Here is a 105,368-nt window from a genome sequence, read left to right as displayed (position 1 = left end):
CGTGTCCGGCTTCGTCTACCGGCACGCCAAACAGGACGGCGGCGCCGGCCAGTTCGCCCACCTCGTCCTCGACGTCCAGCCCATCCAGCCCGTCCAGCCCGACCAATCAGCCCACCCCGCCCGACACGACACCACCGAAGAGGACTTCGTGTTCACCTCCACCGTCACCGGCGGACGGGTCCCCCGCGAGTACGTGCACGCCGTCGAGGCCGGCTGCCGCGACGCCCTCGCCGAGGGCCCGCTCACCGGCCACCCCGTCACCGGAGTCGCCGTCACCCTCACCGACGGGGCGACCCACCCCAAGGACTCCTCCGAACTCGCCTTCCGCACCGCCGCCCGCCTGGCCCTGCGCGAGGCCCTGCGCACCGGACGGCTGCACCTGCTGGAACCGCTGGCCCAGGTGAACGCCACCGTCCCCGAGGACGCGCTCGGCGCCGTACTCGGCGACCTCGCCGCCCGCCGCGGCCACGTCCAGGCCACCACGACAGCCGGCACCGGCACGGCGCAGGTCACCGCGCTGGTACCGCTGGTCGAACTCTTCGGCTACGCCACCCGGCTGCGCAGCCGCACCCAGGGCCGCGGCACCTTCACCACCCGTCCGGCCGGCTACGCCCCGGCACCGACGGCGTGAGCACCGGCCCGCCCCCTGCCACCCCGGCAGGGGGCGGGCGTCCCGCAGTCCTGCGCAGGCCGACCGCCCCCGCCCTCAGGCCGACCACCCCGCCCAGCTGCGCGGCGTCGTCGCCCGCTGCCCGTAGGCTGGGCGGGCCGTCACCGGCACAGACCGTCACCAGCACTGACGAACAAGACAGAACGGGCAGGGGCATGCAGTTCGACGACCAGGGCGACCTCGACACCTCGCAGGTGGACGACCGGCGCGGGATCCCGGGCGGGAAGGTCGCCATCGGCGGCGGGGCGGTGGGCCTGATCGCGGTGCTGTTCGCGGTCGTCCTGGGCGTGGACCCCCAGCTGCTGGGCCTGTCCTCCGGCGGCGGCGCCACCAGCTCGGGCGGCGCGCACACCGCCGGCGAGGCGCAGCAGGCCTGCAAGACCGGCGCGGACGCCAACAAGCGCCAGGACTGCCGGATCGTGGCGGTCACCAACAGCCTGCAGGACTTCTGGCGCACCGAGCTGCCGCGGCGCACCGGCATCGCCTACCGCAACGCCGAGACGGTGCTGTTCACCGGTCAGGTCTCCACCGCCTGCGGCCCGGCGACCTCCGCCGTCGGTCCGTTCTACTGCCCCGGCGACCGGAAGGCCTACTTCGACCTCGGCTTCTTCAACGAGCTGTCGGCCCGCTTCGGCGCCAAGGGCGGGCCCTTCGCCGAGTCCTACGTCGTCGCGCACGAGTACGGCCACCACATCCAGACCCTGACCGGCACCATGCAGAAGGTGGGCAACGACCGCCAGGGCGCCAACAGCGCCGCCGTGAAGCTGGAGCTGCAGGCCGACTGCTACGCCGGGGTGTGGGCGCACCACGCCACCACCACCCCGCAGCCCTCCACCGGCCGGCCGCTGATCGCCTCCCTCACCGACCAGGACATCGCCCAGGGCCTGGACGCGGCCGCGGCCGTCGGCGACGACCGGATCCAGAAGCAGGCCACCGGCCGGGTCAACCCGGAGAGCTGGACGCACGGTTCGGCCGAGCAGCGCAAGACCTGGTTCACCACCGGCTACCGCACCGGCGACCTCGCCCAGTGCGACACCTTCAGCAAGCTCTAGCCGAGTCTTTCCGAATACGGTCAGTGGCCAAAGGCGGTCAGTGAGCGGCTGACCGCCTGACCGGTCGACCCCTTTCGGCAGCCCGTTGCCCGGTGGGGGCAGGACCGGGACCGCGGCCGGACGCGCGCGGGGCGCGGCCAGGTACCGGAGCAGGTCTCGCTCCTGACGTCGGTCGGGTCAGGCCGCGATGGCGACGTCGGCCCAGTGGATGGCGTGTCCGGGCTCCGCGCGGTCGCCGTGCGCGGCAGTGAGCTGGTCGATGATCTGCAGGCCGCGGCCGTGCTCGCCGCGGGTGCGGCTGGCTGCCCAGGCGCTCTCCGTGACGGCAGGGCCTCCGTCGCGGACTTCGATGTGCACCCGCCGGGTGCCCGGGTCGCGGCTCAGTTCGAGGTGCAGTGGCGGCTGAGCGTGCTCGACGGCGTTGGTGACGAGTTCGGAGACGGTCAGCAGGACCGAGTCGGCCGCCTCGTCGGCGACCCGCCACTGTGCGAGGACCACTCGGGTGATCGTGCGGGCTGCTTTGGCGGCTTCCGGGCAGTGCGCCAGGGGCCAGGCGTGGCCCGGTGCCCGCGTGCGCCGCACGGCGGCCTGCCGCGGGGAGACGGTCGGGCCATAGGTGGAGGTCACGGTCATCACCTTCTTCCGGCACCGGGGTGGCGCCTTGGCTGTGACCAGAACCGTTAACGATCCACTTCCCACCTATATCACCCAGATATATAGACAGTCAATATAGATGAGTGATATAGGTGGAGATATGGATGAGACACCCGAAGAGGGTCTCCAGGAGGTGGCGGCGGAGCTGAACGAGCTGGCCACCGGGCTGGTCAGGCATCTTCTGTCGGACCGGCAGGGCATGAGCCTGACCACCGCCGCGGCACTCGGCCGGCTGGAACGGGAAGGTCCGATCCGGCTGACCGCGCTGGCCGCGGCGGAAGGCATCGCCCAGCCGTCGATGACCGCACTGGTCCAGCGACTGGAAGGCCAGGGCCTGGCATCGCGGTCGACGGACCCCGCCGACGGGCGGGTCTGCCTTGTCGCCACCACGGATGCCGGGCGTGACCTGCTGGCCGAGCGCCACCGCGCGCAGCGAGCCCGGGTGGCCGCTCTGCTGGCCACGCTGCCCGAGCAGGACGTGCAGGCGCTGAGCGAGGCCATGCACACGGCCCTGCCCATCGTCCGGCGCATGCTCCGCGGCGCATCGGCTTCCTGACCCCGGAGACACGCTCCTCGGCGCCTCCTCCTGCAGACGGCAGGACCTGCTCCGCTGCCCCGTCGCGCCGCGCGCGCCGGGCCCCGATCCTGGCACCTGCCCTCCTGTCGGACTTCCGAAAGGGCGGAGAACCATGAGCACCATCTCGGCACCCGGCACCGACGTCCCGCCGGCGGAGACGCCGGACTACCCCATGACCCGGGCAGCCGGCTGCCCGTTCGACCCGCCGCCGGCCCTGCACACCCTGCAGACCGAAGCCCCGATCAGCCGGGTGCACCTGTGGAACGGCACCACCCCGTGGCTGGTCACCCGCTACGAGGACGTGCGGGCCCTGCTGGCCGATCCACGGATCGGCTCGGACAGCACCCACCCGCACTACCCCCACCAGAGCCCGGCCGCGAAGGAACGCCGCAGGCAGTCGCGGACCTTCATCACCATGGACGATCCGGAACACGCCCGACTGCGCCGGATGGTCACCGCAGCCTTCTCCATCAAGCACGTCGAAGCACTGCGGCCGGCCATCCAGAAGATCGTCGACGATCTGATCGACGCCATGCTCGCCGGCCCCAGGCCGGTGGACCTCGTCCAGGCGTTCGCGCTGCCCGTGCCGTCACTGGTGATCTGCGCGCTGCTCGGCGTCCCGTACGCCGACCACGACTTCTTCCAGACCAACAGCAGGATCCTGGTCAGGAGCACCACCACCCCGGAGCAGGCGCGGGCGGCTACTCAACTGCTGCTCGACTACCTGGACCGGCTGATCGGTGACAAGCTGACCCACCCGACCGACGACCTGCTCTCCACGCTGGCCGAGCGGGTCCGCGCCGGTGAGATCTCCCGGCACGAGGCGGCCAGCATGGGAATGCTGCTGCTGATCGCCGGGCACGAGACGACGGCGAACATGATCGCGCTGGGCACCCTGGCCCTGCTGCGGCACCCGGACCAGCTGGCCCGGGTGAGCGCGAGCGACGATCCGAAGCCGATCGCCTCGGCGGTCGAGGAACTCCTGCGCTACCTGACCATCGTGCACAGCGGACGGCGCCGAGTGGCCCGGGAGGACATCGAGATCGGCGGGGTCACCATCCGCGCCGGCGAGGGCGTCGTCCTCGCCAACGACATCGGCAACCGCGACCCCGCCGCCTTCCCCGACCCCGACCGGCTCGACGTCGACCGCAACCCCCGCCACCACGTGGCCTTCGGCTTCGGCGTCCACCAGTGCCTGGGCCAGCCGCTGGCCCGGGTCGAACTGCAGGTCGTCTACAGCACCCTCTACCGCCGCATCCCCACCCTGCGGCTGGCGGTGGGCCTCGACCAGATCCCGTTCAAGCACGACGGGACCGTCTACGGCGTCTACGAGCTGCCCGTCACCTGGTGACCGCGGCCACCTGCCAAGCAGGGGCCAAGTGCCAAGCAGACAAGGAGAGTTCCGATGAAGGTCATCGTCGACCAGCACAAGTGCGTCGCCTCCGGCCAGTGCGTACTGACCGCACCCGAGGTGTTCGACCAGCGCGAGGAGGACGGCATCGTCGTCCTGCTCACCGAGACCCCGCCCGAGCACCTGACGGACGACGTCCGGCAGGCCGCCACCCTCTGCCCGGCCCAGGCGATCTGGCTGGCGGAACAGGGGAAGCAGGAGGGCGAACGGTGAAGCGGATCGCCATCGTCGGGGCCTCGGCCGCGGGCCTGACCGCCGCCGAGACCCTCCGCGGCCGCGGCTGGGACGGCCACCTCACCCTGATCGGCGACGAGCCCCGTCCGCCCTACGACCGGCCACCGCTGTCCAAGCAGATCCTGACGGGTGACCGGCCCGCCGAACGAGTCGTCCTGCGCTCCCCGCACGATCTCGCGCGCCTGGAGGCCGACCTGCGCCTCGGACAGCCCGCCACCGCCCTCGACGTCGCGCACCGCCGGGTGCACCTGGGCGCCGGCGAGACCATCCGCTTCGACGCCCTGATCATCGCCACCGGCGTGACCCCCCGCCGCCTGCCCGACAGCGACCTGGCGGGAGTCCACGTCCTCCGCACCCTCGACGACGCCCTCGCCCTGCGCGCCGCACTGCTCGCCGGGCCCCGGGTGGTCGTGGTCGGTGCCGGCTTCCTCGGCACCGAAGTCGCCGCGGCAGCCCGGACCATGGGCCTGCAGGTGACCCTGGTCGAACCGGAACCGGTCCCGGTGCGCCACCCCTTCGGCGACCGCATCGGCGCGCTCGTCGCCGACCTGCACCGCGTCCACGGCACCCGCCTGCGCTGCGGGACCCCGGTGCGCCGACTGCGCAGCACCGGCGGCCAGGTGACCGGAGTGGAACTCGGCGACGGCACCACGCTACCGGCCGATGTCGTCGTCATGGCCGTCGGCTCCGCACCCGCGACCGGCTGGCTGACCGGCTCGGGCCTGAGCCTCGCGGACGGAGTGGTGTGCGACGCGTGGTGCCGGGCCGCACCCGGCATCTACGCCGCCGGCGACGTCGCCTCCTGGCACAACACCCACTTCGCCACCCGCATGCGGCTCGAACACCGGACGAACGCCGCCGAACAGGCCGTCGCGGCAGCCGGCAACCTGCTCGGCGACGCCATCCCGTTCGCCCCCGTTCCCTACTTCTGGACCGACCAGTACGACACCAGGATCCAGGCGTACGGCATCTTCCCACCCGACGCGGACCTGCGCGTCATCTCCGGCGACCCGTCCAACGGCCGCTTCACCGCCGCCTACGGCCACCAGGGAGTGGTGACCGGCGTGCTCGGCTGGAACGCCCCCCGCGAACTGCGCACGCTGCGCCGACTGGTCGTCGAGCGCGCGCTCTGGACCACCGTCACGGACACCGGGCCGTGTCCTCCACTCGCTGGTGATCGTTGCCGGGAGAACATACGACCTCGAACACTTGGGGTGTACTCATGACATCCGCTTCCCCTCGTCAGCGACCGATTCGCGTCGGCGTCGTGGGTCTGAGCGCGCGCGGCGGGTGGGCGGCCACCGCCCATGTGCCGGTACTGACCGGGCTCGACGGATACGAGCTGCGGGCCCTCAGCGCCAGCAGCGCCGCATCGGCGCGCGCGGCCGGCGAGAAGTACGCGGTACCGCTGACCTTCAGCAGCGCGGAAGGACTGGCCCGCAGCGAGGAAGTCGACCTCGTGGTCGTGACGGTGAAGGTGCCGCACCACCTCGAACTCATCCGACCCGCGCTCGAGGCGGGAAAGACGGTGTTCAGCGAGTGGCCGCTCGGTGCCGACCTCGCGCAGGCCGAGGAACTGGCCGACCTCGCGCACCGCAGGGGACTGCTGACGGCCGTCGGCCTGCAGGCCCGGTCGGCCCCACCGCTGCGGTACCTGCGCGACCTGGTCGCCGAAGGCTACGTGGGGCGGGTGCTGTCGACCAGCATGCTCGGCTGGGGCGGGCCCTGGGGCGCCACCTACGACGACGACCACGCGTACGTGCTGGACGTCACGAGCGGCGCCACCCTGCTGTCGATCCCCTTCGGGCACTCGGTCGACGCGCTGACCATGGTGCTCGGCGAGTTCCGCGAGGCATCGGCGCACATCGAGAACCTGCGCCCCGAGGTCACCCACGTCACCAGCGGGGCGGTCGCGGCCAAGAGCACCGAGGACCAGATCGCCGTGACCGGTCTGCTCGAATCGGGGGCCGTGGCCACGATGCACTTCCGCGGCGGCACATCCCGCGCCACCGGGTTTTATTGGGAGATCAACGGCACCCAGGGCGATCTCGTCGTGAAGGCCGACCACGACCTGTGGTGGATGGGGCGGCTGCGCCTGTCCGGCGCCCGGGGCGACGACGGCGGCTTGGCCGAACTCCCGGTCCCCGCCCGCTACCAGCGGTCGCTGACACACTGGACCGAGCGAGCCGCCGAGCCCGCCTACAACGTCGCCCACGAGTACGCGCTGCTGCGCGAGCAGATCACCGGGAGCCTCGCGCCGGGCGCGGACGGCGTTCCCGACTTCCGGCACGCCGTCCGGCGGCACCGCATGCTGGAACAGATCCGAGAGGCGGCACGGACGGGCCGGAGGACCACGCTCGCACCCTGGGGCCCGTAAGCCCCTTGCAGCGCGGCGGCGCGCCCCTGTCAGATGTCAGGGACCGCCGCCACGGCCGCCTTCCTAGGCTGCTGAGCACGGGCCGGACCGCACGTCAGGCCGCTCACCAGCCAAGGGAGAACCACCCATGCGCAGGATCACCCACGCCGTCGCCGCCCTCGCCCTCGCGACCGCGGCCCTGACCGCCCTGGGCACCGGCAGCGCCGGCGCCGCCGACGGCTCCTGGGCGGGCTGCCCGTCCGGCGCCGTCTGCGTCTACCCGCAGAACCAGAACCCGGCCTCCAGCCCCAGCGACGTGTACTGGAGCTACGGCGCGCACAACCTGAGCAACCAGAACGGCAACCACTGGGTCCTCAACAACCAGAGCGGCGGCGCGCACGCCCACCTGTGCCGGGGCTCGGGCGGCAGCGACTGCGTCTACGACATCGCGGCGCAGAACGGCGTCTGGTACGACCTGGGCCCGATCAACTCGATCACCCTCGACCGCCCCTGACCCACCGCCACCACCCGTACCACCGGCACCACCACCGGCACCACCACCGCACAGGGGGCGCCCGCCGCACGGGGGACCGGCGGGCGCCCCCGCCGTCCTGACGCTCCATCATGCTGATCGACTCTTGAACGGCGGGCCCCGCTACGGGTCCCGCCGTTCCGTCATTTGGAGCTTCCTCCAGGTTTCAACTCCCCATCAGTGTTCATGAAGATAACGAGTCGAGGCGCATTTCCCGGAGTCTGACTTTACTTATTGACGTCATGTACGCGTTCAGGTTTAACTCCCCCCACCCCGCCGCAGAGCCGCGGCGACGTCAGGGAGAGGCACCCCTATGAACGCAGCACTGCGTCGCGTCCTCATCGCCACCACCGGCATCTCACTGGCCCTGTCCATGGCCGCCTGCGGCAAGGCGGGCGGCGACAAGAAGGACGCGGCCGCCTCCGGAGACGGCAAGTCCATCGGGCTGCTCCTACCCGAGAACGCCTCCTCCACCCGCTACGAGTCCTTCGACCGCCCCTTCATCGAGGCCAAGGTCGCCGCCCTGTGTGCGGACTGCAAGGTCCTCTACAACAACGCCGAGGCCAGCGCCGCCAAGCAGAAGCAGCAGTTCGACACCCTCCTCGCTCAGGGCGTGAAGGTGATCATCCTGGACCCCTACAACGCCAAGTCCACCCAGGGCTGGGTCCAGGAGGCCGCCGCCAAGGGCGTCAAGGTCGTCTCCTACGACCGCCTGGCCACCGGACCGGTCGCCGCCTACGTCTCCTTCGACAACGAGAAGGTCGGCGAACTCCAGGGCCAGGCCCTCGTCGACGCCCTCGGTTCGCGGGCCTCCGACGCCAACGTCGTCATGATCAACGGCGACGAGGCCGACCCCAACGCCGCCGACTTCAAGACCGGCGCCCACAAGATCCTCGACACCAAGGTCAAGAAGATCGTCTACGAGCAGTCCGGCCAGTGGGACGCCACCGTCGCCGGGCAGAAGATCGGCGCCGCCGTCACCGAGCTCGGCAAGAACGGCTTTCAGGCCGTCTACTCCGCCAACGACGGCATGGCCGGCGCCATCATCACCCAGCTCCAGGGCGCGGGCGTCAAGGTGCCCGTCGGCGGCCAGGACGCCGGCCTCGACGCGATCCAGCGCATCGTCAACGGCGACCAGGCCTTCACCATCTACAAGGCCTACCGCCCGCTGGCCGACAGCGCCGCCGAACTGGCCGTCGACCTCCTGAAGGGCAAGGACGTCAAGACCGTCGCCACCGCCACCGTCGACAGCGCCACCGACAAGGGCATCCCCGCCAAGTTCCTGGACGCCAAGGTCGTCACCAAGGCCAACATCGCCTCCACCGTCGTCGCCGACGGCCTCTACAAGGTCTCCGACATCTGCACCGCCGACTACGCCGCCGCCTGCGCCGCCGCCGGCCTCAAGTAGCCGTCCGCAGGCAGCCCGCCCCGGGTCCAAGTCCACCACCGCAGAAGAAGGTTCACGTGACAGGCGCACCCGTCCTCCAGCTGCGCTCGGTCTCCAAGCGCTTCGGTGCCGTCCAGGCCCTCACCGACGTCGACCTCGACGTCCACCCCGGCGAAGTCCTCGCCCTCGTCGGCGACAACGGCGCCGGCAAGTCCACCCTCGTCAAGACCATCGCCGGCGTCCACCCCGTCGACGAGGGCACCATCACCTGGCACGGCCGGCCCGTGCGCCTGACCCGCCCGCAGGACGCCCAAACCCTCGGCATCGCCACCGTCTACCAGGACCTCGCCCTGTGCGACAACCTCGACGTCATCGCCAACCTCTTCCTCGGCCGCGAGAAACGCCGCCGCGGGCTGCTGGACGAGGTCGCCATGGAGCAGCGCGCCCGCGAACTCCTGGACACCCTCGCCATCCGCATCCCCGACGTGCGCACCCCCGTCGCGGCGCTCTCCGGCGGCCAGCGCCAGGTCGTCGCCATCGCCCGCGCCCTGGTCGGCGAACCCGCCCTCGTCATCCTGGACGAGCCCACCGCCGCCCTCGGCGTCGAACAGACCGCCCAGGTCCTCGACCTCGTCGAGCGCCTGCGCGAACGGGGCCTGGGCGTCATCCTCGTCAGCCACAACATGGCCGACGTGCGCGCCGTCGCCGACACCGTCGCCGTCCTGCGCCTGGGCCGCAACAACGGCGTCTTCCCCGTCGCCGGTACCACCCAGGAGCAGATCGTCTCCGCCATCACCGGAGCCACCGACAACGCCCACGCCCGGCGCCAGGCCCGTCACGCCGAGGAGGAGGACGCCGCATGACCACCCCCAGCACCCCCGCCGACACCCCCGCGGCCCCCGGCGCCGACCCGGTGGCCCCCGGGGCCGACCCCCGCCTGCACACCCGGGCCGCCGGTCCCGCCGGCTACCTGGACGCCGCCCGCCGCCGCCTGGCCGCCGGCGAACTCGGCTCCCTGCCCGTCGTCGTCGGCCTCATCCTGATCGCCGTCATCTTCCAGTCCGTCACCGGCCACTTCCTCCAGGCCGACAACCTCACCAACATCACCCGCTTCATCGCCGGCCCCGGCCTCATCGCCGTCGGCGTCGTCTTCGTCCTCATCCTCGGCGAGATCGACCTCTCCCTCGGCTCGGTGGCCGGCGCCAGCGCCGCGCTCGCCGCCGTCCTCGCCGTGCGCCAGGGCGTCAACGAATGGATCGCGGTCCTCGCCGCGCTGGCCGCCGCCACCGTCATGGGCCTGCTGCACGGCCTCTTCTTCGCCCGCGTCGGCGTGCCCGCCTTCGTCGTCACCCTCGCCGGCATGCTCACCTGGAGCGGCCTGCAGGAGTACGTCCTCGGCGACCTCGGCACCGTCAACAACCGCCACGGCGGCCTCATCGCCACCCTCGACACCACCTTCCTCGGCGACGGCGACATCGCCTACGCCTGGGCCCTGGCGGTCCTCGCCCCCGCCCTCTACCTGCTCGCCCACCTGCGCACCGCCCGCCGCCGCACCGCCGCCGGCCTCACCGCCCGCCCCGTCGCCGACACCGTCATCCGCACCGGCGCCCTGGCCGTGCTCACCCTCGCCACCGCCTACGCCCTCAACCAGGACCGCGGCCTGCCGCTGCCCCTGGTCGTGCTGGTGGGCGTGGTCGTCCTCACCGACTTCGTCCTGCGCCGCACCCCCTACGGGCGGCAGATCTTCGCGGTGGGCGGCGGCGTGGAGGCGGCCCGGCGTGCCGGCGTCAACGTGGCCCGGGTGCGGATCTCCGTCTTCATGCTGTCCGCGTTCCTGGCCGGCCTGGGCGGGCTGTTCTACGCCTCCCAGCAGGGCTCCGCCGACAAGCAACTGGGCGGCGGCAACGTCCTGATGAACGCCATCGCCGCCGCCGTCATCGGCGGTACCAGCCTCTTCGGCGGCCGCGGCAAGACCTGGTCGGCCCTGCTGGGCATCCTGGTCATCCAGTCCATCACCACCGGCCTGGACATGGTCCACGCCGCCCAGGCCATCCAGTACATGATCACCGGCGCGGTCCTGCTCGCCGCCGTCGTCCTGGACTCCCTCTCCCGCCGCACCCGTACCGCCGGCGGCCGCACCTAGGAAAGTCCGAAAGGCCTGGCCTGGCCCCCGCAGCACCGCGGGGGCCAGGCCAGGGAACGCGGGGGTCGTCCCGCCAGCGAACCCGCTGCCGGCCACTCCACGTCATTGGCCCGGGACTCCAGACCTCCCCTTCGACCGGCGACACCGAGCCGAGAGGTGGACGAGCGCATGGGGCGGATCTCCGTGTGACCCAGATAACACATTACACGACACATGTGTCGTGTAATGTGTCCGATATGAGCACTATCGAGAAGGTTCCGACCCTCGTCTTCATCCCCTGCTTCTCCGGCGCCCCGTGGAGCGCCGAGCAACTCGCCCCCTACGGGGAGCTGCCCAGACGCACGCTGCGCCTGCCCGAGGGCGTGAACGACATCGAGCGCTACGCCGACTTCGTCGAGAACGCGGTCGCGGACCTCGACGACTACGTGCTGGTCGGCGACTCGTTCGGTGCGAACATCGCGCTCGCGCTGGCCACCCGCCGCCCGCAGGGCCTGCGCGCCCTGGTCGTGTCCGGCGGATTCGCGGCCAATCCGGTCGACTCGAAGCCGTGGAAGGCGCTGGCGCAGGTGATGGGCAAGGCCCGCGGCCTGTTCTACCGGCAGTTGACGCTGCGAGCTCACGCCCACCGCCTCGCCTCCCCGTTCGACGGCGAGGGGCAGGTGCCCTGGAGCGAGGCGCGCAGCCGCGAAGTGTTCCTCGCCAACACCCCGGCCGCCTCCTTCGGCGCGCGCGTGCAGGCCGTCCTCACCGCCGACTACGTCGAGGTGCTCGGCCAGGTCCAGGTCCCGACCCTGATCCTGACGCCCTCGCACGACGTCCTGATCGGAGAGAACGCCTCCAAGATCATGCTCGCGGGCATCCCCGACGCCCGGGAGGTGGTGCTGCCGCGCACCGGCCACATGTTCCGCTTCTCCCACCCGGCGACCTACGCCACCGCGGTCAAGGACTTCCTCACCGCCGTCCTGCCGACCACCCGGCAGGCCGCCGGTGCGTAAGGCCGAACACCTCCGCTTCGCGATCCTGGCAGCCCAGCGCGAAGGCAACCGGCTGCTGATCCAGGCGCTCAAACCCCACGGCATCACCCCGTCGCAGGCCGAGGTGCTGCGCCTGCTCCAGCAGCACGGCACCTTGAGCCTCAACGGGCTCGGACAGCTCCTGGTGTGCGAAAGCGGCACCAGCCCCAGCCGGCTGGTCGAACGCGCCGTCATGGCCGGGCTGGTCGAGCGCCGCACCGACGCCGAAGACCGCCGTTACCTCCAACTCAGCCTCACCCCCGAGGGCGAACGCCTGGCCACCGCGGTCGCCAGGATCGAAGAGGACCTCTACGCCTCGATCGACGCCGCCTCCGCCGGCCTGGACACTGACGCCGTCCTCGAGTTCCTCCACGGATTCATCGACACCCTGCCTTCGGGCGAGGCCCTCAACAAACGCCTCAACCTCGACTGACGCCACGCACCGCACGGGACCCAACGGCAGCGCGCCAAGGGAAGGAGCGACCGTGCGCCAGGTGGCGAAGCTGTCGTCGTACGAGCCGTGGATGACCGGGACGTTCGTCTGCTCCGAGGCGTTCTGGGCGAACGACCGCGTAGGACTGCGCGACCCCGGCGCCACCCAGTGCTGAGAAACCGCTGGGCATCGGTTCGGCCTTGACCTACGATCGCGCGAATGATCACTCATGGAGCGATACTCGACACCGCCCTCGCCCGGATCACCGCTGGTTACGTGTTCCCCGAGAAGACGGCGGCCATTGAAGCGGCGATCCGGAACCGGCTGGCGGAAGGCGCTTATGCGGGCCTGGACGAGCGGGGGCTGTGCGATCGGGTCACGGAGGACTTGCAGGGGGTGTGTCCGGACAAGCACCTGCGGCTGCTGTGGAGCGAGGAGCCGCAGTCGATGGACGAGGAGCCGGAGGACGTCGCCCGGGCCCGGTTCGAGCGGTACGCCCGGGAGAAGAACTACGGCATCCGGCGGGCAGAGCAGCTCGACGGCAACATCGGCTACCTCGATCTGCGCATGATTCCCCCGGCCGGGATGGGCGGTCCCGCGATCGCCGCTGCGATGCAACTGGTCGCTTCCACCGAGGCGTTGGTCATCGACCTGCGGCAGTGCAGCGGCGGTTCACCGGAGGGCGTGCAGCTGTGGTGCAGCTACTTCTTCGCTGACGACGAGGTGCACCTCAACGACATCTACGACCGGGCTACCGACTCCACCCGCCAGTACTGGACCCTCGGGCACCTCGCCGCGCCGCGCTATTCGGACCGGCCGGTGGCGGTGCTGACCAGCGACTTCACGTTCTCCGGTGGGGAGGAGCTGTCGTACAACCTGAAGGTGCTCAAGCGTGCGACGCTGATCGGGCAGACGACGCGCGGTGGCGCCCACCCGACGGCCCGTATTCCTGTTGCGCCGCATGTGACGGTGACCGTGCCGGCGGCCCGCTCGATCAACCCGGTCACCGGCACCAACTGGGAGGGCGTTGGCGTAGAGCCGGACGTGGCGGTTGCCGCCGAGGACGCGCTGGAGAAGGCACTGGAACACCTTCGCGCGTAGTCGAGTCCCCCGGCTGCTCAGTCCTGCGCAGCCGGGGGACTGGCTATGGCCCCGGCCGACCGCGTGTCCGTCCACTGCGAGTGCGAGGCGACAAGGCTTATTCCTCCCGCGCCAACCGGGCCTACCTGCGAAAGCGGGGAATCCGCTGCACGATCCCGGAGCCTGCCGACCAGGCCGCCAACCGCAAGCGGCGCGGGAAGACCACGTCTGGTTCGCCTCGGTGGCCGTCACGGTGTGCGGGGCGCGAACTCCCGCAGCCGACGGTCAGATGCGGTCAACGTGGTTCCATGCGTGGCCATGGGGCGCGCGTGGTGAGGCGTACTGACAGGCGGCCCCCATGGGGCCCGGGCCGCCTGCTCGCCCCGCATCCGTCCGATAATCGGTTGCCTTGCCGGGGACCCTCCCCGAAGGTGAGGCAGTGATCAAGACCGACGACAGGCCGCCGATCGACGCGGCCCGCTGGCTGTACCTCTACGAGAACGACTGCCCCGCCCCGGCGGCGGCCGAACTGCCGGCCCTCGCCACCGAACTGGCCGAGGCCCTCCGCCACCCCGACCCGGATATCCGCGACGGCGCTCCCTACGTGGTGCTGCGGACGTGGATCCAGCGGGACGTCATCGACAAGCCGCTGCGCGCCCAGCTGGGTACCGTGATGGCCGACCGGTTCGACGACCCCGAGATCCAGGCGCGCACCTTCGCCCCGCTCGTGCTCGGCATGATCGTCGGTCGCGGCGACTTCGACCCAGCATGGCTCGCCGCCTTCCGACGCTGGTTCCCGGCCGAGGCGGACCTGCGCGGGTACGACCCCAAGCTCGGCTGGCTCCACGCCGTCGCGCACGGCGCTGACCTGCTGGGCGCCTTCGGGCTCCATCCGGAGGTCGACCCGAAGGAGATGCTCGCGCTGGCGGCGGAGCGGCTCGTGGTTCCGACCGACGGGCTCTTCGCCCAACAGGAGGACGACCGGCTCGCCCAGGGCGTCGCCCGCACGCTCACCCGGCCGGAACTGTCCGAGGCCGAGGCCGTCGGCTGGCTGGACGCGATCGAGACAGACTTCGCCGCCGGCCGGCGCGGCGCCCCCACCGTGGCCGCGCACACCTCCAACGCCATGCGCACGCTGCGGATGCTGTACCTCCTCGCCGACACCGGGGTCCGGATCGACGGCGCCCCCGCCCCCGGGCGCCCGCCGCACGCGGAGGCGCTGAAGCGGCGTCTGACGGAGGTGCTGGCCCTGACCTTCCAGGGGGCGTGACGGGCGGGTGTCACCGCGTGGTGAGGTACGTCTCCCGGGGGCGCGTCTCACCGGCAGGCGCCCGACGGCCAACCAGACAGGTCAACGAGTTCCCAAACACGCCCTGGCCGCCGTCATGTTGCCCCAGGACTTCGCGGCCGTCCTGTGTGAGGCCGTCGAGTGCGGGGAAGCCCTCGCCACCCGGCGACCCCGGGACCAGGGGGGCGGCGGGGCCGCGTGGTCATCTCATCCTCTCGGTCCGTGGCGTGTGGCGCCGAGGTGCGTGGAAGTGGACGGGGCGCCGATCGATGTCGTGGACGGCTGGCGTCCCTTGGGCCCGACCGCTCCCGGGTGCTACTCGCAGGCCTGGCGAGTAGCGCCCGGTTGATCTGGCTCGGCCGACCGCGTTGCGCAGGAAGTCGACGGGGTCGATTTCCTGTGCGCGGAACGGGTTTTCAGGTGTGGGTGGTGTGGGTGGCTTGGGTGCGGCAGTGGGTGAGGGCGTGTTTGATGCGGGTTGGCGGTGGCGGGACTGTCATGTCCCAACAGTTAGCGCATGTGGAGAAGTTGGCCCAACGGCCCAACTACGTGGTCCAAGTTGCCCCCTTTGGCCTGGGAGCGCTTCGCCCGTTCATGCGGTCCATGTCGCTTCTCGATCTCGGCGACGGTACCTCACTCGGGTACACCGAGACGCATCAGCGTGGATACCTGGAGAACGACCGGGCAACCGTGTCCGCCTGGGCAAGGGAATACGATTTGCTCCAGGTGGAAGCGCTGTCGCAGGCGGCATCGCTCACAATGATCAGCAAGGCGCGAAGGGACTCTTCAGCATGAGCGAGAACGTTGACCTGGCGGGTGCTTCCTGGAGTAAGAGCAGTTACAGCGGCAACGGTGGACAGTGTGTTGAGGTGGCCTCCGACTTTCCGGGCCTGATGCCCATCCGTGACTCCAAAGACCCCCAGGGCCCGGCTCTGGTCTTCTCGGCCGAGGGCTGGGAGTCGTTCGTTGCCGCTGTCCGAAGTGGCGAGTTCGGCGAAGTCTGAACCGAAGCCGGAAGCGAAGGCCTCCGCCCGGGGCTGCTTCCAGGGAGTGACGCAACACGTGGTCGGTTGTCCGGTTGCGAGGAGGTCGGCCAGACGCTCGGCTGGGGCTTCCCGGCCGAGCGTTTTGCGTGGGCGGCGGTGAGCTGGTCGGTGACAGTGCCGGGTGCTCGGGGATGTGGCCGTGAGCTTGATGTCGCCCACCCCGTGGCAGACAAGGTGCTGCCCACCCCGTCGGGCCCGCTCTACCGGGGCTGGCAGCGGCAGTTCGAGGTGTTGCCGGATGGCGCTCAACGCGTGGTCTGAAGGAGGAACCGGCATGGCGATCGAGGCGGAGCTCAAGGCAGTCGTACGCGACCCCGAACATGTCCTCACGCAGTTGGAGGAGCAGTACGGCGCCGGCCGCGCCGAGGTCTACCGCGACACCTACTACGACGCACCGGACGGCAGCCTGATGGACGCCGACCGCGAGCTCAGGATCCGCACTACAGCCCGCAGTTCCAGCCGGTCCTCGAACGCATCCGCGTCCCCCGCACCGGTCCGGGACGGCCACGAACCAAACCGGCCAAGGTTCGCGCCGACAAAGCCTACGGCTCTGGCGCGAACCGCTCCTACCTGCGCAGACGCAGGATTGGATGCACCATCCCGGAGAAGGCCGACCAGGTCCGCAACCGCAAGAAGCTCGGCTCGCGAGGCGGCCGGCCGCCGGCCTTCGACAAGGAGGACTACAAGGAACGCCACGCGGTGGAGTGCGGCATCAACCGGCTGAAACGACACCGCGCAGTAGCCACGAGGTACGACAAGTTGGCTGTGCGCTACGAGGCGACAGTGCTGGTCGCAGCCATCAACGAGTGGCTTTGACCAGCGCTTTCGCAACAGACCCTAGACGTCCTGACGCAGGAACAGCGTCCGTCCGGCCAGCGCGACCAGCACGCACCAGAGCGCGAGGAGCAGCCCGCCCAGCGGCACGGACAGCGCCTCCGGGAAGGTCAGCCGATCCCCGAGCAGGGCGTACTGCGCCCCTTCGGGAAGGAAGCGGCCGAACCCGGGGAGCTGTCCGAGCACCAGGAGCTGGCCGACCGTCCCCCAGACCAACAGGCCGACAACGGCGGCCAGTTGGTGGCGCACCACCCATCCGATCGCGGCGCCCCAGAGGCCGCCGAGGCCGCAGACCGCCACGGCGGCACCCGCGATCCCCCAGCTGCGGGCGTCGAGCGCCAGGTCGCTGCCCCGGGCCGCGAGCGCGAGAGCACCGACCGTCGCGGCCTCGGCCACCGCGAGCAGCCCGAACAGCAGACCGGCGACGGTGGCCGCGCCGAGTTTCGCGGCGACCACGACGGAACGCCCGGGCGCGTGCAGGACGGTGCGGCCGATCGCCCCGGAGCGGAACTCGCCGGTGACGACCAGCGCGCCGAAGAGCGAGGCGAACAGCGCGCAGGAACCGGCCATGATCAGCACGCGGTGGCTCGTCGCGGCCGCCACGCCCGGGTCGGCGAGTCCCGACTCCCCGTAGACGGCGCCGAGTTGACCCAGAGCGGCGAGCAGCAGCGCGGTCAGCAGCAGGGCGGGCAGCGCCCCGCCGGAGCGGGCCTTGAGGAGTTCGGCCGAGAACTGGTCACGCACGGGACGCCTCCGTCCAAGGGCTGCCGACCGAGGTCGCGCAGGTGTCGATCAGCTGGAAGTAGGCGGCCTCGAGACTGCCGCCGCCCTGCCGGACGAGGTCGGCGAGCGGGCCGTGGAAGAGGACGGAGCGGCGCAGCACGACGACGTCGTCCACGCTCTGCTGGACCTCGGCGAGCAGGTGGCTGGCGATCAGGACGGTGCGGCCCTCGGCGGCCAGGTGCTCCACGAGGTGGCGCGTCCAGCGGATGCCCTCGGGGTCGAGGCCGTTCAACGGCTCGTCCAGGATGACGAGTTCGGGATCGGGCAGCAGGGCGGTGGCGAGCGCGAGGCGCTGGCGCATACCGGTGGAGCAGGACTTGTAGCGGGTGCGGGCGGACCGCCCGGCCAGGCCCACCTGCTCCAGGGCCCGGTCCACGCGGTCCGCGGGCAGGGCGAGCGCCCGGGCGGCGACCTCCAGGTGCCGGCGGACCGTCGGGCGCGGCGCGAAGCCGACCGCGTCCATGGCGACGCCGATCCGGTGTGCGGCGTCGGGCAGGGCGCCGGGGGCGGCGCCGAGCACCCGGACGGTGCCCCGGTCGGGCCGGGCGAGGCCGAGCAGGATGCGCAGCAGGGTGCTCTTGCCCGCGCCGTTGGGGCCGAGCAGGCCGGTGACCCGGCCGGGGCGGAGGGTGAAGCTGACGTCCTCCAGCGCCTGGTGGGCGCCGAAGTGCTTGCTGACGCCCGCGAAGGCGACGGCGTGGTCGTTGCCGGTCAAGTGGCCTCTCCCTGAGAGTGGTTCAAGTACGGTGCGCGCGTCGCATCCTGCGCTCGCTCTCAGCCAAGCAGCCGGGCGGACGCGACGGGCGCCGATACGGGGGCAGCATGCTGTCCCCGGTCGGCAGCTTGCTGCGGGCGGGCGGCGCGGCAGGCGGCGATGATCCGCTCGATCTCCTCGGCGGCGGCGTGAACGCCCTCGGTGAGCAGGACGGCGGCCGGGTTGAGCACCACTTCGTCCACCCCGGCACGGCGGTACTCCCCCAGCCCCTCGGCGATCTCCTCCGGGGTCCCGGTCAGGACGACCCCCGAGTCGAGCAGGGCGCGCGCGGTCGCCTCCGGGTCGTGCGGGTCCACGGGGACGCCGGCCCGGCGCAACATGTCGGCGTAGTGCGGGGCGGCCAGGTGCTCGCGGGTGGCCGCGAGGGCGAGCGCGCGGGGGTCGCGGCCCGGCGCGGTGGGGATCACGTGCACGGCGGTGGCGATGCGCGGCGGGGCCGGGCGTTCCCGCGCTCCTTCTGCCAGGGCGGGAGCGAGGGTGTCGGCGAGGTAGCCGGGCGGGGTCATCCAGGTGATCGCCACGTCGGCGACCTCACCGGCCGTCCGGGCCATGCCGGGGCGGAGCACACCCGCACCCACCTCCACCCGGGCGTACGGCAGTTGGGCGAGGGAGCCGTTCAGCCGGTGGTACGGGCCGTCCTGGGCGACGGTCCCGCCGTCGAGGAGGGTGCGGACGGAGGCGAGGTAGTCGCGGACGGCGCGGCGCGGGCTGGCGTACGGCTGCCCGGTGAGCCCGGCGACGAAGCCGGGGCTGCCGATGCCGAATCCGGCGACGACGGGTGCGTCGGTGAGCAGCGCGAGGGAACGGGCCTGCACGGCGGCCTCGTACGGGTGGCGCAGCGGCAGCAGGGTGACGGCGGTGCCGACCGGGACGGCGTGGCCCCGGCCGGCGAGGTAGGCGAGGGTCTGGTGCGGTTCGGCGCGGAAGGACTGGCAGAGCCAGAGCCGGCGGGCGCCGCTGCGCTGTGCGGCGGCGGCGAACGGGGCGACCAGCTCGGGGTGGTCCGGCTGGAGGGGGTAGAGGACGGCGGGGGCGGCCGGATCGGGGGTCATGCTGCGGGCTCCGTCTCGTCGTGATGGGCGGGTGCGCCGGGTTCGAGGGTGGCGACCGCCATCCGGTCCGGATCCAGGAACGTCGAAGCTGCGTCGATGACTTGACGATGCGTCACCGACTCCAGAACGTCACGGTAACGGTCGAGCCAGTCCAGGGGCAGCCCGGCGGCGAGGAAGCCGGACAGGGCGGTGGCCTCTTCGGCGCGGGTGGCGAGGGCGAACCGGGTGAAGCCGAGGGCGTAGCGGCGGGCCCGTTCGGTCTCGGCGGCGGTGGGGCCGTGCTCCGCGAGTTCGCGCAGGCAGCCAACGGTCTCCTCGGCGAGGAGGGAGGCCATGCCGGGGGCCCCGGCGGCCTCAGTCTCCAGCCAGCAGCCAGCCCGGTTCTCGCGGAGGGTGGCGGAGACGGCGTACGCCAGCCCGTGCCGGTCGCGCAGCCGCTCGGCGAGCCGGCTCGACGCGTGCCCGCCCAGCACCAACTGCGCGAGGTGGAGCGGGGCGTGGCCGCGTTCGGCCGGTCCGGCGGTGAGCAACGAGGCCTGTGCGGGCCCGTCTCCCGAAGCGGCGGCGAGGGCCGTACGGCCCGGGGCGGGCGTGTCGCGGGCGAAGGGCGGCAGGAACAGGCCGGACGGCCCGCCGCGCCACGCCCCGAGGGCTTCCTCGGCCCGGGCGACGACCGCCGCCGGGTCGACCTCGCCGGTGACCAGCAGCACCGACCCGGCGGGCACCACCGCCCGCCGGTGCAGGGCGTGCAGCTCGGCGACCTGCGGCACCGGCCCGGCGGGCGCCGTCGCGAGGCCAGGGCCTAGCAGCGGATGGTCGCCGAAGGCGCGGGCGAGCAGGGTGGCGCGCAGCCGGGCCCGGCCCGCCGGCCGGGCGCCCGCGCCGGGGTGCCGGGCGTGGGCGAGGGCGATCTCGCGGTCGGTGTGATGCGGCCGCAGCAGCAGGTCGGCGAGCAGGTCGAGGGCCCCGGGCAGCCCGGCGGCGAGCACGCCCATGCCGACGACCAGGGACTCGGCCGTCACCACGGTGCTCAGCTCGGCACCCAGGTCGGCAGCGCGGTCGGCGATGTCCTGCCGGGTGAGGATCCGTCCGGCGGCGGTGCGCGCGCCGGTGCCCAGGCAGGCCGCGAGCGCCCGCTGGGAGGAGGCGAGCGCGGGCTCGGTCCGGGCGAAGGGGATCACCAGGCGCAGTTCGGCTAGGGGCGCGTCCGGGGTGTGCAGCGCCACCAGGCGGAGCCCGCTGGGCAGAACGGTGTCCAGGCAGGCGCGGCCCGTGGCAGCTGCGCAGGCGGGCGTGTGAGCGGGCGTGTGAGCGGGTGCGCGGTGCGGGGTCATGGTCTCTCATCCGTCCAGGACGGTCAGGGAACGGGGCCCGGCGAGCAGCGCCCGGGCGGCTGCGGCGACGCCGTCCGGGGTGGTCCGCCGGAGCGCGTCGGGGAGCGCGGCCGGTCCGCCGCTGCCGGGCAGGAACAGGTCGTGGTGCCCGTGGGTGACGGCACGGGCGGTCAGCGAGTCCTCGCCCCGGTGCCAGGCGAGCAGCAACGCGTTGACGGCGCGGCGCAGTTCGGCCGCCTCGGGCGGGCGGCGGGCGAGGTCGCGCAGCACGTCCGTCCAGGCCTCGGCGGCCTCCTCGGCGCGGACGCCGGGGGCGCGGCCGAGGACGGCGAGCACCGGTTCGGGGGCGTTCGCGCCGAGCCACTGCCCGTACAGGCCGCAGGTGACCCGGGCGGTGGTGAGCCGGGGATCGCGGCGGACGAGGGCGGGCAGGCGGCCACGGCCGACCAGTTCGGCGAGCACCACCTGGGCGAGGTGGCCCGGCAGGTCCCGGGCGGGGGCGGGCAGCAGGTGCCCCACGGCGACGGCGTCGGCGGCCCAGGGCAGCGCAGCGGTGACGGCCTCGGCGGCCCAGGGCAGCGCAGCGGTGACGGTCTCCGGCGCCCGGGCTGGCGGGCCCCCGTCCATCGTGGCGCTCGGGCCCGGCGGGAGGCCGCCGAAGGCCTCCCGGATCCGCTCCAGCGCCCGCTGCGGCTCCACCTCCCCGACCACCGACAGCGCCATCGCGCCGGGCCGGTAGTGCCGCCGCACGAACGCCTCCACCTCCGCGGGGGTGGTCTCGGCCAGCTCTCCCGCCGTGCCGTAGCTGTCCCGACTGCCGGGCCGCAGCGCGCCGAGGACGGTCTGCCAGAGCCGCCCGGACGCCGCGCCGCCCCGGATCTCCTCGGCGATGACCTCGGTCTCGGTGCGCAGCACCGCCTCCTCGGGCGCGAACTCCTCTAGCCGACGGGCCTCCCAGCCCAGCAGATCGTCCAGCATCCCGGCCGGCGCCACGGTGTGGAACACGGTGCGGTCGCGGTGGGTCTCCGCGTTGCAGACGCCGCCCGCACCCGCGACCCGGGCGGCGTGCCCGTCGCCACCGTCCGCTCCCCCGCCCCGGGGGAACATCAGGTGCTCGACCAGGTGCGCCGTCCCGTGCCGCCCGGCCGGGTCCTCGTCGCTGCCCGCGGCCACCGTCAGGGCCACCGCGACGAGCCCGCGCCCGTGCCCGGGCCTCGGCTCGACCGACACCCGCAGCCCGTTGTCCAGTTGCTCCCGGTTCAGCAGGGGGCGGTGAAGCAGGGGGCTCATGTCAGCGGCCGGAAGACCGACACGCACATCTTCCGGCCGTCGCCACCGTCGAACGGCTGCTCCCGCCAACCGGAATGACGGGCAGTCAGCTCCAATCGGGCGATGCCGCCCAGCAGGTCCAGCTCGGAGGGCCAGAGGTAACGCAGCACGGTGGTAGCGCAGTTGGGCGCCGCGCCATCGAGGAAGAGGGTGTTCTGCACCAGCATGTTCTGCGAGGCGGGCAGCACGGAGATCGACTCGATCATCGCACTCCGCTCGCCGACCGGGTGGGTGGTGACGGCGTTGCCCCTCTGCACGTGGTGGTCGCTCGGGTCGAAGGTCTCGGTCACGACGTGGCCGCCCGGGGCGGTGTGCCGGGCCAGCGCGTGCATCAGGGCGATCTGCTCGTCGACGGCGGTGGCGCAGCACAGCACGTTGAACGGCGCGAGCACGACGTCGAAGGTGCGGCCGAGATCGAGGCCGACGAGGTCGCCGAGGTACGGGGTGACCCTGCCCTCCGGGTCCTTCTCGGCCAGCCGGGCGAGCATCGCCGGGGAGGTCTCGACGCCGTGCACGTCGAAACCCTGGTCGGCCAGGCGCAGCGCCACCCGGCCCGTGCCGACGCCGAGTTCGAGGACGCTGGCGCCCGGGCGGGCGAGGGTGAGCAGGAAGGTCCCGATGTCGTCCAGGTCGGGGGTGCTGGGGTAGACCTCGTCGTACACCCCGGCGAGGGCCTCGCTGTAGGCGGTGTTCAGCGCGGTGCCGAACCCCCCGGCCTGCCCGGGCGTGGCCTCGACGGCCGGGTCTGCTGCGGTGTCGGTCATCTCAGTTCTCCTCCGGGTCGGCGGTGGTGTTGTGGGCGGGGCGCAGCGGGTCGATGCCCGCCTGACGGAAGGCGCGGGCGACCTGCTCGGGGAGGCTTCCGGTGCCGATCTCCGAGGCGTGGTCGATCAGGGCGGTGGCGAGGGCGAGGCAGCGGTGCTGGCCGAAGCTGAGGTCGCGCCGGCCTGGGCGGGGGTCGGCCGGGTCCCAGGCGGCGGCGAGGCCGGGGGCCAGTTCGTCGGTGAACAGCGAGACCTCGGCGCCGCGCCCGGGCAGGTCCCGTACGGCGCGGGTGACGGCCCGTTCGGCCGCCCCGTCGTCGCCGTGCAGGTAGACCACCAGCGCGTCGCGGCGCGGGAAGTCCTCCGGGTCGGAGAGCACCTTGGCGTGGTAGCCGGCGTCGACCGCCTCCAGGGCGCCGAGCACGGCGGCCCAGTGCGCGGCCGCCGCGTCCGGGCCGGTGAGGTGCAGGAAGAGGCGGCGGACGGGGCCGGACGGGCGGGGCAGCGGCCGCGAGCCCATGACGTAGAAGAAGCCCGGGGACAGGGCGGGCCGGGCCGCCTCGACGGCGAGGCGCACCAGGTCGCCGGGGCCGGGGTCGGACGGGCCGAGGAGCCGGTCGACGGGGATGCGGGCGGTGATCTCGGGCAGCCGCACGACCAGGTGCCCGCCATCGGGCCGGATCTCGACCAGCCGGCCCTCGGCGGGGGCCCACCGGTGCGGGACGCCGTCCGCGTACCGCTGCTCCAGGGCGGGGTCGCGAGTGTCGCGGCGCGGTGCCGCCCCGGACGCGTCCGGCGTACGGGCGTTGCCCGCGTGGAGCTCCCGGTAGAGCGCGTTGGTGAGGCGGCCGCGCAGGTCGCGCGGGCTCTCGGCGGTGAGTTCGCGGCCCGCGACCACGGCCTGCCGACCGTCCGCCCGGACGGTGACGCGGTTCAGCGCCTCGGCCAGACGGGGGGCGAGCGGCGCGGGGGCGAGCAGTCGTGTGCCGGTCGGGGTGGTCATCGGGTGCTCCCGGTCGGGGGGTGGAGCCTCAGTGTGGTGACGGCCCCGGTCGGGGGGTGGAGCCTCAGCGTGGTGACGGCCCCGGTCGGGCGGGTGAGCAGGGTGCGGCCGATGCCGGCGGCCGCGCGGGCCACCGGGCTGAGGGTGGCGTGGGCCTGGGCGGTGGCGATCAGCCGGTCGAAGAGGTGCCAGCCGGCGAAGCCAACGGCCCGCTCGGCGAACCCGGGGTCGGGGGTGCGGCGCTCCAGGTAGCCCTGCCAGAACGCCTCGACGCGCGGCAGATGGCGGCGCAGGCCCTCACCGCCGCGCCGCAGCACCTCCTGGTGGCTGAGGTCGAACCCGGCCGGCTCCTGCGACCCCTCCCCGCCACCGGTGGGGGCGAAGACGGCGCAGGTGGCGTGGAAGAGCCACTCCCCGACGAACGCGCCCACGTCCCGGGCCGGGTCGGCGAGCCGGAACTCCTCCCAGTCGCACAGGTACAACTGCCCTTCGGCCAGCACGAACTGGTCGAACCGCAGGTCGCAGTGGGCCGGGGTGCGGGGTGCGGCGCGTTCCCGCTCGCGCAGCCCGCGCAGCGCCGCGACCACCTCCGGGTCGTCCTGGACGAGCTTCCATGCGGCGATCTGCCCCATGCTGCGGTCCCGCAGGGCGCTCCACGGGAACGCCTCCAGCCAGTCGAGCGGCGGCAGCGGCGGCTCGCCCTCGTCCAAGCCGGCGCCGCGCGGGTCGAGCCCGTGCAGGGTGGCGACGGCCCGGCCCGCCGTGCGGCAGAGGTCCTCGTCGAAGTCCCCATCCAGGGCGGCTTCGGCGCCGGAGCGGGCGCCGGGCAGCAGCCGGTAGGCGCTCACCGCGCCCGGACGGTGGCTACCCAGGTGCTCGGGGACGCGCAGGTCGGAGCCGGGCGGGAGGCGGAGGGCGAGCGTCTCGAAGGACAGCGCGCGGTCGAGTTCGCCGCTGGTGCCGTCCGGCGCGCGGGCCACCGTCTTGAGGAAGACCCGCGCTCCGGTGCTGGTCCGGCCGGCCCAGTTGTCGTTGCGGCCGCCGTAACCGGCCAGGTCCTCCGGCTCCAGGCGGCCGAGCCCCAGTTCGTCGAGGAGTTCCTGCACGGCCGGGGCGGCCGCCGGGTCCGTCGGCCGGTAGCGCAGCAGGGCCGCTCCTCCGGCCGGGTCAGGCGGGGTCATGGTGGTGGTCTCCGGGGCTCGGGGGCAGCGCGGGCCGCCCTTCCTGGTCGATCAGGTCGGCGATGAAGGCGAGGTAGTCGAGGAGTTCGTCGTGCCAGCCCTGGTGGCGGGCGAAGTCCTGCACGTGGACGGCGATCCGCACCACGGCGCAGCGACCGGTGAGCACCGGGTCGGGCCCGGGGCCGTACGCGTCGAGGAACACCCGGCCCAGGGCGGCGGGGCCGTACGGGGCCGGTGCGGTGCCCAACGACGGGAGCCGCCAGCCGAGTTCGGCCAGTTCGCCGAGGATCCAGCCGAGGTCCAGCTCCGGGCGGCCGGTGCCGAGGTCCGGGCCGGTGAGCAGGGCGGTCCGTCCGGAGTGCAGCGGTGGCACCAGGGAGCCCAGGGACGCCCAGCCGTGGACGGGCCCCGCCGGGTCACCGGCCCCGGCCGCCTGCTCCGCCCAGCCGAGCAGCCGGTCGGTGCGGCCCCGGCCCCACGATCTCCCTGCCCGGCGCCGCGATTCGTCGTCCGAGTCGGCCCATGCGCGCAGCCGCAGCAGCCCGGGCAGGGGCCCGGAGCGCTCCGGCGCGGGCGGTCCGGACCGGTGCAGGGCCCGCAGCCCGCGCGCCGCCGAGGCCAGCGAACCGGCCACCAGCAGCCGGGCCGCCGGGCGGAAGTCGCGCAGCCAGGCGGCGGCGGAGGCGGGGCCCGGCGCCTCGTAGAGCAGCCCGTCGCCGGCCTGCCGGGGCAGGGCGAACCGGGCGGCGTCCGGGGCGTCCGGCAGCCGGAGGTCGGGCAGGTGTCGGGGACCGGGCCGCTGCCACCACCAGTACGCCCCGTCCGCGGCCCGGAGCACGCTGGTGCTCTGCAGGCCGGTGGCGTACTCGGCGACCGGTTCGAGTCCGTCCAGGTCCGCGGGAAACGCGGCCTCCACGGGTACGGACGTCATGCCGCCGTCCCCTCCCCGCGCCGGTCGGCGCAGAGTGCGAGCAGGTCGGTGAGCGGCGCGGCGCCGCCGTCCGCCACCTCGCCGGTGGCCGCGCTGGCCGCCGGGACGGTGGGCGCCACCACGACCCCGGGCCGGGCGCGCAGCGTGCGCAGGTGCTCCTGGACCATCGGGTTGCGTTCGGCGGCCGGCGGCAGCGCCGGGGCCACCCCCACCAGGGCGTCGGTGGCGTGCAGGGCGAGCAGCAACGGGGTGTCGGCGAGGCCGAGGGCGTACCGGCCGACGAAGTGCTGGGTGGCCGGGTGGACCAGCACGAGGTCCGGCCAGCGGGCGAGTTCGACGTGCGGCGCCACCGGGCCGGCTTCCCAACCGAACCGCCGGACGCCGCTCGCTTCACCGCCCCATTCGTCGACGAACACCTCGCGCCCGCTGAGCGCGGACACCGCCTGCACCGAGACGAACCGGCACGCGGACCGGGTGAGCACCACCCTCAGCTCCACCTGCGGCAGGGCGTTCCTGAACCAGTTGATCCAGAACGGCAGGAATGCCACGCCGAGCGCCCCGGTGCCCGCCAGCAGAACCCGCCGGAACCCGGGGTCCGGCACGCCCAGTTGATCATCCATTCCCGTTTCTCCTCCGCCTTTCCCGCCCGGCCGTACGAACCGGGGCGGGCCGGCGCCCGGCCACGGCGCCGTCCCGCCCCGATCAGGGTTCAATGCGTGATCAGCACTTGCTCTCGATGGTCCGCGCGGCGAGCGAGCCGAGCGCGGCGGCGCACTGCTGCGAGGACTTGGCGCTGATGATGGTGGCGCGAATCGCCCACGGGATGGTGGGCGTGAACGCCGGACCGGTCTCGTTGCCGTCCGCCAGACCCAGCTCCTCGGCTGAGGTGTAGGCGGTGTAGCCGTCGAACAGGTCCAGCTCGGTGGTGTTCTGCATGAGGATCTCCTCCGTTGGAATGCGGACTTCCGGAATACGGACTTCCGTTACCGGGCCGATCGGCCGGCACCCGGTTCTCCCGGATCGGCCGGCGGCCCGTTGTCCCTGGGGACGACCACATCCTGACCCGCCGGTTTTCCCGGCCACTACTGGCAATTGCGGTATCGCCGCTCCCGCCAATTCCGCTTCCGTCATGACCGCCTCGGCAATTCCGGCGGCGGCATTGCCGCAAGTGACCATGTCCCCGTACGCGTGGAAGGGGATACAAATGATCGCGTGACCACACCTGACGTAGAACAGACTCCGGCCGAGCGGCCCGCCCTGCGTGCGCTGCTCGCCTACGCACGGCCGCACCGCGGGGTCCTCTCCCTGGTGCTGCTGCTCACCCTGCTCGGAAGCTCGGCCGGCCTGGCCCAGCCGCTGGTCGTCCAGGACGTCCTCGTCAAGCTCACCACCGGTGACGGGCTGCGCGACGAGATCCTGCTCCTGAGCGGGCTGTTCGTGCTCTCCGTCGCCCTCACCTGGGGGCAGGCCTGGCTGGGCGAGCGCACCTCGGAGCGGGTGGTCTTCCAGGTCCGCAAGGGCCTGATAGCCCGGCTGATCCGGCTGCGCACCGCCGAACTCGACCGCGTCGAGCCCGGCAGCCTCACCACCCGCGTCACCTCCGACAGCACCCTGGTCCAGCACGCCGCGACCGGAGGCCTGATCCAGCTGGTCGACGGATCGGTCCACCTGATCGCCACCATCGTCCTGATGGGCGTGGTGAGCCTGCCGCTGCTCGGCATCACGGCCGCCGTACTGGTGGCGGTCGGCATCGCGCTGGGCGTGGTGATGCCCAAGATCCGCACGCTCACCACCCGGGCCCAGGAGTCGGTCGGCGAGATCGGTGCCGCCCTCGACCGCGCGCTCGGCGCCGCCCGTACCGTCAAGGCGAACGGCGGCGAGGCGACCGAGACCGCCCGGGCCGAGGCCGCCGCCGAGCGGGCCTACCAGGCCGGACTGAGCGGCGCCCGGTACCAGGCGCTGATCGCCGTACTGGCCGGCCTGGTCGTACAGGCCTCCTTCCTCGCCGTGATCGGCCTCGGCGGCGTGCTCGCCGCGACCGGCAGCCTCGACCTGGCCGCGCTGGTCACCTTCCTGCTCTACCTGTTCAACCTCGGCGGACCGATCGTCTCGCTGGTCGGCGGCTTCTCCTCGCTCCAGCAGGGCCTGGGCGCTCTCGCCCGGATCGAGGAGCTGAACCGGATGGAGGCCGAGGACGACGTCGACGCCGCCCCGGCCCACCCGACCGGTCACGCACCCGACGTCACCGTCGCCGACGTGACCTTCGCCTACCCGGGCCGCGCCCCCGCGCTCGACGGCGTCGCCTTCACCGCCCCGGCCGGCCGGATCACCGCGCTGGTCGGCTCCTCCGGTTCCGGCAAGACCACCCTGTTCTCCCTGCTCCAGCGCTTCTACGACCCGGACGGCGGCAGCATCCGGCTGGACGGCACCGATGTCGGCACGCTGCCCCGGGCCGATCTGCGCCGCCGCATCGCCTACGTCGAACAGGACTGCCCGATGCTGGCCGGCACCCTGCGCGAGAACCTGCTCTACGCCGCCCCCGACGCCACCGAGCAGGAGATCGCCGACGTGCTGCGCCGCACGCTGCTCACCGACTTCGTGGCCGGACTCCCGGACGGCCTGGACACCGAGATCGGCGCCCGCGGCCTGGCCCTGTCCGGCGGCGAGCGGCAGCGGCTGGCCATCGCCCGCGCGCTGCTGCGCCGCCCGCAGGTGCTGCTGCTGGACGAGGTGACGGCCCATCTGGACGGGCGCAGCGAACAGGCACTGCGTTCCACCGTCGAACTGGCCGCGCGGGACTGCACGGTGCTCCTGATCGCGCACCGGCTCTCCACCGTCGCCTCGGCCGACCGGCTCGTCCTGTTCGACCGCGGCCGCGTCCTGGACCAGGGCACCCACGAGGAGCTGCTCGACCGCAGCGACTTCTACCGCGAGCTGGCGGGCAGCCGGCTGGCGCCCGCCGCCGGGTGAGCACCCCAGAACCGGGTGAGCACTCCGCCGGGCAGGTGCGAGGATCGACCTGGCCCTCGAACTCCCGGCCTCGTGCCCGGAGTTCCGACCCCACCGAAGGAAGCACAGATGACCGACCGGCCGACGCCCGCCCCCTTCACCACCGAGGACACCCTGTTCGGCGCGATCACCGTCAGCCTTGAGGGCCAGGACCGGCTGACGGTGTCCGGCGAGCGGATCCCCACCGTCGTCCTGACCCGCGACCCGGACTGCGAACCGGACCCGCAGATCGCCATCGGCACCCGCGACGCCGCCCACCTCACCCTGACCGTGGACGGCACGCCCGTGCCGCTGCGCCCGGGCAAGGGCAAGTTCCTCCGCGGGTCCTACCGGGTCGAGACCACGTACGACGGCGCCGTCTACGTCCTGGTCCCGGACTCCATCCCCAGCAGCCGGCTCACCCGCGACGGCAAGCGCCTCGGCGACTTCTCCAGCGACGGCGACCAGATCGTCATCGCCGAGTGGCGGGAGGACGTCCCGGCCCGCCCCGCCGACGCCGCCGTCGGCTACGCCTTCGCCTCCGCCTTCGGCACCGGCGGGCACCCGACCTGGATGCTCCTCGTCGAAGCGGTCGCCGCGCTCATCCCGTGACCCGCCAGGGCCACGTGCGCACGACAAAGGGCCGGGCCTGTACGGAAGCGAATTCCGTACGGGCCCGGCCTCGTGCCGTACACCCCCGAGAACGCCGCCGCCCCGGGCTCAGTCCGCGGCGACCGCCGACACCGCCCCGTTCGCCGGCTCCTCGTCCGCCAGTTCCTCGGCGTTCAGCGCCGACACCAGCGCCGCCTCGAATCTCGACCGCAGGCACAGTTTGCGCACGATGCTCGCGGTGTGCGCCCGGACCGTCCGCTCGGTGATTCCCAGGTGCCGCGCCAGCCGGCGGTTGGTCTCTCCCGAGGAAAGCAGTCTCAGCACCTCCCGTTCCCGGTCGGTGAGCACGGAGAAGTCCATCGCCCCGTGCACCGATGCCCCCGTCAACACTCCCAATGTGCCCTCCTTCATCGGCATTTCAGTCCACTGCGACCCGACCGCGGGTCACTGTCGGAAACCTCTACACTTTTCCATCACATTACTATCGACCCACCAGTGGATTACCATCCCCTTGACGACCGAACGCCAACGTCCGACCACCGCGCGACCGCCCACGCGGCCGCCGTCGGACGGCACGCCGAGCATCACACCAGGGGGAACGTCATGGCCGGCACCGGCATGTCCACACTTGGCCTCGACCCGGTCGAGGAACGGCTCTACCGCCACTTCCTGCGGAACCCGAAAGCCACGGACGAGAACGTCCACCTGCTGCTGCACACCTCGCCGGCCGCCGTCCGCGCGGCCCTGGACCGCCTCATCGAGCTCGGCCTGCTGCATCAGTCGGACGCGGGCGCGCTCACCGCGTCGGATCCCGGCCTGGCGGTCGACCGGCTCAGCCGCCTCCGCCTGCTGTCCCTTCACGAGGAACTGCAGCAGGTCACCCAGTCCCGCCGGCTGATCGACGAGCTGCGCCGCGAGCAGGGCCCGCGGTCACACCCGGCCCAGGACGTCGAGCAGTTGGAGGCACTGGAGGAGATCCGCACCCGGATCGACGACCTGGCCTTCTTCGCCCGCCACGAGATCCTCTCCGCGGAGCCGTACACCGAACTGACACCGGAGAACATCGCCCACGCCCGTCCGCTGGACGCCCGATGTCTGCAACGCGGCGTCCGCATGCGCAGCATGATCCTCCGTCAGGCACTGTCGCACCCGCCGACCGCCGGCTACCTGCACGAACTCGCGGCGCAGGGAGCCGAGATCAGGGTCCTCGACGACCTGTCCGAGCGGATCCTGGTCTACGACCGCGAGACCGTCCTGGTTCCGGCCGATCCCACCGACACCTCGCGCGGCGCACTGCTCACCCGGCAGCCCGGGCTGGTCGCCAACGCGCTGGCCCTGTTCGAGAAGATCTGGAACGAGGCCTCCGACCTGCCCGACCCGGCGGCGCAGTCCGACGCCGCACACCGGCTCTCCGCCGTGGAACAGCTCGTCCTGGCCGAGATGTGCCAGGCCGGCAAGGACGACATCGGGGCCCGCAACCTGGGCATCTCCGTCCGCACCTACCGCCGGCACATCGCCGAGATCCTGCGGGTGCTGGGCGCCGGCGGCCGCGCCCAGGCGGCCCTGCTCGCCCGCGAACGCGGCTGGATCTGACCCCGCCGCCGTCCCGACCGCCATCCAACCGCCGTCCCGCCGGGGTCACGCCCCCGGCGGGACGGCCCGCCAGCCGGTCAACGCCCGGTCCGCGAGCGCCCCGGCCAGCCAACGCTCCACCGCCTCGGCCGTCCCGCCCGCGGCGGGGACGACCCGTAGCGCGATCCGCCCGCCCTCGACCCGCTGCTCGCAGATCCAGCCCTCGGGCAGCATCCCCATCAACCGGATCACGGCGGTCGCGGCCGCCCCCGCCCGGTCCCCGGCGGCGGCGACCCACACCTCGTGGCCACCGCCCGCCCGCTCACTGCCAGCCATTGACCCGCTCCGCCCCTCGCGCCTGCCACGGAAGACCCACCGCCGCCTTCGCCGCCTTCGCCGGCACCGTCCGCGCCGGCCCGCCGACGGCCGCCACGGCCTGCGCCTGCGACCCCAGCACCACCAGCCCCACGGCCCCGACCAGCACAGTGCCACCCCGAACGGCACGCTTCGTGATCCTCAAGGACGCCTCCGCGTTTCCCAGGGAGGACCACCCCGAACGGGCGCCCTCCGTCTGCTGTCTGCGGATTCCACCCTGCCAGCGGAGCGATTCCTCGAACATGCGATCCAGTGTCAGCTTCTGCCCACACCCGGCGCACTTGGTGCCAACCACGACAACGGGCGCCCGGCCGGAGGAACCCGCCCGGGCGCCCGCATGAGGCCCCCTCCGTCCGTACGAGGCGCTCCGGGCGGCTACCGGGGCGTCTCCGAGGCGGAGAGCGGACGTGTCGGCGGAACGGTCGGGGACGGCGGGAAGGGCGGCTGTGGCGGTGCCGGCGCAGCCGACGGCGATCCCGCGCTGACCGAGCTCGCGCCTCCGCAGGGTGCAGGCCACGGCGGCGACGGCGGGGACGGGGGGCGCCGGCGGGGGCGGTGGCCGCGGAGCCTACGGCGCCACCAACCAGAGGTTCTCCGAGAACTGCGGTCTCGACGGCACGGGCGGGGGTCCGGTAGCGACGGTTCCCAGGGCGGCGACGGCGCCGTCATCACCTGGAACACGTACGGCAGCTAGCTAGTGCCATGACGATCTCCAACGTCTGTGGAGTTGCCGGGACGTGCACCACCGTCAGCTGTGCGAGTCAGAAGCACAACCCCGCATGCACGAAATTGCACGAACCCGGCCAGAGCCACACCCCTAACGCGCCTCCACGCAAGATGAGCCGGACTTGTCCCTCGATCGCCGGAACCCTTCGGCCTGTTGGATTCCAACAGGCCCAGAACGCACGAAAGGCCCCACCCGCCCAGTTCGGACGACCGGTGGATGGGCGTGACTCTGTGCACATGAAGCGGATGCTGGCGGCCTTCGGCACCAACCTGCATGAGCGGGCGCCCGGCGGCACATCGGACAGGACCTGGACCGCGTACACTCACGACACTTGGAGGACCACCGCGTGACCGTCGAACTCCGCCACCACACTGCCTTGGCGCCCGAAGCCCGGCAGGATCTGCTGGACGTCTACGCCGACGTGCGCGGCCCGCTGCTGCACCTGCCGAACTACCGCGTCGCCGCATTCGCCGAACGCCTCGACCGGCATACCGCCGATCCCGGCTTCGAACTCGTCCTCGGCTACGACGGCGAACTGCCGGTCGGATATGTCTACGGCAACACCATCGAGGCCGGCGACCGGTACTGGAAGCGCATGACCGATCAGCTTCCCGACGGCTGGACCGACACCCCGACCCTGGCCATCAAGGAGATCGGCGTTCGCACGCCCTGGCGTGGCACCGGCACCGCCCGTCGCATCCACGACGCACTGCTGGCCAGCCGCACCGAAGGCCGAGTCACGCTGATGGTGAACCCGCTCGCCGGGGACGGGAAGGTCCAGCGTCTCTACGAGACCTGGGGCTACCAGGCGTTCAACGCCCAGCAGCCATCACCGGAATCGCCTCGATTGACGGCGATGGTTCGTCCGACCCGCTGAACTCCGCGACGGTGACCCCGCGCGTGAGGCCGTCGGGCGCCGACGGTCGGTCTGGCGTGCCGTCAGGGCGGTTGTCACAAAAGCCCGTTGTGTGCCTGATCGTTGTGGTACGTTCCGTAACCTAACCGAAAATAGGCGACCCCGGCAGCGCGCCAACGCTCCGGGGTCCGGCAACAGGAGCGAGACCTCCCGATGCGCGTCCATCGTAGCGCCCACGTGCGCAACTTCACCGTGCTGCCCAACGGCATGCTGCAGTGCCGGCGGCTGTCCTACACCGCCCGCGGCCTGCTCGCCGACCTCCTTTCCCGCCCGGACGGCTGGCGCGAGGACGGTCGGCACATGGCCGACACCAGCCCCCAGGGGCGGGGCGCGATCCGCAAGGCGCTGAAGGAGCTGGCCGACGCGGGCTTCTACCGCGTCGAGAAGATCCGGATGCCCGACGGCACGATCATCACCGAGACCCACGTCTACGACACCCCTCAGCTCTCGCCACCGGGTGCCACCCGTCCGGCGCCCGGTGAGGCGGCAACCGACGGTGCTGTCGCCCTTGTAAAGGACCGACGGAAAGAACCTTCCCTCCCGCCCGGCGGGCCGGGGAGCCGGTCACCGCCGACGAGCAGCCCGTGGCGGTGCCGGACGAGCAGGCCCGGGAGGCGGTCGCCACACTGTTCCGGGTGATCCGCCCGGAGCCGCGCCTGCGTCTGGGGGAGGCCGAGGCTCGTGAACTCGCGCCTCTGGTCGCGCAGTGGCTGGAGCGCGGCAGCGGTCCCGCCGACCTCGCCCAGGCCCTGCTGCCGGGTCTGCCCGCCCCGGTGCACTCGGCGGTCGCGGTGCTCCGCTACCGGCTGGAGCGCAAGATGCCGCCCGCCCAGACCGCCGTGCGGCCCGCAGTGGCCCGGTACGCCGAGTGCGCCATGTGCCACGATCCGGTGCCCCGCCCGGGCATCTGCGGCCCGTGCGCGGGCCTCGCACCCCGGCCGGTCGGAGTCGGCAGCGATGCGGCGGCCGCCCGCACCGGCGCGGACCGCGCCAGAGCAGCGCTTAGGTCCGCGAAGGCTGTCGGCTTGAACCTGGGCGGCCTTGCCGCCGCCTGACCGCCGGCTGCCGTCTGTGCCCGGGAACGGCCGGCACCGGCAGCCCGGTCCCGCCGCCCCCGTGAGCGGCGGGACCGGTCAGGCGGGTCAGGCCGGGCGGATGCCCGGGTTGCCGGCCTCGGTGACGAAGGAGGCGGCGGTGGTGATCGGGGCGCCGGGGCGGGTGATGTACGGCAGGACGCGGTAGTCGGCGCGCACCTGGTGGCGGTCCAGAGTGAGCGTGGTGTAGCCGCGCCGCCCGTCGTAGAACTTCATGTGCGGGTTGGCCGACATGAGGGTGTTCCAGTTGGACGGCCGCTCCTCGCCGTCGCCGTCGCTGCTGATCGAGGTGCCGACGAACTCCACGCCCACGGTACGGGAGTCCGGCTTGTCGAAGTCGCGCTTGACGTCGAGGGCGTAGGCGACGTGGACGTCACCGGTGAGCAGCACCAGGTTCTTCACCCCGGCCTGGTCGACGGCGGCGAGGAAGCGCTCGCGGGCGGCCGGGTAGCCGTCCCAGGCGTCCATGGAGAGCTTGGAGCGGTCGGCGGTGGTGTTCTTGCGGCGGGAGAAGACGACCTGCTGCGGCACGACGTTCCAGGTGGCCTTGGAGCGGCGCAGGCCCTCGGCGAACCAGCGCTCCTGGGTGGCGCCCATCAGGGTGCGGCGGGGGTCGTCGGACTCCGGGGCGGGGTACTGCCAGCCGTCGCCGTTGGCCTGGTCGTCGCGGTACTGGCGGGTGTCGAGGATGTCGAACTGCGCCAACTGCCCGAACTGGACGCGCCGGTAGAGGGTGAGCTCGGTGCCGCGCGGCTGCGGCATGCGCAGCGGCATGTTCTCCCAGTACGCCCGGTAGGCGGCGGCGCGGCGGGCGATGAACGGTGCCGGGTCCTGGCCCTTCTCGGGGATGCCGGCCGCGTAGTTGTTCTCCACCTCGTGGTCGTCCCAGGTGACGTACCAGGGGTGGGCGGCGTGCGCGGCCTGCAGGTCGGGGTCGTTCTTGTAGAGGGAGTAGCGCAGCCGGTAGTCCTCCAGCGTGGCCGTCTCGTGATCGAACAGCGCCGGCAGGGTGCGGTCGGTGTACGTGCGGTCGCCGCCCGCCGCGTCGATGCCGTACTCGTAGATGTAGTCGCCGACGTGGAACACCGCGGCCAGGTCCTCGTCGGCGAGGTGGCGGTAGGCGGTGAAGTAGCCGTCCTCGTATGCCTGGCAGGACACCAGGCCGAAGCGGGCGGCGTCCAGGCGGCGCCCGCGGGCCGGCGCGGTGCGGGTGCGCCCGACGGGGCTGCTCCAGGAGCCGACGGTGAAGCGGTACCAGTAGCCGTGGTCCGGGTCGAGGCCGTCGACGTCCACGTGAACCGCGTAGTCGAACTCGGCGTGCGCGCGGGCGCTGCCGCGCCGCACCACCTTGCGGAACCGCTCGTCGCGGGCCAGCTCCCAGCCCACCCGCACCGAACCGGTGGGCGGCAGCCCGGCGCCGGGCTCCAGCGGGCGCGGCGCCAGGCGGGTCCACAGCACCACCGCCTCGGGCAGCGGGTCGCCGGAGGCCACGCCCAGGGTGAACGGGTTGTCGGTGATGACGCGCGGGGCGAACTCGGCGTCCTCGGCGTGGGCGGACGGCAGGTTGACGGTGAACGCCAGCGCGGCGGCCGCCGAGGTGACGGTGAGGAAGTGGCGCCGGTCCAGGCGCGCGGCGGCCTCGCGCAGCTGCTGGTCGGGGGAGGGGCGGTCGGCAGGGCGGGTCATGGGGTGAAGGCCTTTCGCTGCTCGGCGGTGTGCGAAGGAATTCGAGTGGACCGCGCCGTACGCCAGGGGTCGGGATCCTGGCAGCCGAGTGATCATCTGATGGGAGAGACGTGAAGGTCCGACAAATCCTCCCAGGAGGGCGGAAATCGGGTGCGGGCGGCGCGCAGGGCGCCGTTCCCGCCGTCCTCGCCCTGGGAATTCCCGTGGAGGAACGGTGAACGCCTGCGCCGCCTCCGCACCCGGGCTTGGGGAGCCGATGGGGCGCTACGGGCGGGCGGCGGACGCGGCGGGCGCGGCCCCCCGCGCCCGCCCGAGGGGCGCCCCTCAGGCCCGGACGGGGCCGTAGGCGCGCAGGAAGACGTCCACGGCCTCCTCGGCGATGGCGCGCAGGTCGGGGGCGGGGGTGTCGGGGCGGTAGTCCAGGGGGCCGGTGAGCAGGGCCAGGAGGTGTTCGGCGGCGCGCTCGGGGTCGCAGGGGCGCAGGCGGCCGGCCAGGGCCAGGCGGGCGAGGCGGTCGGCGAGGGCGGCGCGCACGCGCAGGGCGGTGCGCTCGCGCACCCCGGCCGGCACCTCGGGGAACTGCGCGGCCTGGGACTGCGCCAACCTCCGTACAGCGCAGGCGTGTTCGCCGCCGTACAGCTCCAGCAGCGCACGGCCGGCGTCGGCGGGAGCCGCCTGCGGGTCACCGTCAGCAGGCAGTTCGCGCAGCCGCTCGACGGCGGCCAGGGCGCCCGCCGTCAGGTCGTCGGCGGCGCTGCGGCGCTACATGCACGACCCGGTCCACTTGGCCGGCGATCCGGAGATCATGCCGCACCTGGCCGGGATCGCCATCGGCCCCGACCTCTCCGACGACCCGGACCCCGCGCTGGCCCGGGACATCATGAACCTGCACGAGGAGAAGGCTGCTCTGTACCCGGAGTGGGCCGCGCAGCTCGGTCCGCTCCTCGATGCATAGCGGGCATGGCAAAGTCAAGGAAAGTCACTCGAACGAGTGAGTCCACTTGCACGCCGGGGGGTGGTCGTGATGTACAACACGCTGGCCGCGCAGTTGAGTTGACTGATAGACATCACCCCGGGGGACCCGACCATCAGCCCACACATTTGGGAGGGAACCATGAAGAACCGCTTTGTACGTCGTGCGGGTGTTGTGGTGGCCGGTCTCGCCGTGCTGACAGTCGGCTTCGGCAGCACGGCGGCCATGGCGGCCGCTCCGGCAGCCCCGGCCCCGGCCCCGGTCGCAGTGGTCCAGAACGTCGCGCCCGCCATCACGGACGTGCAGACCTGGACCTACGTCACCGGCCCGCTGGAGACCACACTCACCCTCGACACGACCGCTCGCGCCGCGTCCATCGTCGTCTACGCCAACGTGCCGCTGCTCGGGAAGGTCAAGGTCGGCAGCGCGTCGGGCAGCCTGACGCAGGGCATCACCTTCCACCTCGGCCTGTCGCCGTTCGTCAACGGCACGCAGAGGTTCTACCTGGTCGGCGACGACGTGCACCTGTACTACGACTTCGACGCGCTCGGCAAGCACTACACGGGCGACGTCAAGCTCGGCACGCTCCCGCCGTTCTAGTACGGCCGGTGCCGCCCGTCGCCCCTGCACCCCGGGGCGGCGGGCGGTCCGCATCGGCGTCAGGCGCCGAAGGAGACCTGGTCGACCGTCCAGAACGCGCTGTTGGTGCCCGTGCAGCGGAACTGCAGGCGCTCCGTGGTGGCGCCGGCCGGCACGGTGACGGGCAGGTGCTCGACGGTGTTCAGGTCCGAGCGGTAGGACTTCACCACCTGCGGGGCGCCGTCGTCGAAGACCACGTACACGTCACCGGTCTGCGGGCCGTCGACCTTTTCACCCTCGCCCTGCCCGCCCCCACCACCGGCTGACCGCAGGGGAGCCCGAAGAACTCAGGGCTCAGACCGGCTGCGGCAGCCAGCCGTTCTGCACCGCCCGCATCCCGAACTCGAACCGGCTGTGCGCACCGCCGCCGGCCCGAAACCCGCGTGCCCGAACCGGCACCGCTGCGGTAGCGTGCGGCCCATGTCGAGCCCTGAGGCATCCAGGGTGGGGTCTTTCGGTCACACGCCGTCAGCCCCCTGAACCCCACGCCCCGCCCTCCCGCCGCACCCCGCGGCCGGAGCGGCGTGCCCCCGTGCCCTCCCGGGCGCTGACCGCGGTGACGAGACGCCCCCTTCTCGCGCTTCTCCTCACCCCGGAGCCACCCGATGCCCCTGCCGCTCTACCTGCTCGCCCTGGCCGTCTTCGCCATGGGCACCTCCGAGTTCATGCTCGCCGGCCTCCTGCCGGACCTCGCCGCCGACCTCCACGTCAGCGTCGCCACAGCCGGCCAGCTCGGCCCCGCCTTCGCGATCGGCATGGCCGCCGGCGCCCCGATGATGGCCGCCCTCACCCGCACCTGGCCCGCCCGCACCAGCCTCCTCGGCCTCCTCCTCGCCTTCGCCGCCGCCCACGCCACCGGCGCCACCACCACCAGCCTGCCGCTGCTGTGCGCCACCCGCGTCCTCGCCGCCCTCGCCTGCGCCGGCTTCCTCGCCGTCGCCCTGACCACTGCCGCCACCCTGGTCGCCCCCGACCGCAAGGGCCGCGCCCTGGCCGTCCCGCTGTCCGGCACCACGCTCGCCACGATCGCCGGCGTCCCGGCGGGCGCCGCCCTCGGCACCCTGCTCGGCTGGCGCGCGACCTTCTGGGCCGTCGCCGCCCTCTGCCTGCCCGCCGCCGCCGGCCTCCTCCACGGCCTCCCGGCCCGCCCCGCCCCGCACGCCGCAGGCCGCAGCAACGGCACTGACCGCAGCAACGGCACGGGCGAACCGGCGCTGCGCACCGAACTCGCCCAACTCCGCCGCCCCCGCCTGCTCCTCGCCATGGCCCTCGGCGCCCTGGTCAACGCCGCCACCTTCGCCGGCTTCACCTTCCTCGCCCCCGTCGTCACCGACACCGCCGGACTGGACCGGCTCTGGATCCCCGTCGCCCTGGTCTTCTTCGGCGCCGGCTCCCTGCTCGGCGTCACCGCCGCCGGACGCCTCGCCGACCACCGACCCGGCCTGGTCCTCGCGACCGGCGGCCCGCTGCTGCTCACCGGCTGGCCGGCCCTCGCACTCCTGGCCGACGAGCCCGCCGCGCTGCTGGCCCTGGTGTTCGTGCAGGGCGCGCTGTCCTTCGCCCTGGGCGCCACGCTGATCACCCGGGTCCTCTACGAGGCCTCCGCCGCCCCCACCATGGCCGGCTCGTACGCGACGGCGGCCCTCAACACCGGCGCCACCGCCGGACCGCTCCTCGCCGCGACCACCCTGGGCACCACCGCCGGGCCCCTGGGCCCGCTGTGGGCGAGCGCACTGCTCGTCCTGCTCGCGCTGCTCCTGGCCGTACCCCTGCGCGGGGTGCTCACGGCCCGCCGCGGCGGGGCGTAACACGTGCCCAGGAGTGGGAAGTCGACGAGGCCGGCTTCCCACTCCGGCGGGGCGAGCGCGGGCTGCCGCGGGCCGGTCAGCGGACGACGTCGAAGACCTGCTTCTGGACGCCGTTGGAGTAGGCCTCGTGCTCGACGAGTGGTGTCGACCGCCCGCGGGGAGGCGGTCATGGGGGGCGAGGGAGCTGGTCAGCCGAGGAGTTCGGCCAGCCATTGCTGCCAGGCGGCCTCGGCCCCGTCGGTGTCCGCTCCGAACAGGTGGTGGAACGTCAGCACGATGCCGGGGCCGTGGTGGAAGGTGTAGATCGCGTCGGCGGTGCGGATCTCGAAGCGCTCGTCGTCCGCCCAGACCACCTCGCCGTCCAGCGGCGGCAGGCCCGCCGGCTCGGCGTGCGCCCGCGCGCCGAGGGCCACCGGGGTGGGCAGCGACAGTCCGAGGGCGAGTGCCGCCCGGACGTCCTGTGCCGGCCGCGGGCCCGTCGGCACGGCGGCGAAGACCGGGACGGCGGTGCGTCCGGGGAAGTGGGCCAGGTACTGGCGCAGCGTGCCCAGGTGGAAGGGCCAGCCGCGGCGCAGCGCGTCGTACTCGTCCTGCCAGTCGTCGCCGAGCAGACCGCTGTGGACGATGCGCAGGACGGTGCTGCCGGCGTCGCGGCCCTCGATGAGGTACTCGAAGGCCATGAACCGGCCGTCCTCGGCCGGGGGCGTGCGGGTGGCGAAGCGCTTGCCGGGTTCGTAGGCGGTGATCAGCGCCTCCTGCCGGTGGCCGCCGGTGTCCATGGCGGCGATCCCGCCCGCGTGCCCGTCCACCTGGTTGCGGCCCATGAACCAGGCATCGATCCCCGGCCCGGTGGCGATCGCCTCCCAGACCTGTTCCGGGCTCGCCGGCAGGCTCGTCTCCAGCTCGATCTCGAACGGGTGCGTCATCGGCGGTTCTCCTGCCCAGCGTCGGACTGTTGTGCCTGCGGTTCCTGCGGTTCCTGCGGTGCCTGTAGTGCCTGTGGGGCCTGGGCTTCAGCCCGGGTCTCCGCCCGTGTTTCCGCCCGTGCCTCCCCGGTGGCGCTCGCGCCACCCTCTCGGGGGTCGGTCGTGGCGGGTACCTGGTGCAGCCCGACGACCACCCGGTGGGTGCGGCCGCCCGGGGCGTTCTCGTCGTGGTAGCGGCCGACGAGGGCCGCCACGGTCTGGGCCAGTTCCTCGGCGAAGGCCGCCCGGTCGGCCGCGGAGGCGAACCGCACCTCCGCGTCGATGCCGAAGGAGGCGACCCGCCGCCCGGCCCGGGCGGCGCCGGTCAGCAGCTGCCCGACCTCCTGCACCAGCCGTGACCCCAGGGCCAGCAGCCAGCGGGCCGAGAGCTGGTCGGGGGAGCGGGAGGGGTCCGGGCTCACGGCGGCCAGCACGGTCGGGGAGATCACGTAGGAGGCGGCGGTGGCGCGGTACACCCGCTCGGTGACGCTGCCCTTGCGCCGCTCCTCGGCGAGCTCGACCAGCCCGTGACGCTCCAGCTCCTTCAGGTGGTAGTTGACCTTCTGCCGGGGCAGCCCCAGGCGGCCGGCCAGCATGGCGGCCGAGCCGGGCTCGGCGAGGGCGGCGAGGATCCGGGACCGTATCGGGTCCAGGGACGCCTCGGCCGCGGCGGGTTCTTCGATCACAGCGACGTCCAGCACCGTTCCAGGATCCGACCGACGAAATAATTTGTCAAGACAGTCGAAGTTGTCGGGTGGTGGTAACGCCGACCGGGCCTTGAAATGGGTACCGACGGTCCACGACGCCCGCGGCGGCCCGCCCGCGGCCTCCGTGGTCGCCCGGACGCCGCCAGGCGCCCGGCAGGGAGGAACGGACATGGGCTACTCGGCACCGCAGGAGTTCGGCGAACTCACCTTCGTCTTCAGCGCGGGCGAGACGAGACCGCCGGAGGGCTACCACGCCCTGTGCAGCGTCATCCCCAGGGACGGCCCGATGACCTGGGTGAAGGGCACCCGTGCGGGGTCGGCGGCGCTGGCGGAGCCCAGGGAGTGGCGCAAGGTCGCCGACTCCGACGGGGTGCTGCGCGGCCTGGTGCCGGTGGCGCCCCCCGGGTACCGGGCGCTGAGCGCGCTGTGGTCCTCGGACCGGGTCCACGGTGCCCACGACGTCCTGCGCGAGCTCGACGGCGAGGCCTTCGTCGCCCAGACGGACCTGCGCTGCGTGAAGGAGGAGATCGGCGGGCGCCGCTACGTGGCCGTCGGCGTCCGGCGCGGGCGCGGCGGCCTGGAGATCGCCGAGACCGTCCGGCCCGAGACCGTCCCCGAGGGTGCGGGCTGCCTGCTGACCCCCGGCATCGCGACGTGGATCTCCTACTTCGACGGCGACTACGAGGGGGAGGACATCGGCGACGTCCACGTGCTGGACGTGCCGCTGAAGACGGTCGCGCGGGGCGGGCCGGCGGGGCCGGTGATCGCGGGCTGGAGCGACGTGCCCGAGGCGACCGCGCCGGTCGTCGACCGGGAGGTGGTCCTGCCGTGCGTCGCCGTCGCCGACCGGGGCAGGTCCGCGCAGTGGATCGTGCGCAACTCCCCGACGTACACCGTGCGGCGCAAGCGCTTCCACACCCGCCAGGCGGTCGTGGACCTGCGGGAGGAGGCGCGGGCGGGCACGATCGGCGCTCTCGTCCCGTGGGGGGTGGGCCGGGCACAGGCCGAGCCCTACCGGGAGCGGGCCGGGCTGTCCGTCGGCTTCGAGGCGGGCGTCGAGGCCGAGGGCTTCGGCGCCAGGTCGGTCGCGTCCCTGGGCCGTGCGCTGGGCTACGGGAGCGCGCACTCCGTCACCGCTCTGAGGTGGGAGCGGAAGACGGTCCAGGCGCCCGCGCCGGGCCTGCACCTCACCGCGCTGTACGCCGAGAGCCACTGCATCGAGATCGTCCGCAACGATCCGGTCCACACGCTCGCCTCCGGCCGGGAAGGCCTCACGTTCAACGCCAACGCGTCCTTCACGGCGCCCAGTTATCCGCCGCCGGCGGGCCGTTGAAGGGAGTTGAAGGGTCTTGAAGGGAGTTGAAGGGGGTGGAGGGGGTGAAGGGCGGTGGAAGGGGTGCGCCTCGATCGCGTTCGTCACCCGTCGTGTTGGCGGTTCATCAGATCTCGTTAACTCGTGCTTGTCGGCTGGCTGGGCCGGACGGGCGGTGACTACGCTCGGCCGCGCCGTCCGCATGGGGACGGCGCCCCGCCGCGTGCTGCACGCGCCCAGGCCGTCCCGGCCGTCACGCGCTGGTACGGATCCCCACGCTCGGGCAGTTCCCACGGGAGTGGACATGAGCTCTGCAGGCCGTAAGACCGTCGCGGTGATGGCCGCGGCTCTGGCGTCGCTGGGCGTGGGGAGCGCGGTCAGCGCCTCCGCGGCCGCCTCGTCGCCGTCGTCGTGCAGCGGGGCGGAGTGCCCCAGCCTGAAGCCGACCCGCCTGTCGGTCAGTCAGGCGAGCCTGAACGTCACCCAGATGCAGCTGGAGAACATCCAGGCGATGGTGTCCGACGCGGTGACCGGGGAGCCCATCCGCGGTGCGAAGATCGTGTTCGCCACCATGGGCGGCCGGACGCTGGGCGCCGCCTACACCGACTACGACGGCATCGCCGCGATCACCGCCCCGGAGAACCTGGGCCCCGGCACCCTCCAGGAGCTGCTGGGCGGCTACGAGGCCGCGATGATCGGCGACGGCGTCCACGCCCCGGCCGGCGCCCACGGGGCGATCACCATCGGCACCGACCAGGGCCCCGGCGTCCCGGGCAACCCGTGCGCCATCTGCAGCGACCGCGGGCTCAAGCAGGACGTCGTCCCGGTCGACTGGAGCCGGTAGGGGAGCGGGGGAGCGGGCCGCGCGGAACACCCGTCGCGATCGGGAAGGCGGAACACGATGACCGGGCAGGACACCGGGACGACGCGCGACACCGGGACGGGATGTGACACCGGGACGGGGCCGGCCGAGGCGGTGGAGCAGCCGTCGGCGGTGAGCACGGGCGCGATCTGGCGGCTGCCGGTGACGGTCTGCCGCATCACCCAGTTCCTGGGCGAGCGGACGGCCGGGGCCCTGCTGGAGCGCGCCATCGCCACCGGCTCGGCCGGCGGCGCGCTGAAGCCCTCGATGATCCGGGACCGGGAGCTGGACCCCGACTTCCGCCGCTCCCGGTCCTGCCAGGACTTCGCCGCACCCGAGTTGACGGCCGCCATCGACGAGGTGCTGGAGGCGGTCGAGCACACGCTGGGGGTCTCCTGCCGGCACACCGAGCCCAGTTACGGCCTCAACGTGCACAACGACGGCGACTTCTACCGCTCCCACCAGGACACCAGCGCCGAGTACTCGCCCCGGCGCCTGCTCACCTTCGTCTACTACCTGCACCGCACGCCCCGGCCCTTCGGCGGGGGAGCGCTGCGGGTGTTCGACGCGGCCCTGCCGCTGTACACCGAGACGTCCGGGAAGTGGAAGGAGCAGACCTGGCGGGACTGGGAGCCCGAGCACGACAGCATCGTGTTCTTCCTCCCCACCGCCTGGCACGAGGTACGGCCCGTCAGCTGCCCGAGCGGGCGCCACGAGGACAGCCGCTTCGCCGTCAACGGCTGGCTGTGCAGCCCCGATCCGGCGCACCGGGGCGGGGCGGCATAGGAGACGGGTGCCTGGTCGCGGCCTCCGGTCGGTCGCTGAGGTGTCGTCCGGGGTGTCGGCCGGGGTGTCGGCCGGGGTGTCGGCCGGGGCATCGGCCGAGAGCGTCCGCGGATCGTCCGCGCGAACCGCGCCGTGGGACCGGGGAGTTGGCATCGGCTTTGTCCGGTGGACTACGCTGTGCGGCATGACTACCGGGACGGCGTTGCGCCACACACGGGTTGGCGACCCGGTGCTCTTCTGAGCGCCGTGCGGGCCGGTGCCGGCCCGCTGTCCGATCGAGGGCCCTGCGCTGCTGCGCGGGCCCCGCCTCCGTCGTGTTGATCACAGGCTCGATACATCAACCACGACAGGAGACCTCATGCCCACCAAGACGCTGCAGATTCCCACCGCGGACGGCCAGGCCGACGCTTTCGCCGCCTTCCCCGACGGCGGCGGGCGGCACCCGGGGGTGCTGCTGTACTCGGACGCCTTCGGCCTGCGGCCCGTGCTGCGGGAGATGGCCCGCGAACTGGCCGAGCACGGGTACTACGTGCTCGTTCCCAACCTCTACTACCGGCACGGCCCGGCGCCGGTGATCGAACTCCCCGCGCACATCGGAGAAGAGGCCCGGCCGGCGGTCTTCGCCCAGCTGATGCCCCTGATCCAGGAGCACATCGCCGAACGCGCCCTGCGCGACGCCGACGCCTACCTCAGGTTCCTCACCGCTCAGCCCGAGGTCAGCGCCGGTCCGGTCGCCGCGATCGGCTACTGCATGGGCGCCGCTCTGGCGATGCGCACCGCAACGGCCCACCCCGGCCAGGTCGCCGCCGTCGCGGGATTCCACCCCGGCCTCCTGGTCACCGACGCGCCCGACAGCCCGCACCGCCTCGTCTCCAAGCTCACCGCCCAGGTCCACCTCGGCCTCGCCGAAGGCGACCTGTCGCCCGAGGCCATCAGCGAGCTCAACCAGGCCCTGGACGCCGCAGGTGTCGACCACAGCATCGAGACCTACCCGGGCACCGTCCACGGCTTCACCATGTCCGACACCGAGGCCTTCGATTCCGCCGCCCGGCAGCACCACTGGGACCGCCTGCTCGCCCTCCTCGGCCGCACCCTGACCGCCGGCTGAGCCCCCGGCCCGGGGAAGCCGCCCCTGAGCCCCTGAACCCTGGGCCCCTGAGCCCCTGAACACGGCCCTCGGCGCATGAGAAGTCGACACCACCGACTTCTCATGCGCCGGGGGCCGCTCCGCACGGAGCGGCCCCCGGCGCCGTGGCCGTACGCATCACCGTCCTCACGTCCCCAGCGCCTGGACCCAGTCGAGCGTGAGGCGCGTGAACGCCTGTGCCGCGGCGCTCTGGTAGGCGGTTTCGCGGCGCAGGAGGGCGGCGGTGCGGGCGGGGAGGGCGGGGGTGAGGGGGACGGGGTGGAGGTGGGGGTGGTCGCGGGCGATGGCGTCGGGCAGGACCGTGGCCAGGGGGGTGAGCCGGACGATCTCGGTGAGGGCGTTGATGGAGTTGGCCTCCACCGCGATGGGCGGCGTCGTGTGGTGGCGGGCGAAGTGGGCGTCGATGTGGCCGCGGGTGGCGAAGTCGCCGCTGAGCAGGGCCAGGGGGTGCGCGCCGAGGTCTGTCACGGGCAGCGGCCGGGTGCTGCCCGCCCGGGGGTGGAGGGGGCCGACGACGAGGCTGAGGGTCTCGGTGAACAGGTCGGTGCCGGCGATGCCGGGCAGATGGGGGCCGTGGAAGGCGATGCCCAGGTCGAGCTCGTCTGCCAGCAGCGCGGATTCGATGCGGTCCTGCGTCAACTCCCGCACGTTCAGGGTGATGCCGGGATGGCGGGTGTGGAGTTGTGCGACCAGGGGGCCGATGAGGTAGGCGGTGAAGGTCGGCGTCATGGCCAGACGCAGGGCGCCGCGGGAGAGGTCCTGGACGTCGAGCACGGCACGGTCGGCGGCCGCGAGCTCCTGCAGGGCGCGGCGGGCGTAGTGCACGTACGCGTGGCCCGCGTCGGTCAGCCGGACCGCGCGGCCGGTGCGGTCCAGCAACTGGACGCCCACGGTGCGCTCCAGCTGTTTGATCTGCTGGGACAGGGTGGGCTGTGCGATGCGCAGGTCTTCGGCGGCGCGGGTGAAGCTGCCGTGTTCGGCGACGGCGAGCAGATAGCGCAGGTGACGCAGTTCCAGGGCCATGTCCCACATCATAGCTCTCATCTATAGGAGCTATGGATATTGCGTCTTGGACACTATAGATACAGGTCATGCATGGTGGATCTCGTCAGCCCAACGGGGCCGGCACCCTCCGAAGGGAGTGACCATGCAAGACCTCGCAGCAGGCGTCGCCCGTTTCCGGCGCGATGTCTTCCCGGCCAAGGCGGAGCTCTTCGCCCACCTGGCGACCACCCACACGCCCACGACGCTGTTCATCAGCTGCTCCGACGCCCGGGTCGTGCCCGAGCTGATCACCGGCAGCGAGCCGGGTGACCTGTTCGTCATCCGCACCGCCGGCAACCTCGTCCCCGCCTACACCGCCGGCGCCGACGGGGTGGCGGCGAGCATCGAGTACGCGGTCGCCGTCCTGGGCGTCACGGACATCGTCGTCTGCGGACACTCCGCCTGCGGCGCGATGACCGCCCTGGCCGAGGGCCACGACCTGAGCGCCCTGCCGACCATCGCCGACTGGCTGCGCCACGCCGACGCCTCCCTGGCCCGCACCGCCGACACCGGGGTGGACGCGCTGGTGCGGGGCAACGTCCTCGCGCAGCTGGCCAACCTGGCCACCCACCCCTCGGTGGCCCGCGCACTGGCCGGGAACAAGGTCACCCTGCACGGCTGGGTCTACGACATCCCCACCGGCGCGGTCGCCCGGCTCGACGCCGCCGGCACCCCGGCCCTGGCGGCCTGACCCCCGACCCCCCCCTCGATCCCGGACCACCCCGTCCCGGGACGCCCGCAATCCCGCCGCTCCGGCCTTCGGAGGGGCACCCCGTGAAAGGACACCACCGTCATGGTGCACGCCCAGTTCGACAACACCGCCCGTACGGCCCTGGCCGCCGCCGCCGTCGACGCCAAGATCCGCAAGGACCTGACCTGGCAGCAGATCGCCGACGCCGCCGGCCTGTCGGTCGCCTTCGTCACCGCCGCCGTGCTCGGCCAGCACCCGCTTCCCAAGGCCTCCGCCGAGGCCGTCGCCGAGCTCCTGGGCCTGGACGCGGACGCCGCGCTGCTGCTGCAGACCATCCCCACCCGCGGTTCCATCCCGGGCGGCATCCCGACCGACCCGACCGTCTACCGCTTCTACGAGATGCTCCAGGTCTACGGCACCACCCTCAAGGCCCTGGTCCACGAGCAGCTCGGCGACGGCATCATCAGCGCGATCAACTTCAAGCTCGACGTGAAGAAGGTCGCCGACCCCGAGGGCGGCGAGCGCGCCGTCATCACCCTGGACGGCAAGTACCTGCCCACCAAGCCGTTCTGATCCAGCCCTGATCCGATCGGCGGCAGGGCCCGCAGCGGGCCGGGAGCCCACTCCCGGCGCCCGGCCCGCTCCCCGGCCCGCACCGCCGAGCACCCCGCTTCTCCTCCCCGAAGGACCCCTCCCATGGACTTCGCGCAGCGCACCATCGACATCGCCCGCCAGAACGTCGCCGAGGGCGGCCGCCCGTTCGCGACCGTCATCGTCAAGGACGGCAGGATCCTGGCCGAGAGCGCGAACAAGGTCGCCCAGACCAACGACCCGACCGCACACGCCGAGATCCTCGCCATCCGCGGCGCGTGCGTGAAGCTGGGCACCGAGCACCTGACCGGCACCACCATCTACGTGCTGGCCCACCCCTGCCCGATGTGTCTGGGCTCGCTGTACTACTGCTCCCCGGACGAGGTCGTCTTCCTCACCACCCGCGACGCCTACGAGCCGCACTACGTGGACGACCGCAAGTACTTCGAACTCGACTCCTTCTACGGCGAGTTCGCCAAGAACTGGGACAAGCGCCGGCTGCCGATGCGCCACGAGTCCCGCGCGGACGCGGTCGAGGTCTACCGGTTCTGGCAGGAGCGCAACGGCGGCGAGCGCCGCGTGGCCGGCGCCCCCACCGCCTGAGCAGCGCGCCACGGCCGGCGTGATCGACAAGGCGGCCCGGACCCCGCCCGGAGCCGACAGCTCCGTCCGGGCCCTCCGGGCTCAGTATTCGCCCTTGATCACGAAGTAGGAGCCGCGGATCACGCCGGCCAGCTTGGACTTCTGGCGCGCGAACTTGAAACGTGACGCCAGTTCCTCGGGAACTTCCATCCCTTCGGAGAGCTTGAACCCGACTGCGCGCTTCTTCCCGGCCTCGATGCCGTACATCACGTTGATCGACAGGCCGGACTCGTAGAACACGTGAACCATCCGAAAACCGTCCACCTCGAAGGACGTCACCTCGAGCGGACGGGCGGAGATGACGATGTCGCGCTCGTCGGCAAGGATGTGGTTCAGCCAGTCGAGCGCCTCCGGCGCCTCGCTCGCGGGGCTGACGGTGAAGACGTGATCGTACTTGTTCTTGTAATAGCGCGCCTCGTTGGCGCGTAGTCCGGCGAGGGCCTCCGCGACCGGGGACGACTCCAAACCGACGGTGGACACGTCCCCGAAGTCGACGATGTACGGCATTCGCCCTCCTCATGACGATCTGTCACGGAAAATGTAGCGGACAGGCCACCCTCGTCGGGCGCACCCGACCCCTTGGCCGCCGGGGTGCTCCCTGGAGGTGGACACCGCTGCCGTCGCCGCGGCGACGGGCCTGCCGGGCAACGCCGTGGCGCTCGAAGAGGAACTGCTCGGGGAGTCGGACGAATGCCTGGGCGGAGTTCTGGTCTTCACACAAGGCGGCTACCTGTCCCTGCTGGAGGTGTACTCCTGGGCCGACGACAAGGTGACGCTCACCGAGGCCCGCCGGATGGTGCGCCCCGCGACCGGGTGAGAGGGCCGGCCCCCCTGACGCGGTGGTCCCGGGACAGGGGCACGAGGACGCCGGCCGGGCCGGGTGGCCCGTCATCCGGCGTGGTCGTAGTCCGGCAGGATCAGGCCGGTATGGGCGGCGCGGCCCTCGGCTCCCGTCAGGTCGGTGGTGTTGCGCAGGGCCTCGTTGCGGGCGTCGAGCATGTCCTGGGTGCTGGGGGCGACGACGGTGCCGCCCGAGGTGGCCAGGGCCTGGTTCTGTTCCACGAAGTGGCGCGCCTTCTGCTCGTAGGCCGCGAAGGCGTCCGCGTGATCGGCGTGCGTGGCCAGTTCCCCGGCCAGGATGTAGGCGCCGACCAGCGCGACGCTGGAGCCCTGACCGGACAGGAACGAGGTTGCGTAGGCCGCGTCGCCCACGAGGGCGACGCGCCCACGTGCCCACGTGGGCATGTGGATCTGGCTGACGATGTCGAAGAACAGGTCGTCGGCCTCGCGCATGGCGGTGACCAGGCGGGGGATGTGCCAACTGCGCTCGGGGAACGTGGAGGCGACGAGCTCGCGCTGCGCCTGAGGGTCGCGGAAGGCGTGGACGGGGGCTTCCTCCCGAAGGAAGACGAAGAACCCGTGCATGCGGTCGCTGGATTCCTGGGCGTAGAGGACCGCCGCCCTGCCGGGGGTGTTCCACACGATCCCCTCGTGGGCGAGGCCGAGGTCGTTGGGGAGGGTGAAGCCGGCGAAGGCGTAACCGAGGTAGCGGTGGAACCGGTCCTCGGGGCCGAAGACCAGTCGGCGAGTGTTGGAGTGCAGCCCGTCCGCGCCGATGACCAGGTCGAAGGAGCGGCGGGCGCCGCTGTCGAAGGTGACCTCGACCCGGTCCGCGCGGTCCTCCAGCGTGGCGATGGAGTCGTTGAACACGAATTCGACCTTGCCGCGGACCGGCGCGTGGAGGGCGCGCGCCAGGTCGCCGCGTCGCACTTCGAGATCCAGGCCCGCGGCGCCCCCGGTGGCGGCTTCGAGGGAGATGGAGCCGATGAGGGTTCCGGCGGCTTCCACGAAGGAGAGCTTTCGGGTGTCGACGTGGGCCTCGCGCAGCTGCGGGAGCAGCCCCATCCGGTCGACGACCTCGCGGGCCGTGCCGCGGATGTCGATCGGGTAGCCGCCGCCCCGGATCCGGGACGCCTTCTCGACGATGGTGACCTCGAAGCCGTAGCGGTCGAGCCAGTAGGCCAGGGACGGGCCGGCGATGCTGGCGCCCGAGATGAGGACCTTGCGGTTCGCGCAGTGGTTCATGACGGAGTCTCCTCCCGACGGCCGCATGAAGATGCGTACCTTAGGTATCCTTGTGGATGGCAGGGTGTTCCCGTGGAGGCTGGTCGCAGCCTCAGAATACATATACCTAACTTAGGTATTCAAGTGGAGTGGCGCGATGAACGCGGAGTCACCGGACGAAGCCGGGGCGGACCGGTCTGCGGAGGCCGTCTGGGCAGTCCTGCCACGGCTGACGCACCTGAGCAACGCCATGACCCGCGGCCGCCTGGTCGAACGGGCGACCGAGGCGGCCGGGCTCACCCTGGACCGCCCCGCGACGGGGGTGCTCCTGACGGTGCACGCGGCGGACAGACCGCTGCGCATCGGGGAGATCGCGGAGCGGATGCAGGTGGTCGGCCCGCACGTCACCCGGCAGGTGCAAGAGCTGGAGCGGCGCGGCCTCGTCCGCCGCGTCGGTGACCCGCACGACCGGCGCGCCAGCCTGATCGAGCCGACCGCCGAAGGGGCGAAGGCGGCGAACCGCTACACGACGTCCATGCTCGGCTGGTTCGCGGACGCCATGGCCGACTGGTCGGATCAAGACCGCGGCGACCTGGGCCGATTGCTCGGGAAGCTGGCCGACGACGTCATCGCACGCCTGGCCCTCCTCGACGACGCGCCACCGCCCGCCACCTGACCGGACCTGCTTCAACCTCCGGAAGAGTCAAGGCGTTCGAGAACGCCGGGGGTCGGCAGTCTTGCTCGCCACCGGAGGCGCCCGGGGCTGCGGCCGCTGCGGGATCCGCAGGCCGCTGGGAGCCGCCCGGCGGGCCCTGGGCCCGGCGCCCTCTGTCCTGAACAGGTGTCAGCTGGCCGTAGCCGCGGCATCCGGAGCGGGAAGTCGGCGAGGTCGACTTCCCGCGCTCGGTGGCGACGTGGAGTGCGAGGCCGAGGTGGAACGGCGTGGCCCCGCCGGCCATCGCCGACTGGATCACCTTCCGCTGGACCCTCATCCAGACCGGCACCTGATCCAGCGGAACAATGGGTGATCACGCACCGCTGGATCAGCACAGAGGTCGACGAACGGGGGCAGGGTGGAACTGCGCGACATCGAGATCTTCCTGACGTTGGCGAAGGAGCTTCATTTCGGCAGGACCGCCGACCGCCTCCATGTCTCCCCAGCGCGGGTCAGCCAGGCGATCAAGAAACAGGAACGCAGGATCGGTGCCGAACTGTTCGAGCGCACCAGCCGCACCGTTCGGATGACACCGATCGGCGAGCAACTCCGCGATGACCTCCTGCCGGTCTACCAGGGACTGCAGGAGGGCATGGAGCGGGCCAGGATGGCAGCGCAGGGAAAGGTCGACGTGCTGCGCGTGGGCATGATCCCCAGCAACGCCCACGACCTGCGTCCCTTCTGGGACGCCTTCCGCTCCCGCCACCCCCAGTGGGGACTGCAGATCCGCCACAACCCCTTCATCAACCCATTCGACCCGCTGCGGTCCGGACAGATCGACGCCCTGGTCTCGTGGCTCCCCGTCGAAGAACCCGACCTCTCGGTCGGGCCGGTCCTGTTCACCGAGTCCCGGGTGGTGCTCGTGACTCCCGATCACGACCTGGCCGACCGCGCATCGGTCTCCCTTGAGGTTCTCGGTGATTTCGGTGTCATCGGCTCGGCCTTGCCTCTGCCCGAGTACTGGGAGGACGCCTTCACTCCGTTCCACACCCCCAGCAGCCGCCCGATCGAGCGCCGTTCGCGGATCGGAGCCAACCTGGACGACATCTTCACCAACGTCGGAACCGGTGAAGCCGTCCATGCCCTGGGCTCCCATGTCACCCGCTACCACGCACGACCCGACATCACCTACCTGCCCGTTCACGACGCCACGCCCCTGAGATGGGGGCTCGTCTGGCGCTCCGACACCGAGACCGAACCCATCCGCGCCCTCGCCGGGGTCATCCGCGACCTTGGCGCCCCAACCCTCTGAACACGCTCCGGAGGTGGTCGGTGCCGTCCGTTGGGGTGCGCGCAGGCGGCCTGGCGGCGGCTTGAGCATGCGCGCATCTCCCGTGGAGAGGTGCTGCAGGTGCTCGCCGTGGAGTCCTTGCACCTGGCCTGGGCGAGACCGGGCGAGAGAGTCACACGGCTGCTGACTCCTCGTCGCCAGGGCCTGCCGGCGAACGGGGCGCGGAGGAAGCGGCGGTGTGGGCACCGGGCAGGCAAGTCCCTCACCGGCGGCGTCGCAGGGCCCGGTGCTGCGTGCGCGCGGAGACCGTCAACCCTGGGGTTAACGACCGTTGCGACGATCGCCGTTGTTCCCCGTGCCGCCGCGCCCGAAGCTTGATCCATCCCAAGAGATCGAGCATGAAAGCGGGATGCACGATGAACCTTGTGTCCTCCGCGGTGTTCCTGACGGTCACCGATCCCGCCGCCTCCAGCCGGTTCTTCACCACCCACCTGGGATTCCGCGAGGTCCTGGTCCACGAGGACTTCGTGGAGCTCGGCCGTGACGACGCGGGCGTCGACCTCGTCCTGGTGCGGCGCGACCTCGAACAGCGCGGGCCCGGCCGAGGGCCGACCGACGTGATGGTGTCGTTCGCGGTCACCGGCATCGCGGCCGAGTACGAGCGGCTGCGGCACGCAGGGGCCGGCATAGCCGTGCCCCTGCGTCAGGAGCCGTGGGGCGAGCTGGTGGTGCGGCTGGTCGACCCCAACGGAGTGGCCGTCCAGCTGACCGAATGGGTGCCCCCGACAGGAACCTGACTCTCACCGTCCAGTGAAGGCCGGAAAGAGCGTGATCACCATCCAAGGAGAGCGAGAAAAGAGCATGACGCAGAAGTACGACACCCCCGCCCCGATCTCGGCCGTCCTCGACATCCCCGCAGGACGCATCCGGTTCACCGCCACCGACCGCGCCGACACCACGGTCGAGGTCCTGCCCGCGGACGCCTCGAAGGGCCGTGACGTGAGGGCGGCGGAGCAGATCGAGGTCGCCTACGGCGACGGTGCCCTGCGGATCGAGGCCGCACCGGCGAAGAACCGGATCCTCGGCAACTTCGGATCCGTCGAGGTGACGGTTCAGCTGCCCGCCGACTCGCGCATCGAGGCGAAGGCGGCGAGCGCCGAGTTCCGGGGCGTCGGACGGCTCGGCGACGTCACCTTCGAGAGCGCGCACGGCTCGGTCGAGCTCGACGAGGCCGAAAGCGCCCGCCTCACCCTCCTCTCCGGCGACATCTCGGCCGGCCGCCTGGGCGGCCCCGCCGAGATCAGCACCCAAAAGGGCGACATCCGCATCACCGAAGCCGTCCGCGGCACGGTCACGCTGCGCACCGAGCACGGCGGGATCTCGGTCGGCGCCGCCCGCGGAGTCTCCGCCTCCCTGGACGCCGGCACCTCCTACGGCCGGATCCACAACGCGCTCACGAACACCGACGGCGCCGACGCCGTCCTGACCATCCACGCGACCACCGCCTACGGAGACATCACCGCCCGCAGCCTGTAAGAGGGGCACCCCTCAGGCGCGGCGATCCCGTCCATTCAGTTGAATTTCGTAACAGCTCTGAAGGAGCACACACCATGTCCATCACTCTTACCGACCAGGACCGCCCGGAGCTGCAGAAGGGCATCGAGGAGATCGTCGCTTCCGGTTTCGCCGGGGTCCAACTGCGCGTGAACGACGAGCGGGGCGAGTGGGCCGGCAGCGCCGGGGTGCGCAAGCTGGGCGAGGGCGCCAAGCCGCCGACCGACGGGCGGTTCCGGATCGGCAGCACCACCAAGACCTTCACCGCGACCGTGGTGCTGCAACTGGTGGCCGAAGACAGGATCGGGCTGGACAGCCCGGTGGATGACTACCTGCCCGGATTCGGGCTGGACCGGCGAATCACGGTGCGGATGCTGCTGCAGCACACCAGCGGGCTGTTCAACTACACCGGCGAGTACTACGACGACGGGACAGTCGCGCCGGGGATCCCCTGGCAGGGCCAGGAGTACGTGGACAACCAGTTCCACACCTACCGGCCGGAGGAGCTGGTACGGCTGGGGCTCTCCAAGCCGGCGCGGTTCGAGCCGGGAACGGACTGGAGCTACTCCAACACCAACTACGTCCTGGCCAGGCTGCTGGTCGAGGACGTCACCGGCCGCTCGTTCGCCGAGGAGATGCAGCGGCTGATCCTGCAGCCGCTGGGACTGTCGGGCACCGTGGTGCCGGACACCTCGCCGGAGATCCCCGAGCCGCACGCCCACGGCTACTACCGGTACGAGCACGACGGCCAGTGGAAGGTGGTCGACGTCACCCGCTTCAACGTCTCCTGGGTCTCCGCCGCCGGTGACATGATCTCGACCACCAAGGATCTCCACACGTTCTTCTCCACGCTGATGAGCGGCAAGCTCCTGCCGGACTCGCTGCTGGCCGAAATGCGCACGCCGCACCCCAAACTCGGCTACGGCCTGGGGCTGTTCGTGGAGGAGACGGACGGCGGCACCGTCCTCCACCACAACGGCGGCTTTTGGGGTTGGGGAGCGCTGATGTACAGCACGCCCGACGGCAGCAAGACCCTGGCCGCCTCACTCACCACCGGGGACGCCGAACTCGACTTCGCCGCCACGGCCGAGGCGTTCCAGAAGGCGCAGCAGAGGCTCGTCAAGGAGGTGTTCTGCAGTGGGCAGGCCGAGCCGGCTCACAAGGAGGCCGAGCCGGCTCAGTAGACAGGGTCGAGCGGCGTGGACCCGCACGGGCCACGCCGGCTCGCTCACCCCGGGCCGACGCCCGCCGGCATGGACGACGAGGTCCACCCGGACCACACGCCGCGGCAGGTCGACGTCGAAGTGCAACCGCGACCCGAAGCAGCCGCCATGACCGCGCGGGCCGCCCCCGCAGCTCCCGGCGCCCCGGGGCGGCTGCGTAGGTCAGAACCGAGAGCACTTGTCGGCTGGCTCCGGGAGCGGATCCTGCCTCGGGATGGGAAAACTGTTGCCGAGAAGTGGCAGCACCGGCGTGCCGGCGTACGAGCTCATCACGCTGCCTGCGGGTCGGTGACGCCAGTACGGAAGACCGGCCAGCAGACTTCGGTCCGCCACAGTGCGCTGTCCGCCGTGTGGCGCTGGCCGACCAGGTAGTACTCGCGGATCGGGCCGTCGACGGCGAGCGCGTGGCGCGCGACGTAGGCGGCCAGCGCGCCGTAGGCGCGGTCGATTTCGGAGGGCGGCCCGCAGTGCTCGATCACGGCGAGTTCGACCGGCGGCACGAGCAGCGGTTCGACCCGGCCGACCGGCCGGACGGGGCCGTCGCAGGGCACGAAGACGGTGGACTGGCCCCGGTGCAGGGTGAACAGCTCGTCCGCGTACACGCCGCCGGCGTGGCCGGTCTCCCGCAGCCCCTGGCCCGCCACGGTTGCGAACAGCTCGCCGAGGGCGCCCTGGAACCAGGCTCCGACGTCCTGGGCCTCGACCGTCGCCGTGATCGCCGCGGCCCGGACCGCGCCGACGCTGCGCAGCTCGATCGCAGACGAGTCGCTGGGTGCGGGCGATGACAGGAGGTCGCGCAGTGCCGCGACCGCGCGTTGGGTGCGGCCCAGCTCCTCCTCCAGGCGGTGCAGGTGCGCGCTGATGTGCCGGTTGCGGGTGGGAACATCGGAGGCGGCCAGGACGGTCCGGATCTCCTCCAGGGGCATCCCGAGGTCCCGGAAGCGGCGCACGACCTGGGCGGTGGGGATCTGCTCGGCCGAGTAGCGCCGGTAGCCGGTCCGAGGATCGACGTCGACCGGTTCCAGCAGGCCGACCTCGTGGTAGTGGCGCAGGGTTTTGACGGTCATGTGGGTGGCGCGGGAGAAGTCGCCGATCGACAGGTAGCTGATCATCCGTCGATTGTGCGGCCTCCAGCAGGGGGAGAGTTCGGCGGAGCCGTTGCCTTGACTCTCCTGCGACGGCCGCCGGGAGCCTGGTGCCCACGGCCGGAGCCCGGCCGCCGATCACGCACCGAACAAGGGAGCTGACCCGTCATGTCGCAGACCACCGCAATCGACGTCGACCGGATCGTGCAGCGCTATGTCGCCGTCTGGAGCGAGCCGGACCCGGCCGCACGCGAGCGCGCCGTCGCCGAACTGTGGGCCCCGGACGGCGTCGAGTTCGTCGAGAACACCCAGTTCCGCGGCCACGACGGGCTGGTCGACCGGGTCGCGGAGGCGTACGGGCTGTTCGTCGCCACCGGCGACTACGACATCACCGACGACAACCACGTCACCGTTCACGACGACGTGGTCATGTTCACCATCCAGCTGGCGTACGCCAAGGGCCCCCGGACCGGCGAGGTGGCCTGGGCCGCCCGGGTCTTCCTTGTGCTGGACGACGACGGCCGGATCCTGCAGGACTACCACCTGACCGTCCAGCCGCTGCCCGAGGCATAGGACCCGGCCGGGCCGTCTGGTGCGGTCCGACAAAGCCACCAGGGCGGCCTACTCCGACACCGCGTCGGAGCAGGCCGCCGCGTTCGTGTGCAGGGCAGCCTCGCGGGCCCGGGGGACGCTGGGGCATCCGATCGGTATGGCATAGCCCACAGATCAATATGTACAACTTTCAACATAAATGGCGGTAGCGTCGTTCTTGTCTCACCACGGCACGGCCGTCTCCCCTTCCCCAGGTGACGGCGCGGGGTGGGACGCGCGGCAGAGCGAAGCCAGTACACCGCTTGGCCTTGAGCCGTCCCGCCGCAAGCGGAGCAGCAGTAGACGGAGCAGGAGCAGAGAGACATGAGAGCCCTGGCCTTCGCGCCACGTCCGGCCGCCACCGCCCGGTGGCGCGAAGCGCCAAGCCGCGCCCCCCGGCTGCCACGCGCCTCCTGGCCGGCGCTCCCGGGGCGGCTGACCGGCGTCCTCACCCGCAATGCCATCCTCACCCGCAGCGCCAAGGGGCTCGTCGCGGCCCTGCTCGCCTGGCAGACCGCCTCGTGGTGGCTCCCCGGACAGCAGCAGTACCTCGCCGTAGCCACCGCACTGGCCATGGTCAACGCCCCGACCATCTACCGATCGGTGACGCAGGCGCTACGCAGTGTGGCAGCCCGGGCCGCGGGGCTGTCCCTGGCCGTGGCCGTCGCGTGGCTGCTCGGTCCGGCCGCGGGAAGCGTCGCCGTGATACCGGCCATCGCCCTGGTCGCCGGCGGCCGCCGGGGCTCCGAAAGCCGCCTCCAGATCGCCTCGACAGCGGTACTCGCCCTGGCAGCGGCGGCCGCCGTCCCCATGGGCCACGTCGTGACACTGACCCTGGCAACCCTGACCGGCGCGGTCACGGGAATCGCGGTCAACGCCCTCATCCTTCCACCGCTGTACCTCGGCGCCTCCGACACCTCGGTGCGCGAACTCGCCACGGCCATGGGAGAACTGCTCGGCGACATGGGCCACGGACTGCGCGAGCGGCAGCACACCGACCGCGCCCACCTGTGGCTGGAGCGGGGCAGGCACCTCGACGAACTGGTGGTCCAGGCGCAGGAGGACGTACGCCAGGGCCAGGAGAGCCAGCGCTGGAACACCCGGTGCGTCATCCACGCAGAACGGAAGCCGCCGGCCCACGGCGAGGTGCTGCGCGCCCTGCACCGGGTCTCCTTCCAGGTCCGAGGCATCGCACGGACACTGGCCGACAGCGTCGACGACCGCCACCACACCGGCCACGGCCTGAGTCAGCTCTTCCTCGACCGGTACGCGGCGACCCTGGAGACCGCCGGACACGCGATGAAGTCGTTCGCCACCCCCGGGCGGACCGGCGGACCCGAACTGGACACCGCCTGCGGGCCGCTACGCCATGCGATCGAGGACGCCACGGCCTGGCACAGGACGCTGACCGACGAGATCAAGCGCGGCACGCTGGCCGAACCGGGCGCCTGGCACGTCTACGGATCGCTGATCACCGACATCGAACGCCTGCTCTTCGACCTGGAGCGCACCGACCGACTCGCCCCGGCCGCACCCGGGCTCAGCCCGTCGTAACGCACGACGCGCAGTGCACAACGCGCAGTGCGCCCGAGCCGCTCGGCGGGTGGAGCGGGCACGAGCCCCGACCAGCGCCCTGACCGCAAGCCCGTTCGTGCGGCCTCTTAACATCATTTCGCATTCGTCGACGGACGCCGCCGCCCGCTCGGCTGCGCGCCCGCCGCCCAACGCCGAACACGACACGACGACTCCGCCGCATGGTGATGGGGTCGTGCATCGAGGAGGAACGTTCATGCACGCTCGGAGGATCGGCGCGGCCGCCGCAACAGCGGTGGCGCTTCTGGCCGCCCGCGACCTCGTCCAGAAGCGGCACGCGCTGCTGCGGAACTTCCCGGTGGTCGGGCACGCCCGGTACCTGTTGGAGAGGATCGGGCCGGAGCTGCGGCAGTACATCGTGACCTCGAACGAGGAGGAGCGCCCGTTCAGTCGTGATCAGCGGACCTGGATCTACGCGTCGGCGAAGGAGGAGAACAACTACTTCGGGTTCGGAACCGAGGTCGACGTCGAACACGTGCAGGGGCACGCCTACGTGAAGCAGCGCACGTTCGCCGGCGCGCTGCCCGACGCGCACGACCCGCAGGCCCCGCTGCCCTCGGCCAAGGTGCTGGGCGGGCCGCGCGGTCGCGCCAAGGCGTTCCGGCCGGCGAGCGTGGTGAACATCTCGGCGATGAGCTTCGGATCGCTCTCCGGCGCGGCCGTCACCGCGCTCAACAAGGGGGCGGCGCTGGCCGGCACGATGCACAACACGGGCGAGGGCGGCCTCTCGCCGTACCACCGAAACGGCGGTGACCTCGTCCTCCAGCTCGGCACGGCCTACTTCGGCTGCCGCAACGAGGACGGCAGCTTCAACCTCGACAAGCTCAAGGACGTGGTCGCCGGCGCCCCGGTCAAGGCGATAGAGATCAAGCTCTCCCAGGGCGCCAAGCCGGGGCTGGGCGGGATGCTGCCGGGAGCGAAGGTGACCGAGGAGATCGCCCGGATCCGCGGCATCCCGGTCGGCCAGGACTGTGCCTCCCCGTCGCGGCACAGCGCGTTCGGCGACGTCGACTCGATGCTCGACTTCGTCGAGTTGCTCGCCACCGAGACCGGTCTGCCGGTCGGGGTCAAGAGCGCGGTGGGGGAGATGGGCTTCTGGCAGGAGCTGGCCACGCTGATGGCGCGGGGCGACCGTGGGGTCGACTTCGTGACGGTCGACGGCGGCGAGGGCGGCACCGGGGCGGCGCCGCGGATGTTCGCCGACTCGGTGTCGCTGCCGTTTCGGATGGGCTTCTCCCGGGTCTACGGCACCTTCGCCGAGCTGGGGCTGACCGACGACCTGACCTTCATCGGCTCCGGCAAGCTCGGCCTGCCCGAGAACGCCGCGGTCGCCTTCGCCCTGGGCGTCGACATGATCAACGTCGCTCGTGAGGCGATGCTGTCGATCGGCTGCATCCAGGCGCAGAAGTGCCACACCGACAAGTGCCCCACCGGCATCGCGACCCAGAACCCGTGGCTGGCCCGCGGCCTCGACCCGGCCTCGAAGGCCACCCGGGCCGCCGTCTACCTGCGCACCCTGCGCAAGGAGCTGCTCAAGGTCTCGGCGGCCGTCGGCGTCGCCCACCCGGCACTCATCACGGCCGACGACATCGAGATCATGAACGGCGACTACGAGGCCCGCACCCTGGCCGGCGTCTACGGCTACAAGGACGGCTGGGGCGAACTCGGCCCGCACCTCGCCGATGAGATCACGGCACTCCTCGCCACCAAGCCGACCCCCGTCCGGAAACCGGCCATCTGACACGCCGACAGCGACAGGCACCGCGCTCAAGGACCCCCTGCGCGGAGCACGGGCGCGGCACCAGCCCGTGACCCCGCGGGTGCTGAGAAGTCGGGTGTGTCCGTGGAGGTGGTTCGCGAGCTTGAGCAGCAGCGGAAGCATGCGGCGCGGCTTCGGTGTTCTTCTGGTCGCCCCTGGTGATCTGGTGCGTCCGGCGTTGTCGACGCGTACGTGGACCGGAAGCGCGGTCGGGCCGACAATTCCCGCGCGCACGCGCGGTTCGTGCACCAGAATGCCCGCATGGAATCGGACACCGTGGCGGAACTGGTCACGCGGGCACTGGCGGCAGCGCGCGCCATCGCCTCCTCGGACGACCCGGACGACGACGACGGCTGGGTCGATTACGTATCGCTGCTGTGGCGGGCGGCCGCCGACGGGGCGGCGGCGCTGCCGCTCGGCCTGGAGCTGATCGGTTCGGCCGATCCGATCGAGCGCGTGGCAGGCTGCGACCTGCTGCGCGACACCGGCAACCAGCACGAGGCAGTCCGCGCCGGGACGGCCACCGCGCTGGTCGCCCTCGCGCAGCGGGAGACCGAGGGCCGCGTGCTGAAGTCCCTGGCACGCGCGATCGAGCAGACGCACGACCCGCGCGCCGTCCCCGTCCTCGTCACCCTCGCCGGGCATCCTGACGCCGAGGTCCGCGAGGAGGTGGCCCGCTCGTTCGCGGAGGTCGTCACCGGCCTGCCGGACGGACCGGACATCCACGCCCTCATCGGGCTGACCCAGGACCCGGACCCGAATGTCCGCGACTGGGCGACGTTCACCCTCGGTGTCCAGGCCGAGGTGGACAGCCCCGCGATCCGGGCCGCGCTCTGGGAGCGGACGGCCGACGAGCACGCCGAGACCCGTACGGAAGCAATCCGCGGACTGGCCTGTCGGCACGACCCCCGCGCCGTCCCGCTCCTGGCCGAACTGATCGACAACCCCGAGGGCGCACACGTCCTCACGTTCAGCGCGGCGCAGATCACGGATGTCCCCGAACCGCTGCCGGCCCTCCTGGAGTACGAGCCCGGTGACGACTGGGTCACCGACGCCGTGAACGCCTGCAACCCGGCGCGGCGGGCCCGCCTGGACGCCTTTGCCTGGGAGCTGGTCTGCACGCTCCACCGGCTCCGCCCCGACCTGGACGCCGCCGTCTCGATGGAACGCTTCGGCTGGGGCCGCTCCCTCGGCGTCGACGCCGCCTTCGGGTCATCGGGCTACGACATCGAGGAGCTGCTCGCACGCGCGGACGGCAACCCCACGCGCGCTGCCGAACTGGTCGCGACCGACCTGCCGAGAACCCTGCTCGAATCCCCTCCCGGCCCTCAGCCTCAGTGATCACACGCGATCAGTGAGCGGGTGAGGCGCGCAGCAGTTGGATACCCTGCTCGGCCAGCTCCTTCTCGAAGGGCTTGGAGGCGAAGCCCTTGTCCGAGATGGACAGGATGCCCTCGCGTTGGGCAACCAGGTCGGGGTCGACCTCCAGCATTGCGGCATCGCGGCGAGGACCTCGCGCTCGCCGATCTTCGGGTTGGCCAGTGCCCACATGATCGGCATCCCGGTCGGGGTGCACACCAGGTGCAGGCGCAGGCCCCAGAAGAACCGGGAATGCAAGGCGCAGTAGCCGTAGCCGTAGCCGGCCCAGCCCGCCAGGTCGGACCGCTGGACGGTTGGGCGTGACATGCCTGGCCACCACGGTAGGCGAGAAGTGGGAAGTCGACGAGACCGACTTCTCACTCCGGACGCTGGAACCTGTCCTGGAGCTGCACCTGGTGGGGGAGTTGAGAAGGCCCCGCCACCCCTGGGGTGGGGCGGCGCGGCCGGGAGTTGCTGCTACTGGGCGTCGAACTCGCCGGCGCGGGCGGCGGTGACGAAGGCCTGCCAGGAGGTGGTGGGGAAGGCGAGGGTGGGGCCGCTTGGGTCCTTGGAGTCGCGGACCGGGACGACGTTGGGGAAGCCGTCGGCGACCTCGATGCATTCGCCCCCGCCGCCGCTGTACGTGCTCTTGCGCCAGGTGGTGATGAGTGTGCTGTTCATCGTGGTTCCCTCCTGATCGGGCGGTGCCAACTGGCCACCACGGTAGGCGAGGAGTGGGAAGTCGACGAGACCGACTTCTCGCGGTGGAACGGCACGGCCCCGCCGCCCCGGGGGTGGGGCGGCGGGGCCGGGATCTGCTGTTAGCGCGCGTCGAACTCGCCGCTGCGGGCGGCGGTGACGAAGGCCTGCCAGGAGGTGGTGGGGAAGGCGAGGGTGGGGCCGCTTGGGTCCTTGGAGTCGCGGACCGGGACGACGTCGGGGACGCCGTCGGCGACCTCGATGCATTCGCCGCCCTGGCCACTGAAGGTGCTCTTGCGCCAGGTGGTGATGAGTGTGCTGTTCAACGTGGTTCCCTCCTGATCGGGCGGTGTCAACTGGCCACCACGGTAGGCGAGGAGTGGGAAGTCGGCGGGGTCGACTTCTCGTGGTGGAGCGGCACGGCCCCGCCGCCCCGGGGGTGGGGTGGCGGGGCCGGGAGTTGCTGCTACCGCGCGTCGAACTCGCCGGTGCGGACGGCCGATACGAAGGACTGCCAAGCGGCGGACGGGAAGAGGAGTGCCGGGCCGTGGGGGTCCTTGGAGTCGCGCACGGGCATGAGGCCGGTGAAGCCGTCGGCGACCTCGACGCACGCGCCGCCACCGCTGCTGTGCGAGCTCTTCCGCCAGCAGGCGTTGGTCAGTTCGACATCCATTCCAAATCCCTTCGAACTGCGCGGATCATGGCCAGCGAGTCGGTCTGGTTCATGGACTCGACCCCAAGCCGATCGTAGCTCCTGGCCAGTGTCGTAACTGACTGAAAGTCGCGGTCGATGTAGCCACGCTGCTCCATCTCGCCATAAGCGAGCATTTTGCGGCCGGACATGGTAAGGAGGTGAAGCATCCGAATGAACGGCCGGTTCTCGCCCAAAGAGTAAGGCGCCACCTGGATTACCACGTTCGAGCGATCGGCCAACTGTTCAAGGTGGAGCAGCTGTTCGATCATGACGTCTCGGCCGCCGATCGTTCGCCTGAGGCAGCTCTCGTCCAAGACCGTGTGCACAAGTGGCGGCGGGGTCCGGTCCAGAACCTGCTGCCGAGCGAGTCGAAACTCGACACGTTCATCGGCTTGTTCCGGTGTTGTGTTGCCTTGCCGGACGTATCCGGCCTCGATTGCGGTCGCGTAGGCCCGAGTCTGCAGGATCCCGGGGATGACGTTGATTTCGAAGATGCGGATCTGCTCCGCACGCGTCTCATAGTTAGCGTACTCGGGGAAGCCCTCGTGCAATGCCGTGTGCTTGAGCTGCCAGTACATCAGTGTGAGCGTGCCGCCGGTCTTCAGCTCCAGGTCGGCGAGTTCCGCCAATCTCAGGCTCGGCGGGCGCTGCGCAAGTTCGACGTAGGAGAGATGCGACGCGGTGCACTCGACCTTCTTCGCCAGCTGGACCTGCGTGAGCCCAACTGCCTCGCGTGACCTGCGGAGTTGAACCCCGAAGGCGGCCCAGGGGGACGAGGTCGGGTCGATGGTCTTCTTGTTCACGGGAACCCCCAACTCACGGCTGGCCTGACGGCAAGTCGCATCTTGCTTCCGATGCTAGACGACGCTGGGCCACCATGTGTACAGAAAGTGAAAGACCGATCGCGGAGGGTTCTATTCCCATGGCTCAAGCCCAAATTCCCCAGCTCCACGGTTACGGCGTGCGTTGGGATCCGGAGGGGCGGTGCTACCGGGTGCGGAACGAGACCACGGGGGAGTGGCTGCACCAATCCTCGGGCGAGCTGAGCGGGTTCAGCTCCTTCTCCGCCGCTTACAGCGCCTGGCGCGGGTTCGAGGCGCGTCGGCGGGTGGGGGCGTGATGGGGTCCAAGCTCTACCGGGCCACCGCCGAGCAGCGGCGCGAGGCCGCCGACGTCGTCGACGACCTCGTGGCCGTGCTGACCCTGGGTGGCGCGAAGCTCCCTTCCGTCGAAGTGGACTGGGAGCACGGCCGCATGACGGGCTGCTACCTGATCAGCCTCGGCTGCGCCCGCCCCTTCGACCTGTTCCGCATCGTCGACCTGCTCCGCAAGGGCCTGCGCTACGAGCGCCTGACCCATGGCGACTGACGACCTCCTCGCCCGCCTGCTCTGGTGGGCGTGCTTCGCCGCCGCTCTCCTCGCCGGTATCAGCTGGCAATCCCGCAACAGGAAGTAGCCCCACCCATGCGTGACCCCCGACTTCTCGCCAAGCCGCCGGTGTGCCGGCTGGGCTGTCTGGTCCTCGTGCGCAACCCGCGCGGCGACGTGCTGCTCGTCGACCCGGACTACATGGACGGCCTGATCCTGCCCGGTGGCGCCGCCGGCCCGAACGAGCCGCCGAACCTCGCCGCCGCCCGTCACCTGCGCGAGGAGACCGGCCTCACCCTGCGCCTGACCGACGTCCTGGCCGTCGACTTCACCCCCGCCGACCGCTACCTGGAGCGCCTCGGCCTGGTCTTCGACGGCGGCACCGTCACCACCACCCGCCTCGCCGTCCCGCCCCAGCACCGCAGCGGACTGCTCGGCGCCCGCTTCGTCCCCACCCCCGAACTCCCCGACGTCATGGCTCCCGCCCAGGCCGCCCGCGTCGCCGAAGCCCTCGCCAACCGCAGCCTGCCCCTCCTCCTGCACGGCCAGCGCTCCGCGTAGACCGTTCCCGCCGCCGGTCAGCGGCACAGGGCCGTGGCCATGACGCTGCCGAGGTGCTTCGAGACCGCAGGGGCGGAGGACTCGACGGTTGCCGCGACGCTGGTGGCGCGCCGGCCGCCCTCGGTGGCGCCGGCCCGGGTCTGGTACCCCGGGATGCCGCCGCTGTGGCCCCAGTACGCGCCGTCGCCGCACGGCAGCGGCATGCCCGCGAGCCCGAGCCCGTAGCGGATGCCGGGGCCCAGGTCGTCGGCGGGGACGGCGGTACGCATCTGGGCGAGCTGGGCCTCAGGAAGGGGGGTCGCCGCCCAGCAGCGCGCCGTGGAACCGGTTGAGGTCGGAGTCGGTGGAGATCATCTGCCCCGCCGCCCAGGTCCAGGAGGGGTCCATCTGCGTGAAGTCGCGCAGCGGCGCGCCGGCGGCGGTCCGGTAGTAGCCCTTGGGGTGGGGCTCCCGGAGGCCCTGGTCGCCGGGGGCGGGGAAGTCGGTGTGGCGCAGCCCGATGCTGTCGATGACGCGGCGGGTCGCCCCCGCACCGCCCCCGCACCGCCCCCGGCGGCGTCACTCCGACGGCGGTACGACCAGCGGCCCGAGTGCCGCCACCGCGTTCGGGCTCCAGTGCCCGGCGGCGCCCGGGCGGGAAGCGAGGTAGCTGGCGGTGCGCCAGGGGCCCCAGCCGTGGGACTCGGCCAGGCCCGCGGCCAGGACGCGCAGGTAGGCGGCCGAGGGCGGGTTGAGCTCGGCGTCGGCCAGAGCGACGGGGGCGGTGAAGGTCAGCAGCGGGTACCCGTCCAACTCGCCCGCGCACACCAGCGTCTCGTACCGGCCGGGCCCGATCCGGTCGCGCCCGTGCGCGAGCGCGCGGGTGAGGTCGAGATCGGTGCCGGGGGAGCGGTGCATCTCCTGGGCGGCGACGTCGCTGAATTGACCTTCCGTCACCAGGTAGCCGCGGCACGGCATTCGGCCATTGGTCTGCGGATCGTAAAATCCCCGGCCGCCGCCCCACACCGCCGACTCCTGGGCGAAATAGAGCGTACCTGACAGTAGCAACGGCACGTCGCGCAGCGGCGGGCGTCGGTCACGGCACCCCAGGTGGGTGTGCGCGCCGCCGATCGGGCGGCCGCCGCGCAGGTAGCAGGCGAAGCGGGCGGAGTCCAGGTTTGACCCGTACGCCGCGTACCAGACGAGGCGCTCACCACCGGCCGCTCGGGAGGCGCTCATGGGCTTCGCTCCCCGGGCGCCCCGTTCGCGCCCGGCCACCGGTGCGATCCGGCCACGACCATCGTCAAACCTCCAGATTCGGTGGACCCGTCTTCACTACCCGTAGTGTTTCTGCCGTCATGGCGTTCACCGATCTTCCCTCCACCGTCATATGCCCCGCGCCTTCGACGACTAGCCTTCACCAGCGAAAACGCTCGAAAGCACCCGAAATGACTTTCGAATCGTTCCTTGCTGTCCCCAAATGTCACCGAAAATGAAAAGTTCCTTTGACTCCATCTTCCTGGGATCCAGCGGGCTCCCAGCGGAGTCATGGTGAATGGGGTGCACGCAAGGTGACTCCCTGTATGCACCCCTTTATGTACCCCCCAGTCGAGGACCCCCTTATGGATGTACGTCAGGACCTGGCAGGGCCGGGCACGCTGAACCGCCCCGCGCCGGGCCACGCCATCGGTTGGCCGGTGGCTCAGCCCGCGCACCCGCGCAGCCTGCTCGACATCGTGGCCGCCACCGCACAGGCCCACCCGCACGCACCCGCGCTGGACACCGGCACCGCCGTGCTCGGCTACGGCGCCCTGCTGCAGGAGGTCGACGCCCTCGCCGGCGTCCTGGCCGGACACGGCATCGGCACCGGCGACCGGGTCGGCGTGCGCATCCCCTCCGGCACCGCCGACCTCTACGTCGCCATCCTCGCCGTCCTGCGCTGCGGCGCCGCCTACGTGCCCGTCGACGCCGACGACCCCGACGAGCGCGCCGACATGATCTGGCAGGACGCCCGGGTGTGCGCCGTCCTCGGCGCCGAACGCCGGCTGACCCCCGGCCCCGGCCCGCAGCCCGGCGGGCGCCCCGCCTGGCCCACGCCCGACGACGACGCGTGGATCATCTTCACCTCCGGCACCACCGGCCGCCCCAAGGGCGTCGCCGTCACCCACCGCTCCGCCGCCGCCTTCGCCGACGCCGAGGCCCGCCTCTTCCTCCGGGCCCAGCCGCTCGGACCCGGCGACCGCGTCCTGGCCGGCCTGTCGGTCGCCTTCGACGCCTCCTGCGAGGAGATGTGGCTGGCCTGGCGCCACGGTGCCTGCCTGGTGCCCGCCCCCCGCTCCCTGGTCAAGGCCGGCACCGACCTCGGCCCCTGGCTGGTGGAACGCCGCATCACCGCCATCTCCACCGTCCCCACCCTGCTCGCCCTGTGGCCGCAGGAGTGCCTGGACGCCGTGCGCCTGATCATCGTCGGCGGCGAGGCCTGCCCCGCCGAACTCGTCGAGCGCCTCGCCACCCCCGGCCGCGAGTTCTGGAACACCTACGGCCCCACCGAGACCACCGTCGTCGCCACCGCCGCCCGCATGCTGCCCGGCCAGCCCGTACGCATCGGCGCGCCCCTGGACGGCTGGGAGATCGCCGTCGTCGACCCCGCCGGGAACCCCGCCCCCTGGTACGAGACCGGCGAACTCCTCATCGGCGGCATCGGCACCGCCCGCTACCTCGACCCCGCCAAGGACGCCGAGAAGTTCACCGCCCACCCGGCGTTCACCTCGCCCCGCGTCTACCGCAGCGGCGACCTCGTGCGCAACGACCCCGAAGGCCTCGTCTTCGTCGGCCGCGCCGACGACCAGGTCAAACTCGCCGGCCGGCGCATCGAACTCGGCGAGATCGACGCCGCCCTGCAGGCCCTGCCCGGCATCCGCGCCGCGGCCGCCGCCGTCCGCAAGACCCCCGCCGGCGCCGACCTGCTCGTCGGCTACCTCGTCCCCCGACCCGGCGCCACCCCCGACCTCACGGACGCCCGCCGCCTCCTGCTGGAGCGCCTGCCCGCCCCGCTCGTGCCCGTCCTCGCCCTCGTCGACTCCCTGCCCACCCGCACCTCCGGCAAGGTCGACCGCAACGCCCTGCCCTGGCCGCTCGCCACCACCGGCACCCAGGACCGCGCCCAGAGCGCCCCCCTGGACGGCACCGCCGCCTGGCTCGCCGGCCACTGGGAGGGCCTGCTCGGGATGGCCCCCGCGGGCGGCGACGACTTCTTCGCCCTCGGCGGCTCCAGCCTCACCGCCGCCCGCCTCGTCTCCGAACTGCGCACCCGCCACCCCGGCGTCTCCGTCGCCGACCTCTACGCCCACCCCGTCCTCGGCGACCTCGCCGCCTACCTCGACGGCCTGCGCGGCGAGCCCGAAGCGGGCACCGCCCAGGCCCCCGCCCCGGCCCGGCCCGTGCGCCGCACCCCCGCCAGCGCCGGCCTGTGGCAGAGCCTGATCCTGCTCGGCGTCTTCACCCTCGCCGGACTGCGCTGGATCCTCGCCCTCTCCGTCTTCGACAACCTCACCGGCAGCCGCCTCAGCTGGGCCCCGCACAGCTCCTGGTGGCTCATCGCCGGCGGCCTGCTGCTCTTCTTCAGCGCCCCCGGCCGCACCCTCCTCGCCGCCGGCGCCGCCCGCCTGCTCACCGCCCGCCTGCGCCCCGGCAGTCACCCCCGCGGCGGCCACGCCCACCTGCGGCTGTGGGCCGCCGAACGCGTGGTCACCCTGTTCGGCGTCGGCGCCCTCGCCGGCACCCCCTGGGCCCGCCGCTACGCCCGGGCGCTCGGCTGCCGCGTCGGCCCCGGCGCCCTCCTGCACACCCTGCCCCCCGTCACCGGCCTCGCCCGCATCGGCGCCGGCGCCACCATCGAACCCGAAGCCGACCTCGCCGGCTGGTGGCTCGACGGCGACACCCTCCACCTCGGCCACGTCGACATCGGTGAAGGCGCCCGCATCGGCGGCCGCTCCACCCTCATGCCCGGTGCCCGCGTCGGCGCCGGCGCCGACATCGCCCCCGGCTCCTGCGTCACCGGCGCCGTCCCCGCCGGCGAACACTGGCACGGCTCCCCGGCCCGGCCCTCCACCGAGGCCCGCACCACCTGGCCCGAGCCCGCCGTCACCCCCCGCTCCCGCTTCTGGAACCTCGCCTACGGCGCCGGCCTGACGCTCTTCGGCCTCCTGCCGATCGTCGCCGCCCTGCCCGCGCTCGCCATCGTCTACCCGATGATCGACACCGACCGCACCCTCACCGCGGCCCTCCTCCGACTCCTGCCCGCCACCATCCCGCTGGCCGCCCTCGCCATCGTGTGCCACGCCGCGCTGATAGCACTGCTGGTCCGCCTCTTCTCCATCCCGCTGCACCCCGGCTTCCACCCCGCCCACGGCCGCGTCGCCTACTGCGCCTGGGCCGTCACCCGCCTCAGCGACACCGCCCGGCGCACCCTCTTCCCCTTCTACGCCAGCCTCTTCACCCCCGTGTGGCTGCGCCTGCTCGGCGCCAAGGTCGGCCGCCGCGTCGAGGCCTCCACCGTCCTCGCCCTGCCCGGCCTGATGCGCGTCGACGACGGCGCCTTCCTCGCCGATGACACCCTCGTCGCCCCCTACGAGCTGCGCGCCGGCTGGCTGCACATCGGCCCCGCCCACGTCGGGCGCCGCTCCTTCGTCGGCAACTCCAGCATCGTCGGCCCCGGCCGCAAGCTGCCCGACAACTCCCTCGTCGGCGTCCTGTCCGACACCCCCGCCCACGCCCCCGAAGGCTCCTCCTGGCTCGGCCGCCCCGCCTTCGCCCTCCCGCGCGTCGCGGCCGCCGGCGGCGACGCCCGCACCTACAACCCGCCCCGGCGCCTCATGTGGGCCCGCGCCGGCGTCGAACTGTGCCGCCTGCTGCCCATCGTGCTGGCCGCCCTCCTCGGCGACCTCGTCCTGGCCGCCCTCCAGGCGCTGCGCGACGACTACGGCCTGCCCCGCGCCCTGGCCGCCGCCGGCCTCGTCCTCATCGCCGCCGCCGTCGTCGCCTGCCTGGTCACCACCGCCGCCAAGTGGCTCCTCGTCGGACGCTTCCGCGTCGCCGAACACCCGCTGTGGTCCACCTTCGTGTGGCGCAACGAGCTCTACGACTCCTTCGTCGAGGAACTCGCCATGCCCTTCGGCGGCTCCAGCATCACCGGCACGCCCTACCTGAACGTCTGGCTGCGCAGCCTCGGGGCCCACATCGGCCGCGGCGTGTGGTGCGAGACCCACTGGCTGCCCGAGAGCGACCTCGTCACCGTCGAAGCCGGCGCCAGCGTCAACCGCGGCACCGTCCTGCAGACCCACCTCTTCCACGACCGCGTGATGCGGCTGGGCCCGGTCCACCTCGGCGCCGGCTCCACCACCGGGCCGCACTCCATCGTCCTGCTCAACTCCGCCCTCGGCGCCGGCACCACCGTCGGCCCCGCCTCCCTGGTCATGCGCGGCGAGAACGTCCCCGGCGCCACCCGCTGGCTCGGCAACCCCGTCGCCGCCTGGAACGCCGACCCCACCCCGCCCGCCGGGCGCCGGGCCGGCCGCGCCAGGCGCCGCGCGGGGGTGTGACGCGGCTCACCCCGGGCGGGCGATGAGTTCCCGGTGCGGTCGCGGTCCTACCTGAAGAACGCGACCGCACCGAGAGGACACCCGGCCATGACCGCCACCCCCGCCAAGGGCCCCGCCAGCTACTTCCCGTCCATCGAGAAGAAGCACGGCCGCCCCATCGCCGAGTGGAAGGACCTCATCCGCACCTCCCCGCTCACCCGGCACATGGAGCTCGTCGCCTGGCTCAAGACCGAGCACGGCCTCGGCCACGGCCACGCCAACGCCCTCGTCGCCCACACCCTCGCCGAAGCCGCGGCCTGACCGCCCGGGCCACCCGCCCGCCCCGCGACGGCCCCCCGCCACGGCCCCCTGATCCCGCCCGGATCCGGGGGTCGACGCGCGTGCCCTCCGGTACGGCACGCACCCGGGCTCCCGCGGCACGAAGGCGCTCGCACCGTGGAGGTGGGCAGCACCTGCCGGGGGAGGGGCCCCGGGCGGACGACGGCGGGTCCGGGGCCGCCTGCGGCACGATCGGGAAGCAGGCGGCCCCGGACCCGGGTCGTTCCGTACGGGCGGGGCATCGACCGCGATGCCCGTACGGCTGCGGTCGGGACCCATTCGACGACTTCAACAGCACTTGAAGTCAAGCCCCCGGCGGCCGCCGGCGCCGGGAGGAGGGGTAGCCTCGCTCCGGGCGGGGACCGGCGGACGAGGTTTCAGACGAGGTTTCAGGGGCGGGCGAATGGAACAGCAGCAGCGCGGCTACTGGCGGGTGGCGGACGGTTCGGCGGTCAGCTCCACCCAGGCCCAGGTCGCCTGGACCAGAGCCGCCTACCCGGCCCTGGTGGACGTGGCACGCCGCTACCACGCGGTGATCACCTACGCCGAGCTCGCCGAGGCGGTGCAGGAGGCGGCCGGCATCCGCACCCGGGTGCACCAGCGCACCTGGATCGGCAAGGTGCTGGCCCTGGTGGTGCGCGAGGCGCACCGGCGCGGGGACCCGCCGCTGACCGCGCTGGTGGTGCACGCCACCGACGGCATGGTCGGCGTCGGCTACCAGGAGGTGCTGGCCGTGGCCGGGCAGCCGCCGCTGGCGGGGGAGATGGACCGCGAGCAGCACGCCGCCGCGGCCCGCCTCGCCTGCTACCGGCACTTCGGCGCGCCGCTGCCCGCCGACGGCGGCACCCCCGCGCTGGCGCCGCGCCTGCAGGCGTCCGTCACCCGCAAGGCGGCCGTCGCCGCCCCGCCCCGCCCGCCGGCGATCTGCCCCTCCTGCTTCCTCCAGCTGCCCGCCACCCTGGTCTGCGACTCCTGCGGGGCCACCGCGTAGGGCCCTGCCCGTCGTCAGACGGCGGCGGGCAGCCGGCCCGGCATCTGCCAGCCCTCGGCGAGCCGGGAGGGGGCCAGGCGCCGGCCGTCGCCGAAGAACTCGCAGAACTTCATGATCAGCGGATCCCAGCCCAGCGGGTCGACGTAGTGGTCGGTGCCGGGCACGATCAGCCGCTCCTCGACGTGGGCGCGCACGACGGTGACCTCGAAGGCGGTGCAGTACGGGTTGCCGGCCATCGGGGTGGCCACCTCCAGCCGGCACTCCAACTGGACGGGGCACTGCGCGGCACGCGGCGCCCCCACCAGCTCCGAGGGCTGCTCGGTGAGCCCGGCGGCGGCGAACTTGCGCCGCTCGTAGCGGTAGCCCTGCTCCCGGCGGTGCTCGGTGATGTCCGGGTTGGCGGTCAGCATCGCGAGGCCGTCGACGGCGTCGACCTGCCCGGAGGAGGGCAGGTTGAGCACGCACTCGCCCTCGCGCCGCAGGTTGACGGCGGTCTGGGCGGTGTTGCCCAGGCCCAGCACGCAGGACTGTCCGAGCCACCAGGCCGAGGACATCGGCGCCAGGTTGGCGCTGCCGTCCTCGTTACGGGTGCTGATCAGCACCACCGGGGTGCCGAAGTAGAGGACCTTGAGGTCGGTGGCCTTGTGCACGGGAATGCCGTCCTTGGGTGGGAAACCGTTGTCGGCCTCCGACTCTGCCCCGCCCGCCCGGGGCCCGCTGGCGGGGATCGGACACCGCGTTCGGCGGTCAGCGCGCGGCGGCCGGCGATCCGGGCGAGACCCCGACCGGCCGGTCAGCGCGAGGTGCCGACCGGGCCGCGGGCGGCCACCGCACGGGCCTGGCCGTCGCGCAGCCGGTAGGACAGGCCCACGACGCCCACCGCGCCCTCGGCCACCTTGGCGGCCAGCAGCTGGGAGCGCTCCAGCAGCAGGTCCACGGTCTGGCGGATGTGCTCGTCGACGATCCCGTCCGGGTCCTCGATGCCCGCGGCCCGCGCCGACACCACGCTCGGGGTGACCCGCTCGACCACGTCGCGCACGAAACCGCCGGGCAGCCGGCCCTGGTCGAGCGCCGCTATCGCCGCGCCCACCGCGCCGCAGGAGTCGTGCCCCAGCACCACCACCAGCGGGCACTCCAGCACGCTCACCCCGTACTCGATGCTGCCCAGCGCCTCGGCCCCGGTGACGTGCCCGGCCGTGCGCACCACGAACAGGTCGCCCAGCCCCCGGTCGAAGATGATCTCGGCCGCCAGCCGGGAGTCCGAGCAGCCGAACAGCACCGCGAAGGGCCGCTGCGCCGGCGCGAGGGCGGCCCTGTGCCCGGCGTCCTGGTTGGGATGCTCCGGGCTGCCCGCGACGAACCGGGCATTGCCCTCCATCAGCACCCGCATCGCCTGGTCGGGGCCGGATATCGGTGAGGAGATCATGCCTGCACCCTAGATCGCCGCAGGTGGGGCCCGCAGCCGGGGGTCCACGAGCGGGCCGCCGCCGGGCGCGGGGCCCGGCGGCGGCGCCGGTCAGTGGCCCGGCGAGCCCTTGGAGACGAACACCTGGACCGTCGAGTGCGCCGGCGCGCTGTGGCCGGCCTGCGGCTCGGAGTTGATGACCGATCCGGCGGGCACCTTCCAGTCGGTGAACTCGTGGACCTCGTAGCGCAGCCCCGCCGCCTCCAGCAGCCTGATGGCCGCATCCTTGTCCAGACCCGTGAGGGACGGCACGCTCACCTGTGCGCCCTCGCCCGGCTGCGCCGCGGGCGAGGGGGTGCCGGAGGCCTCCGGCGGCCCGGAGGTGGCGGAGGGCGCCGACGGCCCGGAGGCGGCGGAGGACGCGAAGGGGGAGGGCGTGCCCTCGGACGGCTGCGCCGTGGCGCTCGCGGGCCCGACCGGCAGGCCCCCGGCGGGCGTCGGGCCCGAACCGGGCGCGAGCAGTGTCGCGCCCGTGCCGATGGCGACCACCGCGGCCGCCGCCACCACGCTGGTGAGCACGGTGCGCCGGCGCACCGTGCGCCGGATGTCGAGGGCGTCGATGACGGGGGCGGGGGCGTTGTCGGCGAATGCGGTCATGGCGGCGAGGAGCTCCTTGTCGAAGTCGGGATCGGGGTCGGGATCGGGGCCGAAGCCGGGGCCGGGGCCGGTGCGGTCGGGATCGTGGGACGGGAAGCGGGTCATCACGCACCTCCGCGCGAGGTCGGCGGCGCGGACGGGACGTCCTGCCGGGGCAGTGCGGACCGCAGTTTCGCGAGGCCGCGGGCGAGTTGGGAGCGCACGGCGCCGGGGGAGATGTCCAGTGTCTGCGCGATCTCCTGGTCCCCCAGGTCGTGGAGGTAGTACAGGACGACCACGGTGCGCATCCCCATCGGCAGCGTGTGCAGCGCCGTGACGAGCTCCGCGCGCAGTTCCACCGACCGGTAGGCGTCGCGCGGGTCGGCGTGCTCGGCGCCGGGCGCCGCGGCGGGGCGCTCGCCGGAGCGGCTCAGCCGCCGCCAGCGGTCGTTGGCCAGGTTCACCAGGATCCGGCGCACGTACGCCTCGGGCACCTCCGCGGCCGCCACCCGCCGCCAGTTGCGGCAGGCCCGCTCCAGCGCCTCCTGAACGAGGTCCTCCGCGGTGTGCGCGTCCCCGGTGAGTACGTACGCCGTCCGGAACAACGCGCCCGAACGCTGCTGCACGAACTCGACGAAGTCGATCCCGGGACTGGCCCTGCGCAGCCTCACCCGCCGCCCTCACTCTCTTTCCCGCCGTCACTTTCCGCCCCCTTGACGCCCCCCGGCCCCGCCCTGCTGCACCACCGCCCCGAAAGTGGCGCGCCTCACACCGGTCGGACGCCGCCCGGACGCCGCCGGTGGTTCGCCCGTCGGTGGTCCGTCCGGCGGTGGTTCGCCCGGTCGGGGGCCGTGCGGGGGTGCTCGTCGGCGGGGTGCCCGTTCTCGCGGGTGATGGAGCGGCAGATCATGCCGGAAGGCTCCGACGGGTGCGGGATCGGAGTGATAGCCGCACCCGAGTGGCGGCCCCCCTGTAGCTGTGCGTATGCGAATGTGCGTCGATGGTGGTGAGCCGCCGAATCCGGGCGGTCTGTCGAACCATCACCTCTGATGTCTGGAAGGGCTTTTCCTCATGCGTACTGCGTACCGCGTCCTGGCCGTCTCCGCTCTCGCGCTGCCGCTCGTCGTGGGCGGGGCGACCATCGCCTCCGCCGACTCCCCCGTTCCGACCGCGAACTTCGACCACGGCGCGTTCTCCGTCGGCCCGAACGGCAGTGCCCTGCACGTCACCGATGTCGACTTCGGCCCTGGCGGTGCCTCCTACCTCAACGCCCTCCTGGTCATCGGCCCGGACGGCGTGGCCGGCGACTTCACCGAGACCGGCATCGGCCACTGACCCGTCCCGTCCCGTACCGCCGCTGCCCCGGACCGCCGGTCCGGGGCAGCGGCGCGTCCGGGCCGCCCTCACCCGGACGGCGCAGCGCCGCGTCCCCTGCCACCCGGTCCCCGGCCGCCGTGGGATGCGGCCCCCGCGCGCCTCCCGTTGGATGAACCTGCGGCCCCGGCGGGCCGACCCCCCGCGTACCACCCGAAGGAGCAGCAGCATGCCCATCTCCCGGACCCGCGACGGCGTCGAGATCTTCTACCAGGACTGGGGCAGCGGACGCCCCGTGGTGTTCATCCACGGCTGGCCGCTCAACGGCGACGCCTGGCAGGACCAGATGAAGGCCGTCGCGGACGCCGGCCTGCGGGCCATCGCGCACGACCGGCGCGGCCACGGCCGCTCCACCCCGGTCTACGACGGCTACGACTTCGACACCTTCGCCGACGACCTCGACAGCCTGCTCACCGGGCTCGACCTGCGCGACGCCACCCTGGTGGCCCACTCCATGGGCGGCGGCGAGCTCGCCCGCTACATCGGCCGCCACGGCACCGGGCGGCTGCGCTCCGCCGTCCTGCTGTCGGCGATCACCCCGCGCATGGCGCAGGGCCCCGGCAACCCGCACGGCGTGCCCGGCACCGTCCTCGACGACATCAAGGCCGGCATCCTCACCGAGCGCTCCCAGTTCTGGCAGGACACCTCCGTCAACTTCTTCTCCGCCGACCGCCCGGGCTCCCGGGCCACCCAGGGCAACCGGGACGCCTTCTGGTTCATGGCCATGCAGCAGACCATCGAGGGCGGCGTCGACTGCGTGGACGCCTTCGGCTACACCGACTTCCACGACGACCTGGCCCGGTTCGACATCCCCACCCTGATCGTCCACGGCGACGACGACCGGATCGTCCCCATCGACGCCACCGCCCGCCGCGCCGTCGAGCTCATCCCCGGCGCCGTCCTGAAGGTCTACGAGAACGGCTCGCACGGCATCGCGATGGTCCCCGGCGACAAGGAGCGCTTCAACGCGGACCTGCTGGAGTTCCTGAAGCTGTGAGGCCGGAGCACTTCAGGGCGCGCGGCGCAGGGACCGGACGGTGACGTCGTCGCGGCTGCGGCCCCCGCTCCAGCGGCGGGCCTCGCGGTCCAGGGCCTCGGGCAGCCCTGGACGTCGCCCACCAGCACCCGGGTGCCGTACGGGGTGTCGGCGGCGTCGTACAGGTCGCCGCCGACCAGGGTGTCCTCCTCCACCGGCCGGTACGGCCCGTACAGCCGGATGCCGGGGGTGAGCACCGGCAGCGGGCGCAGCGTAGAACTGCTGGAACTGCTCGGTCCGCCCGTCGGAGCGCCGTGTCTCCAGCAGGCTGCCCGGGACGGCGTCGCCGGCCAGGCCCTGGGCGGTGGCATCGGTCCCGCACGCGGCGGTGAGCCGCTGTGCCGGGGTCGTTCCCGCTGCGCCCGCCGCGGTCGTTCCCGCGAAGGCCGCGGCCAGCACGCCCGCCAGCACGGCTTGTGGAAGTCTCCTGTACACGGTCGGTGAACCTCCCCATTCGGTAGCGGAAAAGGATTGCCCCGTACGGGAGTTGACCTCTTCGCCGGTCCCTCGCGCGGGACCGGGACAGTCTTGCGCGCCGGGGGTCTGGCGGACAGGGCGCCGGTGGGCCGACCGGACGCGATCCGGCTGAACGGCACACCGGCGCCCGGGACTTGGGGCCATCCGCTCCCCGCCCGCCGGGAGCTGCCCGGGCTCTCAGGCTGTCCGGAACAGTTCGTCCAGGTGGTGGGTGAGGATCGCCAGCGCGGCGTCGCCGGTGCGCTGGCGGCCCAGCACGCTGGAGCCGAGGCCGTTGACCATGGCCAGCAGTCCGGCCGCGGTCATCTCGGGGTCCTTGCCGGAGTCGATCTCCCCCGACCGCTGGGCCGCGCGGATCTGCTTCGCGAGGAAGCCCTCCAGCAGGTCGGGCTGGGGCGTTCCGTGCTTCTCCACCAGCGCGGGATCACTGAGCACCAGCGTGTAGTACGCGGCGTAGGTCCGGGTGATCCGGCGGCTCTCCGGGTCGGTCGGCAGGATGCTCGACAGGACCGCGGTCACCAGGGCGCGCGGCGTGGGCGGGGAACCCGCCTCGGTGATCCACCGCGCCATGCGGGCCTGGAGCTGGGTGCCGAGCCGCTCCAGCGCGTCCAGCAGGAGCCCTTCCTTGGTCTCGAAGTAGTACTGCACCAGCCGCAGCGAGACGCCGGCCTCGGCGGCGACCGCCCGCATGCTGGCCGACTGCAGCCCCTGGGTGTCGGCGATGCGCAGCAGCGCCTCGGCGATCTGCCGCCTGCGGTCCTCGTGATCGACCCGCACGTTCATGATTCGACCTCCTGGTACACCCGTATCATGCCGTGATACACATGTATCATGCGAATCAGCCAGTTCAAGAACGACCAGGCCAGGGACCGGTTTCAGGCCGCCTACGAGCGGACCCTGGCGCAGCTGTGGCCCGGAGAGCGCACCGCACTGGACCTCCCGACCGCGTTCGGGACCACCCGCGTCTACCGGACCGGCCCGCAGCACGGCGAGCCGATCGTGCTGCTGCCCGGCTCGGGCGGAAACGCGCTGATGTGGCACCGGTACATCGACACGCTGGCCCGGCACCGCCCGGTCATCGCCGTCGACACGGTCGGCGAGCCGGGCGCGAGCGTGCAGAGCGCCCCGATCGGCGACGGCCGGGACGGCGCCGCCTGGCTGGACGAACTCCTGGCCGCACTGGACGTGACGGACGCCCAGGTGGTCGGCTGCTCCTACGGCGGCTGGCTGGCGCTCAACCACCAGATCCACCACCCCGGACGGGTCGCCTCCCTCACCCTGCTGGACCCCGCGGGCTTCGCCGGTTTCGGCCCCCGCTTCTACGCCTGGCTGATCGCCGGCGGGCTCGCCGCCGCCGCGCCGCGCCCGCTGCGCCCCCGCCTGGCCCGCCTGGTCGGCAACAGCACCGTCCTGGAGGGCGAACTGATGGGCCTGATGCGGGCGTCGATGGGATTTCGCCGCGCACTCCCGGTGCCCCCGGTCTTCTCCGACGAGGAACTGCGCCGCCTGAGCATCCCGGCGCTGTTCCTGCTCGGGGCGCGCAGCGCCCTGCACGACTCGCGCGAGGTCGCCGACCGCATCGGCGGCCTCGTGCCCTCGGCCCGGGTGGAGGTCGTGCCCGGCGCCGGCCACGCCCTGCCGACCGACCGGCCGGACCTGGTGGCCGACCGCATCCTCCACGCCGTCGGCCGGTAGCCCCACCGGGCGCACGCGCGCGGGGAGTGGGAAGCCGACGGAGCCGACTTCCCGCTCGGTACGTCAGGACGGCTGGGCACCGGTGTTCTTCTTCGCGATGATCTTCGCCCTCGCCATGGACGACACCGTCTTCCTGCTCGCCTCCGTCAAGGAGCACTACGAGCACACCGGCGACCCCGCGAGGCCATGATCTTCGCCCTCGCCCACTCCGGCCGGGTCGTCTTCGCCGCGGCGGGCGTCATGGTCGCCGTGTTCCTCACCTTCGCCCTGTCCGGCCCGCTGCCGCCCAAGGAGATGGGCCTCGTGCTCGGCGTCGCCGTCCTGCCGGACGCGGCCCTGGTCCGGCTCGTCCTGCTCCCCGTGCTGCTGCGACTGACCGGCCGCGCCGCCTGGCACGCCCCGGCCTGGCTGGACCGCGTCCTGCCGAAGATCGGCTTCTCCCACCGCTGACACCCACACCAGGACCCGTACCCGCGCCCGCGACCGGACGGAAACCGGTTGCGGGCGCGGCCGCACGCCTGCGACCGTACGGCTCCCGCCACCACCCCTCCACAAGGCCCGGATGACCATCTACTTCTACGGCGCCGACGAAGCCCCCCACGGCTGCTTCTCCAACTTCTCCCCCCACCCCCTGCACCTCGACGGACACCTCTGGCCCACCTCGGAGCACTACTTCCAGGCCCAGAAGTTCCCCGGCACCCGCCACGCCGACCTGATCCGTCGTGCCCGCACCCCGCTGCGCGCCGCCGAACTCGGCCGCGACCCCGCCAAACCGTTGCGCCGCGACTGGGAGCGCGTCAAGGACGACGTGATGCGCCGGGCGGTGGAGGCCAAGTTCCGCGAGCACGCCGACATCCGCGCCGTCCTGCTCGCCACCGGCGACGAGGAGATCGTCGAGGACACCGGCACCGACCACTACTGGGGGCGCGGGCGCACCGGCACCGGCCGGAACATGCTCGGCCGCATCCTGATGCGCACCCGCGCCCGGCTGCGCGCCGAGTTCCCCGCGGGCGACGCCGCAGGTATATGACGGTGCGTCAGGAGCCGGGTGGGGGCGTGGACATCAGGGCGCGCAGCAGGTCGTCGCCCAGGCTCAGGTCGGTCCGCGACTCGTCCGGCAGGTGGTAGTCGCGGTACCAGTCCGCGGGGGCCTCCGGGTGCGGGCCGCTGACCGCCACCCGGCCGGTGCCGTAGGAGGCGACGACGACGGCGGCGCGGTTGTTGGAGTAGCGGGCCAGGACGTCCACGCCCGGGCCGTCGACGTCGAAGTACGGGCCGTCCTGGAAGTACATCCGCTGCGGGCGGCCGCGCCAGGCGACGTCGACGAGGTGGTCCTGCTCGTCGGTGACGGTCGCGCCCTGGGAGCGGATGTACTGCCCGGAGTCGCCCGGCAGGAGGTCGTAGCCCGGGTCGCCGGCCAGGTAGCCGCCCATGCACAGGCCCAGGTAGTGCCCGCCGCCGTGGACGTAGTCGCGCACCAGCTCCGGCGAGAAGCCGGGCTCGCGCCGGAGCAGGCCCCACGCGGTGCTCACCTCCTGCCCGTTGGTGCCGCCCGGCTGCACGTACAGCGCGGCGCCGGCCAGCGCGCCCGCGCCGAAGTGCAGCCGCTCCTGCGGACCGAGGTAGTGCACCGCGAAGCCGTCGCGTTCCAGCAGCTCCCGCGCCGCCTCCGGGCAGCCCTCGCAGGCCGCCGGGCCCCGGTAGACCAGGGCGAGCGGCCGCCCGCCGGGGGCGGCGGTGCCGCCGGGGTCGTCGGCCGGGTCGTCCTGGGCGGGGGAGGAGCCGCAGGCGGACGCCGTCAGCACCGCCGCCGCCACCGCCAGGGCCGCCACGGCCCGTCCGAGCCGCCGTCCACCCCTCATGACCCGCACTCCCGCATCGCCGACACCCCTCCCCGGGCCCTTCGCCATGTGCAGCGACGACGCTACGGGCACAGCGGCCCGCACCGCACATCCGCCCCCCGATCGGATGCCCCCGCGCCGCCCCGTTGACGAGCCGACCGGGCCGGCCTGCCCGGTCGGGGCCACCGGCCGGACGGGGCCGGGCGACCGGCGGGCGAGGCCGGCACCCCGCGAGCGGCCCGGCCAACTCGGCCGGTCAGTCGGTCAGCGCGCCGAGCCAGCGCAGTGCGCTGAGACTGGGCAGGAACGCGTACTCGCCGCCGCGGGTGGTGACGAACCCCGGCAGGTCCCGCAGCCTGCGACGGACCGGGCGGCGGGGGATGGTGTAGTCGTGCGGTCCGTCGCCGGTGGCCGCGATGGGGTCGCGGGCGTCCCCGGCGCCGAAGAAGACGCCGTCGTTGAGCCACTGCGACTGGGCGAACTCGAACTGGCGCCCGAGGTGTGCGCCCACGAACGCGAACATCAGGCCGCGGTCGGCACCGTCGTCGACCGTCACGCCGTCAGGCAGCAGGGGGCCGTAGGCGGTGCCACGGCGGATCATGCGGTGCAGGCGGGGCTCACCGGCGACGGCCGCGTCGCGGGGGTTCGCGCGGCGGATGTGGCAGCCGCCGGGCGTGACGAACCCGCCGGGGTCGTCGCAGGCGTATCCGAACACGTTGTTGCGCGTACGGTCGGCGCCGAGGGCCGGGTCGTCGCGCTCGGGCGCGAGCGCGAGCGGGGCGCCGCTGCGCCACCTGCCCATCAGCTTGGCGGCGAGCAGTTCCGCGTCGTCGGGGCCGTCGGAGTTCTGTTCGAGGAAGCGGCGGAACGCGGCGACGTCCTGGCGGAGCTTGCGGAAGGCGACGTAACTGCCGTTGCGGCCCAGGACGTCGGGTTCGGTGGTCTGTACGCCGCCGAGCTCGTCGGGCTGGCCGAGGACGAACTCGCCGGCCTTGAGCGGCTGTTCGCGGGGGTTGGAGCCGGGGACGTCGCTGCCCTCGACGGCGGGATGGCTGATGCCGTCGCGGTAGCCGAACGGCTCGGTCTCGGTGGGCAGGGCGTGGCACTCCTGGCGCCAGATCGCGGTGACGCCGGACAACTGCCGGAAGGCGGGCCGGGCCCGGTCGATCGCGGCTTCCAGCAGCGCGGTGTCGGGGGCGAGGGCGGTGAGGACCACGTGCACGTCCGGGCCGCCCAGCGGCTGCTCCCAGTGTTCGGGGCTGCTGGGTCCGATGTCACCGAGCGCGGTGGCGCGGGCGGCCATGCCCTGGCGGAACTCCCACGCGAACGTGTCCAGTGCGCTCTGCGGCACGCCCAGCGCGCGCAGGCCCTGGTAGGTGACGGCGACGCTGACCCAGGTCTCGCCGAGCGGGCTGAGGGTGTCCGCGGCCGAGGTGACCACCGACGCGGCACGGCGCATCAGCTCGCGGCCGTGGGCGCGGTCGTCGATGCGGAACAGGACGTACGTCGCCGCGTACGGCGACGGGCGCGGGCTGAGCACACCCCGCTGGATGTCGTGCAGGTCCACGCTGGCTCCTTCCCCGGCTGCTCGGCGATTCCCCGGCTCTACGTGGTGACGACGTTGCGCCAGAAGGCGCGCAGGCTCTCGTCGCCGCCGAACAGGGAACTGAAGATGGTCGAGTCGGCCATGAGGACGTCCCCGGCGCGCGGGCCCGCCGGGGGCAGCCACAGGAACATGTTGAACTCGGTGTTGCCGGCCTCGGTGAACGGGTGCGGACGGCTCAGGTCGACGGGCTGGCGGCCCAGCACCAGAGCGGCCTGCTCGTCGTCGGTGGTGACCGCGTAGTGCGGCAGGTGCAGGTGGAAGTTGAAGGTGGTCACCCCGGTCAGCCAGCCCCGGGTGTCGAGGTCGCGGTTGACCGAGAGCGGGGCGATGCGGCCCGGTCCGACCACCGCCGGACGCAACCCGTAGCGGTTCTCCACCGGCACGCCGAGCCCCTCCATCAGCGAGCGGGTGTAGCGGCCGAAGCGCTGCTGGCGCGGTACGAGCAGGTCGCCGTGGTGGTGGTACTCGATGTCACGCACCGCGAGGTCGTCGCCGGCGCCGACGTCGTGATGCGGGCCCAGCACCAGGCAGGTGCCCTCCCGGCCCGCCCAGTCGCGCAGCGCCTCGATCTCCTCGGCGGCGGCCTGCTGCCCGGTGACCATGTGGTCCAGACCGAACACGAACAGGGTGTCGGTGTCGGCCAGCACCCGCTCGTCCAACGGGGTGACGAACCCGGCCTGGTCGATGCGCTGGTACATGGCGACCGGGTGCCCGGTGGTCTCGGCGACGAAGTCCTGGAACGGCTCCCACGCCCAGAAGAACAGCTCCAGGGTGCCGGCGATGCCCTGCTGGAACCGCATCGGATCGGACCACTGGGGCTCCTCGTAGGCCGGCCACGCGACCCGCCGCACCTCGGTCATCGTGGAGAACCGGTTGTCCAGCTCCGCCGGGTTCCTGCCGGCCTCGCCCGGATAGCTCCACGCCACGTAGACGCTGACCCGGCGCCGACCGGGTGTGTACGGCCGCGGCCGGTGCCTGGTGTTGTAGACGCGCGCCGTGCGCTGGTCGTTCATGGGTCCTCACTGGAGCTGGTCGAGCATCTCGGACAACGCGTTCCTGACCCGCAGCGCCTTCTTCACCTCGTCGGCGGTCACGTACGGGTACTCGCCGTACTCGATGAAACTCGGGCACTGGTGTTCGCGCACGAATCCGACGAACGCCTCCGGATTGGTCCTCCAGTCCTCCGGAAAACCCTCCAGGTGCTCGAACGCCGTGTTCACCCCGGCCCTGGTGAACAGCGCGATGGCGTCCTCGGTGTACTTGTCGAAGTCGGTGTCGAAGATGCCCTGGTACATGAACCTGGTGTCGTCGTCGAACAGCACCCAGCGCAGGTAGTGCAGCTTCAGCGGCGCGAGCAGGTGCGGATCGGACGCGAGGGCCTCGGCCAGGGTGTTGCCGTACGCGCGCAGCGCGTCGGCGTGCCCGGACTTCACCTTCGCGATGATCGTGAAGCCGTAGCACGCCGGTGTGCGCGGAAAGACCGGACCGTACTTGCCCTGTTCCAGGTGGCTGGTGTCCTTCGGGAGCACCATCGCCGCGGGCTTGATCTCCATGTCGTGCCCCATTCACAGCAGCCGAGACGAACGTCCACCCCTGCGCCTGCGACTATACGAGCCCATGGGGCAGATGACCCTTTTGTCCGGATGGGGTAGGGCGGCCCCGGCGGGGGCGGGGGTGTCCTGGCGGCCCTGACCACCCTGGCGGTGGCCGGGGCGGGGCGTCCGTCGGCGCCGGCCCCTCCGGAATTGACCCATGAAAACGGTGCCAGATTGCCACCTGATGGCCGGTCTTTCCGGTCCTAGTCTGGTCACATGACGACGACGAAGAACACCACCGCCCCCGCCCCCGTGCTGACCCGCCACGCCGAGGCCGAGACCTGCGCCGACCCGAGCAGCACCATGACCCTGCTCGCCGACTCGGCGCACACCGAGGGCGGGTTCACGAGCTACCGCTCCACCTTCGCCGAGGGCGCGGTCGGGGCCCCCGCGCACTTCCACACCCGGGCGTGGGAGCTGTTCTTCGTGATCAGCGGCTCGCTGCGGGTGCTGGTCGGCGAGGAGGTCACGATCCTGGGCGAGGGCGACTTCCTCGCCGTGCCGCCGCACACCCCGCACGCCTTCGCCGCCGCCCCGGGCGCCGAGGCCGACGTCCTGTTCGTGTTCACCCCGGGCATGGACCGCTTCGACTACCTGCGCCTGCTGGGCCGCGTCATGCGCGGCGAGGCCGACCCGGGCGCGATCGCCGCCTCCGCCGGGCGCTTCGACAACCACTACGTCGACAGCCCCGCCTGGCGCGCCGCCCTGGCCTCCTGAACGCGGGGCGGCCGGGCCGGGCGGGGGCCGGGCGCTCCCGACAGGCCGGGGCGAGCCGGGTGTGGAACGGTGGAGGCCGGGGGTCCCGGTTGCGAGAGGAGTGGCCAATGTCGTCGAAGCGTCGCCGCAAGAAGAAGGCCCGGGCCAGGCGCGGGGCCAACCACGGCCGCCGCCCCCAGTGCTGAGTCCTGAGTTCTGAGCCCCGAGCGCCGGCCCGGCCCGCAATCCGCTCCGGCAGGGTGGGCGCGGGGTGGCCGGGGAGCGCAGGACGGGTGGGAAACGCAGGACGGTTGGGAAACACAGAGAGACCGCTCGGGCCGCTGGGGCCGGGCGGTCTCTGCTGTTCGGACGGGCCCATGCGCCAACACGGCCCGCTGCCGGTGTTCCCGAAATGTTTGGAGTAGACAGCGCCCCCGGGTTCCGGACCCGCAGGTCTGGATGACGCTGCTGCACATCGTCACATTCGGCCAGGACGGCTACAAGGGCAGGTTGCACAAAAATGCATCAAATTCCGGTTTCGAGTCTCTGAACTGCGTTGATATCGAAGGGTTGTGACGAGATCACGGGCCGGGGCCGGGATTCTGGCGCATCAATCCGCGCGATGTTCACCGAACCGATTGGGAATCACCCGTATGCCTGACAGAGTGTTGTGCGAACGGGTACCTCGTGTGACGCCAACCACCGAAGTGCCCGCCCGTTGGAGTAGACAGTGATATAGGAGGACCTCCTCGATGACGAGGAAGCGGAAGAAGAAGCCCGCCCCCGCCCACTGTGCCGCAGACCACCCGGCGCCGTCGCGTCCGGGCCTGCCGTGGCTGCCCGGCCCCGCGCAGACGGCCGTGGTCGTCGTGGTGGTGGTCGTGGCCGCCGCCCTGGTAACGGCGGGCATGTCGGCGGGAGCGGCACTCGAACTGGCCACCGGCGGCTGCCTGTTGGCCGTCAGGCTCCGGCGGGAGCGGGTCTAGAGGGGAACCCCTGCCCGCCGATGGGACGCCACGAGAAACCGATCGCGGCGACCGAGCCGGCCCTGGGCCGGCTCGCCGCGTGGCTGCGCGAGCAGCGTGACCGGGCCGGACTGACCTACCGTCAGCTCGCCACCCGGACCAACTACCACTCGACCACCCTGCAACGGGCCACCAGCGGCCGGACCATGCCGAGCTGGGAGGTCGTCGAGGCCCTCACCCGGGCCTGCGACGGCGACCTCAAGACGGCCCGCCGCAAGTGGACCCACGCCAACTACTGGGCCCACGTACCCCGGGCCTCCGGGACCCAGCGCCGAGCGCCCCGGCGCCTCAACCCCGAGCAGGTCGACTCCCTCGCCGACCTGCGCCGGGCGATGCACGAGATGCGGCGCAAGGCCGACTGGCCCTCCCTGGAGGAGCTGGACCGCCGGGCCCGGGCCAGGGGAGGGCGCCTGCCCTCCAGCACCCTGGCGCTGGTCCTCAAGGGCGAGGCCCCGCTGCGCAGGACCGTGTTCGTCACCTACCTGGAGGTCTGCGGGGTCAAGGAGGCCCGCCGCGAGCTGTGGGCGGCCGCCTGGGAGCGGACGAACAACGCCCGCCTCCCGGCACCGGTGAACTCCCGTACGTACCAACGGGAGTTCACCCGGGCCATGCGGTCCTCCAGCAGCGGCACCTCGACGGACATCCTGTTCAGGCTGTGGGTGACCCTGCGCAACAGCCTGGCCGCCGACCGCGCCGAGGACGCCGGGCACCCCGGCCACCCCGCCGCGGCGGGCCGCGACGGCACCGGCGACAGCCCGCCGGTGCTCGTGTGACCGGGTCCGCGGACGGGGACGCGCCACCGGCGCCCCCGTCCGCGGACCAGCACCCACCCGCGCCACCCCGGGAACCCACCATGCCGACACCACCACGACAGCCGACCACCGTCACCGCCGGCACCGCCACCGGGTCGGCCCTGGGCCTGTGGGCGCTGTACGACCTCCACCTGCGCCACTACCTGGACTACGCCGCCCTGCTGCTCACCCCGGCCGACGCCCCGCTGGCCGTCCAGGGCGCCTTCGAGGACCTCAGCGGCCAGTGGCTCGACGCCCTGGCCACCGCCAGCCCGGCGGCCTGCGCCTGGCAGGCGGTCCGCCGCCGCGTCTGCGCCCTGGCCGGCCCGCGCCCGCTCGGGCCGGTCGCCCACCTCACCGCCCCCCAGCAGGACGTCCTCCTGCTGCACCTGGTCCTGGACCTGCCCGCCGCCGAGGTCGCCGCCGTGACCGGCACCGAACCGGGCACCGTCCATGTGCAGTTGCGCTCGCTGGCAGCCGAACGCCGGTAGCGCCCGCTGCCGTTCCCGCCCAGCCCGTTCCCGCCCAACCCGAACCCGCTCCGTCCGAACCCGTCCGACCCGCCGTTCGCCCCGACGCCGCCTGACCGGCCGGCGCGGGCCGGTGCGATGGAGCCGGTGCAATTGAGCCGAGCGGCGGTCGGCGGCCGTTGACTTCGAGGGAGGCGCGCCCGCCCGGACGGCGCGCCAGGACGTCAGGAGTGCGGCCATGCTCAGGTTCCACGGCGCGTGGCGGATCACGGTGGTCGGCAAGGACGCGAGCTTCGACCAGCGTGCGGTGGTGCGCGGCCCCTACGGCACCCGGGTGGTCCCCGGCCGGGTCGGCGCCACGCTGGAAGTCGACGAGGACAGCTGGACGCTGGCCCTGGAACACCACCTGTGGGGCCGCACCTGGCAGCCGAACCTGCGGGTCACCCCCGGGCCCGTCACCGAACGCGACGGCGTCCGCAGCCGCCTGGTGACCAGCAACGACTGCCACTGGCCCGGCAAGGCCATGGACTACGTCAACTTCGTCATCCGCCTCGACCAGGCCCTCGCCCCGGCCCCCGCCCCGATCCGGGACACACGCCGCCCCGTCGAGGCCCTGCCCGCCGCGCCGCGGGCCGTCCGCACCTCCTCCTCCGGCGGCCTCGGCGCGCCCGCGCCCCGCCCGGCGGAGACCACGGGCACCCCGGCCCACCCCGGCGCCCCCGCCCGGACCGGCATCCCGGCCCAGCCCGGCACCCCGGCCCGGCGCGCCACCACCCCCTGGTAGCCCGCCGGCCGCAGCGGCACGCCCGATAAAGTCCCAGGTGAGCGCCGCCCACCCGAGGAGACCCCGCCATGCCGACCGCCCCCGCCACCGGAGCCCCCGCCGACCGCCCGCCCATCGCGCGCTACGGCCTGGGCACCGCGGCCGTCGGCCGGCCCGGCTACATCACCCTCGGCCGCGACGCCGACCTGCCCGCCGAACGCACCGTCGAGGCGCTGCGCGAGCGCACCCACGCCCTGCTCGACGCCGCGTACGCCGCCGGCGTGCGCTACCTCGACACCGCCCGTTCCTACGGCCGCGCCGAGGAGTTCGTCGCCCAGTGGCTGGCCGAGCGCCCCGAGGCCGCGGCGCAGGTGACGGTCGGCAGCAAGTGGGGCTACACCTACACCGCCGGCTGGCAGGCCACCGGGGTGGCTGCGCACGAGGTCAAGGAGCACTCGACGGCGGTGTTCGACCGCCAGGTCCGCGAGAGCCGGGCGCTGCTGGGCCCGCACCTGGACGTCTACCTGGTCCACTCCGTCACCCCGGACAGCCCCGCCCTGACCGACGCCGCCCTGCACGCCCGCCTGGCCGACCTGGCCGGACAGGGCGTGCGGGTCGGCCTGTCCACCAGCGGCCCGGCCCAGGCGGACACCATCCGCGCCGCCCTGAAGGTCACCGTGGACGGCCGGCCGCTGTTCGCCGCCGTCCAGGCCACTTGGAACCTGCTGGAACCCTCCGCCGCCCCGGCCCTGGCCGAGGCCCACGCCGCCGGCTGGCTGGTGGTCGTCAAGGAGGGCATGGCCAACGGCCGCCTGGCCGGCCGCAACGCCACCGGGGACGACACCGCCGCGCTGCGCGCCCTCGCCGCCCGCACCGGCGCGCCCGTCGATGCCCTCGCCCTGGCCGCGGCCGCCGCCCAGCCCTGGGCCGACCTCGTCCTGTCCGGCGCGGCCACCGTCGACCAGCTCGCCTCCAACCTCACCGCCGCCACCCTGCACCCCGCCCCCGAGGACCTGGCCGCCCTCGCCGCCCTGGCCGAACCCGCCGAGGCGTACTGGCGCACCCGGGCCGCCCTGCCCTGGGCCTGACGCACCGCCCGCCTTCCCCGCCGGCGGTGCCCACCGCCGCCGTCCCCGACGGCACCCCCGGCATCGAGGCCCGAGGCCTGGCCGATGTGCTGCTGTCCGTACGGGAGGCGCGCCTCGGCCTGGTCCGGGCGGGCAGCGGTGCCGAGGCGCTGGCCGCTTGCGGGTGGAGCGGCCCGGTCAACTACGAGGACGACACCGCCAGGATCGCCGCCGTGCTCGCCGACTGGGAGCGGCGATTCGGCGCCCAGGTCGTCCAGGTCGGCTTCGACACCCTGGAGTTGAGCGTCGCCGTCCCGCCCGCCACGCTTGTCGAGGCCCTTCCGCTGGCCGCCGAGCACACCGCGTTCTGCCCCGACCTCGTCTTCCAGGGCGTCGGCACCCTGACCGCCTACGCCGAAGGCCTCGTCGGCAACCACCAGTGGTCGTTCTGGTGGGACTGGCTCCGTACTGACCCCGGACTGACCCCGTACTGCCCCCGGGCCGGTCAGTACTCGGAGCTGGGCGCGGCGGTGGTGGGCCCGAGGTCGGGCTGGTCGCGCAGCTCCACCGCCTCGCCGTGGTGGTCGAGTTCGAGGACGACGAGGTCGTTGGCGCCCGCGCGCCACAGCGGTGCGGGGGCGTAGAGGGTGCGCTGCGGGCCGGCGGCGCTGTAGCGGCCGAGCAGGAAGCCGTTGAGCCACAGCAGGCCGCGTCCCCAGCCGGGCAGGGCGACGAAGGCGTCGGCGGGGGAGTCGAGGGCGGCGGTGAAGCGGTGGAACGCCGGGTGGCCCGCGCGCGCCGCCACCGACTCCTCGAAGGCCAGTCGCCCCAGGTCGGTGAGCGGCAGCGGTCGGATCTGCCAGCCGAACAGCCGCTGGCCGCCGTGTGAGACCCCGCGGGTGATGCCCTTGCGGTCGTCCATCTGCGGGCCGTAGTTCACCCGCCCGAGCGCCTCGACCAGGATGTCCAGGGTGGCCCCGTCCGGGCCGGTGGCCAGCGGGAGCGTCGCGCCGGGGGAGTTGCGGTCCAGGACGCCGAGCGGGCGCCCGTCGGCGAACACGTGCGCGTGGTCCGCCAACCCGTCGATGCGCAGCGGGAGTTCGGCGCGCGGCCCGGGCACCCGGGTGCGGTAGTGGATCAGCCCGCGGTCCTGTCCGACCTGCTCCATCGGCAGCGGCGCCGCCCGCTCCAGCGGTTCGGCCAGCGCGTCCAGGCTCTCCAGCAGTTCGGCCCGCCCGTCGGCCCGGGCCAGCCGCTGCGGCGCCACCCGCGGTGGGTCGGCGGGCAACTCGCCCTGGGGCAGGGGTAGATGGCGCCCGATGACCTCCCGCAGCGCGTGGAACTTCTCGGTCAGCTCGCCCGCCTCGCCGATCGGCGCGTCGTAGTCGTAGCTGGTGACGGTGGGCTCGTACCCGGCGTCGCAGGGGTGGGCGCCCGAGTGGTTGGCGCCGGACCACAAGCCGAAGTTGGTGCCGCCGTGCGCCATGTACAGGTTGACGGAGGCGCCGGTGGCGAGGAGTTCGGCGAGCGAGGCGGCGCTCTCCTTGGCGTCGCGCACGTGGTGGGGCAGACCCCACTGGTCGAACCAGCCGATCCAGAACTCCATCACCGCCAGCGGCCCCTGCGTCTGGGTGCGGCGCAGCACCGCCAGCCGTTCGGGGGCGCGCGAGCCGAAGGTCGCGGTGGCCAGGTGCCCGGGGATGGCGCCGCCCTGCTGCATGGTGTCCTGGGCGCCGTCGGCGGTGAACAGCAGGCAGTCCACGCCCCGGCGGACCAGTCCGTCGCGCAGGTGGCGCAGGTAGGCGGCGTCGTCGCCGTAGCTGCCGTACTCGTTCTCCACCTGTACCGCCACCACCGGCCCGCCCCGGCTCGCCAGCAGCGGCAGCACCTCGGGCACCAGCGCGTCGAACCAGCCGTCCACCTCGGCCAGGTACGCCGGGTCGGCGCAGCGCAGCCGCGGCCCGTCGACGGCCAGCAGCCGGGCCGGCAGCCCGCCGAACTCCCACTCCGCGCAGATGTACGGCCCGGGCCGCAGGATCACGTCCAGCCCCAGGTCGCCGGCCAGGCGCACGAAGCGGGCCACGTCCCGCCACCCGGTGAAGTCCACCTCCCCGCGTCGCAGCTCGTGGAAGTTCCACGGCACGTAGGTGTCCACGGTGTTGACGCCCAGCGCCCGCAGCCGCCGCAGCCGGTCCTCCCACAGCTGCGGATGCACGCGGAAGTAGTGCAGCGCCCCGGAGACGATCCGGTGCGCCACCCCGTCACGCAGGAACCCGGTGGCGTCGTACTCGAGCATGCGCGGACCCGCTTCCGGTCGGGGACGGCCACAGTGCGCCACGAGCGTAGCGACCGGCGGGGCGTTCGTCGAAGCGCGTGTCGGCAGCCGCCGTCGGGGCCGAGGGGCGCGAACGCCCACGGCGAGCGGGCGGGCGCCGGGGTCGGCGCCCGCCCTGACCGACGCCGCCCTGCACGCCCGCCTGGCCGACCTGGCCGGACAGGGCGTGCGGGTCGGCCTGTCCACCAGCGGCCCGGCGAGCAGTCCTGACTCCGAATCAGCTGACATCCGCCCATCCAATACGGGCACCCACCGCCGCCTCCCGGGGAACGTCCGCCCCCGCTGTCAGCGGTGTCGGGTCCCCCTTGGAGAGGAAGTCGGCGGGGCCGACTTCTCATGCACGTCGGAAGCGGCGGGAGGGTCGAGAAGGCGCCGCCGCCCCGGGCCGGGGCGGCGGCGCCCAAGCAACATCAGCTGGTGCCGAATTCTCCCGTGCGGACGGCGGTGACGAAGGACTGCCAGGCGGCGGCGGGGAAGACGAGGGCCGGGCCGTGGGGGTCCTTGGAGTCGCGCACGGGCATGACGCCGGTGAAGCCGGGAGCGACCTCGACGCACTGACCCCCGTCGGAACTGTGGGAGGACTTGACCCAGTGGGCAGAGGACAGGTCGAAGCGGGAGCTCATGGTGCCAGTTCCTTCCGGATGCTTCTGATCATGGCCAGGGACTCGGCCCTGGGCGGCGCGTCTACCTGAAGACGATCGTATCTCCTGCGCCACGTCACGACAGTGGCCCGATCGCGTTCGAGGAAACCCCGGTGCAGTGTCTCGGTGTATCCGAGCTGGGTGTTGTCCCCGACGGTCAGCAGCGTGACGGCTGAGCGGAACGATCGGTGGACCCCCATGGTGAAGGGGACGACCTGGACCAGGACGTTCGGCAGTCCTTCGGCCAGGTCTTCGAGCCGCTGGAGCTGTTCCGTCATGACGGCGGGACCGCCGAGCCGCCATCGAAGGGCGCTCTCGTCGAGGGCGACGAAGACCAGGGGCGGGGGCGTGCGTTCCAGGAACTTCTGCCGGGCCATCCGGAAGTTGAGACGTTCCTCGGCCTGGTCGGCGGTGACCTCGCCCAGATCCACGGCACCGGCCAACTCGGCCTCGGCGTAGGCCCGGGTCTGGAACAACCCTGGGATGAGGCCGATTTCGAACAGCCTTATCTCCGTGGCCTGGGTCTCGTGCTTGGTGAACTCGGCGAATCCCTCGGCGAGACCGGCACTGTTGGAGGCCTGAAGCCACATCAGCGTCAGGGAGCCGTGGGTCCCGAGGACTTCGTCCGCCTTCTCGGCGAATCGTCTCGACACCTGCTTCGTGGCAGTTTCAGCGACCGAGATCGTGGACGGGTGGCACCCGATGCGCCTCGCAAGCTGGCCCTGGGTGAGGCCGGCCGCCTGTCGTGACCTGCGAAGCAGCACTCCGAAGGGGGCCCAGCGGCTTGACTCTGGATCGATTTCCCTGATGTTCACCATGGGTACTCCAACGTGGATGCCCTGGAAGACAAGTCCATCTTCGCTTCCGATGCTAGGTGGCGCCGGGCCACCATGTGCACAGAACGTGAAACATCGATCGCGGAGGGTTCTCTCATGCCCCATGACCAGGTTCCCCGCCTCCACGGCTACGGCGTCCGCTGGGACGCCGAGGCCCGGTGCTACCGGGTCCGCAACGAGGTCACCAGGGAGTGGCTGAGCCAACCGACCGGTGAGCCCAAGGGGTTCAGCTCCTTCTCCGTTGCCTACAGCGCCTGGCGCGCCTTCGAGGTCCACAAGCGGCCGGGGGAGTGATCATGTTCTCGATGCTCTCCCGCGCGACCGCCGAGCAGCGGCGGCAGGCTGCCGACGTCCTGGACGACCTGACGACCGTCCTCGCCCTGGGTGGGGTGAGGTTGCCGTCCGTCGAAGTCGACTGGGAGCACGGCCGTTTGACCGGGTGCTACCTGGTGAGTCTGGGCTCGGCCCGTGCCGTCGAACTCCTGCGGATCGTCGACCTGCTGCGCAAAGGGCTGCGCTACGAGCGCCTCACGCATGACGACTGAACTCCTCGCCCGCCTGCTGTGGTTGGCCGGCTTCTCCCTCGTGCTCCTCGCCGCTCTCAGGAAGTGAACCCCAGATGCAAGACCCCCGCCTCCTGGCCAAGCCGCCGGTGTGCCGGCTCGGCTGCCTCGTCCTCGTGCGCAACCGGCGCGGCGACGTCCTCCTGGTCGACCCGGACTACATGGACGGGCTGATCCTGCCCGGCGGCGCCGCGAAGCCGAACGAGCCCCCGCACCTCGCCGCCGCCCGGCACCTCCACACCGAGACCGGCCTCAACCGCCGCCTCACCGACGTCCTCGCCGTCGACTTCACCCCCGCCGACCGCCACCTGGAACGCCTCAGCCTCGTCTTCGACGGCGGCACCGTCCGCGACGACGCCCGTCTCACCGTCCCGCCCCAGCACCGCAGTGGCCTACTCGGTGCCCGCTTTGTCCCCGTCCGCCAACTCCCCGACGTCATGGCGCCCTCCCAAGTCTCCCGCGTCACCGAATCCCTCGCCAACCGCTCGCTGCCCGTCCTCCTCCACGGACAGCGCACGGCCTGATCGGCGCCGCCGGAAACCAGGTGGCCGACTCGGGGTCGGCGCGCGCACATCGGCCCAGGCGGTGACGTGTTCGGCACTTCGGCTGAATGATGCCTGTGGCGGCCGCTGCCGCAGCGGCACCTCCCCCGGGGCCGACGGCACCTGCTGGGTGAACTGCGGCAGCACGCCCACCCTCGTCCGTCCGCTGGCATCTCCGCGATCTACCGTGCCGCCGACCTGCTCAATCAGCTGACGACCAATTCGAACGTCACCCCTGATCAGGACACCTCCGCTACGCGTACGCGGACGAGGTGGCGCCGCCCAACCCCGACGAGCCGTTGTGGCGGTACCAAGGTGACTGGAACGGGTTGGAGTAGTCGCACGGCATGGGAGAGGGCGGGCGCCGGGGGCGGCGCCCGCCCTCTCCCTCCGTGCCCCCGTGGCGGAGGGTCAGCTCCAGGGGTTGGCCGGCTGGTCGTTGATGGCGGTCCAGAAGCGGGTGCCGGCGGGCAGGGTGCCGTTGGCCCACAGGCCCCAGCCCGCGCCGTCGTGGAACTCGGCCATCCTGAAGCCGGTGCCGAAGTAGCCGGCGCAGAGCTGGTCGGCGGCGGCCCGGCTGGAGAGCTGGCTGCCGGAAGTGGGGATGGTGGCCTTCACCTCGCCGCCGGCCCAGCTGTGGTAGCCGCTGGTGGGCACGCCGGCGGGGGCGGGGCGGCCGTCCTGCTTGAGGCACAGCACGGGCAGCTGCGCGGAGGCGGGGGTGTCGCCGCTGTACGCGTTGCTGGTGGTGTCGTTGCCGACGTGCACGACGTTGTCGGCGCGCTGCTCAAGGGTGGCCCAGGTCATGCCGCTGTGGGTGGCGACGCGGCCGAACAGGGCCTCGTAGGTGCTGCGGTAGATGTCCCACTCCTGGTACCCGCCGTCGTTGCAGGGGAACATGTAGAGCCGCCAGCCGCCGCCGATCCTGTGCTCGGTGTTGTCCAGGCACTGGGAGGTGGAGATGTTCTGCAGCCGCACCCCGATCAGGTCGTACCTCGACGTGCTGTCGGCCGCGGTCCACGGTGTGACCCGCCACTGCTGCGAGGTGTCGTTGGCGACGCACCCGGCGCTGGCGGGGGTGTAGTCGGCGGTCAGGCAGTAGCGCTGGTCGTTGGTGTTGTTGAGGGTGTAGACGCTCGGCAGGCCCGGGACGGGCTTGAACACCCACTGGCCCGGGCCGTCGGCCGGCGCGCAGGGGTGCAGGCGCGTGCCCGTCAGCACGCCGTCGGGACAGCGCTCGGACTTCTGGTTGAACAGGACCGACGAGGGGGTGTCGGCCGAGGCCGCGCCGCCGGGGACCAGCACCAGGCCGGTCAGGGCGAGCGCGATGCCGAGGACGACACGCCGGACTAACGAACGCACAGGGCTCTCCAGGAAGGGGAGACGACGGGGGGCGGCGGCCGGACCGGGTGGCACGGGGGTGCCCTCCGGGCCGCCCGCCGCCGTCAGCTTGTCAGCGTCCGATCAGTCGCCGGTATCCCAGTTTTCTGGGGGGTCGCCCGGCACCCCACCCCACCACCCTCCCAGCGCCCCCTGGCCGCCGCCATCCCCGGTGTCTCGGGTATCCCGGGGTGCCAACCACCCTTCCCCGTCGGCGCGTTGGCGTTGGCGACGGTTGCGGTCGCCCGGCTCAGCCGGCCGGCTGAGCCGGGGGCAGAGTGATCACCGGGCCGAGAGGGTGGCACAGGCCGTCGTAGGTCATGGCCTGCAGGGGAGGGCAGGGGGCCAGGGTCGGCACCGGCTTGAAGGTCTGCAGGGGCGGCCTGGGCGGCACGGTCCAGTCGGGGGACGGCTCGGCGGCGGGTGCCTTGGTGTGGGTGGGTGGCTGCGGCTGCGTGCCCGCCGGGGCGGCGGCGGGTGGAACTGCCTTGTCCGGGGCGGGGGTGGATGGAACCGTCCTGTCCCGGGCGGCCGTCGGGCGTGGGCGGACCGGGGTCGTCGGCTTGGCGGCCGGCGGCTCGGGGTCGGTGGCGGGTACGGCCTCGGCCCCGTCCTCCGCCGGCGTGGCCGTGGGTGTCTCGGCCGTCTCCGGCGCCGTCGGCGCGGCGGCCGGCGGCGAAGGGGCCGGTGCGGTTTCCGGGGGCGGCGCGGCGGGGGAGGGGCTCGACGTGACAGCCGCGTCCGGCGCCGTCGGGGCGGTGCCCGGCGAGCCCGTGAGCAGCAGCGCGGCGCCGATCCCGGCCGCGCCGAGGACGCCCGCCCCCGCCGCGATGCCGACGGAGCGTCTGCGGCGGCGCCGTGCCCCGGCGTCCTGTGCCGCCTCCGTGCTCCGCGGCTCGCCCCCGGTGCTGTCCTGCATTCGGTCCCACCCTGCCCGCTGTCTGATGATCATCCGCTTCGAACTGCGCGGATGCTAGCAGGCACCCCGTCACGGACCCCGCCGCGGACCCCGTCGCGCCCCCTGTTGCGGTCCGCCCCGTCAGGGCCGGGGCCAGGGGCGGCCGTCGAGGTGCTCGATGTCGGTGTTGAAACGGCGCAGGTAGGCGGCGAAGGCGGTGACGTCCTGGGCGGACCAGTCGGCCATCACCCGGTCCAGGGCCGCCACGTGGGCCTCGCGCTCCTCGTCCAGGCGGCGGTCGCCCTCGTCGGTGAGGCGGAACTTGCGGGCCATCCCGCCGTCCGGGTCGGCGATCCGCTCGACCAGGCCGGCGCGCGTCATGGCGGCGGTCTGCCGGTTGAGGGTGGAGGCGTCCAGGTTGAAGGCCTCGCTCAGCTCGCCGATGGACATCGGGCCCTGGATGCGGATGCGGCTGAGCAAGATGTACGCGCTGCGCTCCAGGGTGCTGCCGCTCGGGCGGGCGGCGGACTGGCTCAGGTAGTGGTGGCGGCCGAGCACCATGTACTCGAACTCGACCAGGTGCGTGCGTTCGCCCATGCTGTGCTCCCTCGCCCTTCATCCTCATCGCCGCAGCGCTGACCTGCGGGTTTCGCGGGTCCTGCCCAGTATGGCAAAGGGGTGTGACCCGGCCATGTAGTGTGCTCGATACATATGATGTGCACGATACATATCAAGCGCATCCAGTCTCCGAGGAGTCCCGCCATGGACGGCCCCCAGCCCGCCGGCCCGACCGCCACCGGCACGTCCACCACCGGCATCGTCGCCACCCTCGCCTTCACCGGCACCGTGGCCGCGATCATGCAGACCCTGGTCACCCCCCTGATCGGCGAACTGCCCCGCCTGCTGCACACCGCGCCGTCCAACGCCTCCTGGGCGATCACCGCGACCCTGCTCGCCGGCGCCGTCTTCGTCCCCATCAGCGGACGCCTCGGCGACCTGCTCGGCAAGCGCCGCATGCTGCTGGCCTGCTGCGTACCGCTGTTCATCGGCTCGGTCCTGTGCGCACTCGCCTCCGCCGCCGTCCCGATGATCGTCGGCCGCGGCCTGCAGGGCATGGGCATGGGCGTCGTCCCGCTCGGCATCAGCCTGCTGCGCGAGGTCCTGCCGCCCGAACGCCTCGGCTCCGCCATCGCCCTGGTCAGCGCCTCGATGGGGATCGGCGGCGGCCTCGGCCTGCCGATCGCCGCCGCCGTCGCCCAGTACGCCAGCTGGCGGGCCCTGTTCTGGGGCGCCGCCGCCCTCACCCTGGTCGTCGCCGCGATGATCCGCTTCCTCGTCCCCGCCCCCGCCCAGCGCCCCGCCGCAGGACGCTTCGACCCCGTCGGCGCGGCCGGCCTGGGCGCCGGCCTGATCTGCCTGCTCCTGCCCGTCTCCAAGGGCGCCGACTGGGGCTGGACCGCTCCCCTCACCCTCGGCCTGTTCGCCGCCGCCGTCGTCCTGCTGCTCGCCTGGGGCCGGTGGGAACTGCGCTGCGCCGAACCGCTGGTGGACCTGCGGGTCACCGCCCGCCCCCGGGTGCTGCTGACCAACGCGGCCTCCGTCCTGGTCGGCTTCGGCATGTACGCGCAGGCGCTGATCATCCCCCAGCTGCTCCAACTGCCCGAGGCCACCGGCTACGGCCTGGGCCGGTCGATGCTGGCGATGGGCCTGTGGATGGCACCCTCGGGCCTGATGATGATGGCCGTCTCACCGCTGGGCGCACGCCTGTCGGCCGCCCGCGGCCCCAAGTTCACCCTGGTCGCCGGCGCCCTCGCGATCGCCGTCGGGTACGGGCTCTCGATGGTCCTGATCGGCTCCACCGGGGGCGTGCTGGTGGTGACGCTGGTGTGCAACGGCGGCGTGGGCCTGGCCTACGGCGCGATGCCCGCGCTGATCATGAGCGCGGTGCCGCTGTCCGAGACGGCGTCCGCGAACAGCTTCAACACCCTGATGCGCTCGCTCGGCACCTCCGTCTCCGCCGCCGTGGTGGGTGTGGTCCTCTCCCAGCTCACCACCACCCTGGGCGGCCACGCCCTGCCGTCGGAGAGCGGCTTCAGGGTCGGCCTGCTGATCGGCTGCGGCGTGGCCCTCGCCGCCGCCGCGGTCGCCGCCACCATCCCCGCCCCGCCCGCCGCCGCGCCCGCCGGCCGCCCGGCCCCCGCCAAGGACGCCGCGACGACCTGACCACCCGTCGGACCACCCTGCTCCTGCACCGCCGCCCCCGGCACCCACCGGGGGCGGTCCCGACTACGTACCCCCTGCCGATCCGTGACGGATTCGGCCCCACCCCGGCCGGCCGTACCGTCGCAGACGACGGACACCCGACCAACCCGCAGGAGAACCGCGATGACCGCCTACGCCCTCGCCCACGTCCACTCGGTCGAGTTCGGCCCCGACATCGTCGAGTACCTCCAGCGCATCGACGCCACCCTGGACCCCTTCGACGGCCGCTTCCTGATTCACGACAGCCCCGTCGAGACGGTCGAGGGCACCTGGGGACCGGGCCTCATCCTCATCGCGTTCCCCGACCGCGAGCGGCTGCGCGCCTGGTACGACTCGCCCGCCTACCAGGAGATCCTCCCGCTGCGCACCCGTCACATGGTCGCCGACGTGGTCTTCGTCGACGGCGTGCCGGCCGGCTACCGCGCCGCGAACGCGCTCAAGCACTGACGGGGCTCAAGCGGTTGACGAGTTCAAGCGCTGAGCCGTTCGTCAGCGCTCCCGCGGCCGTTCGAGCCACCACCGCACCGTCGCCTCGACCTGCTCCTCCAGCGGGGTCGCGCGCACCGCGAACGCGGCCTCGTAGGCGGAGGAGTCCACCACGAACGGCCGGTCGAACTGGTACCGGACCTCCCGCAGTTCGCGCAGCAGCGGGGAGAACAGCGCCGCCGTGCCCAGCAGGGCGGGGGAGAGCCGGCGCACCGCGACCGGGCCGGTGCCCGCCTGCGCGGCCAGCCGCTCCACCATCGCGCGCACCGGCAGGGCGGGGGCCGTCGGCACGTGCCAGGCCCGCCCCCAGGCCCGTTCCTCGCCCGCGACCTCGACCAACGCCCGTGCCACGTCCGGCAGGTACGTCCAGCTGTGCGGTGCGTCCGGCGCGCCGAGCACCGCGACGGACCGGCCCTTCAGCAGGCCCGGCATCACCCGCGCGGCCAGGTGCCCGCCGTCCGTCACCCCGGGGCCGAAGAAGTCCGAGGCCCGCACCTCGACCGCCCTGATCCGCCCGGCCTCGTGCAGCGCCCGCGCCTGCTCCCACACCGCCGCCCGCACCCGCCCCTTGGGGCCGGTCGCGGCCGGCGGCAGGTCCTCGGTCATCGGGCCCGCGACCGGCCCGTAGCCGTAGAGGTTGCCGAGCATGACCAGCACCGCCCCGGTGGACTCGGCCGCCGCGCACAGCGAGGAGGCCAGCGCCGGCCACCGCGCGGTCCACTGCGCCAGCGGCGGCGCCGCGCAGCCGTGGATCGTCGCCGCGCCGCGCGCGGCCTCCGCCAGCCGCGCGGGATCGCCCGCGTCCAGCGCCACGTGCTCGATGCCGGGCGCCGCCGGACCGCCCTGCGCGGGGCGTCCCGACCGGGTGACGACCCGGACGGTGTGACCCTGTTCGGCCAGCAGACGGGCGGTGGCGGCCCCGGCGGGCCCGTATCCGACAACCACGTGGAAGCTCATCCGCCCCACCTTAAGGGGTGGCGCCGGCCTGCAACGCTCCCGTGGCCACCGGCTGTTGAGCCGCCGTCGCGGGCTCCCGCGCGGGCTTCGGGACCGGAGACATGGAGGACCGGCGCATATTTGGTATGGCAACCGTAAAAGAGTATCTATGCTGTCGGGCGTTCACGATCCCTCCGCACAAAGCAGGTTTACCGGATGAAGCTGCCTCGGGTGTCCGCCGTCGTCGCGGCCGCCGTTCTGGCTCCCACCGTCCTCTTCCCGTCGATGGCCTCCGCCGCCGACAACCCCCAGCCGGCCGGTGTCTCCGGCCCTGACACCGCGTCCAAGGGCGCCGAGGACCAGGGATCGGGCCAGGAGGAGCAGGACCGGGCCGAGGTCCGGCGTATCCTCGCCGACAAGGAGACCGGCCCCAAGGTGCGCGAGGCGGCCCAGAAGGCCCTCGCCGGCACCGCCGCCGATGTGCGGCACTTCCTGGAGGTCGAGCTGGAGGAGAACCGCGTCCCCGACAACAGGCTGAGGGTCGTCCAGATCTCCGACGGCGCCGGACCGGCGCTGCGCAAGGCCGCCGACCAGGCGCTGAGGGGCACCGCCGCGGACCTCCTGGCCTTCCTCAAGGAGGGCCAGTTCACCGCCCGCGCCGAGGACGAGGACCGCGCCAAGGTCGAGGCCATCCTCGCGGACAAGGAGACCGGCCCGGGCGTGCGCCAGGCGGCCCAGAAGGCCCTCGCCGGCACCGCCGCCGATGTACGGCACTTCCTGGACGTCGAGTTCCCCAAGCAGCGGGCCGACGACAACCGGGTGAAGCTCTCCCAGATCATGGCGGCCGGCGGCCGGGCCGTGCGCGAGGCGGCCGGCCGGGCGCTGGACGGCACCGACGAGGACGTCGCGAAGTTCCTGAAGGAGGGCCAGTTCACCGCCCGTGCCGAGGACGACCGCGTCGCGGTCCTCGTCATCCTGGCCGACAAGAACGTCGGCCCGGGTGTGAGTCAGGCGGCCCAGAAGGCGCTGAACGGCACTGCCGCCGACGTGCGGCACTTCCTGGAGGTCGAGTTCCCCAAGCAGCGGGCCGACGACAACCGGGTGAAGCTCTCCCAGATCATGGCGGCCGGCGGCCGGGCCGTGCGCGAGGCGGCCGGCCGGGCGCTGGACGGCACCGACGAGGACGTCGCGAAGTTCCTCGCGGAGGGCCAGTTCACCGCCCGCGCCGAGGACGAGGCCGCCGCGAACAAGCCCGCCCTGCAGCCGACCCGGCCCGCCGAGGAGCCGCAGACCGGCACCGGCGCTCAGCCGGCCGCCCAGCCCGCCGCCCTGACCACCACGACGGGCACCAGCACGGGCGCCACCAGCACGGGCACCACGACGGGCAGCACCACCGCCGGGACCACGACCGGCACCACCACCGCCCGCTCCGGCCAGCTCGCCGCCACCGGCACCGACGGCCTGGGCTGGGAGGCCGGCGGCGCCGCCGCGGCCGTCGCCGCGGGCGCGGCGCTGGTCGCGGTCTCCCGCCGCCGCTCCACCCAGAGCTGACGCCCCGCCCGCCCTAGCCGCCCGCGCGGCCGGGGCGGGCGCATCCGCTCAGCGCCCGGGGGGCGCTCGGCGAGCAGCCGGGCGAACCTCTCGTGCCAGCGGGCGGCGTTGCTGCCGTCCAACTGCCCCGCGAAGGCGCGCCGCAGCCGCCCCTCCTCGTCGGACACGTCTCAGTCCCCGTCCCCGCCGCCCCCGCTGTCCCCGCTCCGCAGGCTCCGGCGCCGGCTCCGCTGGAAGCGGCGCAGCAGGGCCCCCGAGGCGAGCGTCGCGGACGCCACGACGCGCACCCAGCGGGGCCCGCCGCGCTCGGCCCACACCACGCACACGCAGCCGCCGACCACGACCACCAGGATTCCGACCAGCACAGCGCCGATCACGGTCCCACCCCTTCCCGTTCATCCCCGTTGTCGGGCTGATCCTCTCAACCCGCGGCCCCGCCCTCGCCGCCGACCCACCCGAAACCGGGCCAATCCGCCACGCAGGTGGACAACCCGACCGCTCCGCAGGACAGTTGGCGCCGTCCGGGATTTACCGGGGCCGGGGTCTCGCGGCACGATGATCGACGGAACCCCACCCTCACCTGAAACGGCAGCCGCATGGCCAACTCGACCAGCCTCGACATCGACCCGCCGGACGTGGACGGGGCGTCCCCGAGACCGCGCCGGGTCCTGACGGCGGCCAGTCTGGCGACCGCGATGATCGTCATCGACATCAGCATCGTGAACGTCGCGATCCCCGCGATCCGCACCAGCCTGCACGCGAGCCTGTCGACGATGCAACTGGTCGTCGACGCCTACGCGATCGTCCTCGCCAGCCTGGTGCTGGCCGGGGCCGCGATGGTCGCCCGCTTCGGCGCGGTGCGGATGTTCCGCCTCGGGGTCGCCGCCTTCGGCGTGACGTCCCTGCTGTGCGGCCTCGCCCCCGACGGCGCCGCGCTCGTCGCGGCCCGGGCCCTGCAGGGCCTCGGCGGGGTCCTGCTGACCCCTGCGACGCTGGTGATGATCACCGACACCTACCGGGACTCGGAGGCGCGCGCCAAGGCCGTCTCGGTGTGGGCGATGGTCGGCGGCAGCCCCGTCGCCTTCGGCCCGATCCTCGGCGGGGCGCTGGTCGCGGCGGTGGGCTGGCGCAGCATCTTCCTGGTCAACGTGCCGGCCGTGCTGGCCATCCTGTGGCTGTCGGCGCGGCACATGCCCCGGGACGAGCGGCAGACGCGCAGGGAGCCCCAGGACATCCCCGGCCAGCTGCTCGCGATCGCCGCCCTCGGCGGTGTGGCCCTGGCCCTGACCGAGGGACGGGAACTGGGTTGGACCAGGCCGTTGCCCCTGGCGGCGGCCGCCGTCGCGGTGCTGGCCGCGGCCGCCTTCGTCGTGCGCCAGCGCACCTTCGCCTTCCCGATGATCCCCGGGGACCTGTTCCGAGCGCCGGGCTTCCGGGCCTTCGTCGCGGCGGGCCTGCTCCTGTTCGCGGGCTACTACGGGCTGGTGTTCTCGATCAGCGTCTTCCTGCAGCAGGTGCGCGGGTACGACCCGGTCACCACCGGGCTGTGCTTCCTGCCCTCGGCCCTGCCGATCACCCTCATGCCGCTGGTCGCCGGACGCGTCCACGCCAGGCTCGGCGCCCCGCGGGTCCTGGGCATCGCGACGGCGCTGACCCTGGTCGGCGGCCTGCTGCTGGCGCTGGTGGGCAGCGGCGTCCCGGTCGGCACCGGCGTCGGGCTGCTCTTCATCGGCCTGGGCTTCGGCCTGGCGACGGTGCCGCAGATCACCCTGGTCATGGCCGCCGCGCCGGCGCACCGCTCGGCCCTGGCCAGCGGCCTGATGTCGGCCGGCCGCTCCTCGGGCACCACCGTCGGCGTGGCCCTGCTCGGCGGCTTCTCCTCCGGGGGCGGCATCGCGGGGCCGGCGGTCGCGGCCGTGGTGATCTACCTGCTGATGGCCCTGTCCGTCGCCCTCGGCGCCCGCCGGCTGCCCGCCCCCTCCTGACCTGTCACCTGGCACAAGGCCGGTTCGGCCACGAACCCGCCGTGTGCCAGGATGCCGGCACCGATCCTCTCGACCGGAGACCTTTCTCGATGATCCGCCGCACCACCGTCCTGGCCACCGCCGCGAGCGTGCTCGGCCTCACCGCGCTGACGGGCCGTACCTGCGGCACCTTCCGCGACTTCGGCCCCGTCGAGCCGGTCCCCGCCCCCAACTGACCATCCGAGCAAAGGAGTCCGCCATGGCCAAGGGCCTGTTCGCGACCCTGCACACCACCCTGGGCCCGATCCGGCTGGAGCTGTTCCAGTTCCACGCGCCGAAGACGGTCCGCAACTTCGTCGAACTCGCCGAGGGCGCCCGGGAGTACACCGACCCACGCACCGGCGGGCCGGGCAGTGGCCCGTACTACGACGGGACGTCGTTCCACCGGGTGATCGCCGGTTTCATGATCCAGGGCGGCGACCCCACCGGCACCGGCGCCGGCGGCCCGGGCTACGCCTTCGCCGACGAGTTCCACCCCGAACTGCACTTCACCAAGCCCTACTTGCTCGCCATGGCCAATGCCGGGCCGGGCACCAACGGTTCCCAGTTCTTCATCACCGTCGGCACCCCCGCCCACCTGAACCGCCGGCACACCATCTTCGGCCAGGTCGCCGACGCCGACTCCCGGGCCGTGGTCGACGCGATCGCGGCCGTCCCGGTCGACGGTGAGCGCCCCGTGGAGGACGTCGTGATCACCAAGGTGACCATCGAGCGCCTCTGACCCGCCCCCGGGTGGTCCTGCGCCCGTCGCGCGGCGGAGTCAGAGCCAGCCGCGCTCGTCGGCGGTGCGCAGGGCCTCGGTGCGGTTGCGGGTGGCGGTCTTGGCGATGGCGGAGGAGAAGTAGTTGCGCACCGTTCCCTCCGAGAGGTAGAGCTTGGCGGCGATCTCGGCGACGCCGGCTCCGGAGCGGGAGGCGTTCAGCACGTCCCGTTCCCGGGCGGTGAGCGGGGAGGCGCCCGCCGCCAGGGTGGCCGCGGCCAGTTCCGGGTCCACCACCCGTTCGCCCGCCGCGACCCGGCGGATGGCGTCGGCCAGGACCTCGGCCGGCGCGTCCTTGACGACGAAGCCCAGCGCGCCCGCCTCCATCGCCCGGCGCAGGTAGCCGGCGCGTCCGAAGGTGGTGAGGATGACGACCCGGCAGCCGGGCACCTGGTGGGAGAGGACGGCGGCTGCGGCCAGGCCGTCGAGTCCGGGCATCTCGATGTCCAGCAGGGCCACGTCGGGCCGGTGGGCGAGGGCCGCGTCGGTCACCTGGTCGCCGCGGCCGACGGCGGCGACCACCTCGAAGCCGTCCTCCAGGTCGAGCAGGGCGCACAGCGCGGTGCGGACCAGTTCCTGGTCCTCGGCGAGCAGCAGGCGGATCGTCATGTCGTCCCTTCCCGGGCGGGGTTGCGCCGCCCGTCGCGGGTGCCCGGCGGGACGGTGACCAGCAGTCGCCACCCGCGCGGGCTCAGCGGGCCGGCCTCGACGGTACCGCCGGCCGCCGCGACCCGTTCCCGCAGCCCGGTCAGCCCCTTCCCGACCCCGCTGCCCTCGCCGGTCCCGCCGGTCCTGCCGCGCGCCCCCGTCCCGTCGTCGCGGATCTCCACGGAGGAGCCGGTGACGGTCACCGTGCAGCGGCCGGCCCGGGCGTGGCGGACCACGTTGGTCAGTCCCTCGCGCACCACCCAGCCGAACAGCTCCCCGTCCTGGGTGGCCAGCGGGTCGGTGGACGTCGGCAGGTCGGCGACCACCCCGGCGGCGCGCAGCAGTTCGCGCCCGCGCGCCAGCTCGCCGGTCAGCGTGACGTCGCGGTAGCCGGTGACGGCGGCCCGGACGTCGGCCAGCGCCTGGCGGGACAGCGACTCCACCGCGGCCATCTCCGCCAGCGACTGGTCGGGGTCCTTGCCGGCGAGGCGCTGGGCCAGGCGGGACTTGACGGTGATCGCGGTGAGCGAGTGCCCGAGCAGGTCGTGCAGGTCGCGGGCGATCCGGTTGCGTTCCGCTTCCGAGGCCAGGCGCGCCACCTCGGCCCGGGCGGCCACCAGGGCCTGGTTGGTGGCGGCGATCTCCGCGAACGCCCCCGTGGTGAGCGCGGTGAACAGCAGCGCCAGCGCCTGGAACGTGCCGGGCCCGGTGTGCCAGGCGGGCACCGCCCACGGCACCAGCAGCGCGGCCAGCGTGGCGACGACGAGCACCGGGGTGGCGTGGCGGCGCCACAGCACGGCGACGAAGGAGACGACGACGGCGGCGAGGAAGAACGCGTCCCCGTGGGCGAACGGCAGCGCGGCCAGGAACAGTGCGCCCATCACCGCCACCAGCACGATCGCCTGCCGCCGGTGGGCGCGGACCGTGGTGGCGGCGAGGACGACGCAGAGGCAGAACGCGGCGACGACCGCGTACCCGGCGACCAGGGCCGCCCCGGAGACGGTGCCGCTCATGGCGACGGCGGTCAGGCCCGGGTAGACCAGCATCCCGCTGCCCAGCGTGATCCGCCGCCAGCCCTGCGTCCACCGCTGCGGGGTGCGCTGCTCGTCGGCGCGCCCGCGGCGGGTCGTCCGCGTGTCCTCGTCCACCCGCACCTTCCTCACGTCGCGTCGGATCGCGTGAACAGGGTACGCAGGTGGCGTCCGTTGACCACGAGGGCCACCCCCAGCAGCGCCAGCCCGCACAGGGCCTGCTCGACCTTCAACCAGAACGGGAAGGTGCCCGGCACGGAGATGATCACGACGATCGCCGCGATCATGACGGCCGAGATGATCCGCAGGCGCCGGTACGCCCCGTGCGAGCCGCGGGCGGCCCGGGTGGTGAACAGGTACGTGACCACGGCGCTGGCCACGACGGCGGTGCCGCGGATCCACACCGCCGGGTTCACCAGGTCGGGGTGGTTGCGCAGGGCGTACGCGGCGGCCAGGGTAACGACGCTGAGGCCCAGGTAGGCGAACACCAGTCGCCTGATGGTGCGGAAGGCCCGAACGGTGTCGGGGTGGCTCATCGCATCGGTGGAGGTCATGCCTCCATGCTGTCCGCGCGCCGGCCCCGCCCGGCAGTGTGCTGCCGCACCGGCCACCCGT

Annotated in this window: 122 protein-coding genes and 3 pseudogenes (1 of these 125 only partly in view); 74 read left to right on the top strand and 51 right to left on the bottom strand. The window is 72.9% G+C overall.

Annotation, left to right across the window (positions count from 1 at the left end; all coding sequences use genetic code 11):
- Positions 1-631, top strand: the 3' portion of a protein-coding gene (gene fusA / locus ACIOJE_RS13495; protein ID WP_400775916.1) for an elongation factor G. It extends 1,490 nt beyond the left edge of the window; 631 of the gene's 2,121 nt are visible here — the last part of the coding sequence; its start codon lies off the left edge, out of view; the stop codon is at positions 629-631.
- Between the two features lie 194 nt (positions 632-825).
- Positions 826-1,722 (top strand): neutral zinc metallopeptidase, encoded by an 897-nt coding sequence (locus ACIOJE_RS13490; protein ID WP_400775913.1) that lies wholly within the window; start codon positions 826-828, stop codon positions 1,720-1,722.
- Positions 1,723-1,899: 177 nt separating this feature from the next.
- Here the strand turns inward: ACIOJE_RS13490 and ACIOJE_RS13485 are convergent, their stop codons facing one another.
- Positions 1,900-2,349: an ATP-binding protein gene (locus ACIOJE_RS13485; protein ID WP_400775910.1), complete on the bottom strand. Its 450-nt coding sequence runs from the start codon at positions 2,347-2,349 to the stop codon at positions 1,900-1,902.
- Positions 2,350-2,476: 127 nt separating this feature from the next.
- Here ACIOJE_RS13485 and ACIOJE_RS13480 point away from each other — a divergent pair, with 127 nt between their 5' ends.
- The 19 genes and pseudogenes from ACIOJE_RS13480 to ACIOJE_RS13390 all read left to right on the top strand — a co-directional run bounded on the left by ACIOJE_RS13480 (position 2,477) and on the right by ACIOJE_RS13390 (position 16,692).
- Positions 2,477-2,932, top strand: a complete 456-nt coding sequence (locus tag ACIOJE_RS13480) for a MarR family winged helix-turn-helix transcriptional regulator (RefSeq protein ID WP_280677637.1) — start codon at positions 2,477-2,479, stop codon at positions 2,930-2,932.
- Positions 2,933-3,065: 133 nt separating this feature from the next.
- A complete protein-coding gene (locus tag ACIOJE_RS13475) occupies positions 3,066-4,304 on the top strand; it encodes a cytochrome P450 (RefSeq protein ID WP_400775907.1) in 1,239 nt (412 codons plus the stop codon).
- Between the two features lie 54 nt (positions 4,305-4,358).
- Entirely contained in the window at positions 4,359-4,577 is a 219-nt protein-coding gene (locus ACIOJE_RS13470) for a ferredoxin (RefSeq protein ID WP_400775905.1), read from the top strand.
- Positions 4,574-5,824 carry an NAD(P)/FAD-dependent oxidoreductase gene (locus ACIOJE_RS13465; protein WP_400775902.1) on the top strand — a complete coding sequence of 417 codons (1,251 nt, stop codon included), beginning with the start codon at positions 4,574-4,576 and terminating at the stop codon, positions 5,822-5,824. Before ACIOJE_RS13470 ends, ACIOJE_RS13465 begins: the two co-directional genes overlap by 4 nt.
- Positions 5,821-6,975 carry a Gfo/Idh/MocA family protein gene (locus tag ACIOJE_RS13460; RefSeq protein WP_400775899.1) on the top strand — a complete coding sequence of 385 codons (1,155 nt, stop codon included), beginning with the start codon at positions 5,821-5,823 and terminating at the stop codon, positions 6,973-6,975. Before ACIOJE_RS13465 ends, ACIOJE_RS13460 begins: the two co-directional genes overlap by 4 nt.
- Before the next feature lie 127 nt (positions 6,976-7,102).
- Complete coding sequence (locus ACIOJE_RS13455) at positions 7,103-7,468, top strand: hypothetical protein (RefSeq protein WP_280677627.1); 366 nt, start codon at positions 7,103-7,105, stop codon at positions 7,466-7,468.
- A gap of 331 nt (positions 7,469-7,799) precedes the next feature.
- On the top strand, positions 7,800-8,894 hold the full coding sequence (locus tag ACIOJE_RS13450) for a sugar ABC transporter substrate-binding protein (protein ID WP_400775895.1): 1,095 nt from the start codon (positions 7,800-7,802) through the stop codon (positions 8,892-8,894).
- A 56-nt stretch (positions 8,895-8,950) separates the two neighbouring features.
- Entirely contained in the window at positions 8,951-9,736 is a 786-nt protein-coding gene (locus tag ACIOJE_RS13445; RefSeq protein WP_400775892.1) for an ATP-binding cassette domain-containing protein, read from the top strand.
- The gene (locus ACIOJE_RS13440) at positions 9,733-11,016 is read left to right on the top strand and encodes a sugar ABC transporter permease (protein WP_400775889.1); all 1,284 of its coding nucleotides are present in this window, start codon (positions 9,733-9,735) and stop codon (positions 11,014-11,016) included. Before ACIOJE_RS13445 ends, ACIOJE_RS13440 begins: the two co-directional genes overlap by 4 nt.
- A 236-nt stretch (positions 11,017-11,252) precedes the next feature.
- Positions 11,253-12,011 (top strand): alpha/beta fold hydrolase, encoded by a 759-nt coding sequence (locus ACIOJE_RS13435; protein ID WP_400775886.1) that lies wholly within the window; start codon positions 11,253-11,255, stop codon positions 12,009-12,011.
- Positions 12,004-12,462, top strand: coding sequence for a MarR family winged helix-turn-helix transcriptional regulator (locus ACIOJE_RS13430; RefSeq protein WP_400775883.1), 459 nt, complete (start codon positions 12,004-12,006; stop codon positions 12,460-12,462). Before ACIOJE_RS13435 ends, ACIOJE_RS13430 begins: the two co-directional genes overlap by 8 nt.
- A gap of 52 nt (positions 12,463-12,514) precedes the next feature.
- Complete coding sequence (locus ACIOJE_RS13425) at positions 12,515-12,637, top strand: hypothetical protein (protein WP_348534089.1); 123 nt, start codon at positions 12,515-12,517, stop codon at positions 12,635-12,637.
- 101 nt (positions 12,638-12,738) lie between these two features.
- Positions 12,739-13,563 (top strand): S41 family peptidase, encoded by an 825-nt coding sequence (locus tag ACIOJE_RS13420; RefSeq protein ID WP_400775879.1) that lies wholly within the window; start codon positions 12,739-12,741, stop codon positions 13,561-13,563.
- A 53-nt stretch (positions 13,564-13,616) separates the two neighbouring features.
- Positions 13,617-13,760 (top strand): annotated as a pseudogene (locus ACIOJE_RS13415) (IS5/IS1182 family transposase); the annotation flags it as partial.
- A 221-nt stretch (positions 13,761-13,981) separates the two neighbouring features.
- Complete coding sequence (locus ACIOJE_RS13410) at positions 13,982-14,812, top strand: DUF2785 domain-containing protein (RefSeq protein ID WP_400775876.1); 831 nt, start codon at positions 13,982-13,984, stop codon at positions 14,810-14,812.
- 489 nt (positions 14,813-15,301) lie between these two features.
- Positions 15,302-15,625, top strand: coding sequence for a Scr1 family TA system antitoxin-like transcriptional regulator (locus ACIOJE_RS13405; RefSeq protein WP_400776040.1), 324 nt, complete (start codon positions 15,302-15,304; stop codon positions 15,623-15,625).
- Positions 15,622-15,834 (top strand): DUF397 domain-containing protein, encoded by a 213-nt coding sequence (locus ACIOJE_RS13400; protein WP_280677605.1) that lies wholly within the window; start codon positions 15,622-15,624, stop codon positions 15,832-15,834. Before ACIOJE_RS13405 ends, ACIOJE_RS13400 begins: the two co-directional genes overlap by 4 nt.
- A 190-nt stretch (positions 15,835-16,024) precedes the next feature.
- A pseudogene (locus ACIOJE_RS13395) lies at positions 16,025-16,261 on the top strand (hypothetical protein); the annotation flags it as partial.
- Positions 16,262-16,350: 89 nt separating this feature from the next.
- On the top strand, positions 16,351-16,692 hold the full coding sequence (locus ACIOJE_RS13390) for a transposase (RefSeq protein WP_400776037.1): 342 nt from the start codon (positions 16,351-16,353) through the stop codon (positions 16,690-16,692).
- 21 nt (positions 16,693-16,713) lie between these two features.
- Here ACIOJE_RS13390 and ACIOJE_RS13385 read toward each other — a convergent pair whose 3' ends face one another.
- From ACIOJE_RS13385 to lxmA, 11 genes are all read right to left on the bottom strand, one after another.
- A complete protein-coding gene (locus tag ACIOJE_RS13385; protein ID WP_400775873.1) occupies positions 16,714-17,454 on the bottom strand; it encodes an ABC transporter permease in 741 nt (246 codons plus the stop codon).
- Positions 17,447-18,208 (bottom strand): ABC transporter ATP-binding protein, encoded by a 762-nt coding sequence (locus ACIOJE_RS13380; protein ID WP_280677599.1) that lies wholly within the window; start codon positions 18,206-18,208, stop codon positions 17,447-17,449. Before ACIOJE_RS13380 ends, ACIOJE_RS13385 begins: the two co-directional genes overlap by 8 nt.
- Positions 18,209-18,267: 59 nt before the next feature.
- The gene (gene lxmJ / locus ACIOJE_RS13375; protein WP_400775869.1) at positions 18,268-19,320 is read right to left on the bottom strand and encodes a F420-dependent peptide dehydroalanine reductase LxmJ; all 1,053 of its coding nucleotides are present in this window, start codon (positions 19,318-19,320) and stop codon (positions 18,268-18,270) included.
- Positions 19,317-20,654 carry a M16 family metallopeptidase gene (locus ACIOJE_RS13370; protein ID WP_400775866.1) on the bottom strand — a complete coding sequence of 446 codons (1,338 nt, stop codon included), beginning with the start codon at positions 20,652-20,654 and terminating at the stop codon, positions 19,317-19,319. The genes lxmJ and ACIOJE_RS13370 overlap by 4 nt, the downstream gene beginning before the upstream one ends.
- A 6-nt stretch (positions 20,655-20,660) precedes the next feature.
- Positions 20,661-21,944, bottom strand: a complete 1,284-nt coding sequence (locus ACIOJE_RS13365; protein ID WP_400775863.1) for a M16 family metallopeptidase — start codon at positions 21,942-21,944, stop codon at positions 20,661-20,663.
- Positions 21,941-22,747, bottom strand: a complete 807-nt coding sequence (locus ACIOJE_RS13360; protein WP_400775860.1) for a class I SAM-dependent methyltransferase — start codon at positions 22,745-22,747, stop codon at positions 21,941-21,943. Before ACIOJE_RS13360 ends, ACIOJE_RS13365 begins: the two co-directional genes overlap by 4 nt.
- A 1-nt stretch (position 22,748) precedes the next feature.
- The gene (locus tag ACIOJE_RS13355; RefSeq protein ID WP_400775858.1) at positions 22,749-23,750 is read right to left on the bottom strand and encodes a T3SS effector HopA1 family protein; all 1,002 of its coding nucleotides are present in this window, start codon (positions 23,748-23,750) and stop codon (positions 22,749-22,751) included.
- The gene (gene lxmK, locus ACIOJE_RS13350) at positions 23,747-24,931 is read right to left on the bottom strand and encodes a class V lanthionine synthetase subunit LxmK (protein WP_400775855.1); all 1,185 of its coding nucleotides are present in this window, start codon (positions 24,929-24,931) and stop codon (positions 23,747-23,749) included. Before lxmK ends, ACIOJE_RS13355 begins: the two co-directional genes overlap by 4 nt.
- Positions 24,918-25,862 carry a hypothetical protein gene (locus tag ACIOJE_RS13345; protein ID WP_280677586.1) on the bottom strand — a complete coding sequence of 315 codons (945 nt, stop codon included), beginning with the start codon at positions 25,860-25,862 and terminating at the stop codon, positions 24,918-24,920. The genes lxmK and ACIOJE_RS13345 overlap by 14 nt, the downstream gene beginning before the upstream one ends.
- Positions 25,859-26,482, bottom strand: coding sequence for a peptide terminal cysteine decarboxylase LxmD (lxmD, locus tag ACIOJE_RS13340; RefSeq protein WP_400775852.1), 624 nt, complete (start codon positions 26,480-26,482; stop codon positions 25,859-25,861). The genes ACIOJE_RS13345 and lxmD overlap by 4 nt, the downstream gene beginning before the upstream one ends.
- A gap of 100 nt (positions 26,483-26,582) precedes the next feature.
- Positions 26,583-26,798, bottom strand: a complete 216-nt coding sequence (gene lxmA / locus ACIOJE_RS13335; protein WP_280677582.1) for a lexapeptide family class V lantibiotic — start codon at positions 26,796-26,798, stop codon at positions 26,583-26,585.
- Positions 26,799-27,074: 276 nt separating this feature from the next.
- On the opposite strand from lxmA, the gene ACIOJE_RS13330 reads away from it, so the two are divergent.
- Positions 27,075-28,832, top strand: a complete 1,758-nt coding sequence (locus ACIOJE_RS13330) for an ABC transporter ATP-binding protein (protein WP_280677580.1) — start codon at positions 27,075-27,077, stop codon at positions 28,830-28,832.
- Positions 28,833-28,940: 108 nt separating this feature from the next.
- Positions 28,941-29,462, top strand: a complete 522-nt coding sequence (locus ACIOJE_RS13325; protein WP_280677579.1) for a hypothetical protein — start codon at positions 28,941-28,943, stop codon at positions 29,460-29,462.
- 108 nt (positions 29,463-29,570) lie between these two features.
- Here the strand turns inward: ACIOJE_RS13325 and ACIOJE_RS13320 are convergent, their stop codons facing one another.
- The gene (locus ACIOJE_RS13320; protein WP_400775848.1) at positions 29,571-29,849 is read right to left on the bottom strand and encodes a helix-turn-helix transcriptional regulator; all 279 of its coding nucleotides are present in this window, start codon (positions 29,847-29,849) and stop codon (positions 29,571-29,573) included.
- A 216-nt stretch (positions 29,850-30,065) separates the two neighbouring features.
- On the opposite strand from ACIOJE_RS13320, the gene ACIOJE_RS13315 reads away from it, so the two are divergent.
- Entirely contained in the window at positions 30,066-31,055 is a 990-nt protein-coding gene (locus tag ACIOJE_RS13315; protein WP_400775845.1) for a helix-turn-helix transcriptional regulator, read from the top strand.
- A gap of 45 nt (positions 31,056-31,100) precedes the next feature.
- On the opposite strand, the gene ACIOJE_RS13310 is transcribed toward ACIOJE_RS13315, so the two are convergent.
- Positions 31,101-31,370, bottom strand: coding sequence for a hypothetical protein (locus ACIOJE_RS13310; protein WP_280677577.1), 270 nt, complete (start codon positions 31,368-31,370; stop codon positions 31,101-31,103).
- Entirely contained in the window at positions 31,357-31,653 is a 297-nt protein-coding gene (locus ACIOJE_RS13305) for a hypothetical protein (RefSeq protein ID WP_400775842.1), read from the bottom strand. Before ACIOJE_RS13305 ends, ACIOJE_RS13310 begins: the two co-directional genes overlap by 14 nt.
- Positions 31,654-32,482: 829 nt before the next feature.
- On the opposite strand from ACIOJE_RS13305, the gene ACIOJE_RS13300 reads away from it, so the two are divergent.
- From ACIOJE_RS13300 to ACIOJE_RS13290, 3 genes are all read left to right on the top strand, one after another.
- Positions 32,483-33,013 (top strand): GNAT family N-acetyltransferase, encoded by a 531-nt coding sequence (locus tag ACIOJE_RS13300; RefSeq protein WP_280677574.1) that lies wholly within the window; start codon positions 32,483-32,485, stop codon positions 33,011-33,013.
- 192 nt (positions 33,014-33,205) lie between these two features.
- Complete coding sequence (locus ACIOJE_RS13295; RefSeq protein ID WP_400775838.1) at positions 33,206-33,691, top strand: hypothetical protein; 486 nt, start codon at positions 33,206-33,208, stop codon at positions 33,689-33,691.
- Positions 33,688-34,107: a hypothetical protein gene (locus ACIOJE_RS13290; protein WP_400775835.1), complete on the top strand. Its 420-nt coding sequence runs from the start codon at positions 33,688-33,690 to the stop codon at positions 34,105-34,107. The genes ACIOJE_RS13295 and ACIOJE_RS13290 overlap by 4 nt, the downstream gene beginning before the upstream one ends.
- 87 nt (positions 34,108-34,194) lie before the next feature.
- Here the strand turns inward: ACIOJE_RS13290 and ACIOJE_RS13285 are convergent, their stop codons facing one another.
- A complete protein-coding gene (locus ACIOJE_RS13285; RefSeq protein ID WP_400775832.1) occupies positions 34,195-35,832 on the bottom strand; it encodes an alkaline phosphatase D family protein in 1,638 nt (545 codons plus the stop codon).
- A 324-nt stretch (positions 35,833-36,156) separates the two neighbouring features.
- Positions 36,157-36,480 (bottom strand): TetR/AcrR family transcriptional regulator C-terminal domain-containing protein, encoded by a 324-nt coding sequence (locus tag ACIOJE_RS13280; protein ID WP_400776034.1) that lies wholly within the window; start codon positions 36,478-36,480, stop codon positions 36,157-36,159.
- Between the two features lie 118 nt (positions 36,481-36,598).
- Between ACIOJE_RS13280 and ACIOJE_RS13275 the strand changes: the two genes are divergently transcribed.
- Both ACIOJE_RS13275 and ACIOJE_RS13270 read left to right on the top strand, forming a co-directional pair.
- Positions 36,599-36,787, top strand: a complete 189-nt coding sequence (locus ACIOJE_RS13275; protein WP_400775830.1) for a hypothetical protein — start codon at positions 36,599-36,601, stop codon at positions 36,785-36,787.
- Between the two features lie 159 nt (positions 36,788-36,946).
- Positions 36,947-37,405, top strand: coding sequence for a hypothetical protein (locus tag ACIOJE_RS13270; protein ID WP_400775828.1), 459 nt, complete (start codon positions 36,947-36,949; stop codon positions 37,403-37,405).
- Between the two features lie 59 nt (positions 37,406-37,464).
- Here the strand turns inward: ACIOJE_RS13270 and ACIOJE_RS13265 are convergent, their stop codons facing one another.
- Positions 37,465-37,647 carry a hypothetical protein gene (locus ACIOJE_RS13265; protein ID WP_280677565.1) on the bottom strand — a complete coding sequence of 61 codons (183 nt, stop codon included), beginning with the start codon at positions 37,645-37,647 and terminating at the stop codon, positions 37,465-37,467.
- A gap of 402 nt (positions 37,648-38,049) precedes the next feature.
- Here ACIOJE_RS13265 and ACIOJE_RS13260 point away from each other — a divergent pair, with 402 nt between their 5' ends.
- Positions 38,050-39,252 carry a Cmx/CmrA family chloramphenicol efflux MFS transporter gene (locus ACIOJE_RS13260; RefSeq protein WP_400775826.1) on the top strand — a complete coding sequence of 401 codons (1,203 nt, stop codon included), beginning with the start codon at positions 38,050-38,052 and terminating at the stop codon, positions 39,250-39,252.
- A gap of 188 nt (positions 39,253-39,440) precedes the next feature.
- Here ACIOJE_RS13260 and ACIOJE_RS13255 read toward each other — a convergent pair whose 3' ends face one another.
- On the bottom strand, positions 39,441-40,178 hold the full coding sequence (locus tag ACIOJE_RS13255; protein WP_400775824.1) for an SRPBCC domain-containing protein: 738 nt from the start codon (positions 40,176-40,178) through the stop codon (positions 39,441-39,443).
- Entirely contained in the window at positions 40,175-40,918 is a 744-nt protein-coding gene (locus ACIOJE_RS13250; RefSeq protein WP_400775821.1) for an ArsR/SmtB family transcription factor, read from the bottom strand. Before ACIOJE_RS13250 ends, ACIOJE_RS13255 begins: the two co-directional genes overlap by 4 nt.
- Before the next feature lie 175 nt (positions 40,919-41,093).
- On the opposite strand from ACIOJE_RS13250, the gene ACIOJE_RS13245 reads away from it, so the two are divergent.
- From ACIOJE_RS13245 to ACIOJE_RS13230, 4 genes are all read left to right on the top strand, one after another.
- Entirely contained in the window at positions 41,094-42,257 is a 1,164-nt protein-coding gene (locus tag ACIOJE_RS13245; protein WP_400775820.1) for a hypothetical protein, read from the top strand.
- 283 nt (positions 42,258-42,540) lie between these two features.
- A complete protein-coding gene (locus ACIOJE_RS13240) occupies positions 42,541-43,080 on the top strand; it encodes a hypothetical protein (protein ID WP_280677555.1) in 540 nt (179 codons plus the stop codon).
- A gap of 57 nt (positions 43,081-43,137) precedes the next feature.
- Positions 43,138-43,884 (top strand): 2OG-Fe(II) oxygenase, encoded by a 747-nt coding sequence (locus tag ACIOJE_RS13235; RefSeq protein WP_400775817.1) that lies wholly within the window; start codon positions 43,138-43,140, stop codon positions 43,882-43,884.
- 358 nt (positions 43,885-44,242) lie between these two features.
- Complete coding sequence (locus tag ACIOJE_RS13230) at positions 44,243-44,992, top strand: dienelactone hydrolase family protein (protein ID WP_400775815.1); 750 nt, start codon at positions 44,243-44,245, stop codon at positions 44,990-44,992.
- Positions 44,993-45,157: 165 nt separating this feature from the next.
- Here the strand turns inward: ACIOJE_RS13230 and cynR are convergent, their stop codons facing one another.
- Positions 45,158-46,054, bottom strand: a complete 897-nt coding sequence (cynR, locus tag ACIOJE_RS13225) for a transcriptional regulator CynR (protein WP_400775813.1) — start codon at positions 46,052-46,054, stop codon at positions 45,158-45,160.
- 124 nt (positions 46,055-46,178) lie between these two features.
- Here cynR and ACIOJE_RS13220 point away from each other — a divergent pair, with 124 nt between their 5' ends.
- From ACIOJE_RS13220 to ACIOJE_RS13210, 3 genes are all read left to right on the top strand, one after another.
- Complete coding sequence (locus ACIOJE_RS13220) at positions 46,179-46,766, top strand: carbonic anhydrase (protein ID WP_280677547.1); 588 nt, start codon at positions 46,179-46,181, stop codon at positions 46,764-46,766.
- Between the two features lie 102 nt (positions 46,767-46,868).
- Positions 46,869-47,339, top strand: coding sequence for a cyanase (gene cynS, locus ACIOJE_RS13215; RefSeq protein ID WP_280677545.1), 471 nt, complete (start codon positions 46,869-46,871; stop codon positions 47,337-47,339).
- Between the two features lie 123 nt (positions 47,340-47,462).
- Complete coding sequence (locus tag ACIOJE_RS13210; RefSeq protein ID WP_400775810.1) at positions 47,463-47,960, top strand: nucleoside deaminase; 498 nt, start codon at positions 47,463-47,465, stop codon at positions 47,958-47,960.
- Positions 47,961-48,041: 81 nt separating this feature from the next.
- On the opposite strand, the gene ACIOJE_RS13205 is transcribed toward ACIOJE_RS13210, so the two are convergent.
- Complete coding sequence (locus ACIOJE_RS13205; RefSeq protein WP_400775807.1) at positions 48,042-48,506, bottom strand: phage tail protein; 465 nt, start codon at positions 48,504-48,506, stop codon at positions 48,042-48,044.
- Positions 48,507-48,603: 97 nt separating this feature from the next.
- Between ACIOJE_RS13205 and ACIOJE_RS13200 the strand changes: the two genes are divergently transcribed.
- Positions 48,604-48,816, top strand: coding sequence for a hypothetical protein (locus ACIOJE_RS13200; protein ID WP_400775804.1), 213 nt, complete (start codon positions 48,604-48,606; stop codon positions 48,814-48,816).
- Positions 48,817-48,887: 71 nt separating this feature from the next.
- On the opposite strand, the gene ACIOJE_RS13195 is transcribed toward ACIOJE_RS13200, so the two are convergent.
- Positions 48,888-50,084 (bottom strand): FAD-dependent monooxygenase, encoded by a 1,197-nt coding sequence (locus ACIOJE_RS13195; RefSeq protein ID WP_400775802.1) that lies wholly within the window; start codon positions 50,082-50,084, stop codon positions 48,888-48,890.
- 136 nt (positions 50,085-50,220) lie between these two features.
- Here ACIOJE_RS13195 and ACIOJE_RS13190 point away from each other — a divergent pair, with 136 nt between their 5' ends.
- From ACIOJE_RS13190 to ACIOJE_RS13170, 5 genes are all read left to right on the top strand, one after another.
- The gene (locus tag ACIOJE_RS13190; protein ID WP_280677537.1) at positions 50,221-50,739 is read left to right on the top strand and encodes a MarR family winged helix-turn-helix transcriptional regulator; all 519 of its coding nucleotides are present in this window, start codon (positions 50,221-50,223) and stop codon (positions 50,737-50,739) included.
- A 397-nt stretch (positions 50,740-51,136) separates the two neighbouring features.
- Positions 51,137-52,030 (top strand): LysR family transcriptional regulator, encoded by an 894-nt coding sequence (locus tag ACIOJE_RS13185; RefSeq protein WP_280677535.1) that lies wholly within the window; start codon positions 51,137-51,139, stop codon positions 52,028-52,030.
- Positions 52,031-52,425: 395 nt separating this feature from the next.
- The gene (locus tag ACIOJE_RS13180) at positions 52,426-52,806 is read left to right on the top strand and encodes a VOC family protein (RefSeq protein ID WP_400667687.1); all 381 of its coding nucleotides are present in this window, start codon (positions 52,426-52,428) and stop codon (positions 52,804-52,806) included.
- A gap of 64 nt (positions 52,807-52,870) precedes the next feature.
- Positions 52,871-53,545: a DUF4097 family beta strand repeat-containing protein gene (locus tag ACIOJE_RS13175; protein ID WP_400775800.1), complete on the top strand. Its 675-nt coding sequence runs from the start codon at positions 52,871-52,873 to the stop codon at positions 53,543-53,545.
- A gap of 74 nt (positions 53,546-53,619) precedes the next feature.
- Positions 53,620-54,747 (top strand): serine hydrolase domain-containing protein, encoded by a 1,128-nt coding sequence (locus tag ACIOJE_RS13170; protein WP_400775797.1) that lies wholly within the window; start codon positions 53,620-53,622, stop codon positions 54,745-54,747.
- 308 nt (positions 54,748-55,055) lie between these two features.
- Here the strand turns inward: ACIOJE_RS13170 and ACIOJE_RS13165 are convergent, their stop codons facing one another.
- Positions 55,056-55,898: a MerR family transcriptional regulator gene (locus ACIOJE_RS13165; RefSeq protein WP_280677527.1), complete on the bottom strand. Its 843-nt coding sequence runs from the start codon at positions 55,896-55,898 to the stop codon at positions 55,056-55,058.
- Between the two features lie 141 nt (positions 55,899-56,039).
- On the opposite strand from ACIOJE_RS13165, the gene ACIOJE_RS13160 reads away from it, so the two are divergent.
- The 4 genes from ACIOJE_RS13160 to ACIOJE_RS13145 all read left to right on the top strand — a co-directional run bounded on the left by ACIOJE_RS13160 (position 56,040) and on the right by ACIOJE_RS13145 (position 61,155).
- The gene (locus ACIOJE_RS13160; protein ID WP_280677525.1) at positions 56,040-56,444 is read left to right on the top strand and encodes a nuclear transport factor 2 family protein; all 405 of its coding nucleotides are present in this window, start codon (positions 56,040-56,042) and stop codon (positions 56,442-56,444) included.
- 342 nt (positions 56,445-56,786) lie between these two features.
- Positions 56,787-58,016, top strand: coding sequence for an aromatic acid exporter family protein (locus ACIOJE_RS13155; RefSeq protein WP_400775793.1), 1,230 nt, complete (start codon positions 56,787-56,789; stop codon positions 58,014-58,016).
- Between the two features lie 235 nt (positions 58,017-58,251).
- The gene (locus tag ACIOJE_RS13150; RefSeq protein ID WP_280677521.1) at positions 58,252-59,796 is read left to right on the top strand and encodes an FMN-binding glutamate synthase family protein; all 1,545 of its coding nucleotides are present in this window, start codon (positions 58,252-58,254) and stop codon (positions 59,794-59,796) included.
- Positions 59,797-60,075: 279 nt separating this feature from the next.
- Positions 60,076-61,155: a HEAT repeat domain-containing protein gene (locus ACIOJE_RS13145; RefSeq protein ID WP_400775790.1), complete on the top strand. Its 1,080-nt coding sequence runs from the start codon at positions 60,076-60,078 to the stop codon at positions 61,153-61,155.
- Positions 61,156-61,165: 10 nt separating this feature from the next.
- Here the strand turns inward: ACIOJE_RS13145 and ACIOJE_RS13140 are convergent, their stop codons facing one another.
- The 5 genes from ACIOJE_RS13140 to ACIOJE_RS13120 all read right to left on the bottom strand — a co-directional run bounded on the left by ACIOJE_RS13140 (position 61,166) and on the right by ACIOJE_RS13120 (position 63,369).
- Positions 61,166-61,306 carry a hypothetical protein gene (locus ACIOJE_RS13140; protein WP_400775787.1) on the bottom strand — a complete coding sequence of 47 codons (141 nt, stop codon included), beginning with the start codon at positions 61,304-61,306 and terminating at the stop codon, positions 61,166-61,168.
- 344 nt (positions 61,307-61,650) lie between these two features.
- Entirely contained in the window at positions 61,651-61,854 is a 204-nt protein-coding gene (locus tag ACIOJE_RS13135) for a DUF397 domain-containing protein (protein ID WP_400775784.1), read from the bottom strand.
- A gap of 140 nt (positions 61,855-61,994) precedes the next feature.
- Positions 61,995-62,198, bottom strand: a complete 204-nt coding sequence (locus ACIOJE_RS13130; protein ID WP_400775782.1) for a DUF397 domain-containing protein — start codon at positions 62,196-62,198, stop codon at positions 61,995-61,997.
- 140 nt (positions 62,199-62,338) lie between these two features.
- On the bottom strand, positions 62,339-62,545 hold the full coding sequence (locus ACIOJE_RS13125; RefSeq protein WP_400775780.1) for a DUF397 domain-containing protein: 207 nt from the start codon (positions 62,543-62,545) through the stop codon (positions 62,339-62,341).
- A complete protein-coding gene (locus ACIOJE_RS13120) occupies positions 62,530-63,369 on the bottom strand; it encodes a Scr1 family TA system antitoxin-like transcriptional regulator (protein WP_400775777.1) in 840 nt (279 codons plus the stop codon). Before ACIOJE_RS13120 ends, ACIOJE_RS13125 begins: the two co-directional genes overlap by 16 nt.
- 119 nt (positions 63,370-63,488) lie before the next feature.
- Here ACIOJE_RS13120 and ACIOJE_RS13115 point away from each other — a divergent pair, with 119 nt between their 5' ends.
- The 3 genes from ACIOJE_RS13115 (at position 63,489) to ACIOJE_RS13105 (ending at position 64,495) form a co-directional block, all read left to right on the top strand.
- Positions 63,489-63,686 (top strand): hypothetical protein, encoded by a 198-nt coding sequence (locus tag ACIOJE_RS13115; RefSeq protein WP_400775774.1) that lies wholly within the window; start codon positions 63,489-63,491, stop codon positions 63,684-63,686.
- A complete protein-coding gene (locus tag ACIOJE_RS13110) occupies positions 63,686-63,934 on the top strand; it encodes a hypothetical protein (RefSeq protein ID WP_400775772.1) in 249 nt (82 codons plus the stop codon). Before ACIOJE_RS13115 ends, ACIOJE_RS13110 begins: the two co-directional genes overlap by 1 nt.
- Positions 63,935-64,030: 96 nt before the next feature.
- Complete coding sequence (locus ACIOJE_RS13105; protein WP_280677507.1) at positions 64,031-64,495, top strand: NUDIX domain-containing protein; 465 nt, start codon at positions 64,031-64,033, stop codon at positions 64,493-64,495.
- A gap of 17 nt (positions 64,496-64,512) precedes the next feature.
- On the opposite strand, the gene ACIOJE_RS13100 is transcribed toward ACIOJE_RS13105, so the two are convergent.
- Together ACIOJE_RS13100 and ACIOJE_RS13095 are read right to left on the bottom strand one after the other, a co-directional pair.
- Complete coding sequence (locus ACIOJE_RS13100) at positions 64,513-64,764, bottom strand: hypothetical protein (RefSeq protein WP_400775768.1); 252 nt, start codon at positions 64,762-64,764, stop codon at positions 64,513-64,515.
- A 289-nt stretch (positions 64,765-65,053) separates the two neighbouring features.
- Positions 65,054-65,713 carry a histone deacetylase gene (locus tag ACIOJE_RS13095; protein WP_400775765.1) on the bottom strand — a complete coding sequence of 220 codons (660 nt, stop codon included), beginning with the start codon at positions 65,711-65,713 and terminating at the stop codon, positions 65,054-65,056.
- 383 nt (positions 65,714-66,096) lie between these two features.
- On the opposite strand from ACIOJE_RS13095, the gene ACIOJE_RS13090 reads away from it, so the two are divergent.
- From ACIOJE_RS13090 to ACIOJE_RS13080, 3 genes are all read left to right on the top strand, one after another.
- Entirely contained in the window at positions 66,097-70,074 is a 3,978-nt protein-coding gene (locus ACIOJE_RS13090) for a Pls/PosA family non-ribosomal peptide synthetase (RefSeq protein WP_400775763.1), read from the top strand.
- 87 nt (positions 70,075-70,161) lie between these two features.
- The gene (locus ACIOJE_RS13085; protein ID WP_400667661.1) at positions 70,162-70,374 is read left to right on the top strand and encodes a DUF4287 domain-containing protein; all 213 of its coding nucleotides are present in this window, start codon (positions 70,162-70,164) and stop codon (positions 70,372-70,374) included.
- 421 nt (positions 70,375-70,795) lie between these two features.
- Positions 70,796-71,383, top strand: a complete 588-nt coding sequence (locus ACIOJE_RS13080) for a hypothetical protein (protein ID WP_280677501.1) — start codon at positions 70,796-70,798, stop codon at positions 71,381-71,383.
- A gap of 14 nt (positions 71,384-71,397) precedes the next feature.
- Here ACIOJE_RS13080 and ACIOJE_RS13075 read toward each other — a convergent pair whose 3' ends face one another.
- The 4 genes from ACIOJE_RS13075 to ACIOJE_RS13060 all read right to left on the bottom strand — a co-directional run bounded on the left by ACIOJE_RS13075 (position 71,398) and on the right by ACIOJE_RS13060 (position 74,089).
- Positions 71,398-72,033, bottom strand: coding sequence for a flavin reductase family protein (locus ACIOJE_RS13075; protein WP_280677500.1), 636 nt, complete (start codon positions 72,031-72,033; stop codon positions 71,398-71,400).
- Positions 72,034-72,176: 143 nt separating this feature from the next.
- Positions 72,177-72,809, bottom strand: a complete 633-nt coding sequence (locus ACIOJE_RS13070; RefSeq protein ID WP_400775759.1) for a carbonic anhydrase — start codon at positions 72,807-72,809, stop codon at positions 72,177-72,179.
- Positions 72,810-72,899: 90 nt separating this feature from the next.
- Positions 72,900-73,550, bottom strand: coding sequence for a PASTA domain-containing protein (locus ACIOJE_RS13065; protein WP_400775756.1), 651 nt, complete (start codon positions 73,548-73,550; stop codon positions 72,900-72,902).
- Positions 73,550-74,089: a SigE family RNA polymerase sigma factor gene (locus ACIOJE_RS13060; protein WP_280677832.1), complete on the bottom strand. Its 540-nt coding sequence runs from the start codon at positions 74,087-74,089 to the stop codon at positions 73,550-73,552. Before ACIOJE_RS13060 ends, ACIOJE_RS13065 begins: the two co-directional genes overlap by 1 nt.
- A 406-nt stretch (positions 74,090-74,495) precedes the next feature.
- Here ACIOJE_RS13060 and ACIOJE_RS13055 point away from each other — a divergent pair, with 406 nt between their 5' ends.
- Together ACIOJE_RS13055 and ACIOJE_RS13050 are read left to right on the top strand one after the other, a co-directional pair.
- Positions 74,496-74,759, top strand: a complete 264-nt coding sequence (locus tag ACIOJE_RS13055) for a hypothetical protein (RefSeq protein ID WP_280677494.1) — start codon at positions 74,496-74,498, stop codon at positions 74,757-74,759.
- A 208-nt stretch (positions 74,760-74,967) separates the two neighbouring features.
- Complete coding sequence (locus tag ACIOJE_RS13050) at positions 74,968-75,795, top strand: alpha/beta fold hydrolase (RefSeq protein ID WP_400775754.1); 828 nt, start codon at positions 74,968-74,970, stop codon at positions 75,793-75,795.
- 693 nt (positions 75,796-76,488) lie between these two features.
- Here the strand turns inward: ACIOJE_RS13050 and ACIOJE_RS13045 are convergent.
- Positions 76,489-77,088: a TetR/AcrR family transcriptional regulator gene (locus tag ACIOJE_RS13045; RefSeq protein ID WP_400776032.1), complete on the bottom strand. Its 600-nt coding sequence runs from the start codon at positions 77,086-77,088 to the stop codon at positions 76,489-76,491.
- Positions 77,089-77,142: 54 nt separating this feature from the next.
- Between ACIOJE_RS13045 and ACIOJE_RS13040 the strand changes: the two genes are divergently transcribed.
- The 3 genes from ACIOJE_RS13040 to ACIOJE_RS13030 all read left to right on the top strand — a co-directional run bounded on the left by ACIOJE_RS13040 (position 77,143) and on the right by ACIOJE_RS13030 (position 79,036).
- Positions 77,143-78,006, top strand: coding sequence for an alpha/beta fold hydrolase (locus ACIOJE_RS13040; RefSeq protein WP_400775752.1), 864 nt, complete (start codon positions 77,143-77,145; stop codon positions 78,004-78,006).
- Positions 78,007-78,192: 186 nt separating this feature from the next.
- Positions 78,193-78,456 carry an MMPL family transporter gene (locus ACIOJE_RS13035; protein WP_400775749.1) on the top strand — a complete coding sequence of 88 codons (264 nt, stop codon included), beginning with the start codon at positions 78,193-78,195 and terminating at the stop codon, positions 78,454-78,456.
- A gap of 112 nt (positions 78,457-78,568) precedes the next feature.
- Positions 78,569-79,036, top strand: coding sequence for an NADAR family protein (locus ACIOJE_RS13030; protein ID WP_400775746.1), 468 nt, complete (start codon positions 78,569-78,571; stop codon positions 79,034-79,036).
- A 7-nt stretch (positions 79,037-79,043) separates the two neighbouring features.
- Here the strand turns inward: ACIOJE_RS13030 and ACIOJE_RS13025 are convergent, their stop codons facing one another.
- The 4 genes from ACIOJE_RS13025 to ACIOJE_RS13010 form a co-directional block, all read right to left on the bottom strand.
- Positions 79,044-79,868 carry a hypothetical protein gene (locus tag ACIOJE_RS13025; protein WP_280677483.1) on the bottom strand — a complete coding sequence of 275 codons (825 nt, stop codon included), beginning with the start codon at positions 79,866-79,868 and terminating at the stop codon, positions 79,044-79,046.
- A gap of 235 nt (positions 79,869-80,103) precedes the next feature.
- Complete coding sequence (locus ACIOJE_RS13020; RefSeq protein ID WP_280677482.1) at positions 80,104-81,414, bottom strand: Dyp-type peroxidase; 1,311 nt, start codon at positions 81,412-81,414, stop codon at positions 80,104-80,106.
- 38 nt (positions 81,415-81,452) lie between these two features.
- The gene (locus ACIOJE_RS13015; protein WP_280677481.1) at positions 81,453-82,466 is read right to left on the bottom strand and encodes a hypothetical protein; all 1,014 of its coding nucleotides are present in this window, start codon (positions 82,464-82,466) and stop codon (positions 81,453-81,455) included.
- Between the two features lie 6 nt (positions 82,467-82,472).
- Positions 82,473-83,006, bottom strand: a complete 534-nt coding sequence (locus ACIOJE_RS13010) for a hypothetical protein (protein ID WP_280677480.1) — start codon at positions 83,004-83,006, stop codon at positions 82,473-82,475.
- Between the two features lie 258 nt (positions 83,007-83,264).
- Here ACIOJE_RS13010 and ACIOJE_RS13005 point away from each other — a divergent pair, with 258 nt between their 5' ends.
- The 7 genes and pseudogenes from ACIOJE_RS13005 to ACIOJE_RS12975 form a co-directional block, all read left to right on the top strand.
- A complete protein-coding gene (locus tag ACIOJE_RS13005; protein ID WP_280677479.1) occupies positions 83,265-83,765 on the top strand; it encodes a cupin domain-containing protein in 501 nt (166 codons plus the stop codon).
- A gap of 731 nt (positions 83,766-84,496) precedes the next feature.
- Positions 84,497-84,730 (top strand): hypothetical protein, encoded by a 234-nt coding sequence (locus ACIOJE_RS13000; RefSeq protein ID WP_400775743.1) that lies wholly within the window; start codon positions 84,497-84,499, stop codon positions 84,728-84,730.
- Positions 84,731-84,750: 20 nt separating this feature from the next.
- On the top strand, positions 84,751-85,542 hold the full coding sequence (locus tag ACIOJE_RS12995; RefSeq protein ID WP_280677475.1) for a helix-turn-helix transcriptional regulator: 792 nt from the start codon (positions 84,751-84,753) through the stop codon (positions 85,540-85,542).
- A gap of 80 nt (positions 85,543-85,622) precedes the next feature.
- Positions 85,623-86,051 carry a sigma factor-like helix-turn-helix DNA-binding protein gene (locus ACIOJE_RS12990; protein WP_400775741.1) on the top strand — a complete coding sequence of 143 codons (429 nt, stop codon included), beginning with the start codon at positions 85,623-85,625 and terminating at the stop codon, positions 86,049-86,051.
- Between the two features lie 217 nt (positions 86,052-86,268).
- Complete coding sequence (locus ACIOJE_RS12985) at positions 86,269-86,814, top strand: hypothetical protein (RefSeq protein WP_400775738.1); 546 nt, start codon at positions 86,269-86,271, stop codon at positions 86,812-86,814.
- 68 nt (positions 86,815-86,882) lie between these two features.
- Positions 86,883-87,881: an aldo/keto reductase gene (locus ACIOJE_RS12980; protein ID WP_400775735.1), complete on the top strand. Its 999-nt coding sequence runs from the start codon at positions 86,883-86,885 to the stop codon at positions 87,879-87,881.
- 26 nt (positions 87,882-87,907) lie between these two features.
- Positions 87,908-88,306, top strand: a pseudogene (locus ACIOJE_RS12975) (DUF4253 domain-containing protein); the annotation flags it as partial.
- 59 nt (positions 88,307-88,365) lie between these two features.
- Here ACIOJE_RS12975 and ACIOJE_RS12970 read toward each other — a convergent pair.
- From ACIOJE_RS12970 to ACIOJE_RS12960, 3 genes are all read right to left on the bottom strand, one after another.
- Positions 88,366-90,156, bottom strand: a complete 1,791-nt coding sequence (locus ACIOJE_RS12970) for a beta-galactosidase family protein (protein ID WP_400775733.1) — start codon at positions 90,154-90,156, stop codon at positions 88,366-88,368.
- A 449-nt stretch (positions 90,157-90,605) separates the two neighbouring features.
- Positions 90,606-90,818, bottom strand: a complete 213-nt coding sequence (locus ACIOJE_RS12965; protein ID WP_400775730.1) for a DUF397 domain-containing protein — start codon at positions 90,816-90,818, stop codon at positions 90,606-90,608.
- Positions 90,815-91,654 carry a helix-turn-helix transcriptional regulator gene (locus ACIOJE_RS12960; RefSeq protein ID WP_400775728.1) on the bottom strand — a complete coding sequence of 280 codons (840 nt, stop codon included), beginning with the start codon at positions 91,652-91,654 and terminating at the stop codon, positions 90,815-90,817. The genes ACIOJE_RS12965 and ACIOJE_RS12960 overlap by 4 nt, the downstream gene beginning before the upstream one ends.
- Before the next feature lie 114 nt (positions 91,655-91,768).
- Between ACIOJE_RS12960 and ACIOJE_RS12955 the strand changes: the two genes are divergently transcribed.
- The 3 genes from ACIOJE_RS12955 (at position 91,769) to ACIOJE_RS12945 (ending at position 92,759) form a co-directional block, all read left to right on the top strand.
- On the top strand, positions 91,769-91,966 hold the full coding sequence (locus ACIOJE_RS12955) for a hypothetical protein (RefSeq protein ID WP_400775725.1): 198 nt from the start codon (positions 91,769-91,771) through the stop codon (positions 91,964-91,966).
- 2 nt (positions 91,967-91,968) lie between these two features.
- The gene (locus ACIOJE_RS12950; RefSeq protein WP_400775723.1) at positions 91,969-92,217 is read left to right on the top strand and encodes a hypothetical protein; all 249 of its coding nucleotides are present in this window, start codon (positions 91,969-91,971) and stop codon (positions 92,215-92,217) included.
- Between the two features lie 74 nt (positions 92,218-92,291).
- Positions 92,292-92,759 (top strand): NUDIX domain-containing protein, encoded by a 468-nt coding sequence (locus tag ACIOJE_RS12945; protein ID WP_400775721.1) that lies wholly within the window; start codon positions 92,292-92,294, stop codon positions 92,757-92,759.
- A gap of 429 nt (positions 92,760-93,188) precedes the next feature.
- On the opposite strand, the gene ACIOJE_RS12940 is transcribed toward ACIOJE_RS12945, so the two are convergent.
- The 3 genes from ACIOJE_RS12940 to ACIOJE_RS12930 all read right to left on the bottom strand — a co-directional run bounded on the left by ACIOJE_RS12940 (position 93,189) and on the right by ACIOJE_RS12930 (position 95,652).
- Entirely contained in the window at positions 93,189-94,139 is a 951-nt protein-coding gene (locus tag ACIOJE_RS12940) for a hypothetical protein (protein ID WP_400775719.1), read from the bottom strand.
- A 268-nt stretch (positions 94,140-94,407) separates the two neighbouring features.
- Entirely contained in the window at positions 94,408-95,076 is a 669-nt protein-coding gene (locus tag ACIOJE_RS12935; RefSeq protein ID WP_400775716.1) for a hypothetical protein, read from the bottom strand.
- Between the two features lie 120 nt (positions 95,077-95,196).
- Entirely contained in the window at positions 95,197-95,652 is a 456-nt protein-coding gene (locus ACIOJE_RS12930; RefSeq protein ID WP_280677453.1) for a MarR family winged helix-turn-helix transcriptional regulator, read from the bottom strand.
- A gap of 165 nt (positions 95,653-95,817) precedes the next feature.
- Between ACIOJE_RS12930 and ACIOJE_RS12925 the strand changes: the two genes are divergently transcribed.
- On the top strand, positions 95,818-97,278 hold the full coding sequence (locus tag ACIOJE_RS12925) for an MFS transporter (protein WP_400775714.1): 1,461 nt from the start codon (positions 95,818-95,820) through the stop codon (positions 97,276-97,278).
- 162 nt (positions 97,279-97,440) lie between these two features.
- Positions 97,441-97,764 carry a DUF1330 domain-containing protein gene (locus tag ACIOJE_RS12920; RefSeq protein WP_280677449.1) on the top strand — a complete coding sequence of 108 codons (324 nt, stop codon included), beginning with the start codon at positions 97,441-97,443 and terminating at the stop codon, positions 97,762-97,764.
- Between the two features lie 42 nt (positions 97,765-97,806).
- Here the strand turns inward: ACIOJE_RS12920 and ACIOJE_RS12915 are convergent, their stop codons facing one another.
- A complete protein-coding gene (locus ACIOJE_RS12915) occupies positions 97,807-98,760 on the bottom strand; it encodes an NAD-dependent epimerase/dehydratase family protein (protein WP_280677447.1) in 954 nt (317 codons plus the stop codon).
- Between the two features lie 195 nt (positions 98,761-98,955).
- Here ACIOJE_RS12915 and ACIOJE_RS12910 point away from each other — a divergent pair, with 195 nt between their 5' ends.
- Positions 98,956-100,290, top strand: a complete 1,335-nt coding sequence (locus ACIOJE_RS12910) for an ALF repeat-containing protein (protein ID WP_400775713.1) — start codon at positions 98,956-98,958, stop codon at positions 100,288-100,290.
- A 170-nt stretch (positions 100,291-100,460) separates the two neighbouring features.
- Here ACIOJE_RS12910 and ACIOJE_RS12905 read toward each other — a convergent pair whose 3' ends face one another.
- On the bottom strand, positions 100,461-100,667 hold the full coding sequence (locus ACIOJE_RS12905) for a hypothetical protein (RefSeq protein WP_400775710.1): 207 nt from the start codon (positions 100,665-100,667) through the stop codon (positions 100,461-100,463).
- 219 nt (positions 100,668-100,886) lie between these two features.
- On the opposite strand from ACIOJE_RS12905, the gene ACIOJE_RS12900 reads away from it, so the two are divergent.
- The 3 genes from ACIOJE_RS12900 to ACIOJE_RS12890 all read left to right on the top strand — a co-directional run bounded on the left by ACIOJE_RS12900 (position 100,887) and on the right by ACIOJE_RS12890 (position 103,035).
- Positions 100,887-102,275 carry an MFS transporter gene (locus tag ACIOJE_RS12900; protein ID WP_400775707.1) on the top strand — a complete coding sequence of 463 codons (1,389 nt, stop codon included), beginning with the start codon at positions 100,887-100,889 and terminating at the stop codon, positions 102,273-102,275.
- A gap of 89 nt (positions 102,276-102,364) precedes the next feature.
- Positions 102,365-102,490, top strand: a complete 126-nt coding sequence (locus ACIOJE_RS12895; RefSeq protein WP_280677439.1) for a hypothetical protein — start codon at positions 102,365-102,367, stop codon at positions 102,488-102,490.
- Positions 102,491-102,513: 23 nt separating this feature from the next.
- On the top strand, positions 102,514-103,035 hold the full coding sequence (locus ACIOJE_RS12890; RefSeq protein ID WP_280677437.1) for a peptidylprolyl isomerase: 522 nt from the start codon (positions 102,514-102,516) through the stop codon (positions 103,033-103,035).
- Between the two features lie 39 nt (positions 103,036-103,074).
- Here the strand turns inward: ACIOJE_RS12890 and ACIOJE_RS12885 are convergent, their stop codons facing one another.
- The 3 genes from ACIOJE_RS12885 to ACIOJE_RS12875 are packed head-to-tail and all read right to left on the bottom strand — an operon-like array spanning position 103,075 to position 105,307.
- Positions 103,075-103,683, bottom strand: coding sequence for a response regulator transcription factor (locus tag ACIOJE_RS12885; protein WP_280677435.1), 609 nt, complete (start codon positions 103,681-103,683; stop codon positions 103,075-103,077).
- Positions 103,680-104,870: a sensor histidine kinase gene (locus tag ACIOJE_RS12880; RefSeq protein ID WP_400775704.1), complete on the bottom strand. Its 1,191-nt coding sequence runs from the start codon at positions 104,868-104,870 to the stop codon at positions 103,680-103,682. The genes ACIOJE_RS12885 and ACIOJE_RS12880 overlap by 4 nt, the downstream gene beginning before the upstream one ends.
- 11 nt (positions 104,871-104,881) lie before the next feature.
- The gene (locus ACIOJE_RS12875) at positions 104,882-105,307 is read right to left on the bottom strand and encodes a hypothetical protein (RefSeq protein WP_400775701.1); all 426 of its coding nucleotides are present in this window, start codon (positions 105,305-105,307) and stop codon (positions 104,882-104,884) included.
- Between the last annotated feature and the right edge of the window lie 61 nt (positions 105,308-105,368).

Origin of the sequence: Kitasatospora sp. NPDC087861, from assembly GCF_044742585.1 — a bacterium.
In the GTDB taxonomy this organism is placed as follows: Bacteria; Actinomycetota; Actinomycetes; order Streptomycetales; family Streptomycetaceae; genus Kitasatospora.
Note: the sequence above shows the minus strand (reverse complement) of the source record. Positions and strands in the feature narration are given on the sequence as shown.

What these genes read in the sequence shown, in the direction of transcription:
- ACIOJE_RS13490 (WP_400775913.1), top strand. Translation starts at nt 826, where the DNA reads ATGCAGTTCGACGACCAGGGCGACCTCGACACCTCGCAGGTGGACGAC.
- ACIOJE_RS13480 (WP_280677637.1), top strand. Translation starts at nt 2,477, where the DNA reads ATGGATGAGACACCCGAAGAGGGTCTCCAGGAGGTGGCGGCGGAGCTG.
- ACIOJE_RS13475 (WP_400775907.1), top strand. Translation starts at nt 3,066, where the DNA reads ATGAGCACCATCTCGGCACCCGGCACCGACGTCCCGCCGGCGGAGACG.
- ACIOJE_RS13470 (WP_400775905.1), top strand. Translation starts at nt 4,359, where the DNA reads ATGAAGGTCATCGTCGACCAGCACAAGTGCGTCGCCTCCGGCCAGTGC.
- ACIOJE_RS13460 (WP_400775899.1), top strand. Translation starts at nt 5,821, where the DNA reads ATGACATCCGCTTCCCCTCGTCAGCGACCGATTCGCGTCGGCGTCGTG.
- ACIOJE_RS13455 (WP_280677627.1), top strand. Translation starts at nt 7,103, where the DNA reads ATGCGCAGGATCACCCACGCCGTCGCCGCCCTCGCCCTCGCGACCGCG.
- ACIOJE_RS13450 (WP_400775895.1), top strand. Translation starts at nt 7,800, where the DNA reads ATGAACGCAGCACTGCGTCGCGTCCTCATCGCCACCACCGGCATCTCA.
- ACIOJE_RS13440 (WP_400775889.1), top strand. Translation starts at nt 9,733, where the DNA reads ATGACCACCCCCAGCACCCCCGCCGACACCCCCGCGGCCCCCGGCGCC.
- ACIOJE_RS13435 (WP_400775886.1), top strand. Translation starts at nt 11,253, where the DNA reads ATGAGCACTATCGAGAAGGTTCCGACCCTCGTCTTCATCCCCTGCTTC.
- ACIOJE_RS13405 (WP_400776040.1), top strand. Translation starts at nt 15,302, where the DNA reads ATGCGGGTTGGCGGTGGCGGGACTGTCATGTCCCAACAGTTAGCGCAT.
- ACIOJE_RS13400 (WP_280677605.1), top strand. Translation starts at nt 15,622, where the DNA reads ATGAGCGAGAACGTTGACCTGGCGGGTGCTTCCTGGAGTAAGAGCAGT.
- lxmJ (WP_400775869.1), bottom strand. Translation starts at nt 19,320, where the DNA reads ATGACCCCCGATCCGGCCGCCCCCGCCGTCCTCTACCCCCTCCAGCCG.
- ACIOJE_RS13370 (WP_400775866.1), bottom strand. Translation starts at nt 20,654, where the DNA reads ATGACCCCGCACCGCGCACCCGCTCACACGCCCGCTCACACGCCCGCC.
- ACIOJE_RS13365 (WP_400775863.1), bottom strand. Translation starts at nt 21,944, where the DNA reads ATGAGCCCCCTGCTTCACCGCCCCCTGCTGAACCGGGAGCAACTGGAC.
- ACIOJE_RS13360 (WP_400775860.1), bottom strand. Translation starts at nt 22,747, where the DNA reads ATGACCGACACCGCAGCAGACCCGGCCGTCGAGGCCACGCCCGGGCAG.
- ACIOJE_RS13355 (WP_400775858.1), bottom strand. Translation starts at nt 23,750, where the DNA reads ATGACCACCCCGACCGGCACACGACTGCTCGCCCCCGCGCCGCTCGCC.
- lxmK (WP_400775855.1), bottom strand. Translation starts at nt 24,931, where the DNA reads ATGACCCCGCCTGACCCGGCCGGAGGAGCGGCCCTGCTGCGCTACCGG.
- ACIOJE_RS13345 (WP_280677586.1), bottom strand. Translation starts at nt 25,862, where the DNA reads ATGACGTCCGTACCCGTGGAGGCCGCGTTTCCCGCGGACCTGGACGGA.
- lxmD (WP_400775852.1), bottom strand. Translation starts at nt 26,482, where the DNA reads ATGGATGATCAACTGGGCGTGCCGGACCCCGGGTTCCGGCGGGTTCTG.
- lxmA (WP_280677582.1), bottom strand. Translation starts at nt 26,798, where the DNA reads ATGCAGAACACCACCGAGCTGGACCTGTTCGACGGCTACACCGCCTAC.
- ACIOJE_RS13325 (WP_280677579.1), top strand. Translation starts at nt 28,941, where the DNA reads ATGACCGACCGGCCGACGCCCGCCCCCTTCACCACCGAGGACACCCTG.
- ACIOJE_RS13315 (WP_400775845.1), top strand. Translation starts at nt 30,066, where the DNA reads ATGGCCGGCACCGGCATGTCCACACTTGGCCTCGACCCGGTCGAGGAA.
- ACIOJE_RS13310 (WP_280677577.1), bottom strand. Translation starts at nt 31,370, where the DNA reads ATGGCTGGCAGTGAGCGGGCGGGCGGTGGCCACGAGGTGTGGGTCGCC.
- ACIOJE_RS13305 (WP_400775842.1), bottom strand. Translation starts at nt 31,653, where the DNA reads ATGTTCGAGGAATCGCTCCGCTGGCAGGGTGGAATCCGCAGACAGCAG.
- ACIOJE_RS13295 (WP_400775838.1), top strand. Translation starts at nt 33,206, where the DNA reads ATGCGCGTCCATCGTAGCGCCCACGTGCGCAACTTCACCGTGCTGCCC.
- ACIOJE_RS13285 (WP_400775832.1), bottom strand. Translation starts at nt 35,832, where the DNA reads ATGACCCGCCCTGCCGACCGCCCCTCCCCCGACCAGCAGCTGCGCGAG.
- ACIOJE_RS13275 (WP_400775830.1), top strand. Translation starts at nt 36,599, where the DNA reads ATGCACGACCCGGTCCACTTGGCCGGCGATCCGGAGATCATGCCGCAC.
- ACIOJE_RS13270 (WP_400775828.1), top strand. Translation starts at nt 36,947, where the DNA reads ATGAAGAACCGCTTTGTACGTCGTGCGGGTGTTGTGGTGGCCGGTCTC.
- ACIOJE_RS13260 (WP_400775826.1), top strand. Translation starts at nt 38,050, where the DNA reads ATGCCCCTGCCGCTCTACCTGCTCGCCCTGGCCGTCTTCGCCATGGGC.
- ACIOJE_RS13255 (WP_400775824.1), bottom strand. Translation starts at nt 40,178, where the DNA reads ATGACGCACCCGTTCGAGATCGAGCTGGAGACGAGCCTGCCGGCGAGC.
- ACIOJE_RS13245 (WP_400775820.1), top strand. Translation starts at nt 41,094, where the DNA reads ATGGGCTACTCGGCACCGCAGGAGTTCGGCGAACTCACCTTCGTCTTC.
- ACIOJE_RS13240 (WP_280677555.1), top strand. Translation starts at nt 42,541, where the DNA reads ATGAGCTCTGCAGGCCGTAAGACCGTCGCGGTGATGGCCGCGGCTCTG.
- ACIOJE_RS13235 (WP_400775817.1), top strand. Translation starts at nt 43,138, where the DNA reads ATGACCGGGCAGGACACCGGGACGACGCGCGACACCGGGACGGGATGT.
- ACIOJE_RS13230 (WP_400775815.1), top strand. Translation starts at nt 44,243, where the DNA reads ATGCCCACCAAGACGCTGCAGATTCCCACCGCGGACGGCCAGGCCGAC.
- cynR (WP_400775813.1), bottom strand. Translation starts at nt 46,054, where the DNA reads ATGGCCCTGGAACTGCGTCACCTGCGCTATCTGCTCGCCGTCGCCGAA.
- ACIOJE_RS13220 (WP_280677547.1), top strand. Translation starts at nt 46,179, where the DNA reads ATGCAAGACCTCGCAGCAGGCGTCGCCCGTTTCCGGCGCGATGTCTTC.
- cynS (WP_280677545.1), top strand. Translation starts at nt 46,869, where the DNA reads ATGGTGCACGCCCAGTTCGACAACACCGCCCGTACGGCCCTGGCCGCC.
- ACIOJE_RS13210 (WP_400775810.1), top strand. Translation starts at nt 47,463, where the DNA reads ATGGACTTCGCGCAGCGCACCATCGACATCGCCCGCCAGAACGTCGCC.
- ACIOJE_RS13205 (WP_400775807.1), bottom strand. Translation starts at nt 48,506, where the DNA reads ATGCCGTACATCGTCGACTTCGGGGACGTGTCCACCGTCGGTTTGGAG.
- ACIOJE_RS13195 (WP_400775802.1), bottom strand. Translation starts at nt 50,084, where the DNA reads ATGAACCACTGCGCGAACCGCAAGGTCCTCATCTCGGGCGCCAGCATC.
- ACIOJE_RS13190 (WP_280677537.1), top strand. Translation starts at nt 50,221, where the DNA reads ATGAACGCGGAGTCACCGGACGAAGCCGGGGCGGACCGGTCTGCGGAG.
- ACIOJE_RS13180 (WP_400667687.1), top strand. Translation starts at nt 52,426, where the DNA reads ATGAACCTTGTGTCCTCCGCGGTGTTCCTGACGGTCACCGATCCCGCC.
- ACIOJE_RS13175 (WP_400775800.1), top strand. Translation starts at nt 52,871, where the DNA reads ATGACGCAGAAGTACGACACCCCCGCCCCGATCTCGGCCGTCCTCGAC.
- ACIOJE_RS13170 (WP_400775797.1), top strand. Translation starts at nt 53,620, where the DNA reads ATGTCCATCACTCTTACCGACCAGGACCGCCCGGAGCTGCAGAAGGGC.
- ACIOJE_RS13165 (WP_280677527.1), bottom strand. Translation starts at nt 55,898, where the DNA reads ATGATCAGCTACCTGTCGATCGGCGACTTCTCCCGCGCCACCCACATG.
- ACIOJE_RS13160 (WP_280677525.1), top strand. Translation starts at nt 56,040, where the DNA reads ATGTCGCAGACCACCGCAATCGACGTCGACCGGATCGTGCAGCGCTAT.
- ACIOJE_RS13155 (WP_400775793.1), top strand. Translation starts at nt 56,787, where the DNA reads ATGAGAGCCCTGGCCTTCGCGCCACGTCCGGCCGCCACCGCCCGGTGG.
- ACIOJE_RS13150 (WP_280677521.1), top strand. Translation starts at nt 58,252, where the DNA reads ATGCACGCTCGGAGGATCGGCGCGGCCGCCGCAACAGCGGTGGCGCTT.
- ACIOJE_RS13145 (WP_400775790.1), top strand. Translation starts at nt 60,076, where the DNA reads ATGGAATCGGACACCGTGGCGGAACTGGTCACGCGGGCACTGGCGGCA.
- ACIOJE_RS13140 (WP_400775787.1), bottom strand. Translation starts at nt 61,306, where the DNA reads ATGCTGGAGGTCGACCCCGACCTGGTTGCCCAACGCGAGGGCATCCTG.
- ACIOJE_RS13135 (WP_400775784.1), bottom strand. Translation starts at nt 61,854, where the DNA reads ATGAACAGCACACTCATCACCACCTGGCGCAAGAGCACGTACAGCGGC.
- ACIOJE_RS13125 (WP_400775780.1), bottom strand. Translation starts at nt 62,545, where the DNA reads ATGGATGTCGAACTGACCAACGCCTGCTGGCGGAAGAGCTCGCACAGC.
- ACIOJE_RS13115 (WP_400775774.1), top strand. Translation starts at nt 63,489, where the DNA reads ATGGCTCAAGCCCAAATTCCCCAGCTCCACGGTTACGGCGTGCGTTGG.
- ACIOJE_RS13110 (WP_400775772.1), top strand. Translation starts at nt 63,686, where the DNA reads ATGGGGTCCAAGCTCTACCGGGCCACCGCCGAGCAGCGGCGCGAGGCC.
- ACIOJE_RS13105 (WP_280677507.1), top strand. Translation starts at nt 64,031, where the DNA reads ATGCGTGACCCCCGACTTCTCGCCAAGCCGCCGGTGTGCCGGCTGGGC.
- ACIOJE_RS13100 (WP_400775768.1), bottom strand. Translation starts at nt 64,764, where the DNA reads ATGCGTACCGCCGTCCCCGCCGACGACCTGGGCCCCGGCATCCGCTAC.
- ACIOJE_RS13095 (WP_400775765.1), bottom strand. Translation starts at nt 65,713, where the DNA reads ATGAGCGCCTCCCGAGCGGCCGGTGGTGAGCGCCTCGTCTGGTACGCG.
- ACIOJE_RS13090 (WP_400775763.1), top strand. Translation starts at nt 66,097, where the DNA reads ATGGATGTACGTCAGGACCTGGCAGGGCCGGGCACGCTGAACCGCCCC.
- ACIOJE_RS13085 (WP_400667661.1), top strand. Translation starts at nt 70,162, where the DNA reads ATGACCGCCACCCCCGCCAAGGGCCCCGCCAGCTACTTCCCGTCCATC.
- ACIOJE_RS13080 (WP_280677501.1), top strand. Translation starts at nt 70,796, where the DNA reads ATGGAACAGCAGCAGCGCGGCTACTGGCGGGTGGCGGACGGTTCGGCG.
- ACIOJE_RS13070 (WP_400775759.1), bottom strand. Translation starts at nt 72,809, where the DNA reads ATGATCTCCTCACCGATATCCGGCCCCGACCAGGCGATGCGGGTGCTG.
- ACIOJE_RS13065 (WP_400775756.1), bottom strand. Translation starts at nt 73,550, where the DNA reads ATGACCCGCTTCCCGTCCCACGATCCCGACCGCACCGGCCCCGGCCCC.
- ACIOJE_RS13055 (WP_280677494.1), top strand. Translation starts at nt 74,496, where the DNA reads ATGCGTACTGCGTACCGCGTCCTGGCCGTCTCCGCTCTCGCGCTGCCG.
- ACIOJE_RS13050 (WP_400775754.1), top strand. Translation starts at nt 74,968, where the DNA reads ATGCCCATCTCCCGGACCCGCGACGGCGTCGAGATCTTCTACCAGGAC.
- ACIOJE_RS13040 (WP_400775752.1), top strand. Translation starts at nt 77,143, where the DNA reads ATGCGAATCAGCCAGTTCAAGAACGACCAGGCCAGGGACCGGTTTCAG.
- ACIOJE_RS13035 (WP_400775749.1), top strand. Translation starts at nt 78,193, where the DNA reads ATGATCTTCGCCCTCGCCCACTCCGGCCGGGTCGTCTTCGCCGCGGCG.
- ACIOJE_RS13030 (WP_400775746.1), top strand. Translation starts at nt 78,569, where the DNA reads ATGACCATCTACTTCTACGGCGCCGACGAAGCCCCCCACGGCTGCTTC.
- ACIOJE_RS13025 (WP_280677483.1), bottom strand. Translation starts at nt 79,868, where the DNA reads ATGAGGGGTGGACGGCGGCTCGGACGGGCCGTGGCGGCCCTGGCGGTG.
- ACIOJE_RS13015 (WP_280677481.1), bottom strand. Translation starts at nt 82,466, where the DNA reads ATGAACGACCAGCGCACGGCGCGCGTCTACAACACCAGGCACCGGCCG.
- ACIOJE_RS13010 (WP_280677480.1), bottom strand. Translation starts at nt 83,006, where the DNA reads ATGGAGATCAAGCCCGCGGCGATGGTGCTCCCGAAGGACACCAGCCAC.
- ACIOJE_RS13005 (WP_280677479.1), top strand. Translation starts at nt 83,265, where the DNA reads ATGACGACGACGAAGAACACCACCGCCCCCGCCCCCGTGCTGACCCGC.
- ACIOJE_RS13000 (WP_400775743.1), top strand. Translation starts at nt 84,497, where the DNA reads ATGACGAGGAAGCGGAAGAAGAAGCCCGCCCCCGCCCACTGTGCCGCA.
- ACIOJE_RS12995 (WP_280677475.1), top strand. Translation starts at nt 84,751, where the DNA reads ATGGGACGCCACGAGAAACCGATCGCGGCGACCGAGCCGGCCCTGGGC.
- ACIOJE_RS12990 (WP_400775741.1), top strand. Translation starts at nt 85,623, where the DNA reads ATGCCGACACCACCACGACAGCCGACCACCGTCACCGCCGGCACCGCC.
- ACIOJE_RS12985 (WP_400775738.1), top strand. Translation starts at nt 86,269, where the DNA reads ATGCTCAGGTTCCACGGCGCGTGGCGGATCACGGTGGTCGGCAAGGAC.
- ACIOJE_RS12980 (WP_400775735.1), top strand. Translation starts at nt 86,883, where the DNA reads ATGCCGACCGCCCCCGCCACCGGAGCCCCCGCCGACCGCCCGCCCATC.
- ACIOJE_RS12970 (WP_400775733.1), bottom strand. Translation starts at nt 90,156, where the DNA reads ATGCTCGAGTACGACGCCACCGGGTTCCTGCGTGACGGGGTGGCGCAC.
- ACIOJE_RS12965 (WP_400775730.1), bottom strand. Translation starts at nt 90,818, where the DNA reads ATGAGCTCCCGCTTCGACCTGTCCTCTGCCCACTGGGTCAAGTCCTCC.
- ACIOJE_RS12960 (WP_400775728.1), bottom strand. Translation starts at nt 91,654, where the DNA reads ATGGTGAACATCAGGGAAATCGATCCAGAGTCAAGCCGCTGGGCCCCC.
- ACIOJE_RS12955 (WP_400775725.1), top strand. Translation starts at nt 91,769, where the DNA reads ATGCCCCATGACCAGGTTCCCCGCCTCCACGGCTACGGCGTCCGCTGG.
- ACIOJE_RS12950 (WP_400775723.1), top strand. Translation starts at nt 91,969, where the DNA reads ATGTTCTCGATGCTCTCCCGCGCGACCGCCGAGCAGCGGCGGCAGGCT.
- ACIOJE_RS12945 (WP_400775721.1), top strand. Translation starts at nt 92,292, where the DNA reads ATGCAAGACCCCCGCCTCCTGGCCAAGCCGCCGGTGTGCCGGCTCGGC.
- ACIOJE_RS12935 (WP_400775716.1), bottom strand. Translation starts at nt 95,076, where the DNA reads ATGCAGGACAGCACCGGGGGCGAGCCGCGGAGCACGGAGGCGGCACAG.
- ACIOJE_RS12930 (WP_280677453.1), bottom strand. Translation starts at nt 95,652, where the DNA reads ATGGGCGAACGCACGCACCTGGTCGAGTTCGAGTACATGGTGCTCGGC.
- ACIOJE_RS12925 (WP_400775714.1), top strand. Translation starts at nt 95,818, where the DNA reads ATGGACGGCCCCCAGCCCGCCGGCCCGACCGCCACCGGCACGTCCACC.
- ACIOJE_RS12920 (WP_280677449.1), top strand. Translation starts at nt 97,441, where the DNA reads ATGACCGCCTACGCCCTCGCCCACGTCCACTCGGTCGAGTTCGGCCCC.
- ACIOJE_RS12915 (WP_280677447.1), bottom strand. Translation starts at nt 98,760, where the DNA reads ATGAGCTTCCACGTGGTTGTCGGATACGGGCCCGCCGGGGCCGCCACC.
- ACIOJE_RS12910 (WP_400775713.1), top strand. Translation starts at nt 98,956, where the DNA reads ATGAAGCTGCCTCGGGTGTCCGCCGTCGTCGCGGCCGCCGTTCTGGCT.
- ACIOJE_RS12900 (WP_400775707.1), top strand. Translation starts at nt 100,887, where the DNA reads ATGGCCAACTCGACCAGCCTCGACATCGACCCGCCGGACGTGGACGGG.
- ACIOJE_RS12895 (WP_280677439.1), top strand. Translation starts at nt 102,365, where the DNA reads ATGATCCGCCGCACCACCGTCCTGGCCACCGCCGCGAGCGTGCTCGGC.
- ACIOJE_RS12890 (WP_280677437.1), top strand. Translation starts at nt 102,514, where the DNA reads ATGGCCAAGGGCCTGTTCGCGACCCTGCACACCACCCTGGGCCCGATC.
- ACIOJE_RS12885 (WP_280677435.1), bottom strand. Translation starts at nt 103,683, where the DNA reads ATGACGATCCGCCTGCTGCTCGCCGAGGACCAGGAACTGGTCCGCACC.
- ACIOJE_RS12875 (WP_400775701.1), bottom strand. Translation starts at nt 105,307, where the DNA reads ATGACCTCCACCGATGCGATGAGCCACCCCGACACCGTTCGGGCCTTC.